Below are 112,683 nucleotides of genomic sequence, written 5' to 3' on the forward strand. Positions count from 1 at the left end.
CCGCAACGTCCGCACGCCGATCCTGGAGCACACGGCGCTGTTCGTGCGCGGCATCGGTGAGGTGACCGACATCGTCGAGAAGGAGATGTACGCCTTCGAAGACCGCTCCGACAAACACGGGCAGGCGGAGCATCTCGCCATGCGGCCCGAAAACACCGCGGGGCTCGTGCGTGCGGTGGTCGAGCACAACCTGTTGTACGACGGACCCAGGCGCCTTTGGTACACCGGCCCCATGTTCCGGCGCGAGAAGCCGCAGCGTGGCCGCTACCGGCAGTTCCACCAGATCGGCGCCGAGGCGCTCGGCTTCGCCGGGCCGGATGTCGATGCCGAGCTGATCCTGCTGGCCGCCGCGCTGTGGAAGGAGATCGGCCTGGTCGACGTGCGCCTCGAACTCAACAGCCTGGGCCAGCCGGCCGAGCGTGCGCGGCATCGCGCGGAGCTCATCGCGCACTTCGAGCAGCATGCCGACAAGCTCGACGAAGACGGCAAACGCCGCCTGCACAGCAACCCGCTGCGCATCCTGGACACCAAGAACCCGGCCATGAAGGACGTGGTCGAGTCGGCACCGAGGCTCATCGACTTTCTGGGTGCCGAATCGCTCGCGCACTTCGAGGGGCTCAAGGCCATCCTCGACGCCAATGGTGTCGCCTACACCATCAATCCGCGCCTTGTTCGCGGCCTGGACTACTACAACCTCAGCGTGTTCGAGTTCGTGACCGACCGGCTTGGCGCTCAGGGCACGGTGTGTGCGGGCGGCCGCTACGACGACCTGATCGTGCAGATGGGTGGCAAGCCGGCACCCGCGGTCGGCTGGGCGCTCGGCGTCGAGCGCGTGCTAGCGCTGCTGGAAGAGCAGGGCGCGAAGATTCCGGCGGCGAGCCCCGACGCCTATGCCGTGGTGGCCGATGCCGCGGCCATGCCGCAGGTGCTGCGCACGCTGCAGCAGCTGCGCGCGACCGGCGTCAGCGTGCAGATGCATGCGGCAACGGCCGAAGGCCTCGCCAGCTTCAAGTCGCAGTTCAAGAAGGCGGACGCCAGCGGTGCACGTTTTGCGCTGATCTTCGGCACCGACGAACTCGCCCGTGGCGAGGTCACGGTCAAGTCGCTGCGCGGCGGCGGTGCCCAGGTGGCCCGCCCCCTCACCGAGGTGGCCCACTGGGCCGCCACCCTACAATCCCCGGCTCCCCAGGAAACGCCGGGCCGCTCCCAGGTTTCCGGGGCCCCAACAACCAATTGACAGCGCATGGCAACACCTCTCGATCTCGAAGAACAGGAACAGCTCGACCAGTTCAAGCATTTCTGGAACACCTGGGGCACCCTGATCACCTCGGTGCTGATGGTGGCGGCACTCGCCATTGCCGGCTGGAACGGCTGGCAGTACTACCAGCGCAGCCAGGCGGCCCAGGCCGCCGCGCTCTACGACACGCTCGAGCGCAACGTAGAAGCCGGCGACCCGGCCCTGGTCGATCGCACCTTCGGTGAAATGAAGGAGCGCTTCGGCACCACGATCTATGCGCAGCAGGCCGGCCTGCTGGCTGCGAAGGCGTTGCACGACAAGGGCAATGCAGACGGCTCGCGCGCTGCGCTGACCTGGGTCGCCGACAAGGCGATCGATCCGGGCTACCAGGCGATTGCCCGCCTGCGGCTGGCGGCCGAGCTGCTCGACAGCAAGGCCTACGACGACGCGTTGAAGCAACTCGGCGCCAGCTTTCCCAAGGAATTCGAGCCGCTGGTGGCCGACCGCAAGGGCGACATCTACCTGGCGCAGGGCAAGCGCGACGAGGCGCGGGCCGAGTACCAGAAAGCCTGGTCGGCGTTCGAGCCACGCACCGATTACCGACGCCTGGTGGAGATCAAGCTCAATGCGGTCGGCGTCGACCCGCAAACCCTGAAACCTGCAAACAGCGCCGCGGCGCCTGCAGCTCCCAAACAACCCTGATCGCACCATGAATTTCAAGCGTTTTGTGTCTGCAGCGCCCGTCCTCCGTGCGGGAGCTGCCATTGTTTTGACAGCAACACTGGTCGCCTGTTCGAGCACCAGCAAGCCGAAGCCGGCCGAGTTGCCGACCAACGTGGCGCTGCTCGGCGTGCGCCAGGCCTGGAACGTGAAGGTGCCGGCGGTCAGCTTCGGACTGCAGACCAATGTGAGCGGCGACACGGTCACGGTGGCCGGTGCCGATGGCACGGTGGTCGCGATCGACGCGCGCACCGGTGCCGAGAGCTGGCGCGCCAGTGCCGGCGCACCGCTGTCGGCCGGTGTCGGCAGCGATGGCTCCATCGCCGCCGTGGTCACCAACAGGAACGAGCTCGTCGCGTTGCAGGGCGGCAAGGTGCTCTGGAAGCAGCAACTCACGGCCGAGACCTTCACCGCGCCGCTGGTGGCCGGCCGCCGCGTATTCGTGCAGACCGCCGACCGCACCACCAGCGCGTTCGACGGCCAGAGCGGCCGCCGCCTGTGGGTTCAGCAGCGCAGTGCCGAGAACCTCGTGCTGAAAAAGCCAGGCGTGCTGATCGCCGTGGGCGACACGCTGGTTACCGGCATCGGCGGCCGCCTGGTCGGCATCAACCCGGCCAACGGTTCGTCGCGCTGGGAGTCGCCGATCGCGGCGCCGCGTGGCACCAACGACGTCGAGCGCCTGGTCGATCTGACCGGCAGCGTGAGCCGCGTGGGCGACAGCGTCTGCGCGCGTGCCTACTACGCCAGCGTGGGCTGCGTCGACACGGCACGCGGCGCGCTGGTCTGGAGCAAGCCGGCGGTCAGCGCCGAAGGCGTCGGTGGCGACGACCGCTTCCTGTTCGGCACCGAATCCAACGGCAACCTCACCGCTTGGCGTCGCGCCGACGGCGAACGCGCCTGGCAATCGGACCGCCTCAAGAACCGCGAGCTGACTGCGCCGCTCGCCGTGGGACGCTCGGTCATCTTCGGCGACAGCACCGGCTTGCTGCACTTCGTTTCGCGCGAAGACGGCGCCCCGCTCAATCGCCTCAGCGTCGACGGCTCGGCCATCGTCGCGGCGCCGGTGCTGGCAGCCAACACGGTCGTGGTCGTCACCCGCAATGGCGGCGTGTTCGGCTATCGCCCGGAATAACCGAGTTGAAAGACCGACCATGAAGCCAGTCATCGCTCTGGTCGGGCGCCCCAACGTCGGCAAGTCGACGCTGTTCAACCGACTGACCCAGACCCGCGACGCCATCGTCGCCGACTTCGCGGGGCTCACGCGCGACCGCCACTATGGCAACGGCCACCAGGGCAAGCGCGAGTTCATCGTGATCGACACCGGCGGCTTCGAGCCCGATGCCGGCAGCGGCATCTTCAAGGAGATGGCCAAGCAAACGCGCCAGGCGGTGGCCGAGGCCGACGTGGTGGTGTTCGTGGTCGACGCGCGCGAAGGCATTTCGGCGCAAGACCACGACATTGCCAAGGAACTGCGGCGGCTCGGCAAGCCGACCGTGCTGGTGGCCAACAAGGCCGAGGGCATGCAGGACGGCACGCGGTTGGTCGACTTCTACGAACTGGGCCTGGGCGACGTGCATGGCGTGTCGGCGGCGCACGGGCAGGGCATTCGCGACCTGGTCGACCTGGCGCTCGACCCGCTGAACTTGCCCGAACCTGAGGACGAGGAAGACGACGGCGAGGCCAAGCCGATCAAGCTGGCCGTGGCCGGGCGTCCGAACGTCGGCAAGTCGACGCTGATCAACACCTGGCTCGGCGAAGAGCGCCTCGTCGCCTTCGACCTGCCGGGCACGACGCGCGACGCGATCACCGTGCCGTTCGAGCGCATGGGCCAGCGCTTCGAACTAATCGACACAGCAGGGCTGCGTCGCAAAGGCCGGGTGTTCGAGGCGATCGAGAAGTTCTCGGTGGTGAAGACGCTGCAGGCCATCGAGTCGTCCAACGTGGTGCTGCTGCTGCTCGACGCGACCCAGGGCGTGACCGATCAGGATGCCCACATCGCGGGCTACATCCTCGAATCGGGCCGCGCCGTGGTGATTGCCATCAACAAGTGGGATGCGGTCGACAGCTACCAGCGCGAGCAGATCCAGCGCCAGATCGAAACCCGGCTGCCGTTCCTGAAGTTCGCGGCGTTGCATTTCATTTCGGCGATCAAGCGGCAGGGGCTCGGGCCCGTGTGGCAATCGATCGCGCAGGCCCACAAGTCGGCCACGCGCAAGATGTCGACCCCCGTGCTTACGCGCCTGTTGCTCGAAGCCGTGCAATTCCAGTCGCCGCAGCGGGCCGGCATGTTCCGCCCCAAGATGCGCTACGCGCACCAGGGCGGCATGAATCCGCCGGTGATCGTGATCCACGGCAATTCGCTGGAGCATGTGACCGACTCGTACAAGCGCTTTCTCGAGGCGCGGTTCCGCAAGGAATTCGAACTGGTCGGAACGCCCATGCGCATCGAGTTCAAGACCTCCACCAACCCCTATGCCGACAAGCCCGGCCAGAAGGGTTGACGCCGGAAGACGGCAGTTGAACCATTGCTCGCTGCAAAGTTCCGGCGAATAAGAGACGTTATTTTTTCAGGGCCATTGCCCCGCGTGCTGCAGCGCGGAAACCCTGTGTTAAGGTCACCTTTCCTATAACTCTTCCTTGAACACGGAGAATATCGTGAGCAACAAAGGGCAACTTTTGCAAGACCCGTTCCTGAACACTTTGCGTCGGGAGCATGTGCCGGTTTCCATCTATTTGGTGAACGGTATCAAGCTACAGGGTCAGATCGAGTCTTTCGATCAGTACGTCGTTCTGCTGCGCAACACCGTCACCCAGATGGTCTACAAGCATGCGATTTCCACCATCGTTCCGGGCCGCGCGGTCAACTTCTCGGCTGCCGAGAGCGACGACGCGGCTGCTTGAGCGGTACGCGGCGCGACGGCATCGCCCGTCGCGCCTTTCCTTGATCGGTACGCATCCGTTTGTCTGAGCTGACTTCACAACAGGAAGGCGCCGCCGTTCTCGTCGGCGTGGACTTCGGGTTGCCTCATTTCGACAGCGAACTGGAGGAACTCGGCCTGCTCGCGCAGACCGCGGGACTGCAGCCGGTGGCGCGCATCGTGTGCAAACGCAAGGCACCCGACGCGGCCCTGTTCGTGGGCAGCGGCAAGGCCGACGAGATCAAGGAACTGGCCGAACTCCATCGCGCGAGCGAGGTGATCTTCGACCAGACCCTGAGCCCGGCCCAGCAGCGCAACCTCGAGCGCCAGCTCGACCTGGCGGTGTACGACCGGACGTTCCTGATTCTCGAAATCTTCGCCCAGCGTGCGCGCTCGCACGAAGGCAAGCTGCAGGTCGAGCTTGCGCGGCTGCAATACCTCAGCACGCGCCTGGTGCGGCGCTGGTCGCATCTGGAGCGTCAGACCGGCGGTGCAGGGGTGCGCGGCGGCCCGGGCGAAAAGCAGATCGAGCTCGACCGCCGCATGATCAGCGAGTCGATCAAACGCACGCGCGAACGGCTCGTCAAGGTGCAAAAGCAGCGCGGCACGCAACGCCGCCAGCGCGAGCGGCGCGCGACCTTCAACATTTCGCTGGTCGGCTACACCAACGCCGGCAAGTCCTCACTGTTCAATGCGCTGGTAAAGGCGCGCGCCTATGCGGCGGACCAACTGTTCGCCACGCTCGATACCACCACCCGCAACCTCTACCTCGGCACGACCGCGGAAGGCGGGCGGCGGCAGGTTTCCATTTCCGACACGGTAGGGTTCATTCGCGATCTGCCGCACGGACTGGTCGACGCCTTCAAGGCCACGCTGCAAGAGGCGGTCGATGCCGACCTCCTGCTGCACGTGGTCGATGCCTCGAATCCGAACCATCCCGAGCAGATGGCCGAAGTGCAGCGCGTGCTGGCCGAGATCGGAGCCGACACCGTGCCGCAACTTCTGGTGTTCAACAAGCTTGATGCCCTTGAAAGCGCGCAACATCCGCTGCATCTGCAGGACGAGATCGAAGTCGAGGGCGTCCAGGTGCCGCGCATTTTCCTCAGTGCCCACACGGGCCAGGGCGTGCCGGCGCTGCGGGCCGAGTTGGCTTTGCGTTCCGGGTCCGTCGGTCCGGCCATGACCTTAGAGGCCGACGCTGAATTGCACGACGCAGCCCCTTGATTGGGCACAATCCCGCCACTGACGAGAGAAGAAGCCAAACGAATGAATGCAATGCCAGTGTGGAGACGGTTTCAGGGCATGTTCAACCTGAACGACGGCCGATGGGGCCGGGGCGACGACACGTCGACCAATGGTGAACAACGCCCGGCTGGCAATCGGCCCGATGGCGAGCCGCCGGCTGTGCCGCCACCGCCACCGCCCCCGTCGCCCCCGCCGCAGTCGAATCGTCCGCGCGGCCAGGGCCCGAACCAGGGCCCGCCCGATCTCGATGAACTCTGGCGCGATTTCAACCGCAAGCTCGGCGGGCTGTTCGGCGGCGGACGCGGCGGCGACAACAACAACCGCTCCACCGGCGGCGGCAATGGCGGCGGCTTCCAGCCCGACATGAAAAACGCGGGCTTCGGTCTCGGGCTGGTGGCTGGCGTTGCCGTGCTGATCTGGCTCGGCACGGGATTCTTCATCGTGAACGAAGGCCAGCAGGCCGTCATCACGCAATTCGGCCGCTACAAGACCACGGTCGGCGCGGGCTTCAACTGGCGCCTGCCTTACCCGATCCAGCGCCACGAACTCGTGGTCGTGACGCAGATCCGTTCCACCGACGTGGGCCGTGACAGCATCGTGCGCTCAACCGGTCTGCGCGAATCCGCCATGCTGACCGAGGACGAGAACATCGTTGAAATCAAGTTCGCCGTGCAATACCGCCTGAGCGATGCTCGTGCCTACCTGTTCGAGAGCAAGAGCCCGAGCGACGCGATCGTGCAGGTGGCCGAAACGGCAGTGCGCGAAGTCGTTGGCAAGATGAAGATGGACAAGGCGCTTGCCGACGAGCGCGACCAGATCGCGCCGCGCGTGCGCGCCCTGATGCAGACCATCCTGGACCGCTACAAGGTCGGCGTCGAGGTGGTCGGCATCAACCTGCAGCAGGGTGGCGTGCGTCCGCCCGAGCAGGTGCAGGCCGCCTTCGACGACGTGCTCAAGGCCGGCCAGGAACGCGAGCGCGCCAAGAACGAAGCCCAGGCCTATGCCAACGACGTGATCCCGAAAGCGACCGGCACCGCCTCGCGCCTCAAGGAAGAGTCGGAAGCCTACAAGGCCCGGATCGTGGCGCAGGCGCAAGGTGACGCCGGCCGCTTCAGCCAGGTGCTGACCGAGTACCAGAAGGCGCCGCAGGTGACGCGCGACCGCATGTACACCGATGCCATGCAGCAGATCTACGCGAGCACCACCAAGGTGCTGGTCGATTCGAAGCAGGGTTCGAACCTGCTTTACCTGCCGCTCGACAAGCTGATGCAGATGACCGGGCAGGGCGCGAGCCCCACGCCCAGCGATGCGGCAAGCCCGAACGTGGCGGGCACGGCGCCCGCCCAGTCCTCGGTGATTCCGGTCGCTCCGGCGTCCAGTGGCGAGACGCGTGCCCGCGATGGCCGCTCACGTGACCGCGACGGTCGCTAAGCGGGGAACAAGAAATGAACAGAATCGGATTCATCGCAACGTCGATCCTGGTGGCGCTTGCGCTGCTGAGCTCCACGCTTTTCGTGGTCGACCAGCGCCAGTTCGGCGTGGTCTACCAACTCGGCCAGATCAAGGAAGTGATCACCGAGCCCGGCCTCAATTTCAAGATGCCGCCCCCGTTCCAGAACGTCTCGTACATCGACAAGCGCCTGCTGATGCTGTCGAGCCTCGACACCGAGCCGATGCTCACCGCCGAGAAGCAGCGCGTCGTGATCGACTGGTACGTGCGCTGGCGCATCAGCAACCCGTCGGAGTACATCCGCAATGTCGGCCTCGACGAGAGCGCCGGCGCGATGCAACTCAACCGCGTGGTGCGCAATGCGTTCCAGGAAAACATCAACAAGTACACCGTGCGTGACCTGATCTCGGCCAGCCGCGAGAAGCTCATGGCCGATGTGCAGCGCGAGGTGCTTGCGGTCGTCAAGGGGGCCAAGCCCTGGGGCGTGGACGTGGTCGACGTGCGCATCACGCGGGTCGACTATGTGGAAGCCATCACCGAGTCGGTGTACCGCCGCATGGAGGCGGAACGCAAGCGCGTCGCCAACGAATTGCGCTCGACCGGCTTTGCCGAAGGCGAAAAGATCCGCGCCGATGCCGACCGTCAGCGCGAAGTGACGGTGGCCAACGCCTACCGCGACGCGCAGAAGATCAAGGGTGAAGGCGATGCGCAGGCTGCCACCGCGTATGCCGAGGCATTCGGCAAGGATCCGCAGTTCGCGCAGTTCTATCGCAGCCTCGATGCCTACAAGCAGAGCTTCAACAAGAAGAGCGACGTGATGGTGCTCGACCCGTCGTCAGACTTTTTCCGCGCGATGCGCGGTTCCGGGTCGAACACGGTGAACCCGGTGGCGCCGCCCAGCCGCCGCTAAGCAGGCCGCGGCGATGAGCTCCGAGGTTTTCTGGAGCGCACTGGCCCTGGTGCTGGTGATCGAAGGCGCCATGCCGTTCCTCTCGCCGGGCAACTGGCGCAAGGGCTTCCTGCAGTTGCTGCAATTGCGCGACGGGCAACTGCGCTTCTTCGGGCTCTGCAGCGTCCTGCTCGGCCTGGCGCTGCTCTGGCTGGCGAACTAGCCGTCCGGGCGCGGCCGCGGTCGGTGCACCCGGGGCACCCGGTAGAATCCGCGTTTAACCCACGCCTCCTTTTCCCATGTCCGCTTGGGTCCTCCCGGATCACATTGCCGATGTGCTGCCTTCAGAGGCGCGCCACATCGAAGAACTTCGCCGTCAGCTGCTCGACACCGCCCGTGGCTATGGCTACGAGCTGGTGATGCCGCCGATGCTCGAGCACCTGGAATCGCTGCTTTCCGGCACCGGCGAGGCGCTCGACCTGCAAACTTTCAAACTGGTCGACCAGCTCTCGGGCCGCACGATGGGCCTGCGCGCCGACACCACGCCGCAGGTGGCGCGTATCGATGCGCACCTGCTGAACCGGCGCGGCGTGGCCCGGCTCTGCTACTGCGGCCCGGTGATCCACACCCGGCCGGATCGACCACACGCCACGCGCGAGCCGCTGCAGTTCGGCGCAGAAATCTACGGCCACGCCGGCCTCGAGGCCGATACCGAAACCCTGTTGCTGGCGCTCGACTGCTTGCGCGCCGCCGGTGTGGGCGAGGGGGTGCTGGTCGATCTGGCCGATGCCCGCATCGTGCATTCGCTGCTCGCCGACGTGCCGGTCGACGCCCCGGTGCTGGCGCGCGTGCATGCGGCACTTGCCACCAAGGACAGCAGCGAACTGCGCGCGTTGACGCGAGACTTCCCCGTGGCCGCACGCGAAGGCCTGCTCGCGCTGGTGCAGCTCTACGGCGATGCGGCGGTGCTCGCCGAGGCTGAAAAGGCGCTCAAGGGATCGCCTGCCGTGCGCGAGGCGCTGAACGATCTGCGCCAGCTCGCCACCCGCCTGCGCGGCGCCAATGTGAGCTTCGACCTGTCGGATCTGCGCGGCTATGCCTATTACAGCGGCATGCGCTTCGGCATTTACGTCGAAGGCGCGGCCGATGCGCTGGTGCGCGGCGGCCGCTACGACGAAGTCGGCGCCGTGTTCGGCCGCAACCGGCCGGCCGTCGGCTTCAGCCTGGATCTGCGCGAACTGGTCGAAGTGCTGCCGGCCCGGCCCCTGCGCGCCGCGGTGCGTGCGCCCTGGAGCGATGCCACCGGCCTGCGCGACGCGATCGCGTCGCTGCGCCGGCAGGGCGAAACCGTGGTCTGCGTGCTGCCCGGCCATGACAGCGAGATCGACGAGTTCCATTGCGACCGCGAGCTCGTCGAGCGTGCCGGTCAATGGACCGTCAAAGCCATCTGAATTTCTGTTTGAGAAGCGAGTAGACATGAGCGTTACCACCGGAAGAAACGTGGTCGTCGTAGGCACCCAGTGGGGCGACGAGGGCAAGGGCAAACTGGTCGACTGGCTGACCGAAAGCGCCCAGGGCGTGGTGCGCTTCCAGGGCGGCCACAACGCGGGCCACACGCTCGTCATCAACGGCGTGAAGACGGCACTGCATCTGATCCCCAGCGGCATCATGCGTCCGGGCGTCAAGTGCTACATCGGCAACGGCGTGGTGCTGTCGGCCGGCAAGCTGTTCGAAGAAATCGAGGGGCTCGAGAAGGCCGGCGTCGAGGTTCGTTCGCGCTTGCGCATCAGCGAAGCCTGCCCGCTGATCCTGCCGTTCCATGCCGCGCTCGACATCGCGCGCGAGAACTACCGCGAGAAGGGCGGGGTCGAGAAGATCGGCACCACCGGTCGCGGCATCGGCCCGGCCTATGAAGACAAGATCGCGCGCCGCGCACTGCGCGTGCAGGATCTGAAGCACCCGGAGCGCTTTGCCGCCAAGTTGCGGGTGCTGCTCGACCTGCACAACCATGTGCTGACGCAGGTGCTGAGCGCCTCGGCCATCGACTTCGACATGGTGTTCGAAGAAGCCATGCGCCATGCCGAACTGCTCAAGCCGATGATGGCCGACGTATCGCGCGAACTCAACGATGCGCACCGCAACGGCGCCAACCTGCTATTCGAAGGCGCGCAGGGCACGCTGCTCGACGTCGACCACGGCACCTATCCGTATGTCACGTCCAGCAACTGCGTGGCCGGCAATGCGGCCGCCGGTTCGGGCGTGGGCCCGGGCATGCTGCACTACATCCTGGGCATCACCAAGGCCTATTGCACGCGCGTGGGCGGCGGCCCGTTCCCGACCGAGCTCGACTGGGAGAAGCCCGGCACGCCCGGCTATCACATGAGCACCGTGGGCGCCGAGAAGGGCGTGACCACCGGGCGCAGCCGCCGTTGCGGCTGGTTCGACGCGGCGCTGCTCAAGCGCTCGGCGCAGGTCAATGGCCTCTCGGGCCTGTGCATCACCAAGCTTGACGTGCTCGACGGCCTGGAAAAGCTGGAGCTCTGCACCGGTTACGAACTCGATGGCGAGATCACCGACATCCTGCCGATGGGCGCGGACGAAATCGAGCGCTGCACGCCGATCTACGAAACGCTTGAAGGCTGGACCGAAAGCACGGTCGGCGTCACGCAATACGACAAGCTGCCGGTCAACGCGCGGCTCTATCTGCAACGCATCGAGCAGGTCACGGGCGTGCCGATCCACATGGTGTCGACCAGCCCGGATCGTGATCACACGATCATGATGCGGCACCCGTACCTTGCGGATTAGGCTCTCCCCCAGGCTTGCCCACTTCGTGTGGCCGCCAACTCCCTTCCGGGGGCAACACCAGCGGGCCGGCAAAGCCGGTTCCGCGGTGTTTCACGAATGAGTAAAGACCGAAGGAATCCACGCATGTTGACCGAAGACGGCAAGCACCTCTACGTGAGCTATGACGAGTACCACAACCTGATCGAGAAGCTCGCGATCAAGGTGCATCAGTCGGGCTGGGAGTTCGACAACATCCTGTGCCTGGCGCGCGGCGGCATGCGCCCGGGCGACATGCTCTCGCGCATCTTCTCCAAGCCGTTGGCAATCATGTCGACCAGCTCCTACCGGGCCGATGCGGGCACCGTGCAGGGCCATCTGGACATCGCGCGCTTCATCACCACGCCCAAGGGCGAGATTGCCGGCAAGGTACTGCTGGTGGACGACCTGGCCGACTCCGGCCACACGCTGCATGCGGTGGTCGACATGCTGCGCACCCAGTACAAGCCGATCACCGAGCTGCGCACTGCCGTGATCTGGACCAAGGCGTTGTCGACGTTCACGCCCGACTACTCGGTCGAGTTCCTGCCGACCGATCCGTGGATTCACCAGCCCTTCGAAGGTTACGACACCCTGGGGGTCGAGAAGCTCATCGAGAAGTGGTCGGTGTGAGCATGGCGGTGTAGCGCCGCTGCATCTCCTCCGGCGAGATGTCTTCGATGCTATGCCCGATGTTCCAGCGGTGGCCGAACGGGTCGATGAAGCTGCCCGAGCGTTCGCCGTAGAACTGGTCTTGCGCCGCCATCTGCAGCGTGGCGCCGGCCTCGATGGCGCGCCCGATCACGGCGTCGGCATCGTCCACATGCAGGTGCAGCGTCACTGGCGTGGCGCCGATGCTGCGGGCGCCGCGGATATCGTATTCAGGAAACTCGTCCGACAACATCAGGGTGCCGCCGCTGCCGAAGTCGAGTTCGGCATGGCCGATGCGGCCGGTCGGTTCGGTGAGCCGGAATTTCTCGGTAACGCCGAACACTTTGCCGTAGAAGGCGATGGCAGCGGCCGTGTCGTGCACGCAGAGGTAGGGAAAGAGTTCATGAATGATGGCCATGGCAACACTCCGTTCGCGGCAAGGAAGGCCCGATTCTGCGGGCACTGACGGTGCGGTGTCTTGGGGAAAATTGAAGGCATACGGTCTTGCATCGAAGATTTCGATCCAGCGTTGATTTGAGCGCTCAGCTTCCCGGGGGCGCTTAGGTTCTGAGGCGGGATCGGGGCGCGGAGGTTCCGGGGCGGGATCAGGGCGGTGGGGCACGCTGCTCCGCGAATGTCCCCCGGCCTGCGGCCTCCTCCTTTATTTCGCTGCGCAGCGTGCCCCACCGCCCTGATCCTGGACGCAGCGTGACTGTTCGCGCTGAACATGCAGAGCGTGCCCAAGGCCGATGGTGGTGGGTGGCCCCTGCAGCGAAATAAAGGAGGAGGGCGAAGCCCGGGGGACATTCGCGGAAGGGGCCACCCGCCGCCAGCGGCCCGCCCCGAACGCCGAGCCCGAACGCCGAGCCCGAACGCCGAGCCCGAACGCCGAGCCCCCATCGGCCCACCTCAAGCGCAGAGCCCCTTGGCCTGCCCCGAACGCCAGTCGCCAGCGCCAGCCCAAGCCCCCTCTGCCGGCAACGTGCTGCCTTGTGCAGCTAGCATTGGCGGCATGCGCCATCAACCCATCACCGATCTCATTCATCACCCCTACCAGCCGCCCGCCAGGTTCGCGGCACCACAGCCCGGCGTCTACAAAGCCTCGACCGTGTTCTTTGCCGACGTCGCCGCGATGCGCGCTCGCGACTGGAAGACCAAGGCCGGTTATACCTACGGCTTGCATGGCACGCCGACCACCTTCACGCTTGAAGAGCGGCTGGCCACCCTCGAAGGCGGTACCCAGTGCCTGCTGGTGCCGAGCGGCCTGGCCGCCATCTCGCTGGTGTGTTTCGCCTTCCTGAAGACCGGCGACGAGGTGCTCCTGCCCGACAACGCCTATGGCCCGAACAAGGCGCTGGCGGCGGGCGAGCTGGCCAACTTCGGCATCACGCACCGCAGCTACGACCCGATGAACCCCGGCGATCTGGCGGCCAAGCTGTCGGAACGCACCAAACTCGTGTGGGTGGAGGCGGCGGGCTCGGTGACGATGGAGTTTCCAGACCTGCCGGCGCTGGTCGGCATCTGCCGCGCGCGCGGCGTCATCACCGCGCTCGACAACACCTGGGGCGCCGGCCTGGCCTTCGCGCCCTTCGATTTCAACGGAACGGGGCAGGGCGTGGACGTGTCGGTGCACGCCCTCACCAAGTACCCGAGCGGCGGCGGCGACGTGCTGATGGGCAGCGTGGTCACCCACGACGACGGGCGTCTGCACCAGGCGCTCAAGCTCACGCACATGCGCATGGGTATCGGCGTGGGCGTCGGCGATGTAGAGACGCTGCTGCGGTCGTTGCCAAGCATTGCGCTGCGCTACACGGCGCACGACCGCGCCGCGCGCGAGCTGGCGCGTTGGCTCGGCGCGCGCGACGAGATCGTCCAGGTGCTGCATCCGGCCGTCGCTGGCTCGCCGGGCCACGCCAACTGGCGCGCACTCTGCGGTGCCGCCGACCTGGCCGCGGGGCTGTTCTCGGTGGTGTTCGACGAGCGCTTCAGCAGCGAGCAGGTCGACCGCTTCTGCGACGGCCTGAAGCTGTTCCGGCTCGGCTATTCCTGGGGCGGCCCGATCAGCCTGGTGGTGCCTTACGACATCGGCCTGATGCGCGACGCCAGCGTGGCGCGCTGGCCGCACAAGGGTACGCTGGTGCGTTTCTCGATCGGACTGGAAGCGGTTTCCGACCTTCAGGCCGACCTTGCGCAGGCGCTCGACGGCATGGCGTCCTGACGCCTCGCCGGCGCGTTTTCGCGCTGTCCTTTATCGCTTACAGTGGGGTGCAGATTTTGCCCCGCTTCCGGGGCGCGCATCAGGAGCAACATGGCCGCACCCAACTACGGATACGAGAAGCGTCAGAAAGAACTGGCCAAGAAAAAGAAGAAGGAAGAAAAGCTGCGCGACAAGGCCAATCGCAAGCTGGGCCCGAGCAGCGAAGGCCTGATGCCGGGCGACCCGGAAACCGACGTGGCCTCGCTCGAGCGCGACGCGCCGATCGTGCCGTTGCTGCCGACGAAGAACGGCTGAGCCGACACTGCTGCACCTTTCCGACCGAAGCCGCCGCCTGCCGGGTGCAGGGGCGGCTTTTTATTTGAGCAGCTTCCGCAGTTCCGGCCAGATGTTGTCGAGGATGCGCGGATGCGCCGCGGCGACGGGGTGAATCCGGTCGGCCTGGAACATCGCCGTCGCGTCCGGCCCATCGGCCACGCCCTTGAGCATGAACGGCACCATCGGCACCTTGCTGATCGTGCTCACGCTCGCGAAGATCTTCGAGAAGCTGTTGAGGTAGGCCATGCCGTAGTTCGGCGGCACCTGGATACCGACGATCAGCACCTTGGCGCCTGCGGCTTTCGAGGCGTCGACCATGGCTGCAAGATTCGCCTGCGTCTGCGTGACGGGCAGGCCGCGCAACGCATCGTTCGCGCCGAGTTCGATCACCACAGTGTCCGGCTTGTGCTGGTTCAGCAAGGCAGCAAGGCGTGACTTGCCGCCGGCCGTGGTCTCACCGCTGATGCTGGCGTTGACGATGCGCGCAGGAATCTTTTCCTTGGCCAGCCGCTGCTCAAGCAGCGCAACCCAGCCTTCGCCGCGCTTCAGGCCGTACTCGGCACTGAGCGAGTCGCCCATGATCAGCACCGTGGGCCCGGTGCCCGATTGGGCCCACGCGGCGGCGCCCGGAAGACCCGCCGCGATGGCCAGCGTGGCAGTCGAGATAAAGTGTCTGCGATTCAAAACGAGAGCCTTTCAATGTCCGCACCCCGAGCCGAGCAGATCGTTGCCGTCGAACATGTTTTCAAGTCCGTCACCGACTCGACCGGTACGCTGGACATTTTGCAGGACATCGATTTCACCCTCGGTGCCAGGGAGACCGCCGCCATCGTCGGCGCCTCCGGCTCGGGCAAGAGCACGCTCCTGTCGATCGTTGCCGGACTCGACACGCCGACGCGCGGCACGGTCAGGCTGGCCGGTGCCGACATCTTCGCCATCGATGAAGACGACCGTGCCGCGCTGCGCGCGCAGAAGGTCGGCTTCGTGTTTCAGAGCTTCCAACTGCTGGCAAACCTCAGCGCGCTCGAAAACGTGATGCTGCCGCTCGAACTGGCCGACCGGAGAGACGCACGCAAGGCGGCCACCGAAATGCTCGGCCGCGTCGGCCTGGGCCAGCGGCTCGGCCACTATCCCAAGGTGCTGTCGGGCGGCGAGCAGCAGCGCGTGGCGCTGGCCCGCGCCTTCGTCGTGCAGCCGGCCTTGCTGCTGGCCGATGAGCCCACCGGCAGCCTCGACTTCGCCACCGGCGAGCAGGTGATGGAACTGATGTTCGACCTGAACCGCGAACTCGGCACCACGCTCGTGCTCGTGACGCACGACCGCGGCATCGCGGCGCGGTGCGAGCGCCGCATCACGATCGAGGCAGGCCGCGTCGCAAGTCCATGATCATTCCCGCGCACTGGGCCGAGGGGCGAACCCAGCAGCGTGTCGGGGGGCGCTAGATCACGGTGCGGCGCACTAGCGCATCTACCGAACGCCGGCCGGCTTTCGCCTGCTGGCCATGCACTGCACCTTCGCGCCGGCGGATCCCGTGGTGGCCGAGTGCTTCAGGCAGCTCGGCGTCGACAAGGTCTACGCGCATGTGCCCCGCGCGCAGAGCGAACTGCCAATCGCCTGAGCAGGCCCGCGGATAATCCCCGCATGTCTTCCCCCAAAGTGATTTTCGGCTTCCATGCCGTAGGCGTGCGCATCAAGACCGCGCCGCAATCGGTGCTCGAGGTGTTGTTCGATGTGAGCCGGCGCGATGCGCGCATGAAGCAGTTCATCGCCCGTGCGCAGGACGCCGGCGTGCGGCTGGTCGAAGCCGACGCGCTGCGCATTGCCAAGCTGGCCGGCAGCCACGGGCACCAGGGCGTGGCTGCGCGCGTGGAGCCGATGGCGCAAACCCACTCGCTCGACGAACTGCTCGAAGGCCTCGAAGCGGCGGGCACCGTGCCGCTGCTGCTGGTGCTCGACGGCGTGACCGACCCGCACAACCTCGGCGCCTGCCTGCGCGTGGCCGACGGCGCGGGCGCGCACGCGGTGATCGCGCCGAAGGATCACGCGGCCGGCATCAACGCCACCGTGGCCAAGGTCGCGAGCGGCGCGGCCGAAACCGTGCCGTACTTCATGGTGACCAACCTCGCGCGCACGCTCGGCGAACTCAAGGAACGCGACATCTGGTGCGTCGGCACCAGTGACGACGCGCCCCGCACGCTTTATCAGTGCGACCTGAAGCGCGCCGTGGCGCTGGTCCTGGGGGCCGAAGGCGAGGGCATGCGCCAACTCACGCGCAAAACCTGCGACGAGCTCATCAGCATCCCGATGGCGGGTGCGGTGGAAAGCCTTAACGTCTCGGTGGCCAGCGGCGTCTGCCTCTACGAAGCTCTGCGCCAGCGCGGCGGCTGAATGCGAAAGACGCCAACCCCGACGAACATCCGCTAGCCGCACATCGACCTACAGCTCGGCGAAGTCCTCGAGGGTGGGCAGCGCGAGCGGATCGATCAGGATGGATCCTTGCTCCGCGTACGGCTCACTGCACTGAAGATGCCGAGACCGAGAATGATCAGCGCGCCGATGCCGATGTAGAGCGTAGGCACGCCGGCGACCGAGGCGCCCCAGATAACGCCGGCCATAAAGATCAGAAACCCGACCATGTAGAGCGCGAAAGACATCGTTTTTCTCCAGGAACTGTGATGCGCTGAAGTATCCGGAACCCGGCAGCGGCACGACCCGGCGAGCGTCGCCAGTTGCTGTGGGAATGTGCCTACTGTCTGGCCTTGGCGATTTCGGCGCTGGCGGCGTCGAGCAGCGCAATCGATTCGGGGGGGAGCTGGAGCTGTGCCGCTGCCACCAGTTCTTCGAGCTGTTGCATGGAGGTTGCGCTCGCGATCGGCGCCGTGATCGCCGGGCGCGCGATCTGCCAGGCGATGGCGACCTGCCCGGGCTTCGCGCCGAGCGCGCCGGCCACCTGGTCGAGCGCGTCGAGGATGCGCAGGCCGCGCGCGTTGAGGTACTTCTTCGTCGTGTTCGCGCCGCGCTGGCTCTTGCCGGCATCGGCCGCGCTGCGGTATTTGCCGGTGAGGAAGCCTGCGGCCAGCGCATAGAAGTTGATCACACCCACGCCGCGCGCCAGGCACAGCGGCTCCAGCGCCTCTTCGAACACCGCGCGGTCGTACAGGTTGTAGAGCGGCTGCAGGCTTTCGTAGCGCGGCAGTCCGAGCCGGTCCGACACGTCGAGCGCCTCGGCCAGCCGAGGCGCCGTGAAGTTCGAGGCGCCGATGGCGCGCACCTTGCCGGCCTTGATCAGTTCGGCGAAGGCGCCGAGCGAGTCTTCCATCGGCGTATTCGGGTCGTCGTCGTGCGACTGGTACAGGTCGATGTGGTCAGTCTTCAGGCGCTGCAGCGACGCGTCCACGGCCGCGCGGATGTACGCCGGCGCGAGACCGGTCTTGCCTTCGCCCATCGGCTTGCCGACCTTGGTGGCCAGCACCACCTGGTTGCGCTTGCCGCTCTGGCGCAGCCATTTGCCGATGATGGTTTCGGATTCGCCGCCACCGTGGCCGGGCACCCAGCTCGAGTACACGTCGGCGGTGTCGATGAAGTTGAAGCCGGCGTCGAGCCAGGCGTCGAGCAGGCGGAACGACAACGCTTCATCGACCGTCCAGCCGAACACGTTGCCGCCGAAGGCCAGCGGAGAGACTTGAAGGCCGGAGCGGCCGAGGGCGCGGAGTTGCAAGACGATGTCCTTTCGAAGTTCAAACAAAGCCGAGGGCGCCCAGCGTCGCACCCGCGCCGAGTAGCCAGAGCAGATGGATACGGGTGCGCCACACCACCAGCGCGGCAACACCGCTGACCAGCCAGAGGTGCCAGTTCGGCACGCCGACGGCATGGTTGCCGTTGGCCAGCACCCAGCCGGTGGCGATCAGCAGGCCGATCACGATCGGTGCCATGCCCTGTTTGAAGGCGCGCACGCCGCGCCGGTCGCGGTTGCGATGGCCCCAGCGCGTCGCGAGGTAGGTGAGGGTGGTGCTCGGCAGCATGATGCCGACCATCGTGGTCATGAGGCCGAACAGGCCGAGCGCCCAGGCATGCCAGCCGGCGCCGATGCCGCCACCGGCGTTGATGCCGACGTTCCATCCCATCAGCGCGACGAACAGCACGTTGGGCCCCGGGGCGGCCTGCGCGATGGCCACCGAAGAGGTGAACTGCGCGTCGCTGAGCCAGCCATGTTCGACCACCAGGTAGCGGTGCATGTCGGGCACGGTGGTGATGGCGCCGCTGATCGAAAGCAGCGACAGCATCAGGTACTGCGCGAACAGGCCCAGCCAATCCTGCCAGTGCATCACGAAGGTCATGCCGGGATCTTTCGCCAGGTCCACGCGCAGGCCGCGCCCCCGAAAGCCAGCAGCACCCACAACAGGGGCCAGCGCAAACCTGCGATTGCGATGGCGACGACGGCAACGAACGCGAGGCACACGCCGAACCCCAGCGGGTGCCGGCGCAACTGCGGTACCAGCTTGATGCCGGTCGCAGCGATCAGGCCGCCTGCCACTGCGCCCATGCCGCGCAGCGCGCCCGCCACCTGCGGATGGCCGGCGTACTGCGCATAGAGCAAGGCCAGCGCGAGGATCACGAACAGGGGCACGGTGAGCATGCCGGCCACCGCGGCAATAGCGCCACGCAGGCCGAAGTATCGGTCGCCGATCATCAGCGACAGGTTGACCACGTTGGGGCCGGGCAGCACCTGCGCCACGGCCCAGTCTTCGAGAAACTGGTCGGGGCTGAGCCAGCGCTTCTTTTCGACCATTTCGCGCTGCACCACGGCCAGCACGCCGCCGAAACCCTGCAGGGCCAGCCAGGTGAAAGAGAGAAACAGGTCGCGTGGAGATTCGGGGCGGGCAAGTTCGGCCGGTAAGGCCGTCCCGGCGGGGGCTGGAGGCATGGGCACGATTATGGGCCGGGCCGGGCGGATACGTGCAGCGCCAAGTCGCGGCAGTGGCCGACATGACGGCGCGGCAACGCGGGCCTATGCTGATCCGGTTCAACATTGAAGGAGTCAACACCATGAACCAATACGGCACTTTGCTGCGTGCTTCCCTTGTGGCCGGTATCGCCACCGTCGCGCTCGCAGGCTGCGGAATGATGGGCGCGTCCAAGACGACGAGCTTCAGCGGCGCCATGAACGCGGCGAGCCAGGTTCCGCCCAACATGACGCGCGGCAGCGGCATGGCCGAGGCCTGGCTCAACAAGGACACCAACGTTCTCAAATACAAGATCACCTACAGCGGCCTGAGCGGCCCGGCCACGGCGGCGCATTTCCACGGCCCGGCCTCGGCCGGCGAGAACGCAGGCGTGGTGCTGCCGTTCGCCAGTGCCGCCAGCCCGATTGAAGGGCAGGCCACGCTCACCCCGGCGCAAGCGGCGGATCTGATGACCGGCAAGTGGTACGCCAACGTGCACACGGCCGCCAACCCGGCCGGCGAGATCCGCGGGCAGCTGCTGCCGAAGATGTAAGTCAGCTTGGTCAAAGGAGGCTGGTGTCCAATGACGGCATGAGCACGCCGTCCACGAAAACCCCTCCTTCCCGCAGCTCCCGGCCCACCCGCGCTTCCTCTCCCGCTTCCCCCGCTTCTCCCGCTCTCCCGGACATGCGCTTCGCCCGCAAGGCCCTGGTCTTGCAGGGCGGCGGCGCGCTGGGCTCCTACCAGGCCGGCGTGTACGACGCGCTGAGCCGCCATCGGGATCAGCCGCAATGGATCGCGGGTGTCTCGATCGGTGCCATCAACGCGGCGCTGATTGCGGGCAACGCACCTGAGCGGCGCGTCGCGCGGCTGCGCGAGTTCTGGGAACTCGTGTCATCCGGCCCGTCGCAACGGCTGCCGAGCTGGATGGGCGACCGCGCCACGCTCAACCAGTGGAGCGCCAACCTCGCGACGCTGTTCGGCGTTCCCGGCTTTTTCAAGCCACGCGTGTCGCCGCAGCTCCTGCTCGGCGGCGCCGCACCGCTGCTGAGCTACTACGACACATCCCCGCTCAGGGAAACGCTCGAGCGGCTGGTCGACTTCGATCGCATCAATGCGCGCGAAGTGCGCTTGAGCGTGGGGGCGGTCAATGTGCGCAATGGCAATTCGGTCTATTTCGACAACGCCGTGCAGAAGATCGGCCCCGAGCACATCATGGCCAGCGGCGCGCTGCCACCGGGCTTCGCGCCCGTCGAGGTCGACGGCGAGCAATACTGGGACGGTGGGCTCGTTTCCAACACGCCGCTGCAGTACGTGCTGGACAACCAGCCGCGCAGCGAAGCGCTGGTGGTGCTGCAGGTCGACCTGTTCAATGCGCGCGGTCCGTTGCCGACGACTTTGTCGGAAGTCATGGAGCGGCAAAAGGACATCACCTACTCGAGCCGCACCCGCATGAACACCGATGCGCTGGCCGCCAACATGAACTTGCAGCAGGCCATTGCCGACCTTATCGACAAGCTGCCGGCGGGCCTGCGCAACGACCCGAGCGTGGAAGCGATCCAGTCGCAGCTCACCCACCAGCCGATCGACATCTTTCACCTGATCTACCGCGACAAGCCCTACGAGCGCGACTCGAAGGACTATGAGTTTTCGCGCGCCACGGTCGAGGAACACTGGGAAGCCGGCGCCCGCGACATGCTCTGTACGCTCGGGCATCCCGAAGCGCTGCGCAGCGACGTGCAGAGCAACGGCGTAACCACCTTCGACCTCGGCGAGCCGGGCCAGATCCGCGTCAAGCGGCCGATGTAGACCGAGCAAACCTTAGGCTTTACTCCATTCCTCCGCAATCAAGGAACACACCATGCAACTCAAGGACAAGGTCGCTTTCATCACCGGCTCGGCCAGCGGCATCGGCAAGGAGATCGCCATCGTGTTCGCGCAGGAAGGCGCGAAGATCGTGATCGCGGACCTGAACAAGGCGGCGGCCGATGCCACCGCCGCTGAACTCAAGGCGACGGGCGCCGAGGCCATCGGCGTGGGCGTCGACGTCACCAGCGAAGATCAGGTCAATGCCGCGGTCGAAGAGGCCGCTGCGGCGTTCGGCGGCATCGACATCCTGATCAGCAATGCCGGCATCCAGATCGTGCATCCGGTCGACGAGTTCAGCTTTGCCGACTGGAAGAAGATGCTGGCGATCCACCTCGACGGCGCGTTTCTCACCACCCGGGCGTGCCTGAAGCACATGTACGCGCAGGGCCGCGGCGGCAGCGTGATCTACATGGGTTCGGTGCACTCGAAAGAGGCTTCGGTGCTCAAGGCACCGTACGTCACGGCCAAGCACGGCCTGATCGGCCTGTGCAAGACGGTCGCGAAAGAGGGCGCGAAGCACGGCGTGCGTGCCAACGTCATCTGCCCCGGCTTCGTGCGCACCCCGCTGGTCGAAAAGCAGATTCCGGAGCAGGCCAAAACGTTGGGCATCACCGAAGAACAGGTCATCAAGAACGTGATGCTCAAGGAAACCGTGGACGGCGAGTTCACCACCACCGACGACGTGGCGCGCGTGGCGCTCCTGTTCGCGGGCTTCCCGACCAACGCGCTGACCGGACAGTCGCTGGTGGTGAGCCACGGCTGGTTCATGCAGTGATTGTTGCTCGCCCCCAGGCTGCGCGGCACTGCGTGTCCGCTTCGCCAACCCCCTGCCGGGGGCAACACCGGCGGCCCGGCGGAGCCGGTTCCGCGGTGTTCCGCGAAGAACTTCCGCCCCTAAGGTCGCCCGCCTAGAGTTTCAGCGTCCAGGTTTCGCCGATCAACTGCTGTCCGAAGCCTTCGTAGGGTTCCGATTTGGTGAGGCGGAAGCCGCGTGCGGCGTAGATGCCGCGCGCGGCGGAAAGGCAGCTGTTGGTCCACAGCACCATCGTCTTGTAGCCCTTGCGGCGGGCGAAGGCGATGCATTCGTCGGTGAGGCGTCCGCCGAGGCCCAGGCCGCGCGCTTGCGGCGCAAGGATCAGCATGCGCAATTGCGCCGTGTTGGCCGACTTGCGCGCCAGGAACACGGCGCCGACCCGTTCGCCATTGAGTTCGGCGATCCAGCAGCGCTCCCATTCGGGCTGGAACTTGCGCAGGAACCGGCCCGCGATGTCGGCGACCAGCCCCTCGAACTCGGCGTTCCAGCCGTACTCGCGTGCGTAGATTTCGCCGTGCTGCTGCACCACCCAGCCGATGTCTCCGGGCGCCGGGTCGCGCAGCACAGCGGTGACCGGTTTCGTGGAGGCGGGCCGCTCGGGGTCGAGCAGCGTCTGCACGGTGGCCATGGCTTCGACCAACTGCTGGCGCTCGGCCGCGGCGAGCGGCGCCAGCAGTCCGGCGGCCTCGTCGCGCGATCGCTGCTGCAGCGGTGCGAAAGCGGCGTGGCCGGCTTCAGTCAGTGCCAGCAGGCTCTGGCGGGCATCGGCGGGGTGGGGGCGGCGTGAGAGCCAGCCCGCCTTGTCGAAGCGGCGCAGGATGCGGCTCAGGTAGCCGGCGTCGAGCCCGAGCGCTTTGCCGATCTCGCTGGCGACCGGTTTTTCGCGGTGTGCCAGCGCGTAGAGCACGCGCACGTCGGTCAGCGGCATCCCGCTGCCGAGGTAGCCGCCGAGCGCGCCGATGCGCGCGGTGTAGAAGCGGTTGAACTGGCGCACCGCCTTCACGGCGGCGGCATCGGGTGCGTGCGGGCCGGTCGACATGGTTGCCATTGTCATTCAATGTAGTTGACAAAGGCAACTATTTACCTGTGGCATCGCCACGTCGCTGCATGGCCTTGCAGGCGACAGAGTCGGCCTGAAACCTTAAAATCGCGGGTTGCCCGAAACGGGCCCCCATGGCGCAGTTGCATTGCGCCAGACCGCTCCCCCATGAACGCCCCCGTCGACGTCTCCTTTTTTCACCGCGCCGCCAAGCCGCTGACCAGCTACCGCAAGTACTGGGCGGCCCGCTTCGGCACGGCGAAATTTCTCCCGACATCGCGCCAGGAGATGGAAGCACTCGGCTGGGACAGCTGCGACATCATCGTGGTGACCGGCGATGCCTACGTCGACCACCCCAGCTTTGGCATGGCGGTGATCGGCCGCATGCTGGAGGCGCAGGGCTTTCGCGTCGGCATCATCGCGCAGCCCGACTGGCAGAGCGCCGAGCCGTTCAAGGCGCTGGGCAAGCCGAACCTGTTCTTCGGCGTGACGTCCGGCAACATGGATTCGATGATCAACCGCTATACGGCCGATCGCAAAATCCGCAGCGACGATGCCTACACGCCCGGCGACGTCGGCGGCAAGCGGCCCGACCGCGCCGCCATCGTCTATTCGCAGCGCTGCAAGGAAGCCTGGAACGACGTGCCGATCATTCTCGGCGGCATCGAAGGCAGCCTGCGCCGCATCGCGCACTACGACTACTGGTCGGACAAGGTGCGCCGCTCGGTGGTGGTCGATTCGAAATGCGACCTGCTGCTCTACGGCAATGCCGAGCGCGCCATCGTCGAGATCGCGCACCGGCTGGCCGCGAAAGAGCCGGTGCAGCAGATCACCGACGTGCGCGGCACCGCGTTCGTGCGGCGTGAAACGCCGCAAGGCTGGTTCGAGATCAACTCCACCAGCGTGGACGAACCCGGCCGCGTCGAGGCGCACGTCAATCCGTACCTCATGGTGTCGGACCAGGCCAAGGCCAACGGCGCGACCTGCGCGCGCGAGGACGAAGCCGAGGCGGTCGCGGTGGCCGCCGAGGCGGGTGCCGTTGCCGCGGTATCCGTCAACCAGGCCATCAAGCCGCTGACCTTCGTGCCCAACCCGGCGCTGCGCGCCCGCATCAAGGTGCCGCCGCGCGAGCATTCGGTGATCCGCCTGCCGTCCTACGAGCAGGTGCGTGCCGATCCGGTGCTCTACGCGCACGCCAACCGCGTGCTGCACCTCGAAACCAACCCCGGCAATGCGCGCGCACTCGTGCAGACGCATGGCGAGGGCGCGACCGCACGCGACGTGTGGATCAACCCGCCGCCGATTCCGCTGACTACGGCCGAAATGGACCACGTCTTCGACCTGGCCTATGCGCGCAGCCCGCATCCGCGCTATGCCGACGAGGCCGGCAGCCACGATGGCGCGACCAAGATCCCGGCCTGGGAAATGATCCGCTTCAGCGTGAACATCATGCGCGGCTGCTTCGGCGGCTGCACCTTCTGCTCGATCACCGAGCACGAGGGCCGCATCATCCAGAGCCGTTCGGAAGAATCGATCATCAAGGAGGTCGAGGCCATCCGCGACTCGGTCAAGGGCTTTACCGGCACCATCTCCGACCTCGGCGGCCCGACAGCCAACATGTACCGGCTCGGTTGCAAGAGCCCCGAGATCGAGGCCGCCTGCCGCAAGCCAAGTTGCGTGTACCCGGGCATCTGTTCGAACCTCGGCACCAACCACGACCCGCTCATCAAGATCTACCGCCGCGCGCGCTCGCTGCGGGGCATCAAGAAAATCCTGATCGGTTCCGGCCTGCGCTACGACCTGGCCGTGCAAAGCCCCGAGTACGTGAAAGAGCTGGTGCAGCACCACGTGGGCGGCTACCTGAAGATCGCGCCCGAGCACACCGAGCAGGGCCCGCTCACCAAGATGATGAAGCCGGGCATCGGCAGCTACGACAAGTTCAAGCAGCTGTTCGAGAAGTTCAGCGCCGAGGCCGGCAAGAAGCAGTACCTGATCCCGTACTTCATCGCCGCGCACCCGGGCACCAGCGACGAGGACATGATGAACCTCGCGATCTGGCTCAAAAAGAACGGCTTTCGTGCCGACCAGGTGCAAACCTTCTACCCGAGCCCGATGGCCACAGCCACCGCGATGTACCACAGCAACCGGAACCCGCTGCGCAAGATCACGCGTGAGAGCGAGACGGTGGACATCGTGCGCGGCGACAAGCGCCGCCGCCTGCACAAGGCCTTTTTGCGCTATCACGATGCCAACAACTGGCCGCTGCTTCGCGAGGCGCTCAAGAGCATGGGCCGCGCCGACCTGATCGGCAACGGCAAGCACCACCTGATCCCGACCTGGCAGCCGTTGACCGACGGCAGCTACACCAGCGCACGCAAGAAGAATTCGAGCGCGTCGGTGGAAACGGTCAAGGCCTCACCCGTCACCAAGGGCCGCCTGCTCACGCAACACACCGGCCTGCCGCCGCGCGACAACGGGTCGGGCCGCAAGGCCAAGCCAGTGATTCGCAAAGGGCGCTGAGCGCCGGCTCAGGTTTTCTTGCGACGCGCGGCGTCGTACTTGCGCCAGTACTGGAACTCGTCCTCGTGGATCTCGATGTCGATTTCCGACACGCGGGCCTGAAGTCGTTCCTGCACCTCCGTGACGGCCTGGTTGTAGACGAGCGGACCGATCTCCTCGAGGAAGAAGCCAAGCAGGGCGCCGGCGGCGATGTTGCCGATCGGCTCCTCCATGTTCTCGCGGAAGTAGCGTTCGATGGAGGCAATGGCCTCCTTGCGGGCGTCGCCGGGTATCTCGATCGTCATGGGATTTCTCCGGTCGTCGGCGCGCCAGTCTAGGCCACGGCGAGATTGGTTCGCTGCTTGGCCCAGGCTGTCGCCGGCACTCAACTTGCTTGTGCGAGGGCCTGGCGCAGCCACTTCACGCCATCACTTCCAAGGAGCCGACCGTGTCCACCGCCCCCATCACCCGCCGTTCGGCGCTGCAGTTCCTGACCGCCGGTGTGGCCGGCTCGCTTGCGTTGCCGGGCCTCGCCGCCGGCTGGCCCGACAAGCCGGTCAAGATCATCGTGACCTTCCCGCCGGGCGGCGCCAGCGACATCGTGGCGCGTGTCATGGCCGAGCAACTCGGCAAGCTGCTGGGCCAGCCCGTGGTGGTCGACAACCGGCCGGGTGCCGGCGGCACCATCGGCGGCGCCGCCGTGGCTTCGGCCGCGCCGGACGGCTATGTGCTGATGCTGTCGAACACCACGCCGATTGCGCTGGGCCCGTTCACGCTCGAGAAGCAACCCTACGACCCGGTCGAGGCCTTCACGCACATCGCCTACCTGGGCTCGGCGCCGCTGGTCATCATGGCCAGCAAGCCGTCCGGCATCCGCACCTTCGCCGACATCGAAGCGCAGGCGCGCAAAGGCCAGCTCGATTTCGGGTCTGGCGGCCCGGGCTCGGTCGGCCATATCCATGGCGAGCTGATGAAGAAGGTCACGGGCATGAATCTGGTGCACGTGCCTTACCGCGGTGGCGCACCGATGACCACCGACCTGATCGCCGGCACGATTCCCGTCGGCATCGACGTGATCACCGCCTACGTGCCCTTCTTCAAGAGCGGCCAGCTCACCCCCGTGGCCGTGACCAGCCGGGCCCGTTCCCCGCTGATGCCGGATGTGCCGACCGTGACGGAACTGAACCAGCCCAAGCTGGTGCTCGAGAACTTCTTCGGCCTGAGCGGCCCGGCGAAGATGCCGGCCGATGTCGTGGCGCGCCTGAACGCGGCGTGCAACCAGGTGCTGGAGATGACGCCGGTTCAACAGAAGCTGGTGGATCTGGGCATCGTCGCCAAAGGCGAAAGCGTGGCCCAGTTCAACAGCTTCGTGAAGGCACAGGTCGGGGTGCTGGGCCCGGCGGTAAAAGACGCCGGCATCAAGCTCTGAGCAGCCCCTACCGCAGCACCAGCACCGGCGTGTGCGAGTGCGTCAGGACGTGCATCGTTTCGCTGCCCATCAGGAGCCGCTGAATGGCACGACGGCCGTGCGAGGCCATCACGATCAGGCCGCACTTGTGCTGTTTCGCCGCCTCGATGATGGCTTCTGCGATCTGGTTCGATTTCAGCGTGACAGGCATCACGTTGCGCACCCCCTTGGTCAGCGCCCGGGCCTTGACGGCCTCCACCACGCGCTGGCCCTCGAGATCCGCCCGCTCCTGCGTTCGATGTGTCTCTTCCTGGCTCAACAGCAGCGCGCCTTCGAAATAGCTTTGCGCGTGGATACGGATCACGTGAACGGCAACCAACTCGGCCCGGGTCAGCACGGCCAGATCGATCGCGGTGGTAACGGCCTGTTCGGACAGGTCGGAGCCGTCGGTAGCAACAAGAATGCGCTCATACATGATGGCTCTCCTTGGTGGATTGCTCCTTGTCTCCCCCTTTCAAGATAGCGCGCGGCGCGGTGTTGTTCAACCGGTCGGCGTGGTTCTAGGTGAGTTCGCCTAGCGGTCAGCCGCGGCGGAAGAGCAGCACCGAGTTCGTTCCGCCGAAGGCAAACGAGTTGCTGATGGCGGCTTGCAGCTGCGGCGCTGCGGTGCCGGTCTGCAGCACCAGGTTCATGCTGCAGGCGGGGTCGACCACGTTGCAGTTCGAGTTCGGCGGCAATTGGCGGTGGTGCAGCGCGAGCACCGTGATCACCGCCTCGAGCGCACCGGCAGCGCCGAGCAGGTGGCCGTGCAGCGCCTTGGTGGAACTCACCCGCAGACCGTCGAACTGCGCGCCCCACACCGCCGCCAGCGCATCATGCTCGACCACGTCGCCGATGCGCGTGGCTGTGCCGTGTGCGTTGCAGTAGCCCACATCCGCGGGCTGGATGTTCGCGTGTCGCAACGCCGCGCGCAGGGCACGCGCCTGGCCCTGTGCATCGGGCTTGGTCAGGTGCGTGCCGTCGCAGCTGTTGCCCCAGCCGGCCAGTGCGGCATAGCTGCGCGCACCGCGGGCGCGGGCGCGCTCGGCCGACTCCAGCACCAGGAACGCGGCGCCTTCACCGAGTGCGAAGCCGCTGCGGTCGCTCGCAAACGGGCGCACCGCGCCGGCCGTTTCGCCCGGCTGGAAGCTGGCCAGTGTCTGCATGGCCTGCCAGGCGAGCAGCACGCCCGGAACGATCAGGGCTTCGCTGCCGCCGGCAATCGCGATGTCGACCTCGCCGCGCTGCACCGCCTTGGCGGCTTCGGCAATCGCGACCGAAGACGAGGCGCACGCTACCGAATACGTCAGAACCGGCCCCTGCGCGCCGAGGCGCATTGCCACATGGGCAGCCGGCGCGTTGGGCATGAAGGCCGGAATGGTCAGGGGTGGCACCCGACCGCCGCTGCGGTAGGCCGCCTCCAGCGCTGCGGCGCCGCCCATGCCGCAGCCGGCATAGACGCCGATGCGTTCGGGGTCGACGTCGCCCACGGCGCCAGCGTCGCGCATCGCCAGGTTAGCCGCGGCCACGGCAAGCTGGCTGACGCGGTCGACGCCGGCGAGCTGCAGCTTGGTGAACCAGCGCGATTCGTCGAAAGCCACCGTCGCAGCGGCGGCAGGCTTGGCCAGCTCGGGGAACACCGGCTGCACTGCCGATTCGCCGCGCATGAGTGCCGCGAACAGCGCGTGGGGGTCGGCGCCGTGTGGGGCCATCACGCCCAGGCCGGTGACGGCGACCTGCTGGTTCACGTGGTCGGCTGCGACGCCCGGATCTTGTCGACCACGTCGGCGAGTTCGGCCAGCGTGTCGATGTTCATGTCGGTGTCGGGCATCGAGATGCCGAACTTGTCTTCGATCGTGAAAACAAATTCGACGAGCGCCAGCGAATCGAAGCCCTTCTCGCGCATCGAAGCATTGGGGTCGAGGGTCGATGCCTCGATGCCGTACTTCTCGTGGATCAGCTCCTGCAATTCATTCAGCGAACTCATGGCCTGTACCGCGTGGCCGCGACGGGCCCGTTGTCATTGAAAGCCGATGATATCCGCTCTACCTGCAGGGCCAGGTGCCAGCGCACGCGTGGGCGCCGGCCGCCAGCGCAGAGAGGGCCAGGCAAAGGCCAGGCCCAGCAGCGCGCCCGCGGCGGCGTCCAGCACCACGTGCTGCTTGACCGCCAGCGTCGACCAGGCGATGGCCAGGAACCAGGCCAGGTTCAACAGCCGCAGGAACACCGGCGTACGGGTTCGGCGCAGCACGTCTTCGAGCCGGATCGCCGTGAAGATGGCCGCCGCCACGTGCATCGAGGGACAGGCATTGCCGGCTGCGTCTACCCCCTGCAGCATCGCAAAGCCGGGATAGCTCGAGACATCCATGGTCAGCGGCGGCACCGCCGTCGGCCAAAAATAGAAGAGTGCCAGGCCGCTCAGGCACAGCCCGCTGATCCACAGCCCATAGACGACCAACTCGGCGAAGGTCCGCTGCAGACCCGGCGCAAAGCCGATGTACACCCACAGCGACAGGTAGGCGAACAGTGTCTGGGGCTGGAACGGGATCAGGTGATCGAGCGCGGTGAGCGGCATCACCATCACCGGGTAGGCCGGGTGCCGCAGCAGGTGGAAGTACCCGATGAAGAACAGCCAGGTGAAAACGCTGGTGCCCACGAACTTCAACAGGAAATGCCGGCGCATGCGGAAGCCGATTTCGTTCGTCCAGGGCTGCGTGGAGGGGGGCGTCATGGGCAGGTCGTCGGGTCAATGGCGTGTTCGACACATTCGATATTGCCTGAGCCCGATGGCCGGCTGTTCTCGACGCATCACAAACAGCGTTCTGCTGAAGAGAATATTTGAACTAGATATTTCAAAGTATGTAGCATATGATTCAAGAATGTGGTCTATCCTGCTCGTCACGCTCCCCACCCAGCCCAGCGCAGTCCGGCTGCGCATCTGGCGTGCATTGAAGGCGTTGGGCTGTGCGGCGCTCCGGGACGGCGCTTATGTGCTTCCGCTCGATCAGGCGCATGAACTGGAGGCGCTGGGCGCCGAGGCACGCGCCCACGGCGGTATCGCGTCGGTGCTTGCGCTGGCGCCGCGCGACGATGCTCAGCAGGCCGAAGTGTTGGCGCTGTTCGACCGCAGCGAAGCCTATGTGCAGTGGCGTGAGGCCACGTACGCGCTGCAGCAGGTGCTCGATTCGCTCGGCGAAACGGAGGCCCGGCGTCGCCTTCGCAACTTGGGCGAAGCGCTGGCAGCCGTGCAGCGCATCGACTATTACCCGGGGGCCGCGTTGCAGCAGGCCCAGGCCGATCTCGCTGCATTGCGCGGCGCACTCGACGCGCGCTTTTCGAAGGGCGAGCCACGGGCCCGGCCCGACGACGGCATTGCGCGGCTGGACCTGCGCAAGTACCAGGGCAAGCGCTGGGCCACGCGTGCACGACCCTGGGTCGATCGGCTCGCCTGTGCATGGCTGATCCGTCGCTTTGTCGATCCGCACGCCCGGTTCGTCTGGCTGGATGAAAGCAACGCGCCGCTGCGCACGCCGCGCGGCGCACTCGGCTTCGACTACGACGGTGCGCGTTTCACGCATGTCGGCACACGCGTCACGTTTGAGGTGCTGGTCGCCAGCTTTGAACTGGGGCAGGACGCCAAGCTGCAGCGCATTGCAGCCGCCGTGCACTATCTCGACGTCGGTGGCATCCCGGTGCCCGAAGCCACAGGACTCGAAGCGGTGCTCTCGGGCCTTCGGGCCCTGCACGCGAACGATGACCGGTTGCTGCAGGCGGCATGTGAGGTGTTTGATGCGCTGCACGCGGCGCCGGAGGCCGGGCAGTGAACGCCGCCGAAACGTCCGTCGAAGTCGAAGCACCTTCGCCGGTGAGCCTGGCGCAGGCCTTCTGGTTCTGGCTCCGGCTCGGCTTCGTCAGCTTCGGCGGCCCCGCGGGGCAGATCGCAATCATGCACACCGAACTGGTGGAGCGACGGCGCTGGATCAGCGAGCGGCGCTTTCTGCACGCGCTCAACTATTGCATGCTGCTGCCTGGCCCCGAGGCGCAGCAGCTCGCCACCTACATCGGCTGGCTCATGCACCGCACCCGCGGCGGCATCGTGGCCGGCGCACTGTTCGTGCTGCCATCGCTGTTTATCCTGATCGCGCTCTCGTGGATCTACCTGGTCTACGGCAACGTGCCGGTGGTGGCCGGCATCTTCTATGGCATCAAGCCGGCCGTGACGGCGCTGGTGCTGCACGCTGCGCACCGCATCGGCACGCGGGCGCTGAAGAACGGCTGGCTGTGGGGTATTTCGGGTGCTGCATTCGTTGCGATTTTTGCGTTGAACGTGCCGTTCCCGTTGATCGTGCTGGTTGCGGCGCTGATCGGGTACTTCGGCGCGCGGATTGCGCCGCAGGTGTTCGCGCCGGGTGGTGGCCACGCGGGAGGCCAGCAGGGTTATGGCCCCGCGATCATCGACGACGACACGCCGACGCCCGCCCATGCCCGTTTCTCGCGCGGCCGGCTCGTTCGGCTGCTCGCCGTCGGGCTCGGGCTCTGGGCCGCCGCCATGGGCTGGTTGATCGCCGTGTATGGCTGGCAGGGCACGCTAACGCAAATGGGCTGGTTCTTCACCAAAGCCGCGATGCTGACCTTCGGCGGCGCCTACGCGGTGCTGCCCTATGTGTACCAGGGCGCGGTCGAGCAGCACCAGTGGCTCACGGCTCCCCAGATGATCGATGGGCTCGCACTGGGCGAAACCACGCCGGGGCCGTTGATCATGGTGGTGGCCTTCGTCGGCTTTGTCGGTGGCTGGGTCAAGCAGGTGGCAGGGCCGGATGCGTTGTTTCTTGGGGCGGCGCTGGCGGCCACGGTGGTCACCTTTTTCACTTTCCTGCCCTCGTTCGTTTTCATCCTTGCCGGCGGCCCGCTTGTCGAGGCCACGCACGGCAAGCTGGGCTTCACTGCGCCGCTGACGGCGATCACGGCGGCGGTGGTGGGCGTGATCCTCAACCTGGCGCTGTTCTTCGCGTACCACGTGCTGTGGCCGGCCGGCTTCAGCGGAGGATTCGACATCGCCTCGGCGCTGATCGCGCTGGCCGCAGCCGTCGCGCTGTTCCGCTTCAAGGTCGGCGTGATGCCGCTATTGGCTGCGTGTGGTTTGGCAGGGCTGGCCATCACGTTGTTGCCGCAACTGATCCCTCATTGAAAGACGTGCACCATGAACGCTGCAATCCAACCCCTCGGCATCGATACGGCTCGACTGTCCGGGCTGTCGCCCGCGCTGCTGAACAGCCACCATGCCAACAACTACAGCGGCGCGGTCAACCGCCTCAACGCGATCCGCGCCCAGCTTGGCGGCACCGCTTTCGCGGGGATGGCGGGCCATGCACTCAACGGCCTGAAACGCGAGGAACTGATCGCGACCAATTCGATGCTGCTGCACGAGTTGTACTTCAACAGCCTCGGCGGCGCCGAGGTGCCGATGCCACCACCCATGGCGCTCGCGTTGTCTGCCAGCTTTGGCAGCGTCGAGCGCTGGCGGGAAGAGTTCGTGGCCATGGGCAGGGCGCTCGGTGGCGGTTCGGGTTGGGTGCTGCTGTGCTTCCAGCCGCGAGAAGGCACGCTGGTCAATCAGTGGGCCGCCGATCACACCCACGCACTCGCCGGCGGCACGCCGCTGCTGGCGCTCGACATGTACGAGCATGCGTACCACATCGACTACGGCGCGCAGGCCGCAGCTTATGTCGATGCCTTCATGGTCAACATCCACTGGGCCGGTGTCTACGAGCGCTATCAACACGCGGTGCATGCCGCGGGTGACGCGCTGGCTGCGGCGCCCGATGCCATCGAGGGCGCCATGCGCATCGACGTACGGCGATCGGGCGTGTTCGAGGCGGCGCAGAGCATGCTGCCCGGGGCGGTTTGGCGCGACCCGGCACAGGTGAATGCGTGGGCCGACACGCTACCCAGGGATCGCGAGGTAGTGGTCTATTGCGTGTATGGCCACGAGGTGGGCCGCAGCACTGCGATGCAGCTCCACGCGCGGGGTGTGAAAGCGAGGTTCCTGCTGGGTGGCATCGACGCGTGGCAGACGGCCGGGCGGATGGTCGAGCCGAAGGGCCCGGAGTCATGAAATGAGGGGTGGGGGACGTGCTTCCGCTCGGCGGACGCGCCTGTTTAAGAAATTATGAGTAATCCCTTAAGTAATTCTTAGCAGCGCCGCAGCAGCCGGATTTCTAGACTTCTTTCCAGGCAGACAGGTGCATCCGGCGCCTGTCGCTTTCACCCCCACAAGAAGGAAAGAACACCATGAAAAACGACCTCGGCGAACTCCAGCAGGTGGCTCAGGTTTCGGCCGGCGCGCCGGCGCCGCGCTTCGACCTGTACGCCGGCATCCACAAGGCGCTGCGTGCGCTGATGGCCGACACGCTGCTGACGCTCGGCCGCATGGACAGTGACGATTCACTCGAACTCGCGCAGACCACGCAGCGCGTGCTGCAACTGCTCGACTTCTGCCGTGGGCACCTCGGTCACGAGAACCAGTTTGTGCATACCGCCATGGAAGCGCGTGCGCCCGGCGCGAGCGAGGCCATTGCGCACGAGCACGCCGAGCACGAGCGCGAGATCCATCAACTCGCCAACATCACCACGGCGCTGCTGCAGTGCGCGCTGGCGGATCGGGCGCAGGGTGCGCTTGCGCTGTACCGCCAGATGTCGCTGTTCATCGCGCACAACTTCGAACACATGCATGTGGAGGAAACCGCCCACAACGCGGTGCTGTGGGCGCGCTACACCGATGCGGAACTGATCGAGATCCACAACGCGCTGGTTGCATCGATTCCCCCCGAAGAAATGATGTTCACGCTGCGCTGGCTGGTGCCCTTCATGAACCCGGCCGAACGCGCGGCGGTGATGGTCGACATGCAGGCGCATGCGCCGGCGCCGGCCTTCGAGGCCGCACTCGGCGTGGTGCGCCCCCATCTCAGCGAACGCGAATGGGCCAAGCTCACGCGCAGCCTCGGCTTGCCGGCAGTACCGGGCCTGGTGCAGGGCTGAACAGAAAGACGCTCAGCCAGCGATATCGACCAGCGTCACCGGCCGGTCGACGCGCAGGCGAAACCGGCCCCGGCCGGTTTTCTCGATGCGGATATGCGGGCTGTTTTCCAGCAGGCGGCGTTGCAGCAGCACCAGCCGTGCCTCGAGGTTGTCGGCCACGTCGGGCAGCCGGATCGCAGGGTCGAGCCGCAGCTCGCGGTTGGTGAAGTCGCTGCGGCCCTGGTCGGTGTGGTCGCGCAGCAGCTTCCAGAAGATCGCACCAGCCACGCCCTTGATGAGGTACTGGCCGTCGATAAAGACACTGTCGTTGGCCGGGTAGTGCCGCAGCTCCAGCGGCGGGCCCGTCACCGGCTGCACTGCCGCGTGTGCCGAGGCGGTCGCTTCGCCAGCCGGCTCCGCTGCGGTTTGCAGCAGCTCCAACGCGGAGCCGAGCTGGCCGGCGATTGCGACCAGCGCGTCTTCGTCCTCGTAGCCGAAGCGCATGTCGAGCGGGCTCTCGACAAACAGCACACCCAGCAGGCGGCCGGTCGAGACGATCGGCACGGCCAGCTGGCTGTGCGGCTCGGCCAGACCGGGGTAGGGAATGTCGGTGTCGAGCATCAGGCCGGGCTCTTGCTGCTGCATGCTGCTGCGCACCGCGTGGCTGTAGCTCGCTGCGTTGGTCATGTGGCTGATGCGCACTGGTGTGCATTCGCGCGCGGCGACACCGATCACGCCATGGCCGATCTCGATTTCGGAGCCGACGCCGGAGGTGGCGTAACCGGCGCTCGCCACCGTGTAGAGCCGCTCGGCCGCGGCGTCGCGCATCAGCACCATCGCGTGCGGCACGTTCATCTGGTCGCTCAGGGTCGCCAGCGTGGCCTGCAGCAACTCGTCGGTGGCGCTGCAGCGCTGCAGCCGCTCGGCCGAACGGCGCAATGCGGCCAGCAGGGAAATGCCGCACGATGCGGGGGCGGGCAGGCATTGGCTTTCGACGCATTCGATGGACTGCACCTCGTACAGGTCCGATCCGAGCAGCTTGAACACACTGGCCATGCCCGAGTGCGAGGCGATGCCGGCCAGCTGTGCCTTCATGCTTTCGAACACCGCGCCGCTGGTTTCAGTGCGCAGGTAGCGCAGTTGCAGCCGGTAGAAGGCGGCTGTGACCGGGTGCATCACCAGCGCCGTGCCATACGGGTTGGCCAGGATGTTCTGGCGCGTTTTGTTGAAAAACTGGAATGAAAGCGCCACATGCCGCTCGTCGACGTAGCAGACCTGCGAGATGTAGGCTACGTTGGGCGTTCCGTCTTCGGCGCAGGTGGCCATGATGCCGGGGATCGCGCCCTCAAGGCAGGCACGGATCGCGTGCAGCGTGATCGTCGGCATGGCTTGCATGGCGCGGGTTCGCTCAGGGAGGCGCCGGCAGCGCGCTGCCGGCTTTGGGGCCGGGCGTCTGGTCGAAAGCCGCGGTCGGCGTGAAGCTGATTGCGACCAGGTCGTCGAGCCGGTAGGCCAGCATGGCGCCCACGAAGGCGGCGTCGTAGCCGACCGCGGCGATCTCGGCTTCCATCGATGTCAGGTAACGCTGCAGCGCGCCGGTGTCGCCGGCATCGGCACTGCGCAGTTCGGCCGCGCGTGCCTTCACCTGAACTGTGCGGTGGCTCAACGGTTCGCTGAACACCACGGCGACATGGCCCGTGGCCGCCACGTCCTGCAGCAACTGGCGCGACTGGCTGCGCGCGACGAACACGGTGACGCGGGTGCCGTCCGGCGCGATGCTGCAGCCGACGGCCCGCATCAGGCTCGGCCTGCGCGACTCGTCGCTCGACGCGACGATGGTCGAAACGCCCTTGTTCACCATCGCGATGTACTCGGGCGTCAGCAGCGCGCGGGGCGCGTCGGCAGTCATGGCGCAGCGGGCCGGGGCTCAGTCGCCGACGGCCTTGACCAGCATCACGGGAATGCTGGCACCCTGCACCACAGAATGCGAGACCGACCCGAGCAGGGCGCTGCGCAGGTCGCCGGCGCCGCTGGTCTGCATGATGATCATGTCGCAGCCGAAGCGCTCGGCAATGTCCACCAGCGTGTGGCCCGGGTCGCCGGAGCCGACCTCGCTTTCGAACTCCAGCTTTGCATGCCGCAGCATCGCCTCGGCCGAGGCCAGCAGGTGGGTGCCGGCCGACTCGCTGACTTCTTCGAGCACATGGACATCGGGTGCCGACACCATTTCGTAGAGGTTGGCGGGCCCCTGCACATTGGCCAGCACGAAGTTGGCCTGCAGGCCTTCTTCGACCAGTCGGATCGCGTGGCGCACGGCCGCCAGGGCCTGTTCGGAACCGTCCACCGGCAGCAATATCTTCATCATTCGCGTTCTCCAGACTGTGAATGCGGCAAGGATACGACGAGCGCGCGGCCACACAGTAGAGTGGGCCCCTATGTTCCCGCGTGATGCCGTTGCCGCCCCCTTGCCGCTCCCCGTGCGCGACGGCGTCGGCCCGAGTTGCGTCGCACTGCCGGCCGATGGCCCATGGCAGACCATGCTCGATTTTCTGGTGCAGCGTTTTCCCGCCATCGCGCGTGAAACCTGGGTCGACCGCATCACCGCACGCGACGTGGTCGACGAGCACGGCGAGCCCGTCACGCTCGCGCGGCGCTACCAGCCGCGGCTTCGGCTCTACTACTACCGGGCGCTCGGGCCCGAGCCGCAGCTGCCCGAAGACGAAGTGGTGCTGCACCGGGACGCGCATCTCGTCGTCGTCGACAAGCCGCCCTACATGCCCGTGACGCCGTCGGGCCCCTACCTGCAGCAGAGCCTGCTGGTGCGGTTGAAGCGCCGGCTCGGCATCGACGAACTGGTGCCGCTGCACCGCATCGACCGTGCCACCGCCGGGTTGGTGCTGTTCTCCGTGGCGCCGGCCACGCGTGGCCGCTACCAGGCGCTTTTCCCGGATCGCGCGATGCACAAGGAATACGAGGCCATCGTGCACTGGCCGCCCGGCACCAAGCTGCCCGCCAGCTACCGCAGCCGGCTCGAGCCCGATGCGCACTTCATGCGCACGCGCGAAGTGCCGGGCGAGCCCAATGCGGAGACGCATCTGCAGGTACTGGAGGTGCGCGGCGCCCACGCGCGGCTGCGGCTGTCGCCGGTCAGTGGCCGCAAGCACCAGTTGCGCGTGCACTGCAACGCGCTCGGCGTACCGATCGTGAACGACGCGATCTACCCGACGCTGCTGCCGTACGGCCCGGACGACTTCGCAAGGCCGATGCAGTTGCTGGCGCGCTCGCTGGCCTTTGTCGATCCGCTCGCGGGCGTGGCGCGATCGTTCACGAGTGCGCGCTCGCTGGGCGGCTGGCCGGATCAGCAGCCCTGAGCTCAGGCTCCGCGCGACAAAAAGACCTGCAAGGTGTGCGGGTCGATCTGGTAGCTGCCATTGCGCCGGTGCACGAGGAAGCCCAGGCGCTGGTTGATCGAGAGCATCGGCGCATTCACCTCGGCGTTCGCAGTGACGATCATCTGAACGTCCGGGTGTCGCTCCCGCACTAGTTCCAGCATAGCTGCCTTCACCGCCTTGGCCAGCCCCTTGCCGCGCCACGGGCGGCCCACGGCGGTCAGCGCCTGGTAAACGCGATCCGGAAAGCGCGCTTCCCAGTGCGCGTTGCAGACCGCGGCGACCTGGTCGTGGCTGTCGATCAGCAGCACCACCAAGTGCTCGCCATCGATGCGGTCGAGCTCTTCGTACCAGCTCGTGTGGGCCTGCAACTCGTAGCGCATAGGCGGCAGGTCGAGTGCCCCGAGCGGAATGTCGTTGATCAGCACTGTGAACGGCGCCATCAGTTGCGCGAGCCGCTCCATCGGCACCCGGCCGGCGTGAATCTCCCAGCGCAGTCCAGGTGTGCGCGTGGCGCGCCCCTTCCAGCGCGCGAGCTCGTCCCAATTCAGCCCGTTCAGCGGCAGGCGGTTCTCGAAGTAGCGGTGCTTCTCGCTAGCACCGACTGCGGCGAGAAATGCATGTGCCTCGGGCAAGTGCACGCTCAGTGTTGCCGTGTGCTTGGCGTGCGCCTGCATGAAGCCCAGCAGCGTGCGCAGCAGCGTCGTGGCGATGCCGCGGCGCCGCCACGGCTGTAACACGCCGCCACCGGCGTTGATGAATGGCGCGAAGCGCTCGTAGTCGGGAGAGCCTTCGCGGCGCGACTCGATGAACAGGTTGGCGACCACCTCGCCGCCTTGCAGCGCGACGAAGCGGCGCCCTTCGTGCACGGGCCAGCGCTTGCGCAGGACGTGCTCGAAGTCGACGTCGCTCACCACCGGTTCGCCGGGCAGATCCTCTTCGGTGCGCAGGCGGCGGTAGCGGTGGTAGGCGGCCCACTGCGCAGCCGAAGCTGCGTGAGGATCGAAGAAGCGGACTTCGACCGGATGGGGTTCGTTTTCAAGCATGGGTGTGCCTTGATTCGGAATGAAAGAAGAACGAACGGCGCGCCGCGGGCGAGGAAGCCCATGGCGAGGGTATGAATCGCGGAGGTCCGCAGCAAAGGCGCTGCGCAGCGATCAGCGCGCTAGCAGCGGCGGATCCCGATCGCAATCGACACAACAAGCCGGCCGGAAGCAGCGGGTGGGAGACATGGGCTGTTCATGGTGCACCTCCGGTCTGTGTTGTGGTTGGGGGCGTGAACTGTAGCGGGGACTGCGCCTGCTGTGAAGTCGGGCGGCGGGCCAACCGCGCCGTGCGCTCTCAGGCGTCTTCGCGCAGCGTATAGAGCGGAATGTCTTTCTCGAGCGCCAGCGCATCGAGCTGGTCGCAACTCAGCCGCGCCACGTGGTCGGCAATCGCCTTGTGCATCGACGAGCGGAACATCGCCTTGCCGGATTCGGCGTCGTGGCCGGCCGCGGCGGCCAGACGCTGCGCGAAGTGCGGTTCCAGCGCGGCGATGGCGACGCGCCCGTCGGCGCAGGGGTAGACGCGGTAGCCCGCGTGCGCACCGCCGACCGAGCCGGGCGGCTGGGTCAGGCCCCAGTGCCGGGGCAGCGCCAGGTAGCGAGCGGCCTCAGACAATGCCACTTCGATCCGCACCCCCGCTCCGTCTTTCGAGGCGGCCCGCAGCAACAGTGCCTGCAGCACGGCTTCGCTGGCCATCAGGGAGCCGGCCATGTCGGCGTAGAGCGTGGGCGGCAGCTCCAGGCCGGTGATCAGCCCGCTTTCGGCCAGATAGGTGAGGTCGTGCCCCGGCTCCTCGGCGCGCCCGCCCGGCGCGCCGACGATCGCCACGAGCGACAGGCGCGGCCAGCGCGCATGCAGCGTGTCCCAGGCCAGGCCCAACTTCGTCAGCGCCGAGGGGCGGAACGAGGTTATGAGCACATCGGCCTGCGCCAGTTCGGCCTGCAGCGTCTGCTGGCCTTCGGGCGTCTTGAGGTCGGCCTGCACATGGTCGATGCCGTCATGCAACTGCGCGTAGGCGGTCGGCGCGTAGTGGCCCATGGGGTCGGACGAGTGGCCGCCGACGGCCGGCGGCTCAAGCTTGACGCAGGTCGCGCCCATCTGCCGACAGCGCATCAGCGCCGCCGGGCCGGGCAGGTTGAGCGCGAGGCTCAGAACCCGCACGCCCTGCAATGCGGTTGAAACCAGGAAGGGGCGGGCAGCGGAAGGCGGCATGGGTCGGAGTCCAGCAGATGGGTGGAGCGCCCATTCTGTTGTCTTTACGCCGTGCTGCGCTGCCGGGCGGTCTTGAGAAATTGCCGAGCCAGTTGATCCACGAATGCGAGCGAGCCCGCCAGCAGGCCCGCCAACAACAACCCGGCCACGACATCGAGCGGAAAGTGCACGCCCACGTAGATGCGGGCCCATCCGGTCAACACGGCCAGTGCCGTCACGACCCAGCCAATGCTGCGCAATCGCGGCCGCCACAAGAAGCACAGCGCCACCGTGAACATCACGGTCGCGTGTGTGCTGGGCAGCGAGCCACGATGCCCGTGGCCGAGCCACGACGGGCTCAGGCCCAGCATGAAGGGGCGCGGCTGGTTTAGCGCGGCGGCGAGCGAATGCGCCAGCATGCCCGCGCCCGCGGCCAGCAGGCACACGGCCACGAAGTAAGCGCGGTCGGCCGGCTGGCGCCAGGCGGCCCACGCCATCAACGCCACGCTGAGCCAGGACGCCCCGAGTGCGAGTTGGGTCGCCAGCCACAGCAGCGTGCCGTTCGGCGCATGGCCGGCTGCGATCCACTGGAACAGTTGCAGGTTCAGCGCGTCCATGAGGTGCGCCCCGCAAACAGAAAGTCGTTCATCAAAAAGCGCCGAAGCCATGCTGGTTGCATGCACCCAGCCTAAAGCCACTGTTTGACGCGGATGTGAATAGCTGGTTCAGGAATCGCTCAGGTAGTGCGTTCGGATGTAACGGGGCGCGGCGCTTGCAGGCGCGGCCTGTGGCATTCTTGCTGAATGCACAACCAAAACGCCAACGGGGCGCTGAAAGGCTGCGTGGCCGTGGTGACCGGCGCCAGCCGCGGGGCAGGGCGCGGCATCGCGGTGGAATTGGGTGCCGCGGGCGCCACCGTGTACGCCACCGGACGAAGCACTCGCGTCCAGCCGGCTGACACCTACGCCGGCTTGCTCGCACTGTCCGGCCTTGCGGCATTGCCGGGCAGCATCGACGAGACGGCCGACGAAGTCACGCGCCACGGTGGCCGTGGCATCGCGGTGCGCTGCGACCACACGCGCGAAAAAGAGGTCGTGCAGTTGTTCGACCGCGTGCAGAGCGACGAGGGCCATATCGACCTGCTCGTGAACAATGCCTGGGGCGGCCACGAGACTTTCAACGGCGTGTTCGACGCACCGTTCTGGGAGCATCCACTGGTCAACTGGGATTCGATGTTCGACCGTGGCGTGCGCAACCATCTGCTGGCCAGCCGCTGTGCGGCGCCGATGATGGTGCGCGCCGGTCGCGGACTGATCGTGACCACGACCTATTGGGATCGCGACCGTTACCTGCGCGGCAACCTGTTCTACGACTTGGCCAAGGCATCGATGAGCCGGCTGGCCTTCGGCATGGCGCAGGAACTGCGCCCGCATGGCGTGGCCTCGCTCGCCGTGTCGCCCGGCTGGATGCGCACCGAGCTTGTGCTGGCAGGCCACAAGACCGACGAAGCCCACTGGCAGGACCGCCCGGCGCTGGCGCGCACGGAATCGCCGCGCTACCTCGGCCGCGCGGTGGCGGCACTGGCGGGCGATCCGCTGGTGCTGCACAAGAGCGGTGCCGTGCACCGCGTCGCCGATCTCGCGCGCGAGTACGGTTTCACCGATGTCGATGGCCGCCAGGTGGAGGCTTTCGAGATCGAGGGCAATTGACGCGCCCGCCGGCGATTTCACTAACATGCGGGAAGGAATTTCCGTCGAACCCCCCTTTATGTCCGTCATCTCCCTGCTGCTGCAACTCATCGTCATCCTTGCCACCGCCCGCGCTTGCGGCTGGGTGCTGCGCCATTTGGGCCAACCTGCGGTGGTCGGCGAGATGGCGGCCGGCCTTATGCTGGGGCCGATCGTCATGGGCGCGCTGTTTCCCACGCTGCACGCGCAGCTTTTTTCCAAGGCGTCGCTGGCGGGCCTGACCTCGCTGTCGACGCTCGGACTGGTGCTGTTCATGTTCGTGGTGGGCCTCGAACTCAGGGCGCAGGATGGTGTGCGTGCACAGCTGCGGTCGGCCGGCTATGTCGGTGTGCTCAGCGTGATCGCCCCACTGGTGCTCGGCATCGCCATCTCTCCGGCGCTCTATCCGACACTGGCGCCGGCCGGCGTCGGCTTCTGGCCTTTCGCGTTGTTCATGGCGGCCGCCCTGTCGATCACTGCGTTCCCGGTCATGGCGCGCATTCTGAAGGACCGCGGGATGATGCGCACCTCGTTCGGCCAGCTGTCGCTCAGTTCGGCGGCCGTGGTCGATGTGTTCGCGTGGATCCTGCTCGCCTTCGTGGTCGCACTGGCCGGCGCGGGGGAGGGCTACACCGGCCTGCTCAAGACAGCGGGCGGCGTCGTGGGGCTGCTCGTTGCGCTGTTCTTCGGCGTGAAGCCGGCCTATGCCTGGCTGCTGCGCAAGCACGCACCGGACAGCGAGCCTTCGACGACTGTGCTGGCTTCGCTGATGATCGGCCTGCTCGTGTGCGCCCTGCTCACCGAGTGGATGCAGCTGCACGCCGTGTTCGGCGCCTTCCTCTTTGGTGCCTGCCTGCCGCGCGATGACCGGTTGCTGAGTTCGCTGGCGGGGCGCATCGAGCCGATTTCCATCGTCGTGCTGATGCCACTGTTCTTTGCGCTGGCCGGACTGGGCACCACGCCCGACGCGCTGTCGGGTGGCAGCCTCGGCGCGATGGTGCTTATCGTGGTGGTCGCCACTGTCGGCAAGCTAGCGGGCGGGGCGGTCGGCGCGCGCATGGCCGGCTACAACTGGCGCGACAGCCTCGCCACCGGCTCGTTGATGAATGCGCGCGGCCTGATGGAGCTGATCGTCATGAAGATCGGGCTGGACGCGGGCCTGATCGGCCCCGAGCTGTTCACGATGCTGCTCGTGATGGCGCTGGTAACGACCGCGATGACCGGCCCGTTGATGACGCTTTTCGTCGGCCGTGTGGCCAAGCCCCCTGCGGACGGTGCCGCCGTCGACGCCACTTCGCCGCGCTGAGCGCGGCCCATCACTGCTCGTCCGCGTCCGCACTCCCGACGTCGATCCAGCACGCGAAGATCGGGTGTCCGCCGACGACCATCGGCGGGCCCGCGCGGTGGGCGCGAAAGCCTTCGCGACGCAGCAGCCGTTCGACGCCCAGGGGAGACACGGTGATGATCCGCTCGGCACCGTTGCTTCGGGCGATGGCCTGTGCGCTCTTGAGCAGCGCGACTGCCACCGGCGAGGAAAACTGGCCCATCGCGCTTCCCTGCGAGGCGGTGAAGTCGACTGCAGCAAAGCGGGACAGCTCCCAGACGCGCGGATCGCAAGGGGGAGGCTCGCCGGCGAGCAACTGGGGGAAGACCTCGCCGAGCAGGTAGGGCCGGGTCGTTGGAAGCAGCCTGGCTGTTCCGATCACATTCCCCGCTTCGTCGCGCGCCGCGAGATGGAGGGTGTCGTCGCGATCGAATTGATCCAGTTCAAGACCATGCTCGGTGACGAGATCCCAGCCGAGTGTCTCGACGAATACCTTGTACCGATAACGCGCGACATCATTCAGTACTTGTTGCGCAATGTGGCCGGGGCGTCCAGATAGTATTTCCATTTGCTTCTTTCCCAGTGGTAGTGGGAAAGATTTCAGCCGCCGGCCCGATTCCGCGAAACTATCATTTCTGATAGGTCAGAACGAATAGCGTTGGCAGACCGCTCGAAAGGCTGGCGTGTTCCAGTCGAATGTGTCGATGAATGTCGCCAGAACGTGCAGGCTTTCGTTCCATGGCAGCGGATCGCGCTCGCCGTCGAGCAAAAGGATGTTGGTGCGCGGCAGGCCGAGACGAACCACCCGCGCCGTCATCGAGGTTTCCAACTGCCAGTCCCAACCCAAACTCAGGCGCGGCTCTTGGGTGCAGATCCATTCGGTGTAGCCGGACAACGACGTGCTGGCGCCGCACCGCTGTTCGCTCTCGTTGCAGACTTCGTCATCCAGTCCGGAGACCAGATGCGTCAACGTGAAATTGCGCAGATCCTGCCGCTGCAGTCGTAGCAGCCCGTCAGACAACAAGGTAGTCATATCGTTTGCTTGTCCAGGTGTATGACGCTTTGACTCTCGCAGCGTCCGTTGAAGCTTGCGGGTGTAGAGTGGTTTCATCAAGTCGACTGAAGTGGAAAGTTGGACGCGACTTGCGATGAATCGCACGGTTCACCTTGATTTGGAGTGGTAAGCCCCTCCGTAAACACCCAAGTGCTGCATCGACATTTGGGTTAGATTGATCGTTCGAGAATTCGGGGAGGCACCGCAAAGCGCGCTGTCATCGCGCTACACCCTTTATTCACCTATGCAGAACCGGGAAGCGTTACGCGCCGAACGCGCCATGCGGCGGGGGGCCCATGCAGCCATTCAATGAGAATCTGCTGACGGCACTCGACCGGGCGACCAGCGAGGAGGTGGTCTTTCGCGCGCTGCTTGCGGCCGCCAACGAACTGGGGTTCGAGCACTGCGCGTATGGCCTGCGGCTCGCGGTCCCGGTGTCGAACCCGAAGGTCATCACGCTGAACAACTACCCCAAGGCGTGGCAGGAACGCTACCAACAGGCGGGCTACCTGGCGGTCGACCCGAGCGTTCGGCACGGGCGGCTCAGCCAGCAGCCGCTGCTGTGGGGCGACGATGTGTTCGACTCGGCCAAGCAGTTGTGGGCTGAGGCGAAGGAGCATGGCCTTCGCATCGGATGGGCCCAGTCCAGCCTGGACGGCTTCGGGGTGGGTGGAATGTTGACGCTGTCCCGGGCCACCGAGGCCCTGACTGCCCGTGAACTGCAGGTGAAAGAGAGCGAGATGCGTTGGCTCGTTCAGGCTGCCCATTTGTCGCTTTCAAGGCTGATGAAGCCGAAGTTCGCAGTCCAGCCGGAGGTTCCCCTGACCCCCCGGGAAGTCGAAGTCCTGAAGTGGAGCGCCGACGGCAAGACTGCGGGAGAGATCAGTGACATTCTTTCCATTTCGATCCCCACGGTGAACTTTCACATCAAGAACGTGGTTCAGAAAATGAAAGCCGCGAACAAGACGGCCGCCGTGGTGCAGGCGCTGCTGTCCGGCCTGCTGAACTGACCGGCCGAAGGCTTGTTCGCCGGGAAAAAAACCGCGTCATCCGGTATTTTTCCACGCTGTCGCGCATTGCGATGGTGTTTTCCCCGCCTACCTACCAACATTGGTAGTTACCGGGCGGGATGGCGTCGACTTGAATGGGACCTAGAGCTTGTTCCACGGAGTGCTGCGAAGCAGCAACCTGCCGCGCAGGCTGAACCCAAGGAGAGCAGCCATGACACCTCTACCCGTCAGCGCACAAATTCGAGTGCATCTTGCCTCGGACGCCCTGATCGCCTGTGAGTTGCAGCGCGAGTGGCGGAAAACAGTGGTCACGCGCAAGGAACGTTTCGAATTCGACACCGGGCAGCGTGCCGGCGCGATGGATGCGCTGGCAGCCTGGATCGCACAGGGGCCGCTGCGCCGGTCGATCGTCTGGATCATCGGCGCGACCGAAGCGCAATACTTCGTTCTTCCCTGGTCTCCGGCGTTGATCGACCGGGGCATGCGAGATGCGTACGCCCGGGCACGATACGAGCAACTGTTCGAGCAGGATGCGAGCGGCGCGGCGTTCTACTTTGCCGCACCGTCCGATGGCAACGGGCAGTTTGTGTCCTGCGTTCCGATCGAGTTGCCGGCCGAACTGGCCGCGCATGCGCTGCGCACGGAGTCCGAACTCCTGGGCATCAAACCGGCGATCTCCATGGTGTGGGATCGTTTCCGGGATGTGCTGGAAACGGAACAGGGGACGCTCTGCGTCGTCGATGGCGACCGGCAGGCCATCGTGCAGCACGACAGGAAGCGCATCGAAGACATCGTCGTGAAGCCGCGTGGCAAGAGCGCGGCCCTTCCTGCGGAGCGGGAAGGTGTAGTGCGGCGGTTCTCGAACGAGCCGTCCCGGGCACAGCCCAGCGCCACGTCCGTGGACCTCCGCCTTCCCGCGCAGAACGGCTTTGTTGCAACGCAAGACGCCGCGTACGCCTTCGCGCTGTGCGGCGCGCTCTGAGTCCCTCGCGTATCCGCGCCTTCACTGGCGGCGACCACCTCGCATCCAGGAAATGAACAGTGCCGTCAACACAGCCCCGCCCGCGGCGGCCATCAGCGCCGCGCGTACGGGCTGATCGGCAACGTACTGTTCGCCCTGCCTGCGCGCGCTGTCGACATGGGCTTTGAGGTCGTCGATCTTCCTGCTCGCCGCAGCCGCGACATCCTGCACCAGGTGCCCGGCATCCTGTGCGCCGCCGCGCAGGGAACTCACGGCATCCGCCGTAATGCCCTTGGACGCCTCGGCGAAGTTTCTTGCGGAGTCGATGGCTTCGCTCGCCGTGGCACTGGCCTCGTCGGCGAGTTCGGAAGGAGTCTTGACGTCGTAGGTGTTCATGAGAATCTCCGGAGGAATCGGGCAGCACCTTGCCGCCCGGTAGTGAGGGAGTGTTCAAGCGGTGTGGTATCCACCCTGTCGGCATGCGCACGCAAGGGGCGTAGGTGACGGCCGCGCCGACGGCCTTTCGACAGGTTCAGGCCCGGCCGATGCCCAGGATTTCGGCGAGACGCCGCAGCGCGGCGGCCGCCGAGACTTCGGTCTCCGTCGAGCGCGTCAGCATCAAGTTGAGGCGCTGCCCAAGCCCCTCCACCATCGCGCCGCTTTCGGTCTCTCTCGTTGCGCCTTCACTGTCCTGGATGCAGGGGGTCGTCCTGCGCACACGATCTGCATAGCTGCCTTCGGGGACGCCATACGCGACCACTGGCTTGCCCAGCGCGGTGGCGAAGCCCACTTCGAACACGGTTCCGGAATCTGGCTCGTGGCCCCGAAAGCTCATGAGATTGGCGATCACTCCATCGGCCTCGCGGATAAGCTGAATGTTGCCTTCGTAGATGCGCTGCGCGCGCTCGTCGTCGCTGCCGGTGAAGTCGGCGCCGGTGTCGCCGTCGGACGGCGCCAGGCCCACCAGGCCCAGGCGGTCGCAATGGGCCTTCAGGGCGGCAAAAATCCGTTCTCGGTCGGGAAAGAAGACGTCGGGGCCGGCGAGGTAGATACGGGGACGGTGGCGCATGGATGCATTTTCGCGCTCATGGATCGCGGTGAGCGTGCTGTGCCATGCGGCACACTGGACGACTGAACCAGCGGCAGTGCGAATCGTCAGCTGTGGTGCAGCGGCGCTGCGCGTTCGAACACCAGATCCCACACGCCGTGCCCCAGCTTGAGGCCGCGGTTCTCGAACTTGGTCAGCGGCCGGTAGTCGGGCTTCGGCGCATAGCCGCTCGCGTCGGTCGCCGTGTTGCGAAGCATCGGCTCGGCCGACAACACTTCGAGCATCTGCTCGGCATACGGCTGCCAGTCGGTCGCGCAGTGCAGATAGCCGCCGGGCGCCAGGCGTTCGGCCAGCTTGCGCACGAGGGGCGACTGGATCAGCCGGCGCTTGTTGTGGCGCTTCTTGTGCCACGGGTCGGGAAAGAACACGTGCACGCCGGCCAGCGTGCCGGGCTGGAGCATGTGGTCGAGCACGTCGACCGCGTCGTGCGCCACGATGCGGATATTGGCAATGCCCTGTTCGCCGCAGCGCTTGAGCAGCTTGCCAACACCCGGCTCGTGCACCTCGCAGCAGAGGAAGTTCCTGTCCGGCATCAGTGCCGCGATGTGCGCCGTGGCCTCGCCCATGCCGAAGCCGATCTCGAGCACGGTCGGTGCGCGGCGGCCAAAGGCCAGGTCGAAGTCCAGCGGCTCGGCGCGGTAGGGCACCAGAAACTGCGGCCCGAAGTCTTCGTACGCCTTGGCCTGGCCTTCGGTCGTGCGGCCCCCGCGCTTGACAAAGCTCTTGAGGCGGCGGTGCAGCGGATGTGGCTTGGAATCGTCCGCGGGGTCAGCGGGCGGGGGCGAAGGGGGGAGAGAAGAAGGCATGGGGCTCACGGCCGCGAATTGTAGAGATCGCGCCACGCGGGCACCCAATCGGCCAGCGCGCCGGCCATCGCCGTGGCACCGCTCGCGGGCAGGCCGAGCGCCTGCGCGGCAGCTTGCAGCGCCTTCAGCGCGGCTTGCGGCGTGTGCGTGTCGATTGCTTCGGCGCCGTTCTGCTTGGAGAGCTTCTGCCCGTCGGCCGCCAACACCAGCGGCGTGTGCAGGTAGCCCGGCGTCGGCAGGCAGAGGGCGCGCTGCAGCAGGATCTGGCGCGCCGTGTTGTCGGCCAGGTCTTCGCCGCGCACGACGTCGGTGATGCCCTGATCCCCATCGTCGACAACCACCGCAAGCTGGTAGGCCCAGGGGCCGTCGGCGCGCTTCAGCACGAAGTCGCCGACCTCGGCACGCACGTCCTGGCGCTGGGCGCCGAGCCGCCGATCCAGCCAGCGCACTGCCCCGGACTCGGACTTTTCCGTCGCAAAGCGCCAGGCCCGCGCCGCCTTGCCGTGCAGCCCTTCGCGGCAGGTGCCCGGGTAGATGCGCTCGGCATGCCGCTGGTGTGGCATGCCGAGTCGTGCCAGCGCCTCGTCGATGTCCTTGCGCGAACAGCCGCAGGGGTAGGCGAGGCCATCGGCCTGCAGCCGTTCGAGCGCCTGCTGGTAGCGCGCAACGCGCTGGGTCTGCCACGCCGGCGGTGCGTCCGGAATGAGGCCGCAGGCGGCGAGTTGCCGAAGGATCGTTTCGCCCATGCCGGGCAGGCAGCGTTCGGTGTCCGCGTCTTCGATGCGAACGAGCCAGCGCGCCTGCGGGCCGCGGGCCCGCACATCGAGCCAGCTGGCCAGCGCCGCGACCAGCGAGCCGGCGTGCAGCGGCCCGGTGGGCGAAGGCGCGAACCGGCCGGTCGGGATCACGCCACGGCAAGGGCGAGCGACAAGCCCGAGAGGAATGCGTCTTCGACCCGGTGGCCCGTGCACCAGTCGCCGGCCAGCCCGATGCGGGCCTTGGCGTCCCACAGGTGCGGTTTGCCGGCCGGCACCTGCGTCTGGGCCTCGCTCCAGCAGCGCGCCTGGGCGTGGCTGGGCGTTGCGTGGATGCCGGTGATCTCGGCAAAGGCGCGCAGCAGCTTGGCTTCGACGCGCGCTGCATCGTCGCGCAGATGTTCCTGCGACCAGGCGGCGCTGGCCTGCAGCGTCCAGCGTTCGACGCGCTCGCGGCCGGGCTTGGACGATTCGCGCGCCAGCCAGGCCACGCGGTGGTGCGTGCTGCGCGCGGCGTTCCACTGCGGTCCCAGGTGCGACATGGTGGGCTGGTTGGCCTGCGGGAACGCGATCATCAGCGTCCAGCAGGGCGCGACGCGCACCGGGTCCAGCTTGCTGCTCAGCGTGGCTGACAGCGCGCCATCGTCGAGTAGCGCGCGGGCCCGCGCCGGCGGCACGGCCAGCAGCACGGCATCGAAGCTGGAATACACATGGGTGCCGCCACCGGCGCTTTCGGTACGCACTTGCCAGCGCTTACCGTCGAGTGCGTCGCGTTCGACCCGGCTCACGGCCGTGTCGGTCAGCAGCGCTTCGCCGAGTGGCTTGGCCCACGCGGTCACCACGGCGTCCATGCCGGGTTGTGCGACCCAGTGCGGTTCGCGCGCGGGCAGTGCAGCCTCGGCCACGCGGCCGTGGGCGTCGAGCACGCGCACGAGGTTGGCGCTCCACGGCCTGCACAGCTGCGGCGTGGTCTGCAGCGCCAGCGCAAAGCGGTCGTCGCGCACAGTGAAGTACTGGGCGCCGCTGTCGAAGCGGCCGAACGGCGTGCTCTCGCTGGCCATGCGGCCCCCGGGGCTCGCGCTGCGTTCGAACACCGTGACGCGATGGCCCGCCTGGACGAGGGTGCGCGCGCAGGCCACGCCCGCGATGCCGGCGCCGACGATGGCGAAGTGGCGCGGCGCAGCAGTGGCAGGGGTTCGGTGGCGGTCGGCGGGAGGGCGAGCGGGCATACGGTCTCTCTTCTTGTGTGTGGTCGGGATCGGCACACTCTACAACGGCCGGCCGTCACCGACCCCTGTGGCGTTCCAGCAGGGCGCGGCGCGTACCTTCGTGTTCGAACTGCGCGAGCCACCATTCGAGCGCGCGACCCGGCTTGCCCGCGCTGCGTGCGCGCCAGGCGCAGTGCAGCACGACCGAATGCATCGGCCGTGCCGTGCGGCACTGAACCAGATGGCCCGCCTCCACATAAGGCCGTGCCATCGGTTCGGGCAGGTAGCCGCCACCCAGGCCGTGCAGTTGCGCGGCGAGCTTGGCTTGCATGGTCGGCACCGTCAGCACGTCCTGCCCGCCGACCAGGTTGACGGTCATGCTGGGGCCGGCGCGTGACGAATCGGCGGCGGCCACCGCGCGATGCTGTCGCAGGATGTCCTCGGTCAGCGCGCCGTCGAAACGGGCGAGCGGATGGTGCGGCGCCACCGCGTAGATGAAGCGCAGCTCGCCCAACGGTCGGCTGAGAATTCCGCTGGTGGTGAACGCCAGGCTGCCGGCATTGAGCACGGTGCCGATCGCCAGATCGGCCTCGCCCGTCGTCAGGGCTTCGGTGGTGCCGAGCAGGGTCTCATCGCGCAGCTTGAGCCGCGTCGGCGGTTCCAGCGCGTAGAAGGCGCCGACGACGTCGAGCATCGGATCGCGCGCAATGACGCTGTCGACCGCGATCGTGAGCATCGGCTCCCAGCCGGTTGCCACGCGCTTCACGCGGTTGGCCACGGCATCGATGTCGGCCAGCAGGCGTGCGGCTTCGCGCAGCAGCTCGGCGCCGGCTTCGGTGGGGCGGGCCTGGCGCGCGCTGCGGTCGAACAGCAGCACGTCGAGTGCGTCCTCGATCTGGCGCACGCGGTAGCTCAGGGCGCTCGGCACCAGGTTCAGGGTGCGGGCCGCACCGGCAAAGCTGCCCGCGCTGACCACGGTCTGCAGCATGGCCAGGGCATCGGGCGTGAGTACATCGCGAGGGTTGGGCATTCGGGCTCCATCGTTCAAATAATTTGAATGGTGCCATCAAATCGAGACCTCTGGTGGTCCGGGGCTGCGCCCTAAAGTTCTTCACATCCGCTGCGCACAGGGCGCGGCATGCGAAGAGTAGGCCCGAAGGGGCCAGGAGTTCAACGATGTTGCAAGTCCGTAAATCACAGGAACGCGGTTACGCCGATCACGGCTGGCTGCGCTCGTTTCACAGTTTCTCGTTTGCCGGCTACTACGACCCGGCCCACATGGGTTTCGGCAATCTGCGCGTGATCAACGAAGACCGCGTGGCGGCGGGTGCCGGTTTCGGCACACATGGGCACAAGGACATGGAGATCATCAGCTACGTGCTGTCGGGCGAGCTCGCGCACAAGGACAGCATGGGCAACGTGAAGTCGATCCCGCCCGGCGACGTGCAGCGGATGAGCGCAGGGCGCGGCGTGACGCACAGCGAGTTCAACCACAAGGCCGACGAGACCACGCACTTTCTGCAAATCTGGATCGAGCCCAACGTGCGCGGCATTGCGCCCGACTACGAGCAGAAGCAGTTCGACGTGGCCGAGAAGCGCGGCAAACTGCGCCTCGTGGCTTCGCCGGATGGCGCCGAGGGCTCGGTGACGCTGCATGCCGATGCCAGGCTGTTTGCCGGTCTGCTCGATGGCGATGAAAAGGCCAGCCTCGCGCTCGACCCCGGTCGCAAGAGCTATGTGCACCTGGTGCGCGGCGAGCTAGAGGTCAATGGCCGCAAGCTCAGCACCGGTGACGCCGCCTTGCTCGAAGGCGAATCGCAACTGGCATTGGCCGGCGGCAAGGACGCGGAAGTCCTCGTCTTCGATCTCGCCGCCTGATTTTCCGGGCCGCCTGCGGGTGGCCCGGTTCTTGTTTGTCTTTTTTCTTTTTTTCAACCAGGAGTTCCTATATGTCCGCTTCCACCACCGCCTCGATGTCTTCGTCCGGCGTCACCACCACCTCGCTGCAAGACACGATGGCCCTGGTTGGCCGCATCTTGATGGCCTACCTGTTCATCCCCGCCGGCATCGGCAAGCTGATGGGCTTCGCGGGCACGGTCGGCTACATCACTTCGGTTGGCTTGCCCTTGCCACAGGTCGGCGCGGCGATCGCGGTCTTCGTGGAACTCGGGCTCGGCATTGCGCTGCTGCTCGGCTACAAGACCCGCATCGTGGCGATCGTCATGGCGCTGTTCACCGTCGCCGCGGCTGTGTTCTTCCACAAGTACTGGTCTGCACCTGACGCGATGAAAATGATGCAGCAGATCAACTTCAACAAGAACATCGCCATCGCCGGTGGCCTGCTCGCACTGGCTGGCTTCGGCCCCGGTCGCCTGAGCATCGACGGCAAGCGCTGATTCTCTTGATCACCTGAGCCAAGGGAAGTCACGTGTCAAAGATCGCAGTCGTTTTTCATTCGGGCTACGGCCACACGCAGCGCATGGCCCAGTCCGTGGCGGACGGTGCGGGCGCCGAACTCGTTCAGATCGATGCCGATGGCAACCTGCCCGAGGGCGGCTGGGAGGTGCTGGCCGCCGCCGACGCCATCATCATGGGCTCGCCCACCTACATGGGCAGCGTGAGCTGGCAGTTCAAGAAGTTTGCCGATGCTTCGTCCAAGCCCTGGTTCACCCAGGCCTGGAAGGACAAGCTGTTTGCCGGCTTCACCAACAGCGCCACCATGAACGGCGACAAGCTCTCGACGCTGCACTACCTGTTCACGCTGGCGATGCAGCAGGGCGGCATCTGGGTCGGCACCGCGATCATGCCGAGCAACGCCAAGGCGGCGCTGCGCAGCGACGTCAACTATGTCGGCTCCTTCAGCGGCGCGATGGCGCAGTCGCCTTCGGACTCGTCCCCGGCTGAAATGCCGGCGGGCGACCTCGAGACGGCACGCCTGTTCGGCGAGCGCGTGGCCAAGGTGTCCGAGCGCTGGTCTGCCGGAAAGGGCTGAGGCATGATGCAGCATGGACTCGCTTCTATTGCTGCATCCCGCTGACAAAGACCTCGGCGGCGGCTTCAAGGTACGGCGCCTGCTGCCGGCGGCGAAGCGCCGCTCGGTCGGGCCTTTCGTCTTTTTCGATCACTTCGGGCCTGCCAACGAGCAGCCCGGTGCCCAGCACGATGTGCGGCCGCACCCGCACATCGGGCTGGCCACGGTGACCTACCTGTTCGAGGGCGCGATGATGCACCGCGACAGCCTCGGCAGCGTGCAGGAGATCCTGCCCGGCGCCATCAACTGGATGACCGCCGGCCGCGGCATCGTGCACTCCGAGCGCAAGCCCGAACGGCTGCTCGAATCCACCTACACCAACCACGGCCTGCAACTCTGGGCCGCGCTGCCGCAAGCCTTCGAAGAGACCGACCCGAGCTTCGAGCACACGCCGGCCGCCGCGATCCCCGCGGCGGTGGTGCAGGGCGTGCCTGTGCGCGTGCTGATCGGCGAAGCGTTCGGCCTGCGCTCTCCGGTCAAGACCTTCGCGCCGACGCTCTACCTCGACATCGCGCTGCCCACGGGCGCGCGCTTTGAACTGCCGGCACTGGCGACCGAAATGGCGGTCTATCCGGTGGATGGCGACGTGTCGGTCGACGGCACACCGGTCGCTGCGCACACCATGGCAGCGCTGCCCGATGGTGCTGGCGCTGTGCTGCAGGCACAGGCACCGGTGCGCCTGATGGTGGTCGGCGGCGAGGCGCTCGATGGCCCTCGCTACATCACCTGGAACTTTGTTTCGAGTCGGCGCGAGCGCATCCTCGAAGCCGGTGCCGACTGGGCCGCCCAGCGCATGGGCCACGTGGCCGGTGAAACCGAGTTCATCCCGCTGCCGGGCCACCCGTTCGGCGTGCAGGAACCCGACGTCAAGACCACGCCGGTCTAGGTCAGCGGCGCATCGTCTCGCTCAGCGTGACCGGGGGCGCGTCATTGCCCCATGCGCCGCGCACGTAGGTCAGCACTGCGGCAATTTCCTCATCGTCGAGTAGGTGCCCAAACGGCGGCATGCCGTAGGGCCGCGGGTTGCCGGCCGTGGCGGGCAGGAAGCCACCGCGGCGCACGGCCTGGATCAGGTTCACCGGCGTTTCCATGTTTACCGCGCGACTGCCGGCCAGAGGCGGGTAGGCGCCCGGCTGGCCCTGGCCCGCGTCGCCATGGCAGTAGGCGCAGCGCTGGTCGTAGACGCGTGCGCCGCGCGCCATCACGCCCGTGTCGCGGCGCTGCGGCGCGGTGCGGGTCGGCGCTGGCGTTGGCGTGCTGTCCGGCAATTGCTGGAGGTAGGTCGCCATCGCTTCGAGGTCGTCGTCGCTCAAATGCTGAGTACTGCGGTACACCACGTCCGCCATCGGTCCCATGACCGATGCGCGCGGCGAGGTGCCGGTCTTCAGCAGATCGACCACATGCTGCTTCTCCCAGCCTGCGACGCTGGCCTCACGCGTCGAGGTGAGCGATGGTGCATACCAGCGCTCCACGGGGATCGAGCCGCCCGACAGCCCCCGGTCGCCTTCGGTGGCGCCCAGCGCATTGCGTGGGCCATGGCATGCGATGCAATGGCCGAGGCCGTTGACGAGGTAGGCGCCGCGGTTCCATTCGGCGGGCCTGGCCGCATCGGCGACGTAGCTGCCCGGCGTGAACGAGAGCGCCCGCCACACCGCGAGCGCCGCCTGCGTGTCGTAAGGAAAGCGCAGCTTGTGCGGCGTGTTCGGCGCGTCGGCGGCCGGCACGGTGCGCAGCCAGGCGTAGAGCGCATCGGAATCGGCACGCGTCACCTGCGTGAAGCTGGGGTATGGAAACGCCGGGTACAGCAGCCGGCCGTCCTTCGAGCGGCCGTTGTGCAGGGCGCGCCAGAACTGCGCGGCGCTCCAGCTGCCGATGCCGGTGCGTTCGTCGGGCGTGAGGTTGCCCGCGTAGACGGTGCCGAAGGGCGTGTCGATGCCGAGGCCGCCCGCATAGGCCGCGCCGCCGCGGGTGGTGTGGCACCCCGCGCAGTTGCCGGCCAGCGCGAGGTAGCGGCCGCGCTCGATCTGTTGCGGCGTGGCGTCGAGCGCCAGCGGCGGGTCGGGCAGCGCGTCTTCACCGCGCAGGTTGAGTGCGACCACGGCCGCGGCCGCCAGCGCGAGCAGCGCCGCCAGCACGGCAAGCAGGGACACTGTGCGCCGAAGCATCGGGGACTTCATTTCGGCATCGCGCTGCAGGGCAGCGGCAGTGGGCCGGGCAAGGTCGCCAGCGGCTTGGGATCGGCCGGCATCGGCTGCAACGCGAGCCAGCTGGCAACGGCGTTGATGTCCGTCGTCGTCAGCTTGCGGCCCACCTGTGCCATGCAGTCGGGTGCGAGCGCATGACGGTCATCGGTCAACCACGCGCCGAGCTGCGACGACAGGTACAGGCGGGGCAGCCCGACCAGCGCAGGAATGCCGGGCTGCACGCCGGTGAGCGCCGCGCCGTGGCATTGCACGCAGGCCGGGATCTTGCGCGTTGCGTCGCCTTCCTGCGCCAGCGTCTTGCCGCGCGCCAGGGTGGCGGCACTGGCATCGGTGCGGTCGCTGACCGGGGGGTACGGCAGGTCGAGCGCCGCAAAGTATCCGGCGATCTCGCGCAGGTAATCGTCCGACAGGTGCTGCACCAGGTGCGTCATGTCGGAATTGAAACGGCGGCCGTCGCGAAAGCTGACCAGTTGATTGAACAGGTAACCCGCCGGTTTGCCGGCCAGGCGCGGAAAGTAGGCCGTGCTGCTGGCGGCACCTTCCCGGCCATGGCAGGCGATGCAGGCCGCCACGCGCGGTGCGATGTCGCCGGCCGGTGCAGCGTGCGCGAACGGGGTCAGCGTGAAGGCCAGCGCCAGCAGCGCGGCGAGGGGGTGCAGCAGTTTCAAGGTAGTCCAGCGAACGGGGCGTTCGGTGCCGTACTGTGCCACTCGCCAGCGGTGGATATGGGATCCGGCACGATCCGGTCGGGTATAGCCGTGGAATGGCGGTCGCACCTGCCCGCTTCGGTACACTGGGAGCCGTCCTGCTCCGCGCTGCGGAAACGTCTTTGCGACCGCGCCGCTTCTGCCAGAGCCGCGTCAGGCACCCACCCATCTCCTACAGTTTTCGCATGCGTCGACCACCTCTCCAATTGCGGCTGGGCAACCAATGGTCTTTCTTTTGCCAGCCAAGGGCCGAACTGCGCCTGCTCGGGACGGTTCAGGATGGCATGCAGATCGGGGCGCTGGCCCAACTGCCCGACGGTGCCTATGCCCAGGTCAATGGCGATCTGGTTCGGATCCTGAACACCAGCCGGGTCGAACACGCGCTGGACCGCGCCACCGGCACGCCGCGGGCGGCGCGGAACGCACCGCCACCGCCCCGGCCGCCCGAGCATCAGCCGATCGTCACGATCAAGAAGAAGCGGCGGATCATCATTGCGCCCTGAGCCCTTGAGGGTCAACGGCGCGCTGGCCGCGCGGCTGCAGCTTGACCGGCGCCAGCAAGTCGGTATCGACCGCGCCTCCCGCTGAAGCAGCGCGGCTGGCACGCTCACTGAATCACGAATGGCAGATGCATGCCTCGCCATGCGCCGCGGACACCAGCTCACCGAGAATTCCGCATTCCCTGGCGCGATGCCCCTGAGCGCATTGCGCCCGCAACGCGGTCAGCTGCTTTTCCAGCGCCTTGAGGCTTTTCAGCCGCGCGCGCACGCGCTCGATCTGCTCGTCCACGAGCAGGTTGACGTCCGCACAGTCTTCCAGGGGCGAAGTCGTGAAATCCAGCAGCCTCTTGATATCGGCCAGCGGAATGTCGAGTGCCCGACAGTGGCGCACGAAAGACAACCCTTCCAGATGCTCGTGCCCATAGGCACGGTAGCCATTGGCTTGACGCGCGGGCTCGGCAAGCAGGCCCGCACGCTCGTAGAAACGGATGGTGCCGACGTCGACACCGGTCGCGCTGCTCAGGTCGCCGATCTTCATCGTCTGCTCCGGTTGCGGTAAAGCAAGCCATCGTAGCCGCTTGACCCTGTAGTGGGTACAGGGTGTGAAATACCCCTGAAAGCGAAAACCATGGCCAAACACGAGCACTCACACCACGCAACCCCGGGCGATTCATGCTGCGCGCCGTCAGCTGCGTGCTGCAGTCCCGCTCCGCCTGTCGCCATCGCATGTTGTGCTGCGCCGAACGTCGACGCCGGGCACCGATCGGTGCCGGCCGTCGAAGCGCCCAACACCTTCCGCATCGCAACGATGGACTGCACCGTGGAAGAGTCCGAGATTCGCCGGCTGGTCGAGCCGATTCCCGGTGTTCGCGGCCTGCATTTCCGGCTGCCCCAGAGAACCCTGCGCATCGATGCCGCCGACGAGGCCGTTGCGATCGCGCTTGCGGCCATCCGCAAGGCCGGCTTCGCGCCGGAGCCGGTGCCCGTCTCTACAGGCCAGGCCGACGCTGGCAGCAGCGCGATGCACGAGCATGGCGCCGGCACGGGCTACCTGCGGCTTGTGGCTGCACTTGGGTTTGCGTTGGTGGCGGAAGGCGTGTCTTTCCTTGCGCCCGACACCACCGCCTGGAAAGTGGCCGGCATGGGGGTCGCGGCAGCGGCGATCTGGCTGGCCGGGCTGGAGACCTATGCCAAGGGCCTGACCGCGCTGCGCCACGGCAAGCTCAACATCAACGCCCTGATGTCGGTTGCCGTGACGGGTGCATTCGTCATCGGCCAGTGGCCCGAGGCGGCCATGGTGATGGCGCTGTATGCCATCGCAGAACTCATCGAGGCGCGTGCAGTCGACCGCGCCCGCAACGCGATCAAGGGCCTGGTCGACCTCGCGCCGGACGACGCCGAAGTGCTGCAGGCCGATGGCAGCTGGGGCCGCGCCAAGGCCAGCGATATCGCGATCGGCGCAGTGGCTCGCGTGAAGCCCGGCGAGCGCATCGCCCTCGATGGCGTGGTGACACGGGGTCACAGCAGCATCAACCAGGCGCCCGTCACCGGCGAGAGCATCCCGGTGGACAAGGAGCCCGGCAGCCAGGTGTTTGCCGGCACCATCAACGAGAACGGCGAGCTGGAGTTCCGCGTGACTGCGGTGGCCAGCAACACGACCCTGGCGCGGATCATCCATGCGGTGGAAGAGGCGCAGGGCACCCGCGCTCCGACGCAGCGCTTTGTGGATCGCTTTGCGGCCATCTACACGCCCGCGGTGTTCGCGCTGGCGCTTGCGGTGGCCGTGCTTGCGCCGCTGCTGCTGGATTGGGCGTGGCTCACCGCCGTCTACAAGGCGCTGGTGTTGCTGGTGATTGCCTGTCCCTGCGCGCTGGTCATTTCCACGCCGGTCACGGTGGTCAGCGGCCTGGCGGCAGCTGCGCGCCGCGGCATCCTGATCAAGGGCGGCACCTATCTCGAAGACGCGCGCTTGCTCAAGGCCGTGGCGCTCGACAAAACCGGCACCCTGACCGAGGGCAAGCCGAGACTGGTGGCATTCAAGGCGTGGCGGCAAAGCGATGAGGCCCAGGCTCGACGCTGGGCCAAGAGCCTTGCCGCCCGCTCTGACCATCCCGTTTCGAAGTCGATTGCCGAGGGCATCGAGGGCACGGTGCTGGAAGTGGATCGGTTCAAGGCGCTGGTGGGGCGCGGTGTCGAAGGCGTGGTGGACGGCAAGGCGATGGTGTTGGGCAATCACCGCCTGATCGGGGAGCGCAATCAAACGGATCCGGAACTTGAAGCAGAACTGGCCGCCCATGAAGCGCAGGGGCGCACCGTCACGCTGCTGGCTGACGACACAGGCGTGCTCGCACTCTTCGCCGTGGCCGACACGATCAAGCCCGGTTCGGTGGCCGCCGTTGCTCAACTGCGGCAGATGGGCGTCACCCCGGTCATGCTGACCGGCGACAACATGGCGACGGCGCAGGCCGTCGGACGCGAGGCCGGCATCGGCGATGTCCGCGGCGGACTGCTGCCGGAGGACAAGCTGTCTGCCATCCAGGAGATGCGCCAGCGCTACGGCCCCACGGCCATGACCGGCGACGGCATCAATGACGCGCCGGCGCTGGCCCGGTCCGACATCGGTTTTGCGATGGGCGGCGCCGGCACCGACACGGCGATGGAGGCCGCCGACGTGGTGATCATGAACGACAACCTGGGCCGCATCGCGGAGACGATCCGCCTGTCGCGGCGCACCCATGCCGTGCTCTGGCAGAACATCACGCTGGCTCTGGCGATCAAGGTGGTGTTCTTCGTGCTGGCGGTGTTCGGCAATGCGACCATGTGGATGGCGGTGTTCGCGGACATGGGCGCGAGCCTGCTGGTGGTGGCCAACGGCTTGCGCCTGCTGCGCCGGGTCGAATGCTGAAGGCGCCCGTCCAGCGGGCGCAGGCTGCTCACTGCTTGCGGGCGATGTCCGGGTCTTCGGCCGCCCGCGCGCTGGCGGCGGTGCCGGAGGCGGCCAGGTCGGGCCCGAGCGTGCGGCGACCGTCGAACACGAAGCAGTCGCCGCGGTAGTGCGCGCCGCCGACCTGCTCGAAGTACTTGAGGATGCCGCCCTCGAGCTGCAGCACGTCGGCCACGCCGGCCTCGCGCATCAGGATCGCGGCCTTCTCGCAGCGGATGCCGCCGGTGCAGAAGCTCACGACCGTCTTGCCCGCGATCTGGTCGCGGTGGTCGAGCAGGGCTTGTGGAAACTCGGTGAATTTTTCGATGCGCCAGTCGATCGCGCGTTCGAAAGTGCCGTGGTCGACCTCGAAGGCGTTGCGCGTGTCGAGCATCACGATCGGCTGGCCCGCGTCGTCATGCCCCTGGTCGAGCCAGCGCTTGAGCGTTTGCGCCTCCACGCCCGGCGCGCGCCCGGCCGCAGGCTGGATCGCCGGATGGTCCATGCGGATGATCTCGCGCTTGACCTTGACCAGCATGCGCCGGAACGGCTGCGCCCCCGACCAGCTCTCCTTGGTTTCGAGGTCGGCGAAGCGTGCGTCGGCATGCAGGAATGCAACGAAGCCGCGCACCGCGTCCGCGGTGCCGGCCAGGAACAGGTTGATGCCCTCCGGTGCCAGCAGGATGGTGCCCATGAGGCCCAGCGCGTGGCTGCGCGCACGCAGTTCGTCACGCAGCGTCAGCGCGTCGTCAATGGCCACGAACTTGTAGGCCGCGATATTCAAAATCTCTTGCACAGGGCGCGATTTTAGAGAACGGAAGATCGCATCGTGAACTGGCGGCTTTCTACAATGAAGCGATGTTTGTCCACCTGCGTCTGCACACCGAATTTTCCGTCGTCGACGGCACCAACCGCATCGACGAAGTCGTCAAGGCTGCCGCCAAAGACAAGCAGCCGGCGCTGGCCATCACCGACCTGAGCAATCTGTTCGGCGCGGTCAAGTTCTACAAGGAAGCGCGCGGCAAGGGCGTCAAGCCGGTTCTGGGCGCCGAGATCTTCGTCGAGGGGCTGGGCAAGGAAATCGGGGCACTCACGCGCATGGTGCTGCTGGTGCAGGACACGCAGGGTTATCTGCACCTTTCGGAACTGCTGGCAAGGGCCTGGACGCAGAACGTCGGGCGCGGACAGTCGCAGGCGGTCTGCAAGCTGGCCTGGCTCGAAGAACTCAACGGTGGGTTGATCCTGCTGTCGGGTGCGCAGGCCGGGCCGCTCGGCCAGCCCTTGCTGCAAGGCGGCGCGCACGGCGATGCGCGTGCGGCCGAAATCGCGTTGCAACTGGCCGGCATCTTTCCGCACCGCTTCTACATCGAGCTGCAACGTGCCGGCCGGCCCGAAGACGAGCCGCACGTGGTGGCGGCCGTCCAGCTCGCGGCGCGGCTGCAGTTGCCGGTGGTCGCGACACACCCGGTGCAGTTCGCCGGGCCCGACGATTTCGAGGCGCACGAAGCGCGCGTCTGCATTTCGGAAGGCGAGATCCTCGGCAACCCGCGCCGCGTTCGCAAGTTCACGCGCGAGCAGTACTTCAAGTCTGCCGCCGAAATGGAACAGCTCTTTGCCGACGTGCCGAGCGCCATCGCCAACACGGTCGAAATCGCCAAGCGCTGCAGCCTGACGCTGGTGCTCGGCAAGCCGCAACTGCCGGACTTTCCGACGCCCGAGGTCGATGGCGTGCGCATGCCGATCGACGAGTTCTTCCGCGTGGAATCCTTCGAAGGGCTGGAGCAGCGGCTGGCCCACCTCTATCCGGACGTTGCAAAGCGCGACGCCGAGCGGCCGCGCTATGTGGCGCGCCTCGAGTTCGAGATCAACACCATCCTGAACATGGGGTTCCCGGGCTACTTTCTGATCGTCGGCGACTTCATCAAGTGGGCCAAGAACAATGGCTGCCCGGTGGGCCCGGGTCGGGGTTCGGGCGCCGGCTCGCTGGTGGCCTATGCGCTGAAGATCACCGACCTCGACCCGCTCGAATACAACCTGCTGTTCGAACGTTTTCTGAATCCCGAGCGCGTCTCGATGCCCGACTTCGACATCGACTTCTGCCAGGGCAACCGGGACCGGGTGATCGACTATGTCAAGGACAAATACGGCCGCGACGCGGTGAGCCAGATCGCGACCTTCGGCACCATGGCCGCGCGCGCAGCCATTCGCGACGTGGGCCGCGTGCTCGACATGAGCTACATGTTCTGCGACGGCATCAGCAAGCTCATTCCGAACAAGCCGGGCCAGCCAGTCACCATCCAGTACCCGCCGAACCCGAAGGTGGAGGGCGACAAGAACAACTACGCGATCGAGATGGAGCCGCAACTCGCGGCGCGCATCGAAAAGGAAGAAGAAGTCCGCATGCTGGTCGAGCTCGCGCAGAAGCTCGAAGGCATGACGCGCAACATCGGCATGCACGCCGGCGGCGTACTCATTGCGCCCGGCAAGCTCACCGACTTCTGCCCGCTCTACCAGCAGCCCGGCAGCGACTCGGCCGTGAGCCAGTACGACAAGGACGACGTGGAGGCGATCGGCCTCGTGAAGTTCGACTTTCTGGGCCTGGCAACGCTCACGATCCTGGAGATCGCCAAGGACTTCATCGTCGCGCGCCACAAGGGCCAGGAAAAGTTCGCGTACGAAGACATCAAGCTGGACGATGCGGCCACCTACCGGCTGTTTGCCGACGGCAAGACCGAGGCGGTGTTCCAGTTTGAAAGCCGCGGCATGCAGGGCATGCTGAAGGACGCGCGGCCGACGCGGCTGGAAGACCTGATCGCGCTGAACGCGCTTTACCGTCCCGGCCCGATGGACCTGATCCCGAGCTTCGTCGCGCGCAAGCACGGCCGCGAGCCGGTCGAGTATCCGCATCCGCTGGTGGCAGAGATGCTCAGCGAGACCTACGGGATCATGGTCTACCAGGAGCAGGTCATGCAGACCGCGCAGATCCTGGGCGGCTACTCGCTCGGCGGCGCCGACCTGCTGCGCCGCGCGATGGGCAAGAAGAAGCTCGAGGAGATGGCCGAGCACCGTGCCATCTTCCGCAAGGGCGCCGCGGTCAACGGCATCGAGCAGGACAAGGCCGACGAAATCTTCGACCTGATGGAGAAGTTCGCGGGCTACGGCTTCAACAAGTCGCACGCCGCGGCCTACTCGCTGCTGGCGTACCACACGGGCTGGCTCAAGGTTCACTACACGGCCGAGTTCTTCTGCGCCAACATGACCGTGGAAATGGACGACACCGACAAGCTCAAGGTGCTGTTCCAGGACGCGGTGAAGAATTTCGGCCTGACCTTCGAGCCGCCGGATGTGAACCGTGGCCGCTACCGCTTCGAGCCCGTAACCGACAAGGTGATCCGCTACGGCCTCGGCGCCATCAAGGGCACCGGTCAGCATGCCATCGATGCGATCGCGGCGGCGCGCGAGGAGGGCGGCCCGTTCAAGAGCCTGTTCGACTTCTGCGTGCGCGTGGATCGCACCCGCATCAACAAGCGAACGGTCGAGGCACTGATCAAGGCTGGCGCCTTCGATGCGTTGCAACAGAACCGTGCATCGCTGAGCGCTTCGTTGGACCGTGCCTTCGAGTTCGCGAACGCCACGGCGGCCAACGCGGCGCAGGTCGACATCTTTGGCGACAGCGAGCACGGCTCGGCCACGCAAGAGCCCGACCTGATCGACGCCACGCCCTGGGGCGTGAAGGAACGCCTGACCTACGAGAAGACGGCCATCGGCTTCTATCTTTCCGGCCACCTGTTCGACGAGGTCGCGCACGAGGTGCGCCGCTTCTGCAAACGCGAGATTGCCGACCTGCTCGACGGCCGCGAGCAACAGGTGATCGCCGGCATCGTGAGCGACCTGCGCGTGATCAACGGGCAGCGCGGCCGGCTGGTGTTGTTCAAGCTCGACGACAAGAGCGAAGCCATCGACGCCACCGCCGACGAGGCCGTGTTCAACGCGAATCGCAACGTGCTGAAGGATGACGAACTGGTGATCGTCAGCGGCAAGCTGCAGCCGGGCCGCGGCGGCTTCGAGGCGCGCTTCAACGTCACCCAGGTGTGGGATCTGGCGGCGGCGCGCTGCCGCTTCGGCAAGTTCCTGCGCGTGGCAGTCAACGGCAAGGCGCCCGACATCGCTCGTATCGCTCGCGACTTTCCGCCGCGCATCGAGAGCAGCGAGCATGGGGAACTGCGCCAGGGCTTGCCGGTGCGCTTGTCGCTCGCGCGGGGCGGCGCGCAGGTGGAGTTGCAGTTGGGTGAAGCCGCGCGCTTCTTCCCGACCGATGCGGCGCTGGCCAGCTGGACGGCGCAGGCCGAGGCCGGCAAGGCGGCCGTTATCTACGAATAACGCGCGTCAGCGCTTCGGGCGCAGTTCGACGATCAGTGACGGAAAAATACGACCGTCGGTGTCGCGCGGCAGTTTGTCGGTCTTGCGCAGGCCGCGCTCGGCCGCGTCGTCCCAACCGGGAATTCCGCTCGACTTGCGCAGCTTGACGTTCACGATAGTGCCGTCGGGGGCCACGCTCACATCGAATTCGGCGGCAGGGTTGCCGCTCACCATGTCCGCATCGGGGAAGGTGATGTTGGGGCGCACCGCGGCCGCAATTCGGGCGCCATAGCCGCCCGAGGGCCCGGACGACTTGAGCGCAGTGCCCTTCGAATCGTCGGCGCCGCTGGCGCCGGCCAGGCCCTGCATGCGCTTGAGCGTGGCGGCACGGTCTGCTGCGGCCAGTTTGGCGGCGTCGGCCTTGGCTGCCTCGGCTTTCTTCGCGGCCTCGGCCTTCTTGGCCTCTGCTTCGTCACGCTTTTTCTGCTCGGCCAGCTTCTGCTGCTGTTCCTGCTTGCGATCGGCCTCGTCCTCGGCGCGTTGCTTCGCTTCGCGATCCTTCTTTTCCTGTGCCTTCTTCGCGGTGAGTTGCTGCTGCTTGAGCTTGTCCTGCCGGTCTTCTTCGAGCTCGCGCTCGCGTTCCTTCTGTTCTTTCAGCTTTTTCTCGCGCTCGAGCGCGATGTCCGGCGCCTTCGGAACCGGCGTCGGATCCGGCGGCTTCACGGCCTGCGGTGGGGGCGGCGGAGGAGGCGGGGGCGGTGGCGCGGGCGCCGGCGGGGGCGGCACAGGCGTCGGCGGTGCAGACAGCCGCGGTGCGGCCTGCTGCACGGTGGACGACCAGAGCTCGGCCTCGACCGCCTCGTCCTCGGCCTCGCGCTTCCAGTGCACGCCCCAGGTCAGCGCCGCGATCAGCAGCGCGTGCGCGAACAGGGCGATTGCCACGGCACGCGGCGTGCCGCGCTGCGGCGGCGGGGCGAATTCGGGGCGATCAGCGGCCAGCGACATGCGTTACTTGCCGCCCGTGGTCGTGACCGAAAGGCCAACGCGCTCGACACCGCTTTTCTTGAGCTGGTTCATCGCCTTGACCACGGTTTCGTACTTGACCGACTTTTCGGCGCTGATGACGACCGGGCGCTGCTCGTCGCCACCCTGGGCAGCTTTGGCCGCGGCGCCGATCTGCGTCATCGGAATCGAGGAGCCGCCGCTGCCGGTCGAGGGATCCTTCTTGATCTGCACCTCGTCGTCGCTCTTGATCACGATCTCGACCGGCTTGTCAGGCTGCTTGTTGGCCTTGTCGACGGTGGGCAGGTTGATCACGCTCGGCGTGATGAGCGGGGCCGTGACCATGAAGATGATCAGCAGCACCAGCATCACGTCGATGAACGGAACCATGTTGATCTCGTTGATCGTGCGGCGGCCGCGGCCGCGGGATGACATGGCGGGCATGCTGGCCTCCGTTCAACGGCCCGTGGCCGAAACGCCAACCGGGTTCGGCGGCAGGTTGGCCGACAGGTTGCGCTGCAGAATGTTGGAGAACTCCTCGATGTAGGTCTCCAGCGCAATGGCGATCTTGTCGATTTCGCGCGCGAAGCGGTTGTAGGCCACCACGGCCGGGATGGCTGCAAATAGGCCGATGGCGGTGGCGACCAGCGCTTCTGCAATGCCGGGCGCCACGGTCGCCAGCGTGACCTGTGCCAGCGCGGCCAGGCCGGTGAAGGCATGCATGATCCCCCAGACCGTGCCGAACAGCCCCACGTACGGCGAGACCGAACCGACGGTGGCCAGGAACGACAGGTTCTGCTCCACTGCGTCGAGTTCGCGCTGGAAGCTGGCTCGCATCGCGCGGCGGGCGCCGTCCAGCAGCGTGGCTGCGTCGGAGATGTGGCGCTCGCGCAGCTTCTGGTATTCGCGCATGCCGCTTGCGAAGATGCGTTCCATCGGGCCTGCGAGCTTGGCATTCTGGGCCGCCGAGGCGAACAGTTCGTTCAGGCTGGTGCCAGACCAGAACTCGCGCTCAAACTCGTCGTTGAGGGCCCGCGTGCGCTTCAGCGAGAAGTATTTGCGGAAGATGGCGGCCCAGCTGGCGATCGAAACGACGATCAGCAGCAGCACGACCAGCTGCACGGGCAGGCTCGCATGAATCAGGAGTGTGAGGATCGAAAGGTCTTGGTTCATGGCTTGAGAGGTTGAGACATGGAGCCTCGATGGTGCTCGAGGGTTCCCGAAACTTGGGCCGGAATGCGTGCCGGGCGCAAAGTGGCGGCGTCCACCCAGCCGATGCGGATCGTGCCTTCGCAAAGCAAAACGCCTTGCTCTGTTTTTGATAGCACGCGCTGTCCGATTATCAGGGACGCCGTACCGATTTGCTGCACATCGGCTGTAACCAGCAGTTCGTCGTCGAGCCGGGCCGGGCGGTGGTATTTCAGCGTGGTTTCGCTCACCACGAACTGGCCGCCGGTCTGCTCCCGAAGGTTGCGCTGCTCGACGCCGAGCGAGCGCAGCCATTCGGTGCGGGCACGCTCCATGAACTTGAGATAGTTGGCGTAGAACACGATGCCGCCGGCATCGGTGTCTTCCCAGTAGACGCGAACGGGCAGCTGGAAGCTCATCCGGCCATCGCCTTGAGACGCTCGATGGCCTCATGCAGGTGCGCCATAGAGCTGGCCGTCGAGAAGCGCACGAAGCGGCTGGTTTCAGCGGTGCCGAAGTCGCGGCCGGGCGTCACGGCGACGTGGGCGCGCTTCATGGTTTCGAACGCGAAATCCCAGCTGCCCTCGATGCCGAGCTTCTGCGCGAAGGCATTGCAATCGGCCCAAGCATAGAAAGCGCCATCGGGCACCACCGGCACCGTGAGGCCCAGCGCGTTCAGTTGCGGAATGAACCAGTCGCGCCGCGCCTTGAATTCGGCCCGGCGCCGTTCGTATTCGGTGATGCTCTCGGGCTCGAAGCAGGCCAGCGCCGCGTACTGCGAAACCGTACTGGCGCAGATGAACAGGTTCTGCGCAAGGCGCTCGATCACCGGCACCAGCGCTTCAGGCACCACCAGCCAGCCGAGGCGCCAGCCGGTCATGTTGAAGTACTTGCTGAAGCTGTTGATGCTGATGACGTTGTCGTCGATGGCGAGCGCGGTCTGGCCGAAGGCATCGTCGTAGGAGAGGCCCAGGTAGATCTCGTCGATGAGCGTGATGCCGCCGCGCCGCGACACCACTTCGTGGATGCGGCGCAGCTCGTCGGGCGCAATGGACGTGCCGGTCGGGTTCGAGGGCGAAGCCAGCAGCACGCCGCGTGTCTTGTCGGTCCAGGCCGCTTCGACCTTGGCCGCACTGAGCTGGAAGCGCTCGGCCGCGGTGGTGGGCACCAGCACCGCCTTGCCGTCCGCCGCGCTCACGAAGTGGCGATTGCAGGGGTAACTCGGGTCGGGCAGCAGGATCTCGTCGCCGGCCTCGATCAACGCCAGGCAGGCCAGTTGCAGCGCGGCCGAGGCGCCGGCCGTCACCACGATGCGGCGCGCCGGCACGTCGACGCCGAAGCGCTGCGCGTACCAGGCGCTGATGCGCTCCCGCAGGGCGTCGAGTCCCGTGGCCTGCGTGTACTGCGTAGCGCCGGCGCGCACTGCGCGCGCAGCGGCTTCCTGCACCAGCGGAGGCGCGGTGAAGTCGGGCTCGCCGATGTTGAGGAAGATCATCGGCCGCTCGGTGTTCGCGACCTCGCGGGCGAGCGTGGCGGCGGCCTTGGCGACCTCCATCACGTAGAACGGCTCGATGCGCTCGGCGCGCGCCGAGATCCTCATGGGAGCGTTGTCCCCACGCTCGGCACCGGCGTGTTCTCCCGGCCCGGGTCGGCGCTCATTTCACCTTGCCTTTGGCGCGATCGGCCTCGACTTCGGTGGCGCGCAACTTCGGCGCCAGGCCGTTGAGCACGGCATTCACGTACTTGTGCCCGTCGGTGCCGCCGAACTCCTTGGTGAGTTCGACGCACTCGTTGATCACCACGCGCCACGGCACGTCGAGGCAGTTCTGGAACTCGTAGACACCAATCCACATGGCCGCATGCTCGATCGGCGAGATCTCTTCCATCTTGCGATCGAGCAGCGGCAGGATCAGCGCGTCGAGGTCGCCCGCATGCTCGATCGAGCCGTGCAGCAATGCGTCGTAGTGCGCAGCGTCGGCCTTGTGGAAGCCAGCCAGGTCGCGCGTGAAGTGGTCGATGGCGGTCGCGTCGTTGCGCCCCACCAGGTGCTGGTAGAGCGCCTGCAGCGCGAACTCGCGGGCCCGGCTGCGGTTCGACTTGGCCGAGGCCTTGCGCGCACCGGTGCTGGTGACGCCGGTGCGCGATTGGCGCGGTGGTTTGCTGGATTGGGGTTCGGTCATGAAAGTTGCGCGAGCAGTTGCGCCATCTCGACGGCCACGCGGGCCGCGTCGCGGCCCTTGTCGGTTTGTCGGGCCACGGCTTGCGCGAGGTTCTCGGTGGTGATGATCGCGTTGGCGACCGGAATGCGGTAGTCGAGCGACACGCGGCTCACGCCCGCGCCCGACTCGTTGGCCACCAGCTCGAAGTGGTAGGTCTCGCCGCGGATGATGCAGCCCAGCGCCACTAGTGCGTGGTAGCCGCCGCGTTCCGCCAGCGCCTGCAACACCACCGGCACTTCGAGTGCGCCGGGCACGAAATGGTGGTCGATGTCGCTGTCGGCCACGCCGAGCGCGGCCAGTTCGGTCAGGCAGGCGGTGGCCAGCGCGCCGGTGATGTCTTCGTTGAAGCGCGCCTGCACGATGCCGATGCGCAGGCCCTTGCCGTCGAGCGCCGCGGCGGCACCCTGGTTTGCATTCAGCATGTCAGTCCTTGTGGCTGTAGCCGACGATCTCGAGGCCGTAGCCGGGTGTCATGCTGGGCATGCGGCGCGGGTTGGCCATGAGCGTCATCTTGTGCACGCCGCAATGGCGCAGGATCTGCGCGCCGACACCGTAGTTGCGCAAGTCCATGCGGCCGCGTTCGGGCGCCTGCGCCGGCCGCGCGGTGCCATCGAACTGGCTCAGCAGTTCGGCGGCCGACTCGCCGCAGTTGAGCAGCACCGCCACGCCATTGCCTTCGGCCGCGATGTGCGCAAGGGAAGCGTCCAGGCTCCACGAATGCAGCGAGCGGTTGACTTCAAGCGCGTCGAGCACCGAGAGCGGCTCGTGCACGCGCACCGGCACCGCGTCGTCGGGCGCCCAGCTGCCGCGCACCAGCGCCAGGTGCACGCCGTGGCTGGGCTTGTCGCGGAAGGCGTGGGCGGTGAAAGAGCCCCAGGCGGTCTGGATCTCGCGGCTGCCGACTTTTTCGACCAGCGTCTCGGTCTGGCTGCGGTGCTCGATGAGCGCGGCGATGGTGCCGACCTTGAGCCCGTGTTCGGCGGCGAACAACTGCAGATCGGGCAGGCGCGCCATGGTGCCGTCGTCGTTCATCACTTCGCAGATCACCGATGCCGGCGAGCAGCCGGCCATGGCGGCGAGGTCGCAGCCGGCTTCGGTGTGGCCCGCGCGCATCAGCACGCCACCGTCGACCGCCTGCAGGGGAAAGATGTGGCCAGGCTGCACCAGATCGGCCGCGACCGCATTGCGCGCGACGGCCGCCTGCACGGTACGCGCACGGTCGGCCGCGGAGATGCCGGTGGTCACGCCTTCGGCCGCCTCGATCGAAACAGTGAATGCGGTCGAATGCTTGGCCCCGTTGCGCGCCACCATTGGTGGCAGTTGCAGCCGTTCGCACATTTCGCGGGACAGTGTCAGGCAGATCAGCCCGCGGGCATGGCGTGCCATGAAGTTGATGGCTTCCGGTGTGACGTGGTCGGCCGCGATCACGATGTCGCCTTCGTTCTCGCGGTCTTCCTCGTCGACCAGGATCACCATGCGGCCGGCGCGCAGATCGGCCACGATCTCGTCAACCGGGGAAATGGGGGCGGGAGGGCGCCCGTTGCGGGACGCGCCGATCGGCGTGACGGAAGCGTTCATGGCTGGTTGTTCTGGGTGTTGAGGGGAAGGGCGCCGGCCTGGAGCATGCGCTCCACGTAGCGCGCCACGGTGTCGATTTCGAGGTTGACGCGGCTGCCTTCGACCAGCCCGCCGAGCGAGGTGTTTTCCACGGTGTGCGGGATCAGGTTGATGCTGATCTCGGCACCCTCCGGAACGTCGCTCACGCTGTTGACGGTCAGGCTCACGCCGTTGACGGTGATCGAGCCCTTGTAGGCGAGAAAGCGGGCCAGGGCAGGGGGTGCCAGCACGCGAAGTTCCCAGCTTTCGCCGACCGGGGCGAAGCGGCTCACCGTGCCGATGCCATCGACGTGGCCCGAAACGATGTGGCCGCCGAGCCGGTCGTGAGCGCGCAGGGCTTTTTCGAGATTGATGCGGGCGGCCGGCTCGGCGAGGCCCGCTGTCTTGTCGAGTGACTCGGCGGAAATGTCGATCGTGAACTGGCGGGCGGCCGCATCGAGCGTGGTGACGGTCATGCAGGCGCCATTGAGCGCAATGCTGTCACCGAGCCCCACGTCGTCGAGATAACCATCGGGCGCGGCGATGCTGAGTCGCTTGCCGTGGGACGAAGAGCTTCCGAGGTCGTGGATGGCGGCGATGCGCCCCACGCCGGTGATGATTCCGGTGAACATCCGCGCATTTTCGCAGACTATTCAACCGGGGTCGGGGTCAACCCTGGAACCGGTCGCGGCCTGCCACGCGGGCGACGATGCGCAAGTCCGGGCCGATCCGGTCGACCGAGCAGAATTCGAGCGGCAGGGCTGCGGCGAGTTCGGTCAGCGGCCCGCCCGCCTGCGGCTGGCTGGCCATGCCCATGCCGCTGCCGATGAACTTGGGCGCCAGATACACCAGCAACTCGTCGACCAGCCCTTCGCGCATCAGCGAGCCATTGAGCTTGTGCCCGGCTTCGACGTGCAACTCGTTGACTTCGCGGCGAGCGAGATCGGCGAGCATCGCGGCCAGGTCGACCTTGCCCTGGGCATTCGGCAGGTAGGTGATGGTGGCGCCCCGGGCCTTGAGTGCCGCTTCCCTTTGGGGGTCGGCCGGGGCCGCTGCATAGATCCATACGGCGCGGCCTGCGATGAAAAGGCGGGCATCGGGCGGCGTCTGGAGCTGGCTGTCGACCACCACCAGATGCGGCTGGCGCGTGGTTTCGACCAGGCGCACGTCGAGCCGCGGGTTGTCTTCGAGCACCGTGCCGACACCCGTCAGCACCGCGCTGGCGCGCGCCCTCCAGGCATGCCCGTCGGTGCGCGCCGCTTCCGTGGTGATCCACTGGCTGGTGCCGTTTTCAAGCGCAGTCTTGCCATCCAGCGAGGCTGCGACCTTGAGGCGCACCCAGGGCGTCTTGCGCACCATGCGGCTGAAGAAGCCGATGTTGAGTTCGCGCGACTCGACTGCACCCGGGCCGACCTCGACTTCGACACCGGCGGCGCGCAGTCGGGCAAAGCCCTGGCCGGCGACGAGCGGGTTCGGATCGGCGATCGACGCCACGACCTTGCCGATACCTGCCGCGATCAGCGCATCGCAGCAGGGGCCGGTGCGGCCGTGGTGGGAACAGGGTTCGAGGGTGACGTAAGCGGTGGCGCCGACGAGCGAATGGCCGTGGGCCGCCGCGTCGCGCAGCGCCATGATTTCCGCGTGCGGGCCACCGACGGGTTGCGTGTGCCCCTGGCCGAGAACCTTGCCGGCAGCGTCGGTGATGACGCAGCCGACCCGGGGATTGGGATCCGTCGTGAAGCGGCCCTGCGAGGCAAGTCGTTCGGCGTCGGCGATATGCCGTGCGTCTGCGGGTGAGGTGGGCATGGAGCGAAGCAAGGTACTCGGGGAACGCGCGGGCGGCCTCAGAAGGGCGCGCTGCGGCTGTCGAATCATACGAGCGGTGCCGTGCGGTGGCTTGGAGGACGACACACTCCACCGCCGACGAAACGAATGTCAACCAATTGTCTGTTTGGCGAAATTCCCCTCGATTCGTGACCTAGTTCCGTGTCAGACGGGGTGACCGCATTCAGAATCGCCGCGGTCTCCAAGAGCCACCGGTCGCTGTCACACCGGTTCTTGGCGCGCTGTTCGATGGTTTGAGGCGCCGCGATGCTCCGCGCGGCTGCTGGTATTTCGAGGGAGAGCACAAGAATGAACAAGAACCTCTACCGCATTGTGTTCAATGCGGCCCGCGGTATCCGCATGGCCGTTCAGGAAACGGCCATGAGCGCCGGCAAAGCCAGCGGCGCCACCTCTGCGGCAGTCGGCATTGCGCTGGCTTCACTGTTGTCCTTGTCGCCGGCCTCGGCGCAGCTTGTCGCCAGTCCCACGGCACCTGGATCTCTTCGCCCGACCATACTGGTCGCACCGAATGGCGTGCCCCTCGTCGGAATCACCACCCCTTCCGCTGCAGGTGTCAGCCGGAATATTTTTTCCGATTTCAACGTTGCGCCAAACGGCGTGATTCTCGGAAACAACCGCAGTTCGGTACAGACCCAACTCGGTGGCTGGATCGTTGCGAACCCGAACCTGGCCACGGGCCCCGCGCGCATCGTGCTCGTCGAGGTCAACTCCGGCAACCCTTCGCAGCTGCGCGGCTACATCGAGGTCGGCGGTTCCAGAGCGGAAGTGATCATTGCCAATCCGGCCGGCATCAGCGCCGATGGCGGTGGCTTCATCAATGCAAGCCGCGCGACCTTGACCACCGGCACGCCGCAATTCGGCGCACTCGGCAGTCTCGACAGCTTCCTCGTTCGAGGCGGCACGGTCACCATCAATGGTGCGGGGCTGGACGCCAGCACCACCGACTACGCGGCCATCCTGGCACGCGCAGTCAACGTCAATGCGGCGATCTACGCAACAGACCTCAAGGTTGTCACCGGCGCCAACCAGATCAGCGCCGACCACAGCCAGATCACGCCCACGGCTGGTACGGGCCCGACGCCCACCTTCGCACTGGACGTCTCCAAGCTTGGCGGAATGTACAGTGGGCACATCGTCCTCGTGGGCACTGAAGCCGGCTTGGGAGTGCGCAACGCTGGCAGCATCGGTGCGAGCGCGGGCAACTTGGTCGTCACGGCCGCAGGCCGTTTGGAGAACACCGGCACCCTCGAAGGCCAGAGCGTTCAACTCGCCAGCGCCGCCGACATCGACAACCGAAATGGCACTATCCGCCAGACCAGCTCCGCGGCGCTGACCATCGCAGCGCCCACCCTGAGCAACACCGCGGGTGGCTGGATCGGCACCGAGCCGATCGCCGCCTCGACGGGCAGCGGCACGGGTACGACAGGAAGCACCGGCACCACCAGTGGCAGCACTGGCGCCACGTCGGCTACCAGCACGACAGGCGCCGGCACCACCAGCACAGGCACGAGCACAGGCGCGAGCGCAGTTGCCGCTTCCACCCCACCCGCACCCGGCGCCATCACCGCAGGCGGCGCGCTCCTCAACGACGGCGGCAAGATTTACGCAGGCGGCCCGATCACCTTGCAGACCGCCAACCTCGTGAACAACGGCGGCACGCTCAGCGTCGCCAGCATGGCGCTCAACCAGCCGAGCTTTTCCAACAGCGGCGGCACGCTCAATGTCTCCGGCGCCCTGACTGCCAACCTGGGCACTTTCAGCAACGATGCCGGAACCCTGCATGCCGGCAGCCTGGACATCACCACGTCGGGCGACTTCAGCAATCAGGACGGCGTTTTGACAAGCGATGCCGACGCCCACCTCACGGTCGGAGGCGCCGCCAACAACACGCGTGGCACCATTGCGGCCACCGGCGCACTGACAGGCACTGTCACTGGCGCCCTCAACAACACGTCGGGCACGCTTGCCTCGAATCAGAGCCTCACCCTCGCCACTCAGGCCCTGAACAACAGCCAGGGCAATATCTCGTCGGCCAACGGCAACGTCCAACTCACCGTCGGGCAGCAGCTCCTCAACACCGATGGCCACATCGCCAGCGGCGCCAACGTCACCCTCCAGACCGGCAGCCTCGACGGCACCCAGGGCCACCTGCAAAGCACCGGCGACCTGACAGTCACCGCTGCACAGGCCCTCACCGCCACCGGCAGCAACATCGCCGGCGGCAACGCCACACTGCAAGGTGCCTCCGTCGATGTCTCCGGCAGCCAGACCGGCGCGGCGAACATTGCGATCGCCGCAACGCAGGGCAACGTCACCACCAGCGGCGCCACTGTTGCCACGCCGGGCACGCTGGCCATCACCGCCAACGCCCAGCCGTCTCAGGTGCTTGCCAACAGCGCCGGCACCCTCAATGCCGGTCAATTGCAGATCAACGCCTCCAACGTCGCCAACACCAACGGTGGTGAGATCGTGCAGACCGGCGCTGGCGCCACGACGATCAACGTCGCAGGCGCCTTGAACAACAACGCCGGCACGATCGCCAGTGCGGGTGCCATCGCCGTCCACGCAGGTTCCATGACCAACCAGGGCGGCAAGCTGCAGGCGGCTGGCACCTCCAGCCTGAGCCTCAGCGTCGCCAATCAACTCGACAACAGTGCGGCCGGCCAGATCCTCGCCGGCGGCAACAGCACGCTGAGCGCCGGCAGCCTCGTCAACGACGGCGGCACCATCACCGCCGTGGGCGATCTCGCGGCGACCGTGACGGGTGCGGCCAGCAACCAGGGCGGCACCCTGGCGGCCAACGGCAACACCACCGTCACTGCGGCCAGCTTCAACAACAACGGCGGCACGGCCGCCGCGGTCAACGGCAAACTGAACGTCACCACCATCGGCGCGACCACCAACAACGCTGGCACCTTGCAGGCCGGCGGCGCCACCACCTTGAGCAATGGCGGCCTGAGCAATCTTGGCGGCAAAGTCTTCGGCAACAGCCTGTCGGTGGACACCCACGGCTACGCCCTCGACAACAGCGGCAGGGGCACCCTGGCCGCGACCACCACTGTCGCCATCCGCTCGGGCGCGCTCGCCAACGACACCGGCCTGATCCAGTCCGGTGGCGCGATGACGATCGACACGAACGGCCAGGCGCTGGCCAACACCAACGCCGCAGGCTACGCCAACGGCCAGGGCGGCCTCGCCAGCGCCGACACGCTGACGCTCAACGCCGGAGCGGTCAACAACAACGCAGGCTTCATCGGCTCGAAGCGGGCCTTGGTCGCCAACACCCAGGGCTTCTCGAACACCGGCGGCGGTCTCGTGGTGGGTCAGGCCGAGGTGTCGATCAACTCCAACGGCGCCACCTACGACAACGCGGGCGGGCAGACCCAGGCCGTGGGCGCTCTCTCGGTTACCGCCGGCGGCGTGCAGAACACCAGCGGGCTGATCCGCGCAGGCGGCACCACCACGGTGAACGCCGGCACCCTGATCAACGCCAGCACCTCTGGCGCCAACCAGGGCATCGAAGGCACGAACGTCGCCCTCAACGTCGGGAACTTCAACAACCAGGCCGGCGCGGTGCGGGCCGACCAGAGCCTCACCGTGACCAGCGGCGGCACTGTCGACAACTCCGCAGGTGGATTGCTCTCCGCAGGCGACACACTCAAGGTCATCGACCCGAACGCCGCCAACCCGGCCGCCAAGACCCTCAACCTCGTCAACACCAACGGGACTCTGGTCGCCAACAACAGCGTCCAGATCGACGCAGCGACCTTCAGCGGCGACGGCACGCTGGTCTCCGGCAAAGACCTGTCGCTGGCGCTGACGCAAGACCTCGTGAACAACGCCGAGGTCATCGCCAACGGCAACCTGAGCTACGGCACCGCCGGCAACCTGACCAACAACGGCAAGCTGATCGCGGGCAACACCCTCACGGTCAGCGGCAATGTGGTGACCAACACCGCGAACGCCGAGATGTCGGGCGCGAATGCGACGGTCAATGCAGGTACGCTGACCAACCGAGGCTTGATCGACAGCAGGGGCCTGACCCGCATCAACGCCGGCGCCGTCAACAACGTCGGCTCCGGCCGCATCTACGGCAACCACGTCGCCATTGCGACGGGGACGCTGACCAACGACGTCGAGACGGTCGGCGGTGTGACGCAGGCAGGCACCATCGCCGCGCGTCAACGGCTGGACATCGCGGCCAGCACGATCAGCAACCGCGAGCATGCGCTGATCTTCAGCGGCGGGGGCATGGGCATCGGCGGCGCGCTGGATGCCAACTCGGTGGCGGTCGGCAGCGGCGGCACGCTCAACAACCTGAGCGCCCGGATCGAATCGCTGGGCGATATGTCCGTCGCGATGGGCCAGATCAACAACCTCGACACTCACATCCAGTTGGGGCCCCAGACCACCACATCGAAGGTCGTGACGACCATCGCGCCAGTGGGCGGCAGCGGCATGTACACGACGGATGAGGTTGTCGTCATCCCCGGCCAGCCCTTCGTCTGGGCGCGCAATCCGGACGGCTCGACGGGTGCGCTGCTGTACAGCAACGGCTACGGCATCTGGAACACCACCTTCACCACGACCGCCGACACGGCGGTCAACGCCGATCCGGCGGCCATTGTGTCGGGCGGTGACATGACGCTGAACGGTGCGGTGCTCAACCGCGACAGCAAGATCGTCGCCGGCGGCACTCTGATGGCGAACAACGTCACCAACACGGCGCTGCAGGGCCAGTACCGCACCACGAGCCTGGCCGTGGTCGTGAACGACAAGGGCCAGATTCAGCCGCTCGTCGTCGGGCCGACGCAGGCCGGCACGACCAATGTGGGTGCGTTCGAGTACGTCGACCATGTCAATGGCACCTCTGGCGCCGGGATTGGCGCAGCGGCAGGCGGCACGGCGAGCGCGAGTGGCGGCGGCGCGGGCACTGCAAACGGGGGCGCTCACACCGGCACCATCGTCGAGGTGGCGGCTAATGTGGGGATGATCGCCACGACCGGCGGCGCGGGAACTGGCGGCTTGAGCGGCACCAGCACTCAAAGCAGCCAGACCGTCCCGACCGTGGTGCGCACCAGCACGCCGACGCTTACGCTGCCGCAGGCCAGCCTGTACCGCACCAATGCGGGCAACAGCCATTACCTGATCGAGACCGATCCACGCTTTGCGAACTACAGGAAATGGCTCAGCAGCGACTACCTGCTGAACAACCTCGGCCTCGATCCGAACAACACCCTGAAGCGCCTTGGCGACGGGTTCTACGAGCAGCAGCTGATCAACCAGCAGATCGCGCAGCTCACGGGCTACCGCTATGTCGACGGCTACGACAACGACCAGGATCAATACACCGCGCTGATGAACAACGGCGCGACGTTCGCGAGGCAGTACGGCTTGACAGTCGGCATCGCACTTACGGCGGCGCAGATGGCGCAACTGACCAGCGACATCGTCTGGCTGGTGGAGCAGACCGTGACCCTGCCCGACGGCAGCACCCAGCGCGTGCTGGTGCCGCAGGTCTATGTGCGGGTACGGCCGGGGGACATTGATGGGTCGGGGGCATTGCTGAGTGCGGACGCGACTGTCATCAAGAGTTCGGGCGATCTGGTCAACACGGGCACCATTGCGGGCCGCTCGCTGGTTTCGATCAACGCAGACAACGTCAACAATCTGTCGGGGGGACGCATCGCCGGCGGCAGCATTGGCATCAACGCCAAGAACGACATCAACAACATTGGCGCGAGCATCACGGCAGCCGATGCTGCAGTGCTCACCGCTGGCCGCGACATCAACATTCGCACCACCACCGGCTCGGGCTCAGTTGGCAACAACAACATCGACCGCATCGCAGGTGTCTACGTCAGCAACCCGGGCGGTGTGCTGATCGCTTCGGCCGGAAGGGATGTCAATCTCATCGCGGGCATCATGAGCAGCGCCGGTTCTGCCTCCGTGGGCGCCGGCCGCAACATCACTCTCGGTACGGTCACCGAATCGGGCACGGGTTCCGCCTTCGGCCAGGGCATTGCCGGCACGGTGAACTGGAGCCGCGAGGTCGGCTCCGTGATCCAGGCCAACGACAACGTGCGGCTCGCCGCAGGCAACGACCTCAACATCCGCGCCAGTGCAGTCCAGAGCAGCAACGGCGCTCTGGTCGCCACGGCCAAGAACGACATCAACATCACCGCTGGACAGGCCACATCGAACGTGGCAACGGCTTCCGTGCATTCGTCTGGCTCCCTGATGCGCAGATCCAGCACCAGCACCTTCGACAGCACCAGCACGACGGACGTCCTATCGAGCAGCCTTAGCGGCAAGACTGTAGCCCTGGTCGCCGGCAATGACATCAACGCCCAGGCCGCGCAACTGAGTTCGCAGGACGCCATGAGCCTGTCGGCGGGTCGGGACATCAACTTCACCACAGCCACCAGCAGCAGCACCGACCTGCACGCCAGCCAGACCAGAACCAGCAGCACCGGTCTGTCCAGGGCCTGGGCACTGGCTTCCGATGCCGGCGGCCCCGTTGGCGGCTACGGCAACCGCCAGAGTTCGGGCAACAGCACCAGCGCCGACATCCGGACCCAGGCTGTCGGCACCACCGTTTCGGCCGGCAGTCTGCAGACCGTGAGCGGACGTGACACGACCTTGCAGGCCGCCACCGTCGTGGCCGACGGTGACATCACCATGCTGGCCGGGCGCAACCTCACCATCGAGAGCGCCCAGAACACCGAAATCAGCACCAGTTCCTCGGCCAATTCCAAGAGCGGCTTCATCGGCTCATGGTCGTCCCCTGGGTTGGGCCACATCAAGGACTTCGGAGCCCAGACCGCCAGCCGCACCACCCAGCAATCCAGCCAGGTGGCCAGCCTCACGGGCGATGTCACCCTGGTGGCCGGCAACGAATACCGCCAGACCGCCAGCAGCGTGCTGGCTGCCGGGCAGGCCGGCCCGCTCGTGGGCGGCGACGTGAACATCCTCGCGAGGAACGTCACCATCAACGAGGCCTACGACACCGAGCAGACGGTGGGCGTCAGCCGCTCCAGCAGCACCAAGCTGGGCGGCAGTGCCAGCTTCATGGGGGTGAGCACCGACAACATCCGCAACGCCCAGAGCACCGTGCGGGCCATGGGCGACACGAGCGGCAACACCCGCATGCAGGCGCTGGGCGTGATGAACCTTGCGATGGCAGGCAAGCAGGCCTATGGCGCCGCCAGCACGCTCTCCGGCGCCCTGAACGGCAGTGGCCCCAGCCTGACCAGCATGAGCGAGATGGGGACATTGAGCTACGGCGTGAGCGTGAGCCTGAGCCGCAACACCGCCCAAGGCGCCAACTTCAGCAACAGCAGCACTGCCGTGGGCTCCAGCGTGGTGGGCTCCAACAACGTCAACATTGTTGCCACTGGCGGTGGGGCCGCCTCCAACATCCATGCGGTGGGCTCCACCATCGCGGCCGGCAACACCGTCAACCTCGCTGCAGACAACGACATCACGCTGGAAGCCAGCCGCGACACCGCGGTGAGCGCCGGGCGGAATTCGAGCCATGGCGCGAGCGTGGGCGTGACCTTCGGCGCCGGTGCGCAGAACGGTTTCAGCATCCAGTTGGGCGTGCAGAACGGCCAGGGCCGAGACAACCAGAACGACATCACATACAACGCCACCCAGGTCTCCGGCGGCAATGCGGTGAACATCTCCAGTAGCCGCAACTTGACGCTCAACGGGGCGACGGTCGAAGCCAACCGCGTCACCGCGGACGTGGGCGGCGACCTGAACATCACGACCCTGCAGGACGTGAGCGTGGGCCAGAGCCGGCAGTCCAGCAACGGCTTCGGGGTGAGCCTGTGCATTCCGCCGATCTGCTACGGGGCCGTGGCCACCGTGAGCGCGAGTGCGGCCGGGGCCAAGGCAGATGGGGTCTTCGTCAGTCCGAACACACAGTCGGGGATCAAGGCAGGGGACGGAGGCTTCAATGTCAACGTCGCAGGCAATACGAACCTGACAGGCGCTGTCATCGAGAGCACGCAGGCGGCCATCGACGCGGGTAGGGACAGATTCGCGACCGGTGGCACGCTCACGATGAGCGATCTACAGAACGTGAGCCAGTCCGGCGGCAGCAGCTACTCGGTCAGTGCGTCGGCAAGCGCGGGCCAGACCACCAACCCCAATGCCACGCCGCAGCAGCAGCAGACGCAGAACCAGCTGTCGCAGCCGGGCATCAAGCCCGGTGGCGCGGGGGTGGGCAGCTACAGCGGCAACAACCAGAGCAGCACGACCCGCAGCGGCATCTCGGGAATTGCCGGAGATCAAAGCGTCAGAACGGGCAACAACGCCAGCGCAGGCACGCTGGTGCGGGACTGGAACACACAGACCATTCTGCAAAACGTGCAGGCGCAAGCGCAGTTGACGCAGCAGTTCAACCAGAACGTGTCTAGGGAGATAGGCACGTATGCGGCCAACCAGGCAGCGCAACTCCGCGACCAGGCCAGGACGGAGGCTGATCCCGACAAGCAACAGGCCCTCCTGAACGAAGCAAGCATGTGGGACGAAGGAGGCGTGTATCGGGTGGCGCTTCACACGGCTGCCGGCGCTTTGGGCGGTGGTGCAGCGGGCGCAGCTGGAGCGGCCGCGTCATCTGCCAGCGTGCCGTACATTGCTGCAACAGTGAACGCGACAGGATTGCCCGACGGTGCACGTGAACTGCTCATTGCAACGGCCTCGACGGCTTTGGGAGCCAGCGTTGGTGGTGGTCTGCCTGGTGCTGCGGCGGCTTTTAATGAAGTCATCAACAACTGTTTGGCAAGCAGCTGTCTTTCGATCCAATGGGACAAGGATGCGCCGGGGTATCACGCATATGGGCCAATTCGCAGCCCCACCTTGTGCAATGTTGCGGAGGCTGGCTGCATGGATGCGGTTCAGCAACAGCTTTCGTGCAACTCTGCTCCGGGTCAGCCGGGCTGCACTTCTACCGGCGAGACAAGAAGAGATATTTCGCTGAGTCTCGGTAATCAAATCTCGCAGTATCTGTCGCCGAACGGTCAAGTGGTCATCAACGGTACAAACGAGGGACAGCACATGCTGGACAACGGCTACGTGATGCGTTGGATCAGCACCGATTCCCAGGGGGGCGTAAGAATCATGACGTACGGCGAGGGGGTAAACATGTCTTGGTACGGCATTCCCGGGGCGGTTATGGGTGGCGTCAACACGGTGCTTGGCCCCGGTATATTTACCAACCTGGGTGTCCAGAATCAAATCGGGGTTCGCGACTCCCTGCTTAACAGGCCTCGCTAGAGCATCGCTATGCGCAAGTTTTTCAAGTGGTTAATTTGGTTCGTGCTTGCTTTTCTGGTAGCTGCAGTCTTAGCGGTCGTCGTCGTGCGCGTGATTTACCAATATGCGTGGACGGCTACCGGCAATTCTTCTTGCGTCATTTATGCCTTCACTCCGTCTTTTGATTCATTCGAATCAATTCAACTCGCCGCAGCAGTCATAACAAGGCGTCACGCACTTGAGGAGCTGGAGCCGCGACTCGACACGGTTCTGTACAAGCAATGGGGCCCGGCACGACGGCTTCTCGGGAACAGTAGGCCGCAAATCGCCGTTACGCTGGAGGCATATCCCCGGGATCAAACTGATGCGCGAAAGATGGATGGCCACATGTCTGTTTGCACGGTTGAGGCCGACAAAACCGAAGAGTGGAAGACATTGGCGCAAGAGCTTGAAAAGACACTCTCCCCATTGGTTCAGTTCAAAGATGCTCGTGCTCAACTCGATCCTCGCGTATTTGGCTTCTGCGCTTCAAAGGAACGCCCGCAGCGCCTTGATACTGTTTGCTCGATTCAACTCAATGTTCCCGTTGACTTCGATCGCCTTAGTTCGGACATTCTGTACCCACGTGCCGTCGAGGCTGCACAACAAAAGTAATCGTGAAAAGCTCCGACCTAAAGCCGTTCTCAGCCGATTTCGTGAAAATCACCGGCGAGTATGCAGTTGTACTCCGTAGAGCTGCAATTGCAGAGCGAAGCATAGAAATCAACGCGGTACTCTCGGCCATGGAGGTGAATGAAATTTCTCATCAAAGCCCCACATTTATTGCTTTCAGCCCGATTTTTGGTCAAGAAGCGTTGCAAGAATTATCCGACCGCCTTGTAAATTTGGGATTGATTTATTTCGACGACTTTTTTGAGTATGCCGGGACAGTTCCTTCTTGGTGTCAAGTTGCTTTTTTCCCATCTCCTTAGAAGAAAAAACCTATTGATGAAATTTAGATCGACGATCTCATTCAAGCGAATCGATTTTTGAGGCGAATTTTTGCCTGCCCTATATAAATAGACAGAGGGAGTAGTCACTTTGAAATGCCGTCTGCTGGCAGCCGCCGCGCTGTCTGCTCCGTTGCTGGGAATCGCCCAGCAATCCCCCACCACCCCCCCACCCTTCGTCGAACAGCAACGCCAGCAAGAGCGCGAACGCGCCCTGCGCCAGCAGAACGAGCGCACCATCGACGAGCGCCTGCAGGCCGCCCCCGCACCGCCTGCCACACGCATCCCCGAGTCCGAGGCCCCGTGCTTTCGCATCGACCGCGTGCTGCTGGTCGGCGAGCAGGCCGACGCATTCCAGTGGGCCGTCTCCGACCTCGCAGGCCCCGAAGGCAACGATGCCCCGATCGGCCGGTGCCTCGGCACTGTCGGCGTCAACGTCGTGCTCTCTCGGGCGCAGGCGGCCCTGATCGCGCGCGGCTGGGTCACCACCCGCGTGCTGGCCGCGCCGCAGGATCTCTCCACCGGCACCTTGACCCTGACCCTCGTGCCCGGCCGCATCGCCGCGATCCGCCTGACTGCCGATTCGTCGGCGCCGCTGCTCGGTGGCGCGACCCTGCTGGGCACCGCCATCCCGGCCCGCGTGGGCGATCTGCTGAACCTGCGCGACATCGAGCAGGGCCTGGAGAACCTGAAGCGCGTGCCCACCGCCGAAGCCGACATCCAGATCGAGCCGTCCACCGCCCCCGGTGCCCGCCCCGGCGACAGCGACCTGGTCGTCAAGTACGTGCAGAACCGCAAGCTGCGCGTTTCCTTGAGCCTGGACGACAGCGGTACCAAGGCCACCGGCCGCTACCAGTCCGGCGCCACGCTCTCGGTGGACAACCCCTTTGGCCTGAACGACCTGTTCTACGTCAACGCCAGCCACAGCCTCAACGGCCACTGGTTCGACGATCCTGCCCACGGCACCGAAGGCCAGACCGTTCACTACTCGCTGCCCTACGGCTACTGGCTGCTCGGCTTCACCGCCTCCAACAGCCAGTACCACCAGAGCGTGGCGGGCCTGAACGCAAACATCATCTACGCCGGCAAGACCAACAACGCCGAGGTCAAGCTCTCGCGCCTGATCTACCGCGACCAGAGCCGCAAGACCACGGTGGCGATCAAGGCGTTCCGGCGCGAGTCGCGCAACTTCGTGGACGACAGCGAGATCGGCGTGCAGCACCGCGTGGTGGGCGGCTGGGAGGGCAGCCTGAACCACAAGGAGTTCATTGGCGAAGCCACGCTGGAGGGCACGCTGGCGTACAAGCGCGGCACCGGCGGCTACGGCTCCATTGCGGCGCCGGAAGACCAGTTCGGCGAAGGCACTTCGCGCCTGAAGCTCTACACCGCCGAGATCAGCCTGAACGCGCCGTTCAAGCTGGGTGACCAAAAGCTGCGCTACTCCGGTTTGATCCGTGCCCAGTGGAACCGCACGGCACTGACGCCGCAAGACCGCTTTGCGATCGGCGGGCGCTACACGGTGCGTGGCTTCGATGGCGAAACCAGCCTGCTAGGCGACCGCGGCATGCTGATTCGCAACGACATCGGCTGGGCGCTGGGGCAGAGCGGGGCGGAACTGTATGTCGGCGCCGACTATGGCCAGGTGGGTGGCCGCTCGACCGCCGATCTGCTGGGCCGCCATCTGGCCGGCGCCGTCGTTGGCGTGCGTGGCCAGTGGAGCAAGCTGAGCTATGACGTGTTCGTCGGCGCGCCGATCTGGAAGCCTGAGGGCTATCGGACGGCCAAGGTGACCGCTGGCTTCAGCTTGAACGCTAGTTTCTGATCCACCAGCCCACAGCGACCGGCTATTGATCCCTGAGTCACTCCGATTCTTCGCCCACAACGCCTTTCCACGCTACTAAGTACCGCGAGCTTCCTTATGACCGTTGTTGGCATCGACCTTGGCACTACGAATAGCCTGATCGCACTGTGGCGGAACGGCAAATCCGAAATCGTGCCGAATCCCCTTGGGAAACCGCTCACTCCTTCGGCTGTCAGTATTGATACCGACGGAACAATTCTTGTTGGCGAAGCGGCGCGTGAGCGCCTGCAAAGTCATCCCGACCGCAGCGTCGCGGCTTTCAAACGCGCCATGGGGTCAAGTCATCTCTTCCGAGTCGCAGATCGAGTGTTTCGCGCTGAAGAGTTGTCCTCGTTCATTCTGCGCGCGCTCAAAGCCGACGCGGAAGTGACGCTGGGCCTCGTCGCAACTCAGGCAGTCGTGACCGTCCCCGCGTATTTTTCCGAAGCGCAGCGCCATGCGACTGTAGAGGCGGGGCTTCTCGCCGGATTCGAGAAGATCACCCTGTTGAACGAGCCCACCGCAGCCGCATTGGCCTACGGATTGCACCAGAAGAAGGCAGAGACACAGTTCCTTGTTTTCGACTTTGGCGGTGGCACCTTCGACGTCTCGATCCTCGAAATGTTTGACGGCATCATGGAGGTGCGTGCGACCGCCGGCGACAACCGTTTGGGGGGCGCCGACATTGATGAAATTCTGTCGAAACGGCTGCTCGCCCAGTTGTCCACAGCTGATCAGACCAGCTTGGGACAGACTGGCCACGCGCAATTGCTTGCACGGGTAGAAGACGCAAAAAAGCAGTTGGCAGACCACGAGGTCGTGCAGATGGAGATGTTGGTGGGCCAAGGCGTTCATCACTTTGAACTCGACCGGGCGACCGTTCAACGCGACATTGAACCCATCCTGATGCGGCTGCGCACCCCTGTTGAGCGCGCCATGAGCGATGCGCGAATCTCGGTAGAGAACCTCGATGCGGTCATCCTGGCAGGCGGAAGCACCAGGCTGCCTGCGGTACGCCAACTGGTCACTCGCATGTTCGGGCGCTTTCCGGAAACCAGCCTTGACCCTGACCAGGTCGTGGCGCATGGTGCTGCGGTGCAGGCGGGTTTGCGGATGCGTGACTCGGCCCTGGCAGAACGCGTGATGACGGACGTATGCCCTTACACGCTGGGTATTGAAACGTCACGTCAGTTGCCAAACGGCCAACTCGCGGCGGGTTACATGGCGCCAGTGCTCGAACGCAACACCGTGATTCCTGCGAGTCGATCCAAGTCCTTTTCGCCCGTACGAGATTTCCAGACGCGGCTGGCAGTCAACGTTTATCAAGGTGAGGGCCGTCGCGTTTCAGACAACATCGCTTTGGGCGGATTTGAGTTGACGTTGCCCGCCGGCAAATGCAATGAGGTGTCGGCTGAGGTTCGATTCACTTACGACGTGAACGGATTGTTGGAGGTCGAGGCGACACCCATGCGCCATGGCGCAAGCACCGGAGAACCGCGTCGTTTGGTGATTCGGCATGCGCAGGAGAGGCGAACACCGGAGCAGATCGCCATCCGGCTAGCCGAGTTGAGCGCCCTCAAAATCCATCCGCGAGATCGACTGGAAGCAAGAACGCTCTTAGCGCGTGCCGAGCGTCTGCATGGTCAAACGCTCGGTGCGGCGCGTGAGCACATCGCACATGTGCTAACCGCCTACGAGTTCGCCCTCGAAAGTCAAGAGGAGGCAGCGATCGGGCACGCGCGATCTCAAGTGCAGGCGTGCTTGTCGCAGGTCGAGCGTCACGTAAATCTCGACCTTGTCGACCCTTCTTGAGCCGCGGGATCAGCCATGAACTTTCTGGAGGCTTTTGCCTATTTGGGTCTTGAGTCAGGGGCTGATCGCCGCAGCATTCAGAGGGCATACGCCGCTGCGGTCAAAGCCATCGACCAGGAGACCGAACCCGAGCGATTCGCACACATCCGTGAGGCCTACGAAATAGCGTTGCCTTGGGCCGGGACGGTCTTCGATTTGGGACCCGCGTCGCCCATTGCATTCTCATCAGCAGACGCAGACGCACTAGGGGAAAAAGCATCAGGCAAGGTAGACGACGAAACGAAGAGTGACGGCGAAGACGCCGCACTCGATCACGAGTTCGAACCCCAGCCGAGGGAGCCGCTGCAGAGTCTTCAGCCCAACCCGATCCCTGTGCTCGAACCGCTCGATGATCTGGAGCAGCGAGCCAGTTTTGCAAGTGACGACGTTGACTCGGCGCAGGTCGCACTCGAAGCGGTGCTGGCAGGCGATGCGCTGGTTGCACTTGGCCCGCGGGCTTTCTTCGAGGAGCAACTGGCTCTCGCGCTGCAGCAACGCCGATTTGGCGCGCATAACGGCGTGCTGCTGACAGTCGCTGCGCGCCATTTTGGCTGGATGGATGCCACGTCCGGCCGACGGCTTCCTCTTTTGCTCCAACACCATTGGGTTCTTGCGCTGGATGAACTGGCAACCATGTCGCCAGCACTTCTGCGAGAACTCTTGAAGCTCGCGGGTGAGCCCGATCCGTTCGTTTTGCTTGAGTGGGTAGACCGGGTGGCCAATGTCGATCGCTCGCACCCGCTAATTGCCATGATCTTGCCCGCGAAGCAGGCCGGTACGGCGGACCACTTGCAGCGATGGCGTCAGCTAGCGAAGCGCCCGCCTTTCCATCACCAGCTTTGGAAAGCCTTGACCGCCCCTGGTTACGCACCGGGCATTTTCAGAGGCGCACTTCTGATCGTTGTGTTGATCGGTGTACTGCTGACCGTGGGCACCCGCATCGAACAGAAAGAGCAGGTACGCGCTGTGTCGGCGTGTGATGGTGTCTTCACACAACTTCGGTTGGGGCCTGGCCGGTGGGAGCACGCCAAACTTCGCCAGATGATGTTCTGCGTCATCAATGCACCGCCAGCGGATTGCCCTACGCGTGGAGCGTTACTTGAAGTGGCGAGGACGGTGCGCCAGTTGAACCCTGACGGGGCGAACTGGGAGCTTGTCCCGGACGGTTTGGTCATCAGTCCCAATCGGTCTCCCGTGTATGAAATGTCGACCTCGTCCGCCTGTGCGTCGATCCTGGATTTTGCAGAAAGGTGGAACTGGCTCGGCATGGGCGACCTAGAGGCCGCCCGTGCGTTCACTCATGTAGTCGCAAAGTGCGCCAACACACCGGAGGCCCGTCGCCATCCAGCGTTGATCAAATTGTTGGCGTCCACTGATGGATGGCCTCAGCAACATATCGACTCGAAGAGCAACAACATAGAAGCCGCTGCCTCCGCGCCGAGAACATCGTTGCAGTCGCTCGTGACGCCCACGCCAACGGTCGATCCGATGGCTGTCTTCAAACTGAGCAAGCCGTGGCCCGCTTGCACTCCCACACAGTGAAGAAGGGGGACTGCGAACCACCAGACCCAAATGCGCGCTTCTGAGGTGGAGCCATAGCGGCACTGTGCGAATCTTCTGACTCAGTTGCCCGTTCTTACAACAAATCAGGGAAGTCAAATGCTCAAAATTATCGCCGCCGCGACGGCGGCTGCAGTGCTGGCAGGCTGCGTCAACCCCACGTCTTACCGCGTAGCCGGCGCGGACGGCAAGCCCTTCGGCTACAGCAGCAGCAAGCTCTCGGAGCCGATCTACCGCGTGCGTTTCCAGGGCAACGGTCGCACGCCCTGGCGATGGATCGACGCGTTCCTGCTCTACCGTGCGGCTGAAGTCGCCCAGGAAGCTGGCGCACCAGCGTTCAAGATCATCGAAGGCAAGGTGGATGCCACGGTGCTCACCGAAGAGGATGTCTTCGGCTCGGTTGATTCCCAGGCCGAGTTGACGGTGGTCACGGTGCACCGGCGTCCAGCGCCCGAGAGCGATGTCGTGGTCGGTCGCACCGAGGCTGCCGCCAACATACACCGCACCGCCGGCGCCATGCCGGTGTTCCGGATGCCGCCACCCGCGCTGCCCAAATACCAGCCGCCGGTCTACATCTACACGCCCGGCTATGCGGTGCCCATGTTGCCCGACCGCTCCATCCTGATCGAGTTGCGCGCCGACCTCAAGGACAAGGACGTTTTCGACACTGCAGACGTATTGCAGAAGCTGGGGCCGCGCATCAAGCGCGCAGTGCCGACACCGTCCGCAACCCCAGGTGCTACACCGCCGGCCACGCTGTGAGTGGAGCTTGGACGACCTCAACCAACCCGACAAGAATCATGAAAACGCCCCGCCTCGTCTTTCCGCTTCTCCTGGCCACGGCCTGCACTGGCACCGTCGCGCAGACCAAGCCACCGACGCCCGAGTGCCGTACCCTGCAGGTCGAGCAATCGAAGGTCGAGATATGCCTGGTTCGCGGCGCCGCGTTTCAGCACGACCGCTACATGCTTCGCGCCGACGGCGCCGTCATCTTCATGCTCACCGATGACTTCGTCGAGAAAGTCGAACTGGAGCACACCCTGCCAGAAGGCCCTTCTATCGAATATCCGTTGTCCAGGCAGGGCGCCAAGACAGTCAAGATCGTCGGCGGCTGCGTGCCCGAGAGCAAGGATGGCGCCGAAGTGGCCCGCATCTGCAACTTCCAATGGGGCAAGCACCAGGTCGTCAAGAACCAACGCTTCGAGTTCGAGTGACACGGGACGCATCATCAAAATATCACAGGGAAAAACAATGAACACCAGCAAACACCTCCTCGTCATCGCCGCGTTGGCGACCACGCTGCTTGCGGCATGCGGCTCCCGCCGCCCTGCCGTGGCCGAACCCGAGCCGCCGGAGCCGACGGCGAATTCCCGCAACGCCGTGATCCTGCCCGCCATCAGCTACGGCAAGACAGCCAAGGGCGTGCAACTGAGCAAGGCCGACGATTCGTGTGATGTCCCCGCCTCGCTGAACCAAGCCATCCAGGATCAGTTGCTGACGCCCTACGAATTCGTCGTGCCGTCACCATCGGCCAATGTGGCCGGTGCACCGACCCTGCGCATCGACATCACCGACATCCTGGCCAATGCGGGCGGACTCTATGGCGGCCCCAAGATCGTGCAATTGCATGGCGTACTGGATCGCCCCGGCGCGGCGCCGGCACAGTTCACCGCGCAACGCCAGATGTTCATCTACTTCGGCATGCCACGCAGCACCTGCAGCATGGTCGGCGTGGTGACATATGGGCTCGGTGGCGACATCGCCAAGTGGCTGCAAAAGCCGGTGGACGGGGCCAAGCTCGGAGAACTGTGAAGCGAATCATGCAGTTGAACCGCTGAACTATTGCGCACACGCCATCGAACACAAAGCAACGCGCCCATCCGGCCGTTGAGCACCCCGGCGGCTTGGGCGGCTTGGACGGAAGTTCCCTCGCCCATGCTTTGAATCTAAACTCCGGCATCGACCGCGCGGGAATCGCTCCTGCGGGTCGAGGTTCAGGGAGCAGAAAAATATGGCGCAATCCAGGCGCAAAGCTGCGGGCTTTTCTCTTCTCGAGGTGCTCGTCTCGATCGTTGTTCTCAGCATGGGACTGCTGGGCGCGGTGGGCATGCTGATGACAGCAGTGCGAACCACCAACGAGTCAGGCTCGTTCACTACGGCGGTCAACCTCGTGCGCGAGCTTTCGGAAAAAGCGCGCATCAACAAGAACATCGCAGCCCGCAACGGCGTCGGGAACGCCTACGTTCTCGACGACTGGAGGAGCAGCCGCGACGCCCTTCCAGGTGTCGACAGCGCGACCGCCTGCACAGGTGTCGCGGCCGCCTGCAGCCAGGCGGAGCTCGCAGCCTGGGATCTCCGCAACTGGCTCCAGCGCGTCAAGACGAGCTTGCCGGAGGCCCGCGTCGCCGTGTGCTTCGACGATGCACCCTGGGACGCGGCCAAGAACGCGCACGCGTGGGGTTGCAGCAGCAAGGGCCGCAACCTGGTGGTCAAGCTCGGCTGGGCCCCGCGCCTTCGCAGCGACGACGAGAAGGATGCCGACAGCCGTCCTCCGCGCGTCGTCATGCAACTCATCCCCGGACAGGACTACGATGGCTACAGCCCCGTTGCCTTCTGAAACGGGCCTGCGCGCGCAGCAGCGCGGCGTTACGTTGGTGGAACTCATGGTCGCCATGGTGATCGGGCTCGTGCTGGTGCTCGCAGCCTCGGCGGCATTCCTGGCGGGCAAGCAGCTCTTCAACACAGACGCCGAGGTTCAGGCGGCGCAGGATTCGTTGCGCTTCGCGCGCTACATCGTGCAGGGCGTCGTCCGCCAGGCCGGCTATGCCGACTACGCGCCCGACCGTCTGACCGACGGCATCGGCGTCATCGCCAGCAATGCCAACCTGCTGGCCGGTTCCGTCGATCAGCGCGACCTGAACATCGGCGGGGCGACCAACACCACGGTGAGCAGGACGGACGACAGCTTCGGCGCCAACGACACCGACACCCGCAACCAGAACGATTCGCTCATGGTGCGCTTCTTCGGGCGAAGCACGGCCGAAGCCGACACGCCCGACAACACCATGATCGACTGCCTCGGTCATCCGCAGAAGGGGCCCGCCGCGATCCCGTCGGCCGCCGATCGTGCCTGGAGTTTTTTCTACGTGGCATTGGCCTCCGACGGCGAACCTGAGCTCTATTGCAAGTACGCGACGGAGGCTGGCAAGTTCACTGCGGAGCCGCTGGCGCGCGGTGTGGAGAAGTTCAAAGTTGTCTATGGCTACGACAGCAATGGCGACAGCGTTCCCGAAGCGTGGCTCGATGCGAAGGGCATCGCAGCCAAGGCGCAGGCCACCGGCGGGCCGATCAATGCCGAATGGCGCAAGGCCGTGGCGGTGCGCATCGGCATCGTGGTTCGCAGCGCTCGCCCCGCCGGCGACCTGAAGCAGGTGAGCGGACATGACTACCGCCTTTACCCGCTGGGCGAGGAGTTTAAGAGCAGCGTCTATTTCGACCCGCCGGACGACGGGCGATTTCGAAGCACGGCGACTTTCACGCTCATGCTGCGCAACGTCGCACGGGATCCGACATGAGCGCGCGTGCCTTGACGGGGCGGGGCGTCCTCGCGAACCGCGGTTTCTCGCTGATTGTTGTCTTGCTGCTGCTGGTCATCGTGACCGTGCTGGGTATCGGTGCGGCGCAGCTCTCGCTGGTGAACGAGCGCAGTGCGCGCAACGACCGGGACAGCGAGATCGCGCTGCAGGCTGCGGAGGCGGCATTGACGGATGCCGAACTCGATGTGCTCGGCCCCAACCAGGCCGCGTCTGCGCGCCTGTGCCTCTTCAACAACAAGGACGTTGCACCCTTCGTCGCGGGCTGCGGTGGCGCCGGATCCAGCTTGGGTCTTTGCGCGCCGAACGAGCCGGGCACCACACCGGCCTGGATGCAGGCCGATCTGTCGCCCACGAGCAAGACCGCAGTCGCGTACGGCACCTTCACCGGCCAGAAGTACGTCACAGGCCAGGGCGCCACGCCGGCTGCCTTGCCGCGCTACATCGTCGAGGTGATCCGCAACAACGGCGGGTGGCAGGCCAACCGGCTCGAAAGTGCCAGCGCCGGCAACGCCACCAACATCTTCCGGGTCACGGCGATCGGGTTTGGCGTCGAGAAGGAAACGCAGGTGGTTCTGCAAACCAATCTGTACAAGCCAACGGTCAGCGCAGGCTGTCCGTGAGGGAGAACCGGGCATGCTGAAAATTCGACAAGGCGATCTGAAGGGCGCGGCCATTGCACTCGCGCTGTATCTGGCCACAGCAACCGTTCTGTCGGGCGCAGTGGAAAAGATGCCGGTGCTGCCGCCCGATGCGGTACTGGCCGACGAGCCCCTGTTCTCGACGACCTCCCGCGTCAAGCCGAACATGGTGCTGGATCTGTCGGTCGAGTTTCCGACGACAGGCGCGGCCTACCGGACGGGCTTCGACATCACCAAGTCCTATGTCGGCTACTGGGACTCGATGGGCTGCTACGACTACGCCATCGCAGACGGCTACTTCAGGCGCACCGCCAGCGCGACGGTGTCGGCCGGTGAAATCGTCTGCGCCGGCAAGTGGAGCGGCAACATGCTGAACTGGGCTGCGTCGTCGGCCATCGACATGCTGCGCTATGCCATGACCGGCGGAGACCGCGTGCTGGACACCGCGGACACGACCGTGCTCCAGCGCGCAGTTCTCCAGGACAATTTCTACAACGCCGGCCACAACTTTCCGGCGCGGGTGTTGAGCGGCAATCTCGACAAGCTGACGCCCCTGTCCGGTGCCCTTGGCGCTGGCGGCACCGTGCGGATTGCCAACTGCCGCGACCGCCTTTTCATCGGCTCGACTGCGTCGGGCAGTTGCGCCGATCCGGGAACCGATCAGAGCTACGGGCCGGGCGGCGCTGCGCCGTATTTCGCGCGGGTGCATGTCTGCTCGGCAGACGAAGGGCCGATTCGGCGCGACCTGTGTCTGAAGCAACCCGCCGGCAACTACAAGCCGGTCGGCACCATCCAGACCTATTCGGCCAGGATGCGCTTCGCCGCCTTCGGCTATCTGATGGACAACACCAACGCGCGCTATGGCGGTGTCCTGCGCGCGCCGATGAAGTTCGCGGGGCCAACCGCAGAAAACGCAAAGTTCGAAAAGATCGCCAACGAGGCCGCCGAGTGGGATGCCAACACCGGCGTCTTCGTCGCCAATCCGCTGGCCAGTACGGAGGGCTCGAGCGGCGTCGTCAACTACCTCAACCAGTTCGGCCGGACGGGGCCTGTCCCCGGCACCTACAAGACCTTGGACGCGGTGGGCGAGATGTACTACGAGTCGCTTCGCTATCTGCAAGGCCAGGCGCCAACCGACCAGGCGACTGCGGGCATGACGAATGCGATGAAGGATGGTTTTCCGGTTTACAACCAGACAGAAAAATGGGGCTCCGGAGCGCAAAGCACATGGGATCCGGTCGTGGCCAGCTGCCAGAAAAACTACATCCTGGCCATTGGTGACCTGAACACCCACCACGAACATTCGCTGCCGGGTCTCAACAACGATGCAATCGATGGCTGGCCGTCGGGTTTTCGGGCCGCGGATCTTGCCAGGCTGGAGCCCGACACGGCGGCCTGGGCCAGCCTTGTCGGCGCATTCGAGAACAGCGAGTCCCTGGCGTACACCCACCCGTCCGGCAAGCCCGGCCTGACGACGCGGGGAAATTCCGACGGGCCGCGTGCCTTCGCCTACAACAACGGCACCCGCATCACGTCGTCCAACGTCGCGGCGCTGGACACCGGGGCCGACCGCGGTTCGCTGGCATGGAGCGGGCTGGCCTATTGGGCCAACACGCAGAAGATACGCCGCGACTATCCCGATGTCCGGGTCAAGACCTACACCATCGACGTCGACGAAGGTGGCGATGGCACGATCCGCCAGGGCAAGCGTGGGAGCGCGTACTACCTCGCTGCAAAGTACGGCGGTTTCGACGACAGGAACAACGATGGCAATCCGTTCGTGACCGCCCTCGGTGCGAGCAATGCAGAGAGCGTGTCGAATTCCGAGTGGCAGTCGGCGGTGGACGACGACGGACAACCCAGGCCCTCCAACTATTTCCTCGCGAGCAAGCCCGAGGAGATGATCGCCGCGATTCGCCAGATCTTCGCGAAAGCCGGTGCGGCAAGCGGCACCATCGCCGGCGGCGCGCTGTCCGGCACGCGCATTGCCTCGAGTGGCACCCACGTCTACGTTCCGCAGTTGGACAGCACGCGCTGGTCCGGCTCGCTGTTGGCCTACCCCCTGACCTATGACGTCACGCTGGGCGCGGTGAACAAGGGCAACACGCCGACCTGGAGCGCAGGCGCGTTGCTGACCGCCGCGGACAAGCCGGCAGCGGCAGCCCGGAAGATCTTCACGCAGCTCAGTTCCAGAGCCGGCGCGGAGTTCCAGTGGACAGCCGTGTCAGGCGACAAGGTGCTGTCGGATCTGCTGAATGCGGAGCCGTTTTCGCAAGTCGGCGCCAGGGACGAGCTCGGTGAGGGCCGCGTCGCCTATCTGCGTGGCGATCGCACCGGCGAGGCCGACAAGAAGGGCGGTGTCTTCAGGACCCGTGATTCGGTCATGGGCGATGTGGTCAATTCAACGCCGCTGCTGGTGGGCGCGCCCAGTTCGACGGTTCAGGGCAAGGACTATGACAAGTTCGCGGCGGCCCACAAGGATCGCCCGCGGGCCGTCTACGTCGGCGCCAACGACGGCATGCTCCACGCGTTCGCCGCCGACACGGGGGCCGAGCTCTTCGCCTACGTGCCGCGTTCCATGTACGCCCGGCTCGGTGCCTACACCTCGCCAGACTACGTTCATCAGCCTTACGTCGACGGCAGCGCGGCCGCGGGTGAGATGCAGTCGGCCGAAGGCCACTGGCGCACCGCGCTGGTTTCCGGCCTGGGCGGCGGGGCGCGCGGTGTCTTTGCGCTCGACGTGACCAACCCGGCCACCTTTTCGGCGAGCAATGTGCTGTGGGAGTTCACCGGTGAGGACGATGCCGACATGGGCTACGTGACGCAAGCGCCGCGGATCATGAAGTTCCGCACTGCGGTGGCCAGGGACGGCAAGCCAGCCGTCTACCGCTGGTTCGCCGTCGTCCCCTCCGGCTTCAACAACGGGAACGCGAAGAAGGCCGCAGCGCTCTTCCTGCTCTCGCTGGACAAGCCGCCCGCCGCCGCATGGGAGCGGAACCGCAACTACTACAAGATCGTGCTGCCGAATCCCGCGGACACGGCCGTGGCCAATGCCTTGGGGCCAGTCGGCGACCATGCCGCGTCCGACAACACGGCCCGCCTGCTGTACGCGGGCGATACGCAGGGCAATTTGTGGAAGTTCGATTTCAGCAAGAGTGCGCCATGGAGTGAAGCCACGGCACTGCCGCTCGGGAGCGCACCCTTGATGGTGGCGAAAGACGCCGACGGGAACCGGCAACCGATCACGATCGCACCGGAAGTGGGGGCCGGGCCGAATGGCGGCGCCATCGTCCTCTTCGGCACCGGAAAGTTCGTCGAGGTCGACGACCTGGGCAGCCGGCGCGTGCAGACTCTCTATGGCGTCTACGACACCAGGTCCGCAATTCCGGCGGATCAGGCGCGCACCCAGCTTCAGTCGCGCACCGTCACGGCCGACGACCAGGGCCGGTTCACCATCGCCGGCAGTGCCTTCGTCTACGGGCCCTACGACAGCAAGACCGCGCAACGCCGCGGCTGGTACTTCGACCTGCCGCAAGCGACCGACAACGGCGAGCGGCAAGTCTCGCGCATGCTGCTCAGCGATGGCTTCCTCCTTTTCAACACGCTGATTCCGAACCCGAACGCCTGCGGCGCGGGCGGCGGCGGCCACAGCTGCGGGGTGAATGCGATGTCGGGACTTTCCGTGGGCAGCACCTGCATTCCGTCGACCATCGGGCTGCTCGCCTCGCCGCTCGTCATTCAGGAAGGCGAGGGCGCCTTCACTTCGACCGATTCGTTCGGACGACGAACTGAAACCAGGAAAGTGGCGGTGATCAATCTGGGCACCGGCACTGGCAACGGCCCCGGCGTTTCCATCACGCGACCGATCGAAGGCGGCAAGGTGTCCCAGGTGGCCGGTCGCTTGAACTGGCGTCAGGTCATCAACTACAAGGATCTCAGGCAATGAGCCGTTCCCATGCCGCATCCGGCCAGCATCGCGCGGCATGCGGCTTCACGCTGATCGAACTGATGATCGTCGTTGCCATCATTTCGATCCTGGCGGCGATCGCCTATCCCTCGTTCATGGATTCCGTGCGCAAGGGATGGCGGGCGGAAGCGCGCACAGCCCTCATGCAGGAGATGCAGCAGCAGGAGCGCTTCTACACCCGGACAGCAAACTACAAGTCGGACAAACCGTTCAAGAGCGATTCGGGTGATACGCCGGCCGGCAGCAAGTACGACCTGGCTGTGGCGCCTTGCGATGGTCAGGCCGACGCGAAGACATGCATCAAGCTGACGGCCACCCTCAAGCAGGGCTACCTGGATCCCCAGGTGAAGGAGATCTGGATCGACAGCACAGGCGTCAAGAGTTGCACAGGCGACCACAAGGCCAGGTGCTGGCAATGAAGGTGACGGCCGTCTCCAGCCTGCGCACGCGCGGCTTCACGTCGATCGAAATGCTTGTCGTCATTGCCCTGGTTGCGATCTTGGGTGCCATCGCCGTACCCAGCTTTCGCGACCTGCTGCAGAACCAGCGACTGGCGTCCGCCACCAGCGATTTCGTCGCCGCCTTGAGCCTTGCCAGGTCGGAAGCCATCAAGCGCTCGCAGACCGTCACCGTGAGTCCGCAAGGGCAGGGCTGGGGCAGCGGCTGGAAAGTGCGGGTTGCAGGCGACAGCGCCGCGCAGCCCCTGCGCACCTTCGACGCGCTCCGTGGCGGGGTGACGGTCGACACCACGCTAAGCAACGGGTTCGACACGCTCGTCAGCTATGACGGAAACGGCTTCTCGGGCGCAGGCAACAGCTACAAGGCAGGATGCCTGGCACTGAAGGCCGAGACGGGGCGACGCAGTGCCATCGTGATCCCGATGTCGGGGCGTCCCAAGACCTGCGACCCGGATCGGAAGGGCGATTGCGGTTTCGGGAAATGCAACGCGGCTGGCGGCTGACCGCTGCGGCTGGCGGCTCAGATATCCCGCAGCAATTGCCTGAACTCGTCCACGTCTTCAAAGCTGCGATAGACCGACGCAAATCGCACGTAAGCCACCTTGTCCAGCTTCTTGAGCTCCCGCATGACGAGCTCGCCGACCTTGTTGGACTCGAGCTCGCGCAGCCCGCTGGCCAGCAGTTCTTGTTCGATGCGCAGCAGGGCGCCATCGATCTGTTCGATGCTCACCGGGCGCTTGCGCAGCGCCAGCATCATCGACGCGCGAACCTTGTTGGCATCGAAGTCGGCGCGGCTGCCGTCCTTCTTGACCACCACTGGAAAGTTGACGTCCGGGCGTTCGTAGGTGGTGAAGCGCTTCTCGCAGGCGCCGCACTGACGCCGCCTGCGCACGAAGTCGCCGTCTTCGGAAACGCGGGTCTCGACGACCTGCGTTTCCTGGTGGCCGCAGAACGGGCACTTCATGCTGTTGCCGCGTCCGGATTGTTGGCGGGCTTCAGCCGTAGACCGGGAAGCGGCTGGTCAAGGCGTGCACCTTGGCGCGAACGGTGGCCAGATTCGACTCGTCGCGCGGATTTTCCAGCACGTCGGCGATCAGGTTGGCGGTCGCCCGGGCTTCCTCGTCCTTGAAGCCGCGCGTGGTCATCGCCGGGGTACCGATGCGAACGCCGCTGGTGACCATCGGTTTTTCGGGGTCGTTCGGGATCGCGTTCTTGTTGATGGTCATGTGGGCGCTGCCCAGCACCGCTTCGGCTTCCTTGCCGGTGATGCCCTTGGAACGCAGGTCGACCAGCATGACGTGGCTTTCGGTGCGCCCGCTCACGATGCGCAGGCCGCGCTGCGTGAGGGTATCGGCCAAGATTTGCGCGTTCTTCACCACCTGCTGCTGGTAGCTCTTGAACTCGGGCGTCAGTGCTTCCTTGAAGGCCACGGCCTTGGCCGCGATCACGTGCATCAGCGGGCCGCCTTGCAGGCCCGGGAAGATGGCGCTGTTGATCGCCTTTTCGTGCTGCGACTTCATCAGGATGATGCCGCCGCGCGGGCCGCGCAGGCTCTTGTGCGTGGTGGAGGTCACGACGTCGGCGTACGGCACCGGGTTCGGGTAGCAGCCAGCGGCCACCAGGCCTGCGTAATGGGCGATGTCCACCATGAAGATCGCGCCGACATCCTTCGCCACCTTGGCAAAGCGCTCGAAGTCGATTCGCAGCGAGTAGGCCGAAGCGCCCGCGATGATGAGCTTGGGCAGGTGCTCGTGTGCCTTGCGCTCCATTGCGTCGTAGTCGATCGCTTCGTTGGCGTCCAGGCCATAGCTCACCACGTTGAACCACTTGCCGCTCATGTTGAGCGGCATGCCGTGGGTCAGGTGGCCGCCTTCGGCCAGGCTCATGCCCATGATGGTGTCGCCGGGCTTCAGGAAGGCGAGCATCACGGCCTCGTTGGCTGAGGCGCCGCAATGCGGTTGCACGTTGGCAGCATCGGCACCGAACAACTGCTTGACGCGGTCGATCGCCAGTTGCTCGGCCACGTCGACGTGCTCGCAGCCGCCGTAGTAGCGCTTGCCGGGGTAACCCTCGGCATACTTGTTGGTGAGTTGCGAACCCTGCGCCGCCATGACGGCCGGCGACGCGTAGTTTTCACTCGCGATCAGTTCGATGTGCTGTTCCTGGCGTGCGTTTTCGGCCTGGATGGCGGCCCACACTTCGGGATCGGTCTGTTCGACCAGGATGTTGCGTTGGTACATGGCAGTCCTTTGAAGACAAATGTCCTTGTTCAATCAAACAAGGGCTGCCCAGGCGAACGGCTGAACGCCCGAAGGTCGGGCGGCACGCTTCCCAGTGGTATTCCACGTCAGCACATGTCCCTGAAAAGGGTTGCGCCTATCGCCAGTCGCGTACCCGGCGAGTGTAGCCGAGGCGGCTCAGGAGCTGCCCAGCAGTGCCACTTTTTCGCCCGCCGGCTCCGCTGGCTCCGCCGACTTGGCGGGCTCGTTCGGCCGCGGCGAATTCTGCACACGCAAGGCGGGCGGGGCCACCGGAATGGCACGGCCACCAGCCACCTGGCGCAGCCGCTCGTGCTCGGCCAGCACCTTACCGGCGTACCCGCCGTCGTCGACGAGGTTCGCGGCGCCGACGTAGTAGCGCAGCCCCCCTTCGACGGAACCGGCGCGCGCGATGCATTCCTGCAGCACCTTGACGCCGACCCGCATATTGGTCACCGGGTCGAAGGCAGTCAGGGTGCCGCCTGCGCTTTCGTACTTGTCGCCATGCACGCGGGTCATCACCTGCATCAGGCCCTGCGCACCAACATGGCTCTGCGCGAAGGGGTTGAAGCTCGATTCCACGGCCATGATGGCGAGGATCAATGTGGGGTCGAGCTTGGTGCGCTTGCCGATGTCATAGGCCTCGGCCACCAGCACGCTGAGCGGTTCGGCCGCGACGCGGTATTTCTTGCTGAGCCAATAGGCGACCGCGGCCTGCTGCTTGGGCAGGTCGGTCGGACTCGCGGCCGTGGTGCGGTCGATTGCAGTCGGGTTGAGGTCGGTCGGCTCCGGCGCCGGCTTGCGCGACTGCAGCCAGCCCATCAACTGATCTTCACCCGACTGGCGCAGGTCGGGCCGTGCGACCAGCGCTAACGCGGCGAACACGATGGCCAGGCCAATCAGTGCAAAGCCGTTGTGCGTGATCTCGAAAAAGCCGTCTGCCACATCGGACGCAAAAGTCCGGAGCCCGCGGGCCGTGGCTTCCAACGCTTGTTTCATCGCTGTTCCTTTCGTGGACGGCACCTGGATCGCATGCGACGCGCAGAGCGGGAATGGGTCGGAGGCGACGTCGCTTGGATAAGTACGAATCAGGTCCGCGCGAGGAGGGTGGAGCGCGGCTGCCCGATCAAGCCGGTCGCATCAAGGCACTCGGCGGCGGATTCATGGAGCCCGGCTGCAAGCGGGCAGCACGGTCTACGCGGATTCTAGGAGGCGCTAAATACTCGGTCAAGAATAACGTCTAGGTTTGTTATTCTAATTTGGACTGAAGAAGAGGCGCCGAAAGTGCCTCAATCGGGTGGCCATAAGTCATTGAAAAAGCAGTTTGCAAAGCCCTGCGCGCGAGCGTAAGCTAACTTTGCCTGTGAATTCAGGTGCTCGCCAAAGACCGAGAACAGAGGGATTCCTCCCAGGTTCAACGTCAGAGGCACCCCCCGGTGGCAATCTCTTGCTGCCTGCAAGGCCGGAACCATTCAACTTCCGGCCGAGCGAAAAGATGGCATGGGTTTTGTGCCCGCCATCGAGCCCGGTGACAAGACTTCGCGTCGAGCCACCGGGCTTTCTTGCTTTTGGGAACGCCGCGGCGTTTGCGGCACACTCACACGCAAATGAATGCGACTGCGTTGAAACAAAACAAGTGGGTGCGGCGTGGGATCGCCGCGGTGTTGGTCCTTTTGGCGCTCTGGCTCGTGGCATGGCTTGCGGTGCCGCCGATCCTCAAGAGCCAGTTGCAGAAGATCGCCAGCGAAAGGCTGGGCCGCCAAGTCACCGTCGGCCAGGTCGACTTCAAGCCTTGGACGCTCGAGCTGACCCTGAAGGACCTGCGCATCGCCACAGCCGACGGGAAAGGCTCGCAGTTCCAGATTGCCCGCGTGTATGCCGATGCCGAGCTCCAGTCGGTATTGCGGCTGGCGCCCGTGGTCGATGCGGTCGCCATCGATCAGCCGGTGGTCGTGCTGACCCACCTGGCCGATGGCAAGTACGACATCGACGACATCCTGGCCAAGCTCGCCACCCCGGCGGACAAACCACCGGGCGACCCGCCGCGCTTTGCCATCTACAACATCGCGATCACGGGCGGCTCGGTCGATTTCGACGACCAGTCCGTCCAAAGCAAGCATGCGCTGCGCGATTTCGTGCTCAACGTGCCGTTTGTGAGCAATCTCGCGTCGCAGCGCGCGGTCAAGGTCGAACCCAAGCTGGCCTTCACCCTCAACGGCAGCAAGTTCGACTCGGCCGCATTCACTACGCCTTTCGCCGACGACCGCAAGACCGATGCCCGGCTCAGCTTCAAGGGGCTCGATCTGGCGCCGTACCTCGGCTACATACCGGGCGGGCTGCCTGCGCAGCTCAAGTCCGGCTCGCTCGATGCCGACCTGAAGTTCGATTTTCAGCGCGCAGCGACTGCCAGTCTGAAGATCAGCGGCACGATCGAGGCTCATGGCGTCAAGGTGTCCGATGCCCGGGCGCGCGATCTGCTGGCTTTCGATGGGCTCAAGTTGGACCTGGTCGATGTGCGTCCGCTCGAGCGCGTGGTTCACCTGGGCCAGGTGGCGCTCGCTGCGCCCACGCTCGCCGTGGCCCGCGATGCCGCCGGCAAGCTCAACCTGCTGGCCACCAACCCTGCCACCGGTGCTGCAGAAAAGGTAGTAGTGCCTTCCGCAGATGCGACGGGCGCTGCAACCCCCAAAACACCCGAACCCAAACCGTGGCAAGTACAGGTCGACAAGCTCGCGCTCAGCGGCGGCAAGATCGGCTGGCGCGACGAAACCACCCGCCCGGCCGCCGCCCTCGAGGCCAGCGCGCTCGACATCGACGCTGGCGCGATCCGCTGGCCGATGGACAAACCGGCCAGCTTCAGCGGCAGCACGTCGGTGGGAGGCGCGGCCCTCAAGTTCGAAGGCCAGGCCACGGACAAGGTGGCGACGGCCACGGTTCAGGTCGAGGCCCTGCCGCTGTCGCTGGCCGCGCCGTACCTGGCGCAAAGCCTCGAACCCACGCTCGACGGCAAGCTCGGCGGGCAGATCGACGTGGCCTGGAACCAGCCCAACCTCAAGTTGAAGGCGCGCAAGCTGTTTGTGGACGGCCTGGCGCTGACGCAGGGCAAGTCGGCGCTGGCAAGCGTCGGCCGTTTCGAGTTGACCGATGCCGAAGTCGACATGACCGAGCACAAGCTTGCCATCGGTACGTTCAGCGCCAACCAACCCAAGGTGCGGGTCGAACGCGACAAGGAAAAGCGCTGGATGTTCGAGCGCTGGCTCAGGGCACCCGCGGGTGGGGGCCAAACCGGAACCGAAGTTGCCAAAGCCGCGGCACCCAAGCCGGCCGAGGCTGGTGCCGCCCCTGCGGGCGCCAATACCAAACCCTGGGCGCTGACGATCGGCACGGTGTCGGTCGACGGGGGGGTCGTCTCCTATGCCGACCAGGCGGGTGCCGCGCCGGTGGAGGTCGAAATCACGGCGCTGAAGGTCAGTGCGCAGAAGATCGCGCCCAACACCGCCACCGTGTCGCCGCTGCAGGTTTCGGGCCGCATCGGCGCCGGCCGGGCTGACCCGGGCCGCTTCGACTACAAGGGCAGCATCGTGTTGAAGCCGATCGCGGCAGAGGGGCGGCTCGAGATCGGCGCGTTCCCGGCACATGCCTTCAAGGCGTACTACGCCGATACGCTCAATATCGATATCCGCCGGGCCTTTGCCAGCTACCGCGGCACGGTGAGCTATGCGCAGGCGCCGGCCGGCATGAGCCTGAAGTTGGCCGGGGACACGGCAGTGGACGATTTCCGCGCCAACAGCGTCTCGCTGACCCAGTCGCCCGGTTTCGACCGCAGCAACAACCAGCTGCTGCGCTGGAAAACGCTGAGCCTGCGGGGCATGCAGGTGGCGCTGGCGCCGACCGCACCGCTCGCGCTGGATGTGCGCGAAACCACGTTGACCGACTTTTTCGCCCGCGTGATCGTCGACCCGACCGGCCGTCTCAACCTGCAGAACCTGACGAAGAAGGGCGAGCAGGAGGGCGCGGCGAAAGCCGAGGCCGCAGCGCAGACCGGCAGCCGGCGCAGCCTTGGCGGCACCACCACCACGACCCGCGCAGCATCCGCGCCCGCTGCGGCGGGCGCGCCAGTGTCGGCAGAGCAGATGGTCGGCGGCGCGCCGGCTGCGGCCGTACCGGCGCCAGCCGCCGTCGCCCAGGCTGAAGACACCGGCCCCAAGCCGGTCATCAATTTCGGCCCGATGAGCCTGGTCAACGGCAAGATCGACTTCACCGACCTGTTCGTCAAGCCCAACTACTCGGCGGATCTGAGCGAGCTGACCGGCAAGCTCAGCGCGTTCTCGTCGAATCCGCCCAAGGGCTCGGGCGGGTCGCCCGCGCTGGCCGACCTGGAACTGCGGGGCAAGGCCCAGCAGACCGCGTCGCTCGAAATCACCGGCAAGCTCAATCCGCTGGCAAAGCCGCTCGAACTCGACATCACGGCGAAGATGCGCGAGCTCGATCTGGCGCCGCTGTCGCCGTATTCGGTGCGCTATTCCGGTCATGGCATCGAGCGCGGCAAGATGAGCATGGACGTCAACTACAAGATCGCGGCCGATGGACAACTGACCGCCACCAACAAGCTCATCCTGAATCAGCTCCAGTTCGGCGAGGCCGTGCAGGGCGCGCCCGCGAGCCTGCCGGTGCGTCTTGCGGTCGCCTTGCTGGCCGACCGCAACGGCGTGATCGATGTCGACCTGCCGTTGCGCGGCTCGCTCAACGACCCGCAATTCAGCATCGGGCCGCTGATCTTCAAGGCCATCGTCAACCTGATCGCCAAGGCGGCGACGGCGCCGTTCGCCTTGCTCACGGGCGGGCTCGGCGGCGGCAGCGGCGAGTCGAGCGCCATCGTGTTCGACGCCGGCAGTTCGTCGCTGAGTCCAGCTGCCAAAGAAAGCCTCGACAAGGTTGCCAAGGCGCTGGTCGATCGCCCGGCCCTGCGCATGACGGTGGTCGGCACCGCCAGCCTCGAACAGGAACGCACCGCCTACCAGAAGCAACGCCTGCGTCAGCTGGCCCAGGCAGAGAAGCGCCGCGGCGCGGCGCGCGGCGGCCAGAACGCGGCAGAGGTGGCGGCGTTGACCGATGCCGAATACCCCGAACTGCTCGCTGCGGTTTACAAGCGTGCCGACATCACCAAGCCGCGCAACATGGTCGGGCTGGCCAAAGACCTACCGACCAGCGAGATGGAAAACCTGCTGCTCGCGAGCGTTCCGGTCGACGAGGAGTCGATCCGCCAGCTCGCGGTGGAGCGGGGCGCCGTGGTGCGCGACTACCTGCTGGCGCAGAAGCTGTCGAGCGAACGGCTGTTCCTCGGCGCCGTGCGCACGCAGGCCAGCGGCAGCGACTGGAAACCGGGTGCCGAGCTCAAACTCGACACCCGTTAGGCCCCTTGCGGCCAGCGCCGGCAGACAGCCGGCCGCAGGTCTGTGAAAATGCGCGGTTGGCCGGCAATGCCGGCTTGTGCGCTTTGCTCTTATTTTTCAGACAACGACTTTCGCTCCGTGACCTCAAGCTCCACCAAAACCCCCGACCTCCAGGCCCTCGACACGCTCACCGGCGGCGCCTTCACCGCGCCGACTTCGGGCGAGCGCGCCCAGCGCATTCGCGATTGGCTCGCGGGCCGGCCCACGCCCGAGCAATTGCAGGATGTGTTCAAGGAACTCAGCGGCCGCGACAAGGGCGCCGCACGCCCCGTGCGCGAAAAGCTCGACGAACTCAAGCGCGCCAAGGGCCAGGAGGTGATCGCTGCGGAGTGGGCCCACAAGGCCGAACTGTTGTTGGCCCAATCCAAGCTCAACATTGCCGACGCATTGGCTTGGCAGCGCGATGCGGCCAAGGCCGGCGCGCCGCTGTCGCGCGAGCCGCTGGCCGGCTTCAAGGCCCAACTGGCCGAACGCGTGAAGGGCATCGAGGATCTTCAGCACCGCGCGCAGGTGCATCGCGAGGCAGCCGTGCTGCTGGCGCAGCGCTTCGAGGTGCTCTCGACCAAGGGCTGGAAAGACGCGCAAGCCGCCGACGAATCCCTGCGCGGTGATGTCACGCACTGGCAGCAGCAGGCGGACGAAATCACCGCCGACGCCAACTGGAACAGCCTGGACGCGAAGTTCGCACCGCAGCTCGAAGCCTCCCGGGCCCAGTTGCTCGTGGTGTCCGATGCCTTCCATGGCGCACTGTCGCAGGCCGTTGCGGCCGCGAATGACGCCGCCGCGCCGCTGCCGCCAGTGCCCGTGTGGGCCGACGAACTGCGCACCGCACGCGGCGAGGCCGTGGTGCCCAAGGCAGCGCCCGCCAAGCCGGCGCGTCCGCCGGTCGACCCGGCCGTGCGCGCAGCCGCGCAGGACGCGGTGCAGCTGGCGCTGGCGAAGCTCGAGCAGGAAACCGCCGAAGGTCATGGCAAGGCCAGCGCCGGCGCCGCAACCGCACTGCGCGCGGTGCTCAAGGAACACGGCAAGCTGGTCGAATCCGAACTGGAGGCGCGCGTGCATGCGGCGCTGGTCGCGGCCGGCGAACTCGAAGGCTGGCAGCGCTGGAGCGCGGACAAGGTGCGCGAAGACCTGGTCGCGAGGGCCGAAGGCTTGCTCAAGCGGCCCGAAGGCCAGGCGCTGGGCGGCCGCAAGATGCAGGAGACCCTGCGCGCCCTGCGCGACCAGTGGAAGCAGGCCGACCAGGGCGGCGTGCCGAACCACGCGCTGTGGAAGCGCTTTGACGAAGCCTGCAACGAAGCCCACAAGGTGGTCGAGTCCTGGCTCGAAAAAGTGCGCGCGGAGGCGACCGAGCACCGCGCGCACCGCATCGCGCTGATCGAGGAAGTCAAGGCCTGGGCGGTCGAGCATGCCGATGCCGCCGATCTGAAGGCGCACAACCGCGCGCTGCACCAGTTCGCCGACCGCTGGCGCGATGCCGGGCACGTCGGAGAGAAGATGTTTGCCGAACTGCAGCCACAGTGGAACGAGGCTTTCGGTGCCGCCCGCGCGCCGTTCGAGGCGGCACAGAAGGCCAGCGTCGAACGCCGCCAGGCCATGATCGCCGAGGCGGCTGAACTGGGTGCCCAGCCGATGTTGCGGATCGACGCCGTCAAGGCGCTGCAGCAGCGCTGGCAGGCCGAGGCGCAGGGCGTTCCGCTCGATCGCCGCCACGAACAGAAGATGTGGGACGCGTTCCGCGCCCCGATCGACGAAGCCTTCAACCGCAAGACGGCGGAGCGCGAGAAGGTGTCGTCCGCGATGAGCGAGCACGACCGCAACGTGCTGCTCGCCTCCAAGGCGCTCGAAGCGGCCAACGCCACGGGCGACGTGCAGAAGATTCGCGCGGCCATGAGTCAGCTCGAAGCGGCGATGCGCGGCGAGAAGATCAACCTGCCCGAGCCCGCGGCGAAGCCTGTTCTGAAGGCCGCCACGTCGCACGTCAACACCGCCGAAGACGCAGCGCCGGCGCAAGCCGCACAGGCGGCCGAAGCCGAATTCGCAGAAAGCGCCGGCCTGGCGCCCGCGACCGGTGAAGTCGACGAGGCAGTGGTCACGCCTGTGCATGCCCCCGCCCACGATCTGGTGGCGCCGGACGGCACTGCCGACGCTGCAGCGCTCGGCGACAGTGAAACCGATTCGCCGGCGGAGCCGGCCGCGGCGCCTGCGCCAGCGGCAGTTCCCCCCAAGCCGGTGGTCGCGATGCGCCGTGCCGACGACCGTCCCGGCATGCGCCAGGCCGAGCCCGCGATGGCGGGCCGCGGCGGCCGTCCCGGCGATCGGCCGGGCGACCGGCGCGACAGCCGCGGCCCGGGTGGCCCGGGCGGGCGTCCCGACCGCGCAGGCGGCTTCGGTGCCGGCTCCGGTGGCGACCGTGGTGGCCGTTTTGGCGACCGCGCCGCGCCGCGCTTCGAAGACCGCGGCCCGCGTCTCGGCGATGCTGCCTTCCGCGCCCAGCGCGACGCTGTCGAGCATGCCCAGGCCGCATTGCGCAAGCTGGCGGCGCAGGCGCACGGCGAAGCATTGACGCAGTTGCTCGGCGCCTGGGAAAAGCGCGATGGCGGCAGCGTGCCCAGCGTGCAGGAGCTCGGCCGCGCCGTGTCGCCCGCGGTGCGCGGCGCATGGTCGCAGGCGGTCGACGCAGCGCCTGCGGGCACTGCGTCCGACGCGTTGCTGCGGCTCGAGATCGCCGCCGAGGTGCCGACGCCGGCCGAGCATGTGGATGCGCGCCGCGCGATGCAGCTCCAGTTGCTCACCAAGCGCAACGAACCGGCGCCTGCCCAAACCTGGGGCCAGGATGCGGCCAAGGTGCTGGCCAGCGGACACGACGCTGCCACCGCGCGCCGGCTGCAGAACGTGCTCAAGACGCTGCTCAAGGGCGCATGAAGATGGCACGCAACCGCATCGCCCTGCTGCTGGCCGCCCTGGCCTTCGCCGCGGGCCTGAGCGGCTGCGGCATCTTTCCGTCGACCCCCAAACCGGCGGAACCCGACGCCGCCGCGCTGCCACCTGCGCAGGAGCAGGCCAAGGCAGCGCTGCCCGAGTCGGCGCGTCGCATCTCCGCGCAGACGCCGACCGTGCGCGCCTACCGCAAGACCGGGGCGCGCTACATCTACACGCGCTATGCCGACCGCATCTACAAGGGCAAGATACCGCCGCTGGTGTATGCGGTCGCGACGGTGGAAACGCACATCGACGCCAAGGGCGAGGTGGAGGCCGTGACCTTCATGCGCGCCCCTTCACACGCGCCCGAGGTCAGTGTGCAGATTGTCGAGCTGATCAAGAAGGCGTCGCCTTTGCCCGCCCCCGGTCGTATCGGTGCCCACACCTACGTGGAAACCTGGCTTTGGGACAAGAGCGGCAAGTTCCAGCTCGACAGCCTGACCGAAGGCCAGCGCAGCCGCTAGGCGCCGTCAGGCCCGATCCGGCCTGAAGAACTCGTCGAACAGCCCGGGCAAGTCGGGAAACTCCTCGGCGAAGCGCGTCCGGTTCACGAAGTAGGCCTCGCAGGCCACCGCAAAGAACTCGCCGATCGATTCGGCGCCATAGGCGTCGAGCCAGGGCGGCTCGCCGCCAAAGCGGTCTGCCACGATGGTTTTTTCGCGAAAGCCTTCATAGGCGGCCTGCAGCACCTTCAGCCAGGCGGCACGCGCTGCAGCCCCCGAGGCCGCGCCCGCGAAGCCGGGCGGCAGCGGCGGGCAGCCATCGACCGCGCCGTCGCGCATGTCGAGCTTGTGGGCGAACTCGTGAATCACGACGTTGTAGCCATCGTCGGCGGTGATGCTGCTGGCCAGCACGTCCTGCCAGCTCAGCATCACCGGCCCGTGCTCCATCGCTTCGCCGGCGATCACCTCGTCGTACTCGTGCACCACCGCGTCCACGTCGGTCACGCGGCGGCGCGCGACCACCTCGCCGGCATGCACCACGATGCCGACGAAATCGTCGTACCAGTTCAATCCGCCCGGCAGATGCAGCACGGGCAGTACGGCCTGCGCAGCGATGGCCAGTGCGACTTCATCGGTGATCGTGAATTCGCCCGCGCCATGGAAGCGCTTGTCCCGCAGAAACAGCGCAGCGAGCTCGCGCAGACGCACGCCATCGGCAGCGGGCAACGCGGCCAGGAAGCGGTAGCGCGCCAGCGTGGCCTGCCAAGCGGCATCGGGAATCTGCGGCCCCGCGCGCAGGCCACGCAGCCAGCGGAGCATCAGCGCAGGTCGACGCGTTGCGCGCCGGCGACGGAAAGGCAGAGCAACTGTGCGCGCGGCGGGTGCGCCGCCATGTCCCAGTCGCTCAGCACGATGCGGCGCAGGCCGTCGCCAAGATCGTGCTCGGCGGGCCGGTGCGTGTGACCGTGGATCAGCGTGCGCGCATCCGCGCGGCGCAGCCATTCGCGCGCCGCGTCAGCGTCAACATCAGCCCAGACCATATCGGGGCTGCGTTTGCGGTCTTCGCTCTGGGCGCGCATCGAGCGCGCGAGCGCGCGGCGCTCCTCGAGTGGCCGCGCCAGAAAAGCCTGCTGCCAATCCGGCGAGCGCACCTGCGCACGGAATTGCAGGTACTCGTGGTCTTCGAGGCAGAGTTCGTCGCCATGGCTCAACAGCCAGCGCTCGCCGTGGAGCACCAGCACGGTCGGGTCGGTCAGCAAGGCAATACCGCAGGCGGCCGCGAAGGCCGGCCCGAGCAGAAAGTCGCGGTTGCCGTGCATGAAGAACACCGGCCGGCGTTGCGCCGTGCTGCGCAACACCTCGGCGCATTGCGCCTCGAAGCCGGACAGGGCGGCCGCGTCGTCGCCGATCCACACTTCGAACAGGTCGCCGAGGATGAAGATCGCGTCGGCCGGCGTGGTTTCCATGTACCCGCGCCAGGCCTCGAAAGTGGACGGCTCTCCGGCTTGCAGGTGCAGGTCGGACAGCAGGTCGACCGTGCGCCAGCCGGCAGGCGCGGCCAGCTCGGCGAACGGGGTCATTCCGTCGTGACGACGGCCTTTTCGATGATCACGTCTTCCAGCGGCACGTCGTCGTGGAAGCCCTTGCGGCCGGTCTTCACGCCCTCGATCTTGTCGACCACGTCGGTGCCTGAAACGACCTTGCCGAACACCGCATAGCCCCAGCCCTGCGCCGACGGCGCGGTGTGGTTCAGGAAGCCGTTGTTGGAGGCGTTGATGAAGAACTGCGCCGTGGCCGAGTGCGGTGCGTTGGTGCGCGCCATGGCGACCGTGTACTTGTCGTTCTTCAGGCCGTTGTTGGCCTCGTTCTCGATTTCGGCACCGGTCGGCTTTTGCGTCATGCCCGGTTCGAAGCCGCCGCCCTGCACCATGAAGCCCGGGATCACGCGGTGGAACACCGTGTTGTCGTAGTGGCCCTTCTTCACGTAGGTGATGAAGTTCTCGACCGACTTGGGCGCCTTGGCGCGGTCGAGTTCGAGCGTGACGACGCCGTGGTTCTTGATGTGGAGTTCGACTTGGGGGTTGCTCATGGTGCTGTCCTTGTTTTACTTCGCCACGACGGTGGCGGACTGGATGGTGATGGGTTCGAGCGGCACGTCGGCCATGCCGCCCTTGCTGCCTGTGCGTGCGGCGCGGATCTTGTCGACCACGTCGGCGCCTGTCACGACCTTGCCGAACACGGTGTAGCCGTGGCCGTCGGGGTTGGGCGCATTCAGCATCGCGTTGTCCTTCACGTTGATGAAAAACTGCGCAGTGGCCGAGTTCGGGTCGCTGGTGCGGGCCATGGCGATCGTGTACTTGTCGTTCTTCAGGCCGTTGGCGGCTTCGAGCGGCACCGGCGGGCGCGTCGCCTTCTGCTTCATGTCGGGCGTGAAACCGCCGCCCTGGATCATGAAGCCGTCGATCACGCGATGGAACACCGTGCCGTCGTAGTGCTTGTCCTTGACGTACTGCAGGAAGTTGGCGACCGTCTTGGGCGCCTTGGCCGCATCGAGCTGCACCACGATGTCGCCCATTGAGGTGGCGATCTTCACGCGCGGATCGGCGCCCTGCGCCCAGGCAGAAGAAGTGGTCAACAGCGCGGCGGCGCCCAGGGCGAGTGCCGCGCGGCGTGTGAGGGCAGGAATGTTCAAGTGAAGCTCGCTTTCAATGGCAGTGCCGCCGGCACCGCCGGAGCAGCGCCATGGGCGGGGTTACTTGCGGGTTCCGGGCTTGGTCGCCTGGGGAATGGCCGGTGGCAGGGTGCCTGCAGCCTTCTCGGCGGCCGGCGTGAAGATCTGGCGCAGCAGCGTGAGCTTGGGGGCGACGCTGGCATTGGCCGTGGCAAAGCTCTGCGCCTTGCCGTACGACTGGGCCGCGAGCCGCACGTACACATCGCCGAGGTTTTCGTGCGCCGTGGCGTAGTTCGGGTTCAGGCGGATGGCCATTTCGAGCGCGACGCGCGCCTTTTCGAACTGGCTTTGTGCCGCGTAAAGCGCGGCCAGATTGTTGTAGGGCTCCGGCAGCTCGGGGAAATCTTGGGTGAGCTGCGTGAAGGCGGTAGTCGCGTCGGCCTGCTTACCCTGTTCGGTCAGGATCACACCGCGCAGAAAGCGCATCTGCGGGTCGCGCGGCTTGCCGGCAATGTAGGTGTCGGCCTTGGCCAGCGCTTCGGTCGGCTTGCCCTGGCGCAGCAACTGGTTGACGTCGGCGTATTCGTCGGCATAGGCAGCGCCCAAGGACAGTGCGAGCGCCAGAACGGAAACGATGCGGGAGAAAGGGAGCAGGGGGAACGCGGCGTGCTTCATGAAGCCTCTGGAAAAAGGGCAGGATGCGGGCTCTACCAACACCCAAAAATGCCCATCGGGGGCCGTTTATACTGCGCTGGATTGTAGCCGAGGGGCCATGTCCCGCCCCTCGTCGCCACAGCTCCAACACCCCTGAAATCCGCGCCCGGGTATTGCTCCCGCAATGCCCCGGCGCGAACGACTGCTTTCCGAATTCCATGAGTCTGCGCATCTACAACACGCTCTCGCGTGAACTGGAGAAGTTTTCTCCTTTGCGGCCCGGCCATGTGGGCATATACGTCTGCGGCATGACGGTGTACGACTACTGCCACCTTGGCCATGCGCGCTCGATGGTCGCGTTCGATGTGGTCGTGCGCTGGCTGCGGTCGAGCGGCTATGCGGTGAACCATGTGCGCAACATCACCGACATCGACGACAAGATCATCCGCCGCGCGGTCGAAAACGGCGAGAGCATCCGCGCGCTGACCGACCGCATGATCGGTGCGCTGCACGAGGATGCGGACGCGCTCGGCATCGCCCGGCCGAGCCATGAGCCGCGAGCGACCGACTATGTTCCGCAGATGCTGTCGATCATCGGAACCCTGGAGCAGAAAGGCCTGGCCTACCGCTCGGCCAACGGCGACGTGAACTACGCCGTGCGCAAGTTTCCGGGCTACGGCAAGCTCAGCGGCAAGTCGCTCGACGAGTTGCGCGCCGGCGAACGCGTGGCCGTGTCCGACGGCAAGGACGATCCGCTCGACTCGGTGCTCTGGAAAAGCGCCAAGGCCAGCGAGCCAGAAGAGGTCAAGTGGGCCAGCGAGTTCGGCCCCGGCCGGCCCGGCTGGCACATCGAATGCTCTGCGATGGCCTGCGAGTTGCTTGGCGACACGCTGGACATTCACGGCGGCGGCATGGATCTGCAGTTTCCACATCACGAGAACGAAATCGCACAGAGCGAAGGCGCGACCGGCAAGCCCCTCGCCAACTGCTGGATGCACAACGGTTTCATCAACATCGACAACGAGAAGATGTCCAAGAGCCTGGGCAACTTTTCGCTGATCCGCGATGTGCTGAAGTCCTTCGATGCCGAGACCATCCGCTTTTTCATGGTGCGGGCGCACTACCGCAGCGACCTCAACTACAGCGACGTGCATCTCAACGATGCGCGCAATTCCCTCAAGCGGCTTTACACCGCCCTCGATCTGGTGGCCCCGGCCGCGGTGGAAACGATCGACTGGGCCGCGCCGTACGCAGCACGCTTCAAGGCGGCCATGGACGAAGACTTCGCCACGCCCGAAGCCGTTGCGGTGCTGTTCGATCTGGCGGGCGAAGTCAATCGAACGCAATCGGCCGAACTGGCCGGCCTGCTGAAGGCGCTCGGCGCCTGTCTCAATGTGTTGCAGGGCGATCCCAAGGCCTTCCTGCAAGCCGGTGCCGCGCTCGATGAGGCCTCGATCCAGGCGTTGATCGAGGCGCGCGCGGCTGCCAAGGCCGCGAAGAACTTTGCCGAGGCCGACCGCATTCGCAAGGATCTGGCCGACCAGGGCATCGTGCTCAAGGACTCGCCCACGGGCACCACCTGGGCTTCGGCGCAGTGAATCGGGACTGAACATGCCGTCGCCCAAAAAGACAACCGTTGACATCTTCACGCCCGACTACTGGGAAGAAGCCTGCAAGCACCTGTCCCGCAAAGATCGGGTCATGAAGCGGCTGATTCCGCAGTTCGGCGACGTCCGCCTCGAATCGCGCGGCGATGCCTTCACCACGCTGGCCCGCAGCATCGTCGGCCAGCAGATCTCGGTGAAAGCGGCCCAGACGGTCTGGGACAAGTTCGAGGTGCTGCCGCGCCGGATGACGCCGTCCAACGTGCTCAAGCTCAAGGTCGACGACATGCGCGCCTGCGGCCTGTCGGCACGCAAGGTCGAATACCTGGTCGACCTTGCGATTCACTTCGACACGCAGGCGGTGCACGTCGATGCGTGGAACGACATGGCCGACGAGCTCATCATCGAGGAACTGGTCGCGATTCGCGGCATCGGCCGCTGGACGGCCGAGATGTTCCTGATCTTTCACCTGATGCGGCCCAACGTGCTGCCGCTCGACGACGTGGGCCTGATCAACGGGATCAGCCACAACTATTTTTCCGGCGATCCGGTGAGCCGCAGCGACGCCCGCGAGGTTGCGGTGGCGTGGGCGCCGTATTGCAGCGTGGCGACTTGGTATATTTGGCGCTCGCTCGACCCGGCACCGGTCGCGTATTGAACAACTGGAGAAGAGTTTGGCCAAACGAACCTTCCTCGACTTCGAGCAGCCCATCGCGGAACTCGAAAGCAAAATCGAAGAACTGCGCTATGTGCAGACCGAATCGGCAGTCGATATCTCGGAGGAGATCGACCAGCTCGGCAAGAAAAGCCAGCAGCTCACCAAGGACATCTACAGCGACCTGACGCCCTGGAAGATCACCAAGATCGCCCGGCATCCGGAGCGCCCCTACACGCTTGACTACGTCAACGAACTCTTCACCGATTTCGTCGAACTGCACGGCGACCGCCATTTCTCGGACGATCTCTCGATCGTCGGCGGGCTGGCGCGCTTCAACGGCACGCCCTGCATGGTGCTCGGCCACCAGAAGGGCCGGGACACCAAGGAGCGCACCGCACGCAACTTCGGCATGAGCAAGCCCGAGGGCTACCGCAAGGCGCTGCGACTGATGAAGACGGCCGAGAAATTCAAGCTGCCGGTGTTCACCTTCGTCGATACGCCCGGCGCCTATCCCGGCATCGATGCGGAAGAGCGCGGCCAGTCGGAAGC

At 66.1% G+C, this 112,683-nt stretch carries 106 protein-coding genes and 1 riboswitch (2 of these 107 running past the window's edge); of the genes, 58 read left to right on the top strand and 48 right to left on the bottom strand.

Annotated features, from left to right (window positions below; all coding sequences use genetic code 11):
* The 12 genes from hisS to ACSFA8_RS12415 all read left to right on the top strand — a co-directional run.
* A protein-coding gene (hisS, locus tag ACSFA8_RS12360; RefSeq protein WP_435479815.1) for a histidine--tRNA ligase crosses the window boundary here: on the top strand, positions 1-1,237 show its 3' portion. Its footprint begins 113 nt before the window's first position; only the last 1,237 of its 1,350 coding nucleotides appear in the window; the start codon falls outside the window, past its left edge; it ends in the stop codon at positions 1,235-1,237.
* Positions 1,238-1,243: 6 nt separating this feature from the next.
* Positions 1,244-1,939, top strand: coding sequence for a YfgM family protein (locus ACSFA8_RS12365; RefSeq protein ID WP_435479816.1), 696 nt, complete (start codon positions 1,244-1,246; stop codon positions 1,937-1,939).
* 7 nt (positions 1,940-1,946) lie between these two features.
* Positions 1,947-3,089, top strand: coding sequence for an outer membrane protein assembly factor BamB (gene bamB / locus ACSFA8_RS12370; RefSeq protein ID WP_435479817.1), 1,143 nt, complete (start codon positions 1,947-1,949; stop codon positions 3,087-3,089).
* 19 nt (positions 3,090-3,108) lie between these two features.
* Entirely contained in the window at positions 3,109-4,458 is a 1,350-nt protein-coding gene (gene der / locus ACSFA8_RS12375) for a ribosome biogenesis GTPase Der (RefSeq protein ID WP_435479818.1), read from the top strand.
* A 154-nt stretch (positions 4,459-4,612) separates the two neighbouring features.
* Entirely contained in the window at positions 4,613-4,858 is a 246-nt protein-coding gene (gene hfq, locus ACSFA8_RS12380) for an RNA chaperone Hfq (protein ID WP_162566896.1), read from the top strand.
* Positions 4,859-4,917: 59 nt separating this feature from the next.
* Positions 4,918-6,099 (top strand): GTPase HflX, encoded by a 1,182-nt coding sequence (gene hflX / locus ACSFA8_RS12385; protein WP_435479819.1) that lies wholly within the window; start codon positions 4,918-4,920, stop codon positions 6,097-6,099.
* A 78-nt stretch (positions 6,100-6,177) separates the two neighbouring features.
* Entirely contained in the window at positions 6,178-7,551 is a 1,374-nt protein-coding gene (hflK, locus tag ACSFA8_RS12390) for an FtsH protease activity modulator HflK (protein ID WP_435479820.1), read from the top strand.
* A gap of 14 nt (positions 7,552-7,565) precedes the next feature.
* Positions 7,566-8,480 (top strand): protease modulator HflC, encoded by a 915-nt coding sequence (gene hflC / locus ACSFA8_RS12395; RefSeq protein WP_435479821.1) that lies wholly within the window; start codon positions 7,566-7,568, stop codon positions 8,478-8,480.
* Between the two features lie 13 nt (positions 8,481-8,493).
* Positions 8,494-8,682 carry a DUF2065 domain-containing protein gene (locus tag ACSFA8_RS12400; protein WP_435479822.1) on the top strand — a complete coding sequence of 63 codons (189 nt, stop codon included), beginning with the start codon at positions 8,494-8,496 and terminating at the stop codon, positions 8,680-8,682.
* A gap of 76 nt (positions 8,683-8,758) precedes the next feature.
* The gene (locus ACSFA8_RS12405) at positions 8,759-9,910 is read left to right on the top strand and encodes an ATP phosphoribosyltransferase regulatory subunit (RefSeq protein ID WP_435479823.1); all 1,152 of its coding nucleotides are present in this window, start codon (positions 8,759-8,761) and stop codon (positions 9,908-9,910) included.
* Between the two features lie 25 nt (positions 9,911-9,935).
* Entirely contained in the window at positions 9,936-11,267 is a 1,332-nt protein-coding gene (locus ACSFA8_RS12410) for an adenylosuccinate synthase (RefSeq protein ID WP_435479824.1), read from the top strand.
* A 123-nt stretch (positions 11,268-11,390) separates the two neighbouring features.
* A complete protein-coding gene (locus ACSFA8_RS12415; protein ID WP_286543028.1) occupies positions 11,391-11,915 on the top strand; it encodes a phosphoribosyltransferase in 525 nt (174 codons plus the stop codon).
* Here the strand turns inward: ACSFA8_RS12415 and ACSFA8_RS12420 are convergent.
* Positions 11,893-12,351: a VOC family protein gene (locus ACSFA8_RS12420; protein ID WP_435479825.1), complete on the bottom strand. Its 459-nt coding sequence runs from the start codon at positions 12,349-12,351 to the stop codon at positions 11,893-11,895. The genes ACSFA8_RS12415 and ACSFA8_RS12420 overlap by 23 nt on opposite strands.
* Positions 12,352-12,945: 594 nt before the next feature.
* Between ACSFA8_RS12420 and ACSFA8_RS12425 the strand changes: the two genes are divergently transcribed.
* Both ACSFA8_RS12425 and ACSFA8_RS12430 read left to right on the top strand, forming a co-directional pair.
* Positions 12,946-14,151: a PLP-dependent transferase gene (locus ACSFA8_RS12425; RefSeq protein ID WP_435479826.1), complete on the top strand. Its 1,206-nt coding sequence runs from the start codon at positions 12,946-12,948 to the stop codon at positions 14,149-14,151.
* 90 nt (positions 14,152-14,241) lie between these two features.
* Complete coding sequence (locus ACSFA8_RS12430; protein ID WP_435479827.1) at positions 14,242-14,445, top strand: hypothetical protein; 204 nt, start codon at positions 14,242-14,244, stop codon at positions 14,443-14,445.
* A gap of 60 nt (positions 14,446-14,505) precedes the next feature.
* Here ACSFA8_RS12430 and ACSFA8_RS12435 read toward each other — a convergent pair whose 3' ends face one another.
* The gene (locus ACSFA8_RS12435; RefSeq protein ID WP_435479828.1) at positions 14,506-15,150 is read right to left on the bottom strand and encodes an arylesterase; all 645 of its coding nucleotides are present in this window, start codon (positions 15,148-15,150) and stop codon (positions 14,506-14,508) included.
* A 15-nt stretch (positions 15,151-15,165) separates the two neighbouring features.
* Between ACSFA8_RS12435 and ACSFA8_RS12440 the strand changes: the two genes are divergently transcribed.
* Together ACSFA8_RS12440 and rlmB are read left to right on the top strand one after the other, a co-directional pair.
* Positions 15,166-15,852, top strand: a complete 687-nt coding sequence (locus ACSFA8_RS12440) for an ABC transporter ATP-binding protein (protein WP_435479829.1) — start codon at positions 15,166-15,168, stop codon at positions 15,850-15,852.
* Between the two features lie 255 nt (positions 15,853-16,107).
* Positions 16,108-16,854 carry a 23S rRNA (guanosine(2251)-2'-O)-methyltransferase RlmB gene (gene rlmB / locus ACSFA8_RS12445; protein WP_435479830.1) on the top strand — a complete coding sequence of 249 codons (747 nt, stop codon included), beginning with the start codon at positions 16,108-16,110 and terminating at the stop codon, positions 16,852-16,854.
* A gap of 95 nt (positions 16,855-16,949) precedes the next feature.
* Here the strand turns inward: rlmB and ACSFA8_RS12450 are convergent, their stop codons facing one another.
* From ACSFA8_RS12450 to ACSFA8_RS12465, 4 genes are all read right to left on the bottom strand, one after another.
* Complete coding sequence (locus ACSFA8_RS12450) at positions 16,950-17,120, bottom strand: hypothetical protein (protein WP_286543041.1); 171 nt, start codon at positions 17,118-17,120, stop codon at positions 16,950-16,952.
* Between the two features lie 92 nt (positions 17,121-17,212).
* Entirely contained in the window at positions 17,213-18,184 is a 972-nt protein-coding gene (locus ACSFA8_RS12455) for an aldo/keto reductase (RefSeq protein WP_435479831.1), read from the bottom strand.
* A 19-nt stretch (positions 18,185-18,203) separates the two neighbouring features.
* Positions 18,204-18,803: a chromate transporter gene (locus ACSFA8_RS12460; protein WP_435479832.1), complete on the bottom strand. Its 600-nt coding sequence runs from the start codon at positions 18,801-18,803 to the stop codon at positions 18,204-18,206.
* Complete coding sequence (locus ACSFA8_RS12465) at positions 18,800-19,390, bottom strand: chromate transporter (protein ID WP_435479833.1); 591 nt, start codon at positions 19,388-19,390, stop codon at positions 18,800-18,802. The genes ACSFA8_RS12460 and ACSFA8_RS12465 overlap by 4 nt, the downstream gene beginning before the upstream one ends.
* Before the next feature lie 122 nt (positions 19,391-19,512).
* Here ACSFA8_RS12465 and ACSFA8_RS12470 point away from each other — a divergent pair, with 122 nt between their 5' ends.
* The 3 genes from ACSFA8_RS12470 (at position 19,513) to ACSFA8_RS12480 (ending at position 22,053) form a co-directional block, all read left to right on the top strand.
* Positions 19,513-19,962, top strand: coding sequence for a CHRD domain-containing protein (locus ACSFA8_RS12470; RefSeq protein ID WP_435479834.1), 450 nt, complete (start codon positions 19,513-19,515; stop codon positions 19,960-19,962).
* A 134-nt stretch (positions 19,963-20,096) separates the two neighbouring features.
* Positions 20,097-21,218 (top strand): patatin-like phospholipase family protein, encoded by a 1,122-nt coding sequence (locus tag ACSFA8_RS12475; protein ID WP_435479835.1) that lies wholly within the window; start codon positions 20,097-20,099, stop codon positions 21,216-21,218.
* 52 nt (positions 21,219-21,270) lie between these two features.
* Entirely contained in the window at positions 21,271-22,053 is a 783-nt protein-coding gene (locus ACSFA8_RS12480; protein WP_435479836.1) for a 3-hydroxybutyrate dehydrogenase, read from the top strand.
* Between the two features lie 133 nt (positions 22,054-22,186).
* Here the strand turns inward: ACSFA8_RS12480 and ACSFA8_RS12485 are convergent, their stop codons facing one another.
* Positions 22,187-23,146 (bottom strand): bifunctional helix-turn-helix transcriptional regulator/GNAT family N-acetyltransferase, encoded by a 960-nt coding sequence (locus tag ACSFA8_RS12485; RefSeq protein ID WP_435479837.1) that lies wholly within the window; start codon positions 23,144-23,146, stop codon positions 22,187-22,189.
* A 153-nt stretch (positions 23,147-23,299) separates the two neighbouring features.
* On the opposite strand from ACSFA8_RS12485, the gene ACSFA8_RS12490 reads away from it, so the two are divergent.
* On the top strand, positions 23,300-25,651 hold the full coding sequence (locus ACSFA8_RS12490; RefSeq protein WP_435479838.1) for a YgiQ family radical SAM protein: 2,352 nt from the start codon (positions 23,300-23,302) through the stop codon (positions 25,649-25,651).
* A gap of 8 nt (positions 25,652-25,659) precedes the next feature.
* Here ACSFA8_RS12490 and ACSFA8_RS12495 read toward each other — a convergent pair whose 3' ends face one another.
* Positions 25,660-25,935 (bottom strand): DUF2164 domain-containing protein, encoded by a 276-nt coding sequence (locus ACSFA8_RS12495; RefSeq protein ID WP_435479839.1) that lies wholly within the window; start codon positions 25,933-25,935, stop codon positions 25,660-25,662.
* Between the two features lie 143 nt (positions 25,936-26,078).
* Here ACSFA8_RS12495 and ACSFA8_RS12500 point away from each other — a divergent pair, with 143 nt between their 5' ends.
* Positions 26,079-27,059 (top strand): Bug family tripartite tricarboxylate transporter substrate binding protein, encoded by a 981-nt coding sequence (locus ACSFA8_RS12500; RefSeq protein ID WP_435479840.1) that lies wholly within the window; start codon positions 26,079-26,081, stop codon positions 27,057-27,059.
* 7 nt (positions 27,060-27,066) lie between these two features.
* Here the strand turns inward: ACSFA8_RS12500 and ACSFA8_RS12505 are convergent, their stop codons facing one another.
* The 4 genes from ACSFA8_RS12505 to ACSFA8_RS12520 form a co-directional block, all read right to left on the bottom strand.
* The gene (locus tag ACSFA8_RS12505) at positions 27,067-27,513 is read right to left on the bottom strand and encodes a universal stress protein (RefSeq protein WP_435479841.1); all 447 of its coding nucleotides are present in this window, start codon (positions 27,511-27,513) and stop codon (positions 27,067-27,069) included.
* Between the two features lie 106 nt (positions 27,514-27,619).
* Positions 27,620-28,825, bottom strand: a complete 1,206-nt coding sequence (locus ACSFA8_RS12510; RefSeq protein WP_435479842.1) for a beta-ketoacyl-[acyl-carrier-protein] synthase family protein — start codon at positions 28,823-28,825, stop codon at positions 27,620-27,622.
* The gene (locus ACSFA8_RS12515) at positions 28,822-29,064 is read right to left on the bottom strand and encodes an acyl carrier protein (protein ID WP_435479843.1); all 243 of its coding nucleotides are present in this window, start codon (positions 29,062-29,064) and stop codon (positions 28,822-28,824) included. The genes ACSFA8_RS12510 and ACSFA8_RS12515 overlap by 4 nt, the downstream gene beginning before the upstream one ends.
* A 33-nt stretch (positions 29,065-29,097) precedes the next feature.
* A complete protein-coding gene (locus tag ACSFA8_RS12520; protein ID WP_435479844.1) occupies positions 29,098-29,808 on the bottom strand; it encodes a phosphatase PAP2 family protein in 711 nt (236 codons plus the stop codon).
* Positions 29,809-29,956: 148 nt separating this feature from the next.
* On the opposite strand from ACSFA8_RS12520, the gene ACSFA8_RS12525 reads away from it, so the two are divergent.
* From ACSFA8_RS12525 to ACSFA8_RS12540, 4 genes are all read left to right on the top strand, one after another.
* Complete coding sequence (locus tag ACSFA8_RS12525; protein WP_435479845.1) at positions 29,957-30,901, top strand: chromate resistance protein ChrB domain-containing protein; 945 nt, start codon at positions 29,957-29,959, stop codon at positions 30,899-30,901.
* Positions 30,898-32,265, top strand: coding sequence for a chromate efflux transporter (gene chrA / locus ACSFA8_RS12530; protein WP_435479846.1), 1,368 nt, complete (start codon positions 30,898-30,900; stop codon positions 32,263-32,265). Before ACSFA8_RS12525 ends, chrA begins: the two co-directional genes overlap by 4 nt.
* A 12-nt stretch (positions 32,266-32,277) precedes the next feature.
* Positions 32,278-33,192 carry a Fe-Mn family superoxide dismutase gene (locus tag ACSFA8_RS12535; protein ID WP_435479847.1) on the top strand — a complete coding sequence of 305 codons (915 nt, stop codon included), beginning with the start codon at positions 32,278-32,280 and terminating at the stop codon, positions 33,190-33,192.
* A gap of 176 nt (positions 33,193-33,368) precedes the next feature.
* Positions 33,369-34,115, top strand: coding sequence for a hemerythrin domain-containing protein (locus ACSFA8_RS12540; protein ID WP_435479848.1), 747 nt, complete (start codon positions 33,369-33,371; stop codon positions 34,113-34,115).
* A 12-nt stretch (positions 34,116-34,127) separates the two neighbouring features.
* Here ACSFA8_RS12540 and ACSFA8_RS12545 read toward each other — a convergent pair whose 3' ends face one another.
* Genes ACSFA8_RS12545 through ACSFA8_RS12555 form a run of 3 tightly spaced genes read right to left on the bottom strand, consistent with a single transcriptional unit; the run spans position 34,128 to position 36,459 of the window.
* Positions 34,128-35,480, bottom strand: coding sequence for a GAF domain-containing protein (locus ACSFA8_RS12545; RefSeq protein ID WP_435480211.1), 1,353 nt, complete (start codon positions 35,478-35,480; stop codon positions 34,128-34,130).
* Positions 35,481-35,502: 22 nt separating this feature from the next.
* Positions 35,503-36,003 (bottom strand): pyridoxamine 5'-phosphate oxidase family protein, encoded by a 501-nt coding sequence (locus ACSFA8_RS12550; RefSeq protein WP_435479849.1) that lies wholly within the window; start codon positions 36,001-36,003, stop codon positions 35,503-35,505.
* An 18-nt stretch (positions 36,004-36,021) separates the two neighbouring features.
* A complete protein-coding gene (locus ACSFA8_RS12555) occupies positions 36,022-36,459 on the bottom strand; it encodes a universal stress protein (RefSeq protein ID WP_435479850.1) in 438 nt (145 codons plus the stop codon).
* 70 nt (positions 36,460-36,529) lie between these two features.
* Between ACSFA8_RS12555 and ACSFA8_RS12560 the strand changes: the two genes are divergently transcribed.
* Positions 36,530-37,465: a pseudouridine synthase gene (locus tag ACSFA8_RS12560; protein WP_435479851.1), complete on the top strand. Its 936-nt coding sequence runs from the start codon at positions 36,530-36,532 to the stop codon at positions 37,463-37,465.
* Between the two features lie 2 nt (positions 37,466-37,467).
* On the opposite strand, the gene ACSFA8_RS12565 is transcribed toward ACSFA8_RS12560, so the two are convergent.
* The 3 genes from ACSFA8_RS12565 to ACSFA8_RS12575 form a co-directional block, all read right to left on the bottom strand.
* Positions 37,468-38,529, bottom strand: coding sequence for a GNAT family N-acetyltransferase (locus ACSFA8_RS12565; RefSeq protein ID WP_435479852.1), 1,062 nt, complete (start codon positions 38,527-38,529; stop codon positions 37,468-37,470).
* Positions 38,530-38,824: 295 nt separating this feature from the next.
* Entirely contained in the window at positions 38,825-39,742 is a 918-nt protein-coding gene (locus tag ACSFA8_RS12570) for a CoA transferase (RefSeq protein WP_435479853.1), read from the bottom strand.
* Positions 39,743-39,786: 44 nt separating this feature from the next.
* Positions 39,787-40,338: a phosphatase PAP2 family protein gene (locus tag ACSFA8_RS12575; RefSeq protein WP_435479854.1), complete on the bottom strand. Its 552-nt coding sequence runs from the start codon at positions 40,336-40,338 to the stop codon at positions 39,787-39,789.
* 186 nt (positions 40,339-40,524) lie between these two features.
* Here ACSFA8_RS12575 and ACSFA8_RS12580 point away from each other — a divergent pair, with 186 nt between their 5' ends.
* Both ACSFA8_RS12580 and ACSFA8_RS12585 read left to right on the top strand, forming a co-directional pair.
* Positions 40,525-41,430 carry an SDR family oxidoreductase gene (locus ACSFA8_RS12580; protein ID WP_435479855.1) on the top strand — a complete coding sequence of 302 codons (906 nt, stop codon included), beginning with the start codon at positions 40,525-40,527 and terminating at the stop codon, positions 41,428-41,430.
* Positions 41,431-41,488: 58 nt separating this feature from the next.
* Positions 41,489-42,754, top strand: coding sequence for a cation:proton antiporter (locus ACSFA8_RS12585; protein ID WP_435479856.1), 1,266 nt, complete (start codon positions 41,489-41,491; stop codon positions 42,752-42,754).
* Between the two features lie 10 nt (positions 42,755-42,764).
* Here ACSFA8_RS12585 and ACSFA8_RS12590 read toward each other — a convergent pair whose 3' ends face one another.
* Together ACSFA8_RS12590 and ACSFA8_RS12595 are read right to left on the bottom strand one after the other, a co-directional pair.
* Complete coding sequence (locus ACSFA8_RS12590) at positions 42,765-43,340, bottom strand: acyl-homoserine-lactone synthase (protein ID WP_435479857.1); 576 nt, start codon at positions 43,338-43,340, stop codon at positions 42,765-42,767.
* Positions 43,341-43,415: 75 nt separating this feature from the next.
* Complete coding sequence (locus tag ACSFA8_RS12595; RefSeq protein ID WP_435479858.1) at positions 43,416-43,883, bottom strand: DUF4902 domain-containing protein; 468 nt, start codon at positions 43,881-43,883, stop codon at positions 43,416-43,418.
* Positions 43,884-44,122: 239 nt separating this feature from the next.
* Here ACSFA8_RS12595 and ACSFA8_RS12600 point away from each other — a divergent pair, with 239 nt between their 5' ends.
* Both ACSFA8_RS12600 and ACSFA8_RS12605 read left to right on the top strand, forming a co-directional pair.
* Complete coding sequence (locus ACSFA8_RS12600; protein WP_435479859.1) at positions 44,123-44,836, top strand: autoinducer binding domain-containing protein; 714 nt, start codon at positions 44,123-44,125, stop codon at positions 44,834-44,836.
* A gap of 211 nt (positions 44,837-45,047) precedes the next feature.
* Complete coding sequence (locus tag ACSFA8_RS12605; RefSeq protein ID WP_435479860.1) at positions 45,048-45,818, top strand: hypothetical protein; 771 nt, start codon at positions 45,048-45,050, stop codon at positions 45,816-45,818.
* Between the two features lie 21 nt (positions 45,819-45,839).
* Here the strand turns inward: ACSFA8_RS12605 and ACSFA8_RS12610 are convergent, their stop codons facing one another.
* The 6 genes from ACSFA8_RS12610 to ACSFA8_RS12635 form a co-directional block, all read right to left on the bottom strand.
* A complete protein-coding gene (locus ACSFA8_RS12610; protein ID WP_435479861.1) occupies positions 45,840-46,193 on the bottom strand; it encodes a hypothetical protein in 354 nt (117 codons plus the stop codon).
* Positions 46,194-46,329: 136 nt separating this feature from the next.
* Positions 46,330-46,866, bottom strand: coding sequence for a nucleoside 2-deoxyribosyltransferase (locus tag ACSFA8_RS12615; RefSeq protein WP_435479862.1), 537 nt, complete (start codon positions 46,864-46,866; stop codon positions 46,330-46,332).
* Positions 46,867-46,952: 86 nt separating this feature from the next.
* Positions 46,953-47,711: a tRNA (guanosine(46)-N7)-methyltransferase TrmB gene (trmB, locus tag ACSFA8_RS12620; RefSeq protein ID WP_435479863.1), complete on the bottom strand. Its 759-nt coding sequence runs from the start codon at positions 47,709-47,711 to the stop codon at positions 46,953-46,955.
* A gap of 5 nt (positions 47,712-47,716) precedes the next feature.
* A complete protein-coding gene (gluQRS, locus tag ACSFA8_RS12625; protein WP_435479864.1) occupies positions 47,717-48,619 on the bottom strand; it encodes a tRNA glutamyl-Q(34) synthetase GluQRS in 903 nt (300 codons plus the stop codon).
* A complete protein-coding gene (locus ACSFA8_RS12630) occupies positions 48,616-49,695 on the bottom strand; it encodes an NAD(P)/FAD-dependent oxidoreductase (protein WP_435479865.1) in 1,080 nt (359 codons plus the stop codon). The genes gluQRS and ACSFA8_RS12630 overlap by 4 nt, the downstream gene beginning before the upstream one ends.
* A 55-nt stretch (positions 49,696-49,750) precedes the next feature.
* Complete coding sequence (locus tag ACSFA8_RS12635) at positions 49,751-50,704, bottom strand: LysR family transcriptional regulator (RefSeq protein WP_435479866.1); 954 nt, start codon at positions 50,702-50,704, stop codon at positions 49,751-49,753.
* Between the two features lie 146 nt (positions 50,705-50,850).
* On the opposite strand from ACSFA8_RS12635, the gene ACSFA8_RS12640 reads away from it, so the two are divergent.
* The 4 genes from ACSFA8_RS12640 (at position 50,851) to ACSFA8_RS12655 (ending at position 53,591) form a co-directional block, all read left to right on the top strand.
* Positions 50,851-51,552, top strand: coding sequence for a pirin family protein (locus ACSFA8_RS12640; RefSeq protein ID WP_435479867.1), 702 nt, complete (start codon positions 50,851-50,853; stop codon positions 51,550-51,552).
* 71 nt (positions 51,553-51,623) lie between these two features.
* Positions 51,624-52,070 carry a DoxX family protein gene (locus tag ACSFA8_RS12645; protein WP_435479868.1) on the top strand — a complete coding sequence of 149 codons (447 nt, stop codon included), beginning with the start codon at positions 51,624-51,626 and terminating at the stop codon, positions 52,068-52,070.
* A 32-nt stretch (positions 52,071-52,102) separates the two neighbouring features.
* Positions 52,103-52,666 (top strand): flavodoxin family protein, encoded by a 564-nt coding sequence (locus ACSFA8_RS12650; RefSeq protein ID WP_435479869.1) that lies wholly within the window; start codon positions 52,103-52,105, stop codon positions 52,664-52,666.
* Positions 52,667-52,679: 13 nt separating this feature from the next.
* Positions 52,680-53,591, top strand: coding sequence for a pirin family protein (locus tag ACSFA8_RS12655; protein ID WP_435479870.1), 912 nt, complete (start codon positions 52,680-52,682; stop codon positions 53,589-53,591).
* Between the two features lies 1 nt (position 53,592).
* On the opposite strand, the gene ACSFA8_RS12660 is transcribed toward ACSFA8_RS12655, so the two are convergent.
* Together ACSFA8_RS12660 and ACSFA8_RS12665 are read right to left on the bottom strand one after the other, a co-directional pair.
* Positions 53,593-54,870 (bottom strand): c-type cytochrome, encoded by a 1,278-nt coding sequence (locus tag ACSFA8_RS12660; RefSeq protein ID WP_435479871.1) that lies wholly within the window; start codon positions 54,868-54,870, stop codon positions 53,593-53,595.
* A gap of 8 nt (positions 54,871-54,878) precedes the next feature.
* Positions 54,879-55,577, bottom strand: coding sequence for a c-type cytochrome (locus ACSFA8_RS12665; RefSeq protein ID WP_435479872.1), 699 nt, complete (start codon positions 55,575-55,577; stop codon positions 54,879-54,881).
* Between the two features lie 245 nt (positions 55,578-55,822).
* Between ACSFA8_RS12665 and ACSFA8_RS12670 the strand changes: the two genes are divergently transcribed.
* Positions 55,823-56,119: a hypothetical protein gene (locus ACSFA8_RS12670; RefSeq protein ID WP_435479873.1), complete on the top strand. Its 297-nt coding sequence runs from the start codon at positions 55,823-55,825 to the stop codon at positions 56,117-56,119.
* Between the two features lie 112 nt (positions 56,120-56,231).
* Here the strand turns inward: ACSFA8_RS12670 and ACSFA8_RS12675 are convergent, their stop codons facing one another.
* Positions 56,232-56,654 (bottom strand): Cd(II)/Pb(II)-responsive transcriptional regulator, encoded by a 423-nt coding sequence (locus ACSFA8_RS12675; protein ID WP_435479874.1) that lies wholly within the window; start codon positions 56,652-56,654, stop codon positions 56,232-56,234.
* Positions 56,655-56,744: 90 nt separating this feature from the next.
* Here ACSFA8_RS12675 and ACSFA8_RS12680 point away from each other — a divergent pair, with 90 nt between their 5' ends.
* Positions 56,745-59,021 (top strand): heavy metal translocating P-type ATPase, encoded by a 2,277-nt coding sequence (locus ACSFA8_RS12680; protein WP_435479875.1) that lies wholly within the window; start codon positions 56,745-56,747, stop codon positions 59,019-59,021.
* A 28-nt stretch (positions 59,022-59,049) separates the two neighbouring features.
* On the opposite strand, the gene ACSFA8_RS12685 is transcribed toward ACSFA8_RS12680, so the two are convergent.
* Positions 59,050-59,835: a sulfurtransferase gene (locus ACSFA8_RS12685; RefSeq protein ID WP_435479876.1), complete on the bottom strand. Its 786-nt coding sequence runs from the start codon at positions 59,833-59,835 to the stop codon at positions 59,050-59,052.
* A gap of 62 nt (positions 59,836-59,897) precedes the next feature.
* Here ACSFA8_RS12685 and dnaE point away from each other — a divergent pair, with 62 nt between their 5' ends.
* Positions 59,898-63,419 carry a DNA polymerase III subunit alpha gene (gene dnaE / locus ACSFA8_RS12690; protein ID WP_435479877.1) on the top strand — a complete coding sequence of 1,174 codons (3,522 nt, stop codon included), beginning with the start codon at positions 59,898-59,900 and terminating at the stop codon, positions 63,417-63,419.
* A 6-nt stretch (positions 63,420-63,425) separates the two neighbouring features.
* On the opposite strand, the gene tolA is transcribed toward dnaE, so the two are convergent.
* The 10 genes from tolA to ribD are packed head-to-tail and all read right to left on the bottom strand — an operon-like array spanning position 63,426 to position 71,209.
* On the bottom strand, positions 63,426-64,403 hold the full coding sequence (tolA, locus tag ACSFA8_RS12695; RefSeq protein WP_435479878.1) for a cell envelope integrity protein TolA: 978 nt from the start codon (positions 64,401-64,403) through the stop codon (positions 63,426-63,428).
* A gap of 3 nt (positions 64,404-64,406) precedes the next feature.
* On the bottom strand, positions 64,407-64,844 hold the full coding sequence (locus ACSFA8_RS12700; protein WP_435479879.1) for a biopolymer transporter ExbD: 438 nt from the start codon (positions 64,842-64,844) through the stop codon (positions 64,407-64,409).
* Positions 64,845-64,856: 12 nt separating this feature from the next.
* Positions 64,857-65,573 (bottom strand): protein TolQ, encoded by a 717-nt coding sequence (tolQ, locus tag ACSFA8_RS12705; RefSeq protein WP_435479880.1) that lies wholly within the window; start codon positions 65,571-65,573, stop codon positions 64,857-64,859.
* On the bottom strand, positions 65,570-66,007 hold the full coding sequence (ybgC, locus tag ACSFA8_RS12710) for a tol-pal system-associated acyl-CoA thioesterase (protein ID WP_435479881.1): 438 nt from the start codon (positions 66,005-66,007) through the stop codon (positions 65,570-65,572). The genes tolQ and ybgC overlap by 4 nt, the downstream gene beginning before the upstream one ends.
* Positions 66,004-67,188: a pyridoxal phosphate-dependent aminotransferase gene (locus tag ACSFA8_RS12715; protein ID WP_435479882.1), complete on the bottom strand. Its 1,185-nt coding sequence runs from the start codon at positions 67,186-67,188 to the stop codon at positions 66,004-66,006. Before ACSFA8_RS12715 ends, ybgC begins: the two co-directional genes overlap by 4 nt.
* A 55-nt stretch (positions 67,189-67,243) precedes the next feature.
* Positions 67,244-67,768: a transcription antitermination factor NusB gene (gene nusB, locus ACSFA8_RS12720; protein ID WP_435479883.1), complete on the bottom strand. Its 525-nt coding sequence runs from the start codon at positions 67,766-67,768 to the stop codon at positions 67,244-67,246.
* The gene (gene ribH, locus ACSFA8_RS12725; RefSeq protein WP_435479884.1) at positions 67,765-68,229 is read right to left on the bottom strand and encodes a 6,7-dimethyl-8-ribityllumazine synthase; all 465 of its coding nucleotides are present in this window, start codon (positions 68,227-68,229) and stop codon (positions 67,765-67,767) included. Before ribH ends, nusB begins: the two co-directional genes overlap by 4 nt.
* 1 nt (position 68,230) lies before the next feature.
* On the bottom strand, positions 68,231-69,385 hold the full coding sequence (gene ribBA / locus ACSFA8_RS12730) for a bifunctional 3,4-dihydroxy-2-butanone-4-phosphate synthase/GTP cyclohydrolase II (protein WP_435479885.1): 1,155 nt from the start codon (positions 69,383-69,385) through the stop codon (positions 68,231-68,233).
* Complete coding sequence (locus tag ACSFA8_RS12735; RefSeq protein ID WP_435479886.1) at positions 69,382-70,035, bottom strand: riboflavin synthase; 654 nt, start codon at positions 70,033-70,035, stop codon at positions 69,382-69,384. Before ACSFA8_RS12735 ends, ribBA begins: the two co-directional genes overlap by 4 nt.
* A gap of 37 nt (positions 70,036-70,072) precedes the next feature.
* Positions 70,073-71,209, bottom strand: a complete 1,137-nt coding sequence (gene ribD, locus ACSFA8_RS12740) for a bifunctional diaminohydroxyphosphoribosylaminopyrimidine deaminase/5-amino-6-(5-phosphoribosylamino)uracil reductase RibD (protein ID WP_435479887.1) — start codon at positions 71,207-71,209, stop codon at positions 70,073-70,075.
* Positions 71,210-71,536: 327 nt separating this feature from the next.
* Here ribD and ACSFA8_RS12745 point away from each other — a divergent pair, with 327 nt between their 5' ends.
* The 15 genes from ACSFA8_RS12745 (at position 71,537) to ACSFA8_RS12815 (ending at position 95,914) form a co-directional block, all read left to right on the top strand.
* Entirely contained in the window at positions 71,537-80,533 is an 8,997-nt protein-coding gene (locus ACSFA8_RS12745; RefSeq protein WP_435479888.1) for a hemagglutinin repeat-containing protein, read from the top strand.
* Positions 80,534-80,542: 9 nt separating this feature from the next.
* Complete coding sequence (locus ACSFA8_RS12750) at positions 80,543-81,166, top strand: hypothetical protein (protein WP_435479889.1); 624 nt, start codon at positions 80,543-80,545, stop codon at positions 81,164-81,166.
* A gap of 2 nt (positions 81,167-81,168) precedes the next feature.
* Positions 81,169-81,483: a hypothetical protein gene (locus ACSFA8_RS12755; protein WP_435479890.1), complete on the top strand. Its 315-nt coding sequence runs from the start codon at positions 81,169-81,171 to the stop codon at positions 81,481-81,483.
* Positions 81,484-81,604: 121 nt separating this feature from the next.
* Complete coding sequence (locus ACSFA8_RS12760) at positions 81,605-83,323, top strand: ShlB/FhaC/HecB family hemolysin secretion/activation protein (protein WP_435480212.1); 1,719 nt, start codon at positions 81,605-81,607, stop codon at positions 83,321-83,323.
* 96 nt (positions 83,324-83,419) lie between these two features.
* Positions 83,420-85,153, top strand: a complete 1,734-nt coding sequence (locus ACSFA8_RS12765) for an Hsp70 family protein (protein WP_435479891.1) — start codon at positions 83,420-83,422, stop codon at positions 85,151-85,153.
* A 15-nt stretch (positions 85,154-85,168) separates the two neighbouring features.
* The gene (locus ACSFA8_RS12770; protein WP_435479892.1) at positions 85,169-86,734 is read left to right on the top strand and encodes a J domain-containing protein; all 1,566 of its coding nucleotides are present in this window, start codon (positions 85,169-85,171) and stop codon (positions 86,732-86,734) included.
* A gap of 117 nt (positions 86,735-86,851) precedes the next feature.
* Positions 86,852-87,514, top strand: coding sequence for a CC0125/CC1285 family lipoprotein (locus ACSFA8_RS12775; protein ID WP_435479893.1), 663 nt, complete (start codon positions 86,852-86,854; stop codon positions 87,512-87,514).
* A 38-nt stretch (positions 87,515-87,552) separates the two neighbouring features.
* Positions 87,553-87,966, top strand: coding sequence for a hypothetical protein (locus ACSFA8_RS12780; protein WP_435479894.1), 414 nt, complete (start codon positions 87,553-87,555; stop codon positions 87,964-87,966).
* 37 nt (positions 87,967-88,003) lie between these two features.
* The gene (locus ACSFA8_RS12785) at positions 88,004-88,564 is read left to right on the top strand and encodes a hypothetical protein (protein ID WP_435479895.1); all 561 of its coding nucleotides are present in this window, start codon (positions 88,004-88,006) and stop codon (positions 88,562-88,564) included.
* Positions 88,565-88,763: 199 nt separating this feature from the next.
* A complete protein-coding gene (gene pilV, locus ACSFA8_RS12790) occupies positions 88,764-89,369 on the top strand; it encodes a type IV pilus modification protein PilV (RefSeq protein WP_435479896.1) in 606 nt (201 codons plus the stop codon).
* Positions 89,359-90,327 carry a PilW family protein gene (locus ACSFA8_RS12795; protein ID WP_435479897.1) on the top strand — a complete coding sequence of 323 codons (969 nt, stop codon included), beginning with the start codon at positions 89,359-89,361 and terminating at the stop codon, positions 90,325-90,327. The genes pilV and ACSFA8_RS12795 overlap by 11 nt, the downstream gene beginning before the upstream one ends.
* Entirely contained in the window at positions 90,324-90,968 is a 645-nt protein-coding gene (locus tag ACSFA8_RS12800; protein ID WP_435479898.1) for a pilus assembly PilX family protein, read from the top strand. Before ACSFA8_RS12795 ends, ACSFA8_RS12800 begins: the two co-directional genes overlap by 4 nt.
* A gap of 13 nt (positions 90,969-90,981) precedes the next feature.
* A complete protein-coding gene (locus ACSFA8_RS12805; protein WP_435479899.1) occupies positions 90,982-94,932 on the top strand; it encodes a pilus assembly protein in 3,951 nt (1,316 codons plus the stop codon).
* A complete protein-coding gene (locus ACSFA8_RS12810; RefSeq protein WP_435479900.1) occupies positions 94,929-95,372 on the top strand; it encodes a type IV pilin protein in 444 nt (147 codons plus the stop codon). The genes ACSFA8_RS12805 and ACSFA8_RS12810 overlap by 4 nt, the downstream gene beginning before the upstream one ends.
* Positions 95,369-95,914 carry a GspH/FimT family pseudopilin gene (locus ACSFA8_RS12815; RefSeq protein ID WP_435479901.1) on the top strand — a complete coding sequence of 182 codons (546 nt, stop codon included), beginning with the start codon at positions 95,369-95,371 and terminating at the stop codon, positions 95,912-95,914. Before ACSFA8_RS12810 ends, ACSFA8_RS12815 begins: the two co-directional genes overlap by 4 nt.
* 17 nt (positions 95,915-95,931) lie before the next feature.
* Here ACSFA8_RS12815 and nrdR read toward each other — a convergent pair whose 3' ends face one another.
* From nrdR to ACSFA8_RS12830, 3 genes are all read right to left on the bottom strand, one after another.
* Positions 95,932-96,375 carry a transcriptional regulator NrdR gene (gene nrdR / locus ACSFA8_RS12820; protein WP_435479902.1) on the bottom strand — a complete coding sequence of 148 codons (444 nt, stop codon included), beginning with the start codon at positions 96,373-96,375 and terminating at the stop codon, positions 95,932-95,934.
* Between the two features lie 31 nt (positions 96,376-96,406).
* A complete protein-coding gene (gene glyA, locus ACSFA8_RS12825; RefSeq protein WP_435479903.1) occupies positions 96,407-97,651 on the bottom strand; it encodes a serine hydroxymethyltransferase in 1,245 nt (414 codons plus the stop codon).
* A gap of 39 nt (positions 97,652-97,690) precedes the next feature.
* A riboswitch (ZMP/ZTP riboswitch) is annotated at positions 97,691-97,811 on the bottom strand.
* A gap of 17 nt (positions 97,812-97,828) precedes the next feature.
* Complete coding sequence (locus ACSFA8_RS12830) at positions 97,829-98,668, bottom strand: transglycosylase SLT domain-containing protein (RefSeq protein ID WP_435479904.1); 840 nt, start codon at positions 98,666-98,668, stop codon at positions 97,829-97,831.
* A 608-nt stretch (positions 98,669-99,276) separates the two neighbouring features.
* Here ACSFA8_RS12830 and ACSFA8_RS12835 point away from each other — a divergent pair.
* From ACSFA8_RS12835 to ACSFA8_RS12845, 3 genes are all read left to right on the top strand, one after another.
* On the top strand, positions 99,277-103,083 hold the full coding sequence (locus tag ACSFA8_RS12835; protein WP_435479905.1) for a DUF748 domain-containing protein: 3,807 nt from the start codon (positions 99,277-99,279) through the stop codon (positions 103,081-103,083).
* Between the two features lie 66 nt (positions 103,084-103,149).
* On the top strand, positions 103,150-106,047 hold the full coding sequence (locus ACSFA8_RS12840) for a DUF349 domain-containing protein (RefSeq protein ID WP_435480213.1): 2,898 nt from the start codon (positions 103,150-103,152) through the stop codon (positions 106,045-106,047).
* Positions 106,044-106,568, top strand: a complete 525-nt coding sequence (locus ACSFA8_RS12845; protein WP_435479906.1) for a hypothetical protein — start codon at positions 106,044-106,046, stop codon at positions 106,566-106,568. Before ACSFA8_RS12840 ends, ACSFA8_RS12845 begins: the two co-directional genes overlap by 4 nt.
* 6 nt (positions 106,569-106,574) lie before the next feature.
* On the opposite strand, the gene ACSFA8_RS12850 is transcribed toward ACSFA8_RS12845, so the two are convergent.
* From ACSFA8_RS12850 to ACSFA8_RS12870, 5 genes are read right to left on the bottom strand one after another with little or no spacing between them, the layout of a single operon-like run.
* Positions 106,575-107,366, bottom strand: coding sequence for a M90 family metallopeptidase (locus tag ACSFA8_RS12850; RefSeq protein WP_435479907.1), 792 nt, complete (start codon positions 107,364-107,366; stop codon positions 106,575-106,577).
* The gene (locus tag ACSFA8_RS12855; RefSeq protein WP_435479908.1) at positions 107,366-108,127 is read right to left on the bottom strand and encodes a UDP-2,3-diacylglucosamine diphosphatase; all 762 of its coding nucleotides are present in this window, start codon (positions 108,125-108,127) and stop codon (positions 107,366-107,368) included. Before ACSFA8_RS12855 ends, ACSFA8_RS12850 begins: the two co-directional genes overlap by 1 nt.
* Positions 108,124-108,636 carry a peptidylprolyl isomerase gene (locus ACSFA8_RS12860; RefSeq protein ID WP_435479909.1) on the bottom strand — a complete coding sequence of 171 codons (513 nt, stop codon included), beginning with the start codon at positions 108,634-108,636 and terminating at the stop codon, positions 108,124-108,126. Before ACSFA8_RS12860 ends, ACSFA8_RS12855 begins: the two co-directional genes overlap by 4 nt.
* A gap of 15 nt (positions 108,637-108,651) precedes the next feature.
* Complete coding sequence (locus ACSFA8_RS12865; protein WP_435479910.1) at positions 108,652-109,239, bottom strand: peptidylprolyl isomerase; 588 nt, start codon at positions 109,237-109,239, stop codon at positions 108,652-108,654.
* A gap of 60 nt (positions 109,240-109,299) precedes the next feature.
* Entirely contained in the window at positions 109,300-109,893 is a 594-nt protein-coding gene (locus tag ACSFA8_RS12870; RefSeq protein WP_435479911.1) for a tetratricopeptide repeat protein, read from the bottom strand.
* Positions 109,894-110,090: 197 nt separating this feature from the next.
* Between ACSFA8_RS12870 and cysS the strand changes: the two genes are divergently transcribed.
* The 3 genes in view from cysS to ACSFA8_RS12885 are tightly spaced (at most 16 nt apart) and all read left to right on the top strand, a layout consistent with a single transcriptional unit that may run on beyond the window.
* Positions 110,091-111,470 (top strand): cysteine--tRNA ligase, encoded by a 1,380-nt coding sequence (cysS, locus tag ACSFA8_RS12875; protein ID WP_435479912.1) that lies wholly within the window; start codon positions 110,091-110,093, stop codon positions 111,468-111,470.
* 13 nt (positions 111,471-111,483) lie between these two features.
* Positions 111,484-112,134 carry a DNA-3-methyladenine glycosylase family protein gene (locus tag ACSFA8_RS12880; RefSeq protein WP_435479913.1) on the top strand — a complete coding sequence of 217 codons (651 nt, stop codon included), beginning with the start codon at positions 111,484-111,486 and terminating at the stop codon, positions 112,132-112,134.
* Between the two features lie 16 nt (positions 112,135-112,150).
* On the top strand, positions 112,151-112,683 hold the 5' portion of the coding sequence (locus tag ACSFA8_RS12885; protein WP_435479914.1) for an acetyl-CoA carboxylase carboxyltransferase subunit alpha. The gene runs 448 nt beyond the window's last position; the window shows 533 of its 981 coding nt (coding positions 1-533); it begins with the start codon at positions 112,151-112,153; its stop codon lies off the right edge, out of view.

Origin of the sequence: Variovorax nitratireducens, assembly GCF_051216545.1 — a bacterium.
In the GTDB taxonomy this organism is placed as follows: Bacteria; Pseudomonadota; Gammaproteobacteria; order Burkholderiales; family Burkholderiaceae_C; genus Variovorax.

Bases quoted from the DNA above. Each gene is read 5' to 3' on its own strand.
- ACSFA8_RS12365 (WP_435479816.1), top strand. From the start codon at position 1,244: ATGGCAACACCTCTCGATCTCGAAGAACAGGAACAGCTCGACCAGTTC.
- bamB (WP_435479817.1), top strand. From the start codon at position 1,947: ATGAATTTCAAGCGTTTTGTGTCTGCAGCGCCCGTCCTCCGTGCGGGA.
- der (WP_435479818.1), top strand. From the start codon at position 3,109: ATGAAGCCAGTCATCGCTCTGGTCGGGCGCCCCAACGTCGGCAAGTCG.
- hflK (WP_435479820.1), top strand. From the start codon at position 6,178: ATGTTCAACCTGAACGACGGCCGATGGGGCCGGGGCGACGACACGTCG.
- hflC (WP_435479821.1), top strand. From the start codon at position 7,566: ATGAACAGAATCGGATTCATCGCAACGTCGATCCTGGTGGCGCTTGCG.
- ACSFA8_RS12400 (WP_435479822.1), top strand. From the start codon at position 8,494: ATGAGCTCCGAGGTTTTCTGGAGCGCACTGGCCCTGGTGCTGGTGATC.
- ACSFA8_RS12405 (WP_435479823.1), top strand. From the start codon at position 8,759: ATGTCCGCTTGGGTCCTCCCGGATCACATTGCCGATGTGCTGCCTTCA.
- ACSFA8_RS12410 (WP_435479824.1), top strand. From the start codon at position 9,936: ATGAGCGTTACCACCGGAAGAAACGTGGTCGTCGTAGGCACCCAGTGG.
- ACSFA8_RS12415 (WP_286543028.1), top strand. From the start codon at position 11,391: ATGTTGACCGAAGACGGCAAGCACCTCTACGTGAGCTATGACGAGTAC.
- ACSFA8_RS12420 (WP_435479825.1), bottom strand. From the start codon at position 12,351: ATGGCCATCATTCATGAACTCTTTCCCTACCTCTGCGTGCACGACACG.
- ACSFA8_RS12425 (WP_435479826.1), top strand. From the start codon at position 12,946: ATGCGCCATCAACCCATCACCGATCTCATTCATCACCCCTACCAGCCG.
- ACSFA8_RS12430 (WP_435479827.1), top strand. From the start codon at position 14,242: ATGGCCGCACCCAACTACGGATACGAGAAGCGTCAGAAAGAACTGGCC.
- ACSFA8_RS12440 (WP_435479829.1), top strand. From the start codon at position 15,166: ATGTCCGCACCCCGAGCCGAGCAGATCGTTGCCGTCGAACATGTTTTC.
- rlmB (WP_435479830.1), top strand. From the start codon at position 16,108: ATGTCTTCCCCCAAAGTGATTTTCGGCTTCCATGCCGTAGGCGTGCGC.
- ACSFA8_RS12450 (WP_286543041.1), bottom strand. From the start codon at position 17,120: ATGTCTTTCGCGCTCTACATGGTCGGGTTTCTGATCTTTATGGCCGGC.
- ACSFA8_RS12460 (WP_435479832.1), bottom strand. From the start codon at position 18,803: ATGACCTTCGTGATGCACTGGCAGGATTGGCTGGGCCTGTTCGCGCAG.
- ACSFA8_RS12465 (WP_435479833.1), bottom strand. From the start codon at position 19,390: ATGCCTCCAGCCCCCGCCGGGACGGCCTTACCGGCCGAACTTGCCCGC.
- ACSFA8_RS12470 (WP_435479834.1), top strand. From the start codon at position 19,513: ATGAACCAATACGGCACTTTGCTGCGTGCTTCCCTTGTGGCCGGTATC.
- ACSFA8_RS12475 (WP_435479835.1), top strand. From the start codon at position 20,097: ATGCGCTTCGCCCGCAAGGCCCTGGTCTTGCAGGGCGGCGGCGCGCTG.
- ACSFA8_RS12480 (WP_435479836.1), top strand. From the start codon at position 21,271: ATGCAACTCAAGGACAAGGTCGCTTTCATCACCGGCTCGGCCAGCGGC.
- ACSFA8_RS12485 (WP_435479837.1), bottom strand. From the start codon at position 23,146: ATGACAATGGCAACCATGTCGACCGGCCCGCACGCACCCGATGCCGCC.
- ACSFA8_RS12490 (WP_435479838.1), top strand. From the start codon at position 23,300: ATGAACGCCCCCGTCGACGTCTCCTTTTTTCACCGCGCCGCCAAGCCG.
- ACSFA8_RS12495 (WP_435479839.1), bottom strand. From the start codon at position 25,935: ATGACGATCGAGATACCCGGCGACGCCCGCAAGGAGGCCATTGCCTCC.
- ACSFA8_RS12505 (WP_435479841.1), bottom strand. From the start codon at position 27,513: ATGTATGAGCGCATTCTTGTTGCTACCGACGGCTCCGACCTGTCCGAA.
- ACSFA8_RS12515 (WP_435479843.1), bottom strand. From the start codon at position 29,064: ATGAGTTCGCTGAATGAATTGCAGGAGCTGATCCACGAGAAGTACGGC.
- ACSFA8_RS12520 (WP_435479844.1), bottom strand. From the start codon at position 29,808: ATGACGCCCCCCTCCACGCAGCCCTGGACGAACGAAATCGGCTTCCGC.
- ACSFA8_RS12525 (WP_435479845.1), top strand. From the start codon at position 29,957: ATGTGGTCTATCCTGCTCGTCACGCTCCCCACCCAGCCCAGCGCAGTC.
- ACSFA8_RS12535 (WP_435479847.1), top strand. From the start codon at position 32,278: ATGAACGCTGCAATCCAACCCCTCGGCATCGATACGGCTCGACTGTCC.
- ACSFA8_RS12540 (WP_435479848.1), top strand. From the start codon at position 33,369: ATGAAAAACGACCTCGGCGAACTCCAGCAGGTGGCTCAGGTTTCGGCC.
- ACSFA8_RS12545 (WP_435480211.1), bottom strand. From the start codon at position 35,480: ATGCCGACGATCACGCTGCACGCGATCCGTGCCTGCCTTGAGGGCGCG.
- ACSFA8_RS12550 (WP_435479849.1), bottom strand. From the start codon at position 36,003: ATGACTGCCGACGCGCCCCGCGCGCTGCTGACGCCCGAGTACATCGCG.
- ACSFA8_RS12555 (WP_435479850.1), bottom strand. From the start codon at position 36,459: ATGATGAAGATATTGCTGCCGGTGGACGGTTCCGAACAGGCCCTGGCG.
- ACSFA8_RS12560 (WP_435479851.1), top strand. From the start codon at position 36,530: ATGTTCCCGCGTGATGCCGTTGCCGCCCCCTTGCCGCTCCCCGTGCGC.
- ACSFA8_RS12565 (WP_435479852.1), bottom strand. From the start codon at position 38,529: ATGCTTGAAAACGAACCCCATCCGGTCGAAGTCCGCTTCTTCGATCCT.
- ACSFA8_RS12570 (WP_435479853.1), bottom strand. From the start codon at position 39,742: ATGCCGCCTTCCGCTGCCCGCCCCTTCCTGGTTTCAACCGCATTGCAG.
- ACSFA8_RS12575 (WP_435479854.1), bottom strand. From the start codon at position 40,338: ATGGACGCGCTGAACCTGCAACTGTTCCAGTGGATCGCAGCCGGCCAT.
- ACSFA8_RS12580 (WP_435479855.1), top strand. From the start codon at position 40,525: ATGCACAACCAAAACGCCAACGGGGCGCTGAAAGGCTGCGTGGCCGTG.
- ACSFA8_RS12585 (WP_435479856.1), top strand. From the start codon at position 41,489: ATGTCCGTCATCTCCCTGCTGCTGCAACTCATCGTCATCCTTGCCACC.
- ACSFA8_RS12590 (WP_435479857.1), bottom strand. From the start codon at position 43,340: ATGGAAATACTATCTGGACGCCCCGGCCACATTGCGCAACAAGTACTG.
- ACSFA8_RS12595 (WP_435479858.1), bottom strand. From the start codon at position 43,883: ATGAAACCACTCTACACCCGCAAGCTTCAACGGACGCTGCGAGAGTCA.
- ACSFA8_RS12600 (WP_435479859.1), top strand. From the start codon at position 44,123: ATGCAGCCATTCAATGAGAATCTGCTGACGGCACTCGACCGGGCGACC.
- ACSFA8_RS12605 (WP_435479860.1), top strand. From the start codon at position 45,048: ATGACACCTCTACCCGTCAGCGCACAAATTCGAGTGCATCTTGCCTCG.
- ACSFA8_RS12610 (WP_435479861.1), bottom strand. From the start codon at position 46,193: ATGAACACCTACGACGTCAAGACTCCTTCCGAACTCGCCGACGAGGCC.
- ACSFA8_RS12615 (WP_435479862.1), bottom strand. From the start codon at position 46,866: ATGCGCCACCGTCCCCGTATCTACCTCGCCGGCCCCGACGTCTTCTTT.
- trmB (WP_435479863.1), bottom strand. From the start codon at position 47,711: ATGCCTTCTTCTCTCCCCCCTTCGCCCCCGCCCGCTGACCCCGCGGAC.
- ACSFA8_RS12630 (WP_435479865.1), bottom strand. From the start codon at position 49,695: ATGCCCGCTCGCCCTCCCGCCGACCGCCACCGAACCCCTGCCACTGCT.
- ACSFA8_RS12635 (WP_435479866.1), bottom strand. From the start codon at position 50,704: ATGCCCAACCCTCGCGATGTACTCACGCCCGATGCCCTGGCCATGCTG.
- ACSFA8_RS12640 (WP_435479867.1), top strand. From the start codon at position 50,851: ATGTTGCAAGTCCGTAAATCACAGGAACGCGGTTACGCCGATCACGGC.
- ACSFA8_RS12645 (WP_435479868.1), top strand. From the start codon at position 51,624: ATGTCCGCTTCCACCACCGCCTCGATGTCTTCGTCCGGCGTCACCACC.
- ACSFA8_RS12655 (WP_435479870.1), top strand. From the start codon at position 52,680: ATGGACTCGCTTCTATTGCTGCATCCCGCTGACAAAGACCTCGGCGGC.
- ACSFA8_RS12660 (WP_435479871.1), bottom strand. From the start codon at position 54,870: ATGCTTCGGCGCACAGTGTCCCTGCTTGCCGTGCTGGCGGCGCTGCTC.
- ACSFA8_RS12675 (WP_435479874.1), bottom strand. From the start codon at position 56,654: ATGAAGATCGGCGACCTGAGCAGCGCGACCGGTGTCGACGTCGGCACC.
- ACSFA8_RS12680 (WP_435479875.1), top strand. From the start codon at position 56,745: ATGGCCAAACACGAGCACTCACACCACGCAACCCCGGGCGATTCATGC.
- dnaE (WP_435479877.1), top strand. From the start codon at position 59,898: ATGTTTGTCCACCTGCGTCTGCACACCGAATTTTCCGTCGTCGACGGC.
- tolA (WP_435479878.1), bottom strand. From the start codon at position 64,403: ATGTCGCTGGCCGCTGATCGCCCCGAATTCGCCCCGCCGCCGCAGCGC.
- ACSFA8_RS12700 (WP_435479879.1), bottom strand. From the start codon at position 64,844: ATGCCCGCCATGTCATCCCGCGGCCGCGGCCGCCGCACGATCAACGAG.
- tolQ (WP_435479880.1), bottom strand. From the start codon at position 65,573: ATGAACCAAGACCTTTCGATCCTCACACTCCTGATTCATGCGAGCCTG.
- ybgC (WP_435479881.1), bottom strand. From the start codon at position 66,007: ATGAGCTTCCAGCTGCCCGTTCGCGTCTACTGGGAAGACACCGATGCC.
- ACSFA8_RS12715 (WP_435479882.1), bottom strand. From the start codon at position 67,188: ATGAGGATCTCGGCGCGCGCCGAGCGCATCGAGCCGTTCTACGTGATG.
- nusB (WP_435479883.1), bottom strand. From the start codon at position 67,768: ATGACCGAACCCCAATCCAGCAAACCACCGCGCCAATCGCGCACCGGC.
- ribH (WP_435479884.1), bottom strand. From the start codon at position 68,229: ATGCTGAATGCAAACCAGGGTGCCGCCGCGGCGCTCGACGGCAAGGGC.
- ribBA (WP_435479885.1), bottom strand. From the start codon at position 69,385: ATGAACGCTTCCGTCACGCCGATCGGCGCGTCCCGCAACGGGCGCCCT.
- ACSFA8_RS12735 (WP_435479886.1), bottom strand. From the start codon at position 70,035: ATGTTCACCGGAATCATCACCGGCGTGGGGCGCATCGCCGCCATCCAC.
- ribD (WP_435479887.1), bottom strand. From the start codon at position 71,209: ATGCCCACCTCACCCGCAGACGCACGGCATATCGCCGACGCCGAACGA.
- ACSFA8_RS12745 (WP_435479888.1), top strand. From the start codon at position 71,537: ATGAACAAGAACCTCTACCGCATTGTGTTCAATGCGGCCCGCGGTATC.
- ACSFA8_RS12750 (WP_435479889.1), top strand. From the start codon at position 80,543: ATGCGCAAGTTTTTCAAGTGGTTAATTTGGTTCGTGCTTGCTTTTCTG.
- ACSFA8_RS12765 (WP_435479891.1), top strand. From the start codon at position 83,420: ATGACCGTTGTTGGCATCGACCTTGGCACTACGAATAGCCTGATCGCA.
- ACSFA8_RS12770 (WP_435479892.1), top strand. From the start codon at position 85,169: ATGAACTTTCTGGAGGCTTTTGCCTATTTGGGTCTTGAGTCAGGGGCT.
- ACSFA8_RS12775 (WP_435479893.1), top strand. From the start codon at position 86,852: ATGCTCAAAATTATCGCCGCCGCGACGGCGGCTGCAGTGCTGGCAGGC.
- ACSFA8_RS12780 (WP_435479894.1), top strand. From the start codon at position 87,553: ATGAAAACGCCCCGCCTCGTCTTTCCGCTTCTCCTGGCCACGGCCTGC.
- ACSFA8_RS12785 (WP_435479895.1), top strand. From the start codon at position 88,004: ATGAACACCAGCAAACACCTCCTCGTCATCGCCGCGTTGGCGACCACG.
- pilV (WP_435479896.1), top strand. From the start codon at position 88,764: ATGGCGCAATCCAGGCGCAAAGCTGCGGGCTTTTCTCTTCTCGAGGTG.
- ACSFA8_RS12800 (WP_435479898.1), top strand. From the start codon at position 90,324: ATGAGCGCGCGTGCCTTGACGGGGCGGGGCGTCCTCGCGAACCGCGGT.
- ACSFA8_RS12805 (WP_435479899.1), top strand. From the start codon at position 90,982: ATGCTGAAAATTCGACAAGGCGATCTGAAGGGCGCGGCCATTGCACTC.
- ACSFA8_RS12810 (WP_435479900.1), top strand. From the start codon at position 94,929: ATGAGCCGTTCCCATGCCGCATCCGGCCAGCATCGCGCGGCATGCGGC.
- ACSFA8_RS12815 (WP_435479901.1), top strand. From the start codon at position 95,369: ATGAAGGTGACGGCCGTCTCCAGCCTGCGCACGCGCGGCTTCACGTCG.
- nrdR (WP_435479902.1), bottom strand. From the start codon at position 96,375: ATGAAGTGCCCGTTCTGCGGCCACCAGGAAACGCAGGTCGTCGAGACC.
- glyA (WP_435479903.1), bottom strand. From the start codon at position 97,651: ATGTACCAACGCAACATCCTGGTCGAACAGACCGATCCCGAAGTGTGG.
- ACSFA8_RS12830 (WP_435479904.1), bottom strand. From the start codon at position 98,668: ATGAAACAAGCGTTGGAAGCCACGGCCCGCGGGCTCCGGACTTTTGCG.
- ACSFA8_RS12835 (WP_435479905.1), top strand. From the start codon at position 99,277: ATGAATGCGACTGCGTTGAAACAAAACAAGTGGGTGCGGCGTGGGATC.
- ACSFA8_RS12840 (WP_435480213.1), top strand. From the start codon at position 103,150: ATGCCGGCTTGTGCGCTTTGCTCTTATTTTTCAGACAACGACTTTCGC.
- ACSFA8_RS12845 (WP_435479906.1), top strand. From the start codon at position 106,044: ATGAAGATGGCACGCAACCGCATCGCCCTGCTGCTGGCCGCCCTGGCC.
- ACSFA8_RS12850 (WP_435479907.1), bottom strand. From the start codon at position 107,366: ATGCTCCGCTGGCTGCGTGGCCTGCGCGCGGGGCCGCAGATTCCCGAT.
- ACSFA8_RS12855 (WP_435479908.1), bottom strand. From the start codon at position 108,127: ATGACCCCGTTCGCCGAGCTGGCCGCGCCTGCCGGCTGGCGCACGGTC.
- ACSFA8_RS12860 (WP_435479909.1), bottom strand. From the start codon at position 108,636: ATGAGCAACCCCCAAGTCGAACTCCACATCAAGAACCACGGCGTCGTC.
- ACSFA8_RS12870 (WP_435479911.1), bottom strand. From the start codon at position 109,893: ATGAAGCACGCCGCGTTCCCCCTGCTCCCTTTCTCCCGCATCGTTTCC.
- cysS (WP_435479912.1), top strand. From the start codon at position 110,091: ATGAGTCTGCGCATCTACAACACGCTCTCGCGTGAACTGGAGAAGTTT.
- ACSFA8_RS12880 (WP_435479913.1), top strand. From the start codon at position 111,484: ATGCCGTCGCCCAAAAAGACAACCGTTGACATCTTCACGCCCGACTAC.